A 111,946-nucleotide genomic window follows, 5' to 3' on the forward strand; every position below is an offset into this window, starting at 1 on the left:
TGCTTGGAGAACTGCGACTGGGCGTTGGCCGTCAGCAGCTTCACACCCCGCTTCTTGGCCTCGTCCTTGATGGACTGGGTCTCGGCGATGCGGAACGGGTTGGCTTCCTTCTCCGACTGCGAGAACCCGACGGTGGCGTTCTTCAGGTCGATCTTCTCGGCGCCGTAGGCATCGATGGTGCAGGTCTTGCCGCCCGGCTCCGGTGTGACGACCTTCTGCTCGGCGCCGGCGGCGGCCGCCGAGGACTCCTTGCCGCCCGACGCGTCGTCCTCCGACTTCGAGCAGGCGGTCGCGGTCAGGGCGACCGCTGCGGCCAGGGCCACGACCACGGGACGGGCGAGGAGGTGAGGACGGTGAGTGCTGCGCTGCATGGTGACCCCGATCCGGGCGACGCTGAAAAGGAATTGGAGAGCTGAACGCCGCACGGACTCGGCCAGGCCCCCCCGGCGTCGGAACTGCGTCCGGTGCGCCGCACAGAGGTTTTTACATCGTTGCAAGGTGGCTGTAAACCCCCTGCGCACGAGACGCGGGCGGCTTGCGAAGACCAAGGACGCGACGCGACGGACCGGCCGGCCTCGGCTCCCCCGGCGACGAGCGGGCGCGGAGCACCGGCGCGAACGTTTCGCCCCTCAAGGACCTTTGCCGCGCCACCCGCGTCACCGAGTCTCCGCGGCCCGTAATTCCCGGGTCCTGAACGGGCCTTACCCGCGATGGACGGGCGTACCCCTCCGCCCCACGAGGCACCGCACGCCTCTTGACTCGCGCCGCGGCTCCGTAAAGACTGAGGCGTCAACTTTCTGACAACGTTGTCAGGTGCGTATTCGCGACGCACCTCTGGGGGTCTCATGTCTGCTCGCCCGTTGCGCCCACCTCGTTGCCGGAGACGGTCGGGATGGGCGGTCGGTCTCCTCGCGACGGCCCTGCTCGCCGGTCCGGCCGTGAGCGGCGCCGGCGCCTCCTCGCTCCCGTCGGCGGCGACCGGGAAGATGACGGCGGACTGGGGCACCTCGTTCGAGCCGGACGAGGCCGCGCCCGACGGCGAAGCGGCCACCGGACCGGGTGGTGGCCCCGATGTGTCCGGCGTGCTCCAGCCGGGTTCCGACGCACCGGGCCTGCGCACCGTCGTCGACGACGGACCGGACCGGACCTACGCGGCCAAGGCCGACGCCGGATTCACCGGCCTGAAAGCGCTCCACTACTCCGGACGCCATGAGGCCGACGGCGCCGCACACGCCACCACGGTCGTGGCCGACGTGAACGTACGGATCGGTCCGCACAGCGAGTTGTCGTACCTGCTCTTCCCGGACTTCGACGAGAAGAAGGTCGACTACGCGGGCACCTTCGTCGCCGTCGACCTGCGGTTCACGGACGGATCACGGCTCAGCGGCCTGAACGCCCGCGACCAGAACGGCGACCGGCTGACCGCCCGCGCCCAGGGTGACGCCAAGACCGTCTCCCCCCTTCAGTGGAACCGCCGTTCGGCCGCCCTCGGCGAGGTGGCGGCGGGCCGGACGGTGGACAAGGTCCTGGTCACCTACGACGGACCCGACGGGCCGGCGGACGTGGGCGGCTGGATCGACGACATCGCCCTCGACGGGCGACCGGCCGCGCCGCACCGCTCCTCCCCCGCCGACTGGGTCGTCACCACCCGCGGCACCCAGTCCAGCGGCGACTACTCGCGCGGCAACAACTTCCCGGCGACGGCGGTCCCCAACGGTTTCAACTTCTGGACCCCGATGACCGACGCCGGCTCCCTGGGCACCCTGTACAGCTACCAGCAGCAGAACAACGCCGAGAACCTGCCGGAGATACAGGCGTTCGCCGCCAGCCACGAGACCAGCATCTGGATGGGCGACCGCCAGACCTTCCAGGTGATGCCCTCCACCGCCGAGGGCGTCCCGGACGCCGGACGCACGGCACGGGCGATGGCGTTCCGTCACGAGGACGAGACGGCGCTGCCGCACCACTACGGCGTCACCTTCGCGGGCGGCCTGCGCGCCGACATGGCACCGGCCGACCATGCCGCACTCCTCCGCTTCACCTTCCCAAAGGAGGGCGGACGCAAGCTGATCCTCGACAACGTCGACGACCGGTCCGGCCTGACGATCGACGCCGAGGCGGGGACCGTCTCCGGCTGGTCGGAGGTCCGTACCATCTCGACGGGCATGAGCCGCATGTACATGTACGGCACGTTCGACCAGCCCGTGACCGGCAGCGGCATGCTGACCGAGGGCAACCGGCCCTCCACCGGCTACGTGTCCTTCGACGGCGGTCACAGGCGCACCGTCAACCTGCGCATCGCCACCTCCCTCATCGGCGTCGACCAGGCGAAGAAGAACCTGGAGCTGGAGATCGGCGCCCAGGACTCCCTGGAGAAGGTCGCCGCACGGGCCAAGGCCGCCTGGAACGAGCGGCTCGGCGTGGTGGAGATCGACAAGGGCGGTACCGAGGACCAGCTGACCACGCTCTACTCCAACCTCTACCGGATGAACCTGTATCCCAACTCGGGCTACGAGAACACCGGCACGAAGAAGAGGCCCCGCTACCGGCACGCCGTGCAGTCCTCCGGCTCCTGGACGCCCCCGGCGAGCAGCCCGACCGAGACCGGGGCGAAGATCGCCGACGGCAAGGTCTTCGTCAACACCGGCTTCTGGGACACCTTCCGGGCCGCCTGGCCCGCGTACTCCCTGCTCTGGCCGGACACGGCGGGTGAACTGGTCGACGGCTTCGTCCAGCAGTACCGCGACGGCGGCTGGGTCTCCCCCTGGTCCTCCCCCGGCTACGCCCGCGTGATGACCGGCACCAACTCCGACGCCGCCTTCGCCGACGCCTACACCAAGGGCGTACCGGGGATCGACGCCGAGGACACCTACGACGCCGCCCTCAAGAACGCGACCGTGCGTCCGCCGGACAGCAGCGTCGGCCGCGACAACCTGGAGCGCTCGACGTTCCTCGGTCACGTCCCCAACGACGTGGGCGCGGGCTTCTCCTGGTCGCTGGACGGCTACGTCAACGACTCCGCGATCGCCGCGATGGCCGAGGAGATGGCGAAGAAGCGCGGCACCCCCGCCAAGGAGCGGGAGCGCCTGCGCGAGGAGGCGGAGTACTTCCGCGACCGCTCCGCCGGCTACGCCGACCTGTACGACCCGGCCACCGGCTTCTTCCAGGGCAAGTCCGCGGACGGCGAGTGGACCACCGCCCCCGACCGCTACGACCCGCGCACCTGGGGCAACGACCACGACTACACGGAGGCCGACGGCTGGAACGAGGCCTTCCCGGCCCCGCACGACGGCCAGGGACTGGCCGAGCTCTACGGCGGCCGCAAGGGGCTCGCGGACAAGCTGGACGCGTTCTTCGCCACCCCGGAAAGGGCCGACCGTCCGGGCTCCTACGGCGGCACCATCCACGAGATGCGCGAGACCCGCGACCTGAGGCTGGGTCAGTGGAGCATCCCCAACCAGGTCTCGCACCACATCCCCTGGATGTACACGTACACGCAGCAGCCCTGGAAGAGCCAGAAGCTGGTCCGGCAGGCGCTGGACCGCGGCTGGCTCGGCTCGGACATCGGCCAGGGGTACCCGGGTGACGAGGACAACGGCGCCACCTCGGCCTGGTGGGTGTTCAGCGCCCTCGGCCTGTACCCACTGCAGACGTCCAGTGGCGAGTACGTCATCGGCTCCCCGCTGTTCGAGAAGGCGACCCTGCACCTGCCCGGCGGCAAGCTGGTGATCGAGGCGCCCGGCACCAGCAAGGGCGACATCTACGTGCGGAACCTGACCGTCGACGGGAAGCGCCACACCTCCACCGCCATCTCCCACGAGGAGATCGCCGACGGCGGCCGGCTGCGCTTCACCATGGGCGCGCAGCCGTCCTCGTGGGGCACCGGCAGGAACGACGTCCCCGACTCGCCGACCGCGGTCGGCGAACGCCCCCGTCCGCTGCACGACGTGACCGGCGAGGACCGCGGCATCCCGGCGTCCTCCACCGGTACGGACGTCACCGCCCTGTTCGACGACACCTCGAAGACCGCCGCCGTGCTCACCGGCGACGACCCCGAGGTCCGCTACCGCGTCAACGGCGGCGACGACACCCGCGTCACGTACTACACACTCACCTCCTCCGCCGCCTCCGCCGACCAGGACCCGCGAGGGTGGGTGCTGGAGGGCTCCGACGACGGCACGCACTGGACCACGCTGGACCGCCGCACCGACGAGGAGTTCCGCTGGCGCAACCAGACCCGGCCGTTCCGGGTCGACCGTCCGGCGAGCATGCGGGAGTACCGACTGCGCGTCGTGACCGCCGACGGGCAGCAGGAGGTGTCACTCGCGGAGGCCGAGCTGCTGACACGGGACACGGTGCCGCGGACCCCGGTCGAGGTGAGGGTCGGCGACGTCGCGCTGCGGCCCGGCACGACGGCGTCCGTGGACGTCGAGCTGGCCAACAGCGGTGACACCACGCTCTCGCCCGAGCTGGCGCTCACCGTGCCCTCCGGCTGGACCGCCGACCCCGCGCGTGCCGAGGTCGGCGAGCTGGCACCGGGCGGCTCCACCACGGTCACCGTCCGCGTCACCGCGCCCGACGACGCGGCGCCGGGCACCCAGCGGATCCGGGCCACCGCGACCTGGGCCGACTGGCTGGTCACCGGGCAGGGCACCGCCCGGGTCGTCGGTGACGTCACCGAGGTCGAACCGGGCACCGACTCCGAGCAGGGCGTCCTCGTCGCGGACGAGGGTTCGCAGGTCACCGCGGACGGATCCGACGCGTGGGCGCGGTACGCCGACGCCGACCGTTCCTTCACCTACCGGCTGCCCGTGCCCGCGGACGGCCGGGGCACGGTGACCCTCGACATCGCCAACCAGTTCCTGGTCGAGGCGTCCACCGACGGCACGCACTGGACGACCGTCCTGCGCGAGCCGGACCCCGTGATGTTCCAGTCCAACCGCGAGCGGCGCGGCCTGGACATCGCCGACCTGCGCGCCCGGGCGGGCGGCGACGGCGGCGGCCTCTACCTGCGCTTCTCGGACAGCCTCCCCGAGGACGGCTGGGGCGGCTGGCTGGCCGGCGTCCGGGTGGAGACGGTCGGCTGAACCCGGCGGTGACCGGCGGCCCGGGGAGGGGCCGGTCGCCACCGTCGGTCTCCCTCGACCCCCACGACCCCACATCGGCTCCCCTCACCCCCCACTCCTTAACGCGTCCGCACAACCACCCAAGGAGTACCCATGCGCGACGACCAAGCAGGCGCCGCCACACCGCAGGCGGACCACTCGCGCCGCACCTTCCTCACCGCGTCGGCGACGGTGCTGGCGAGCGTGAGCCTGGCCGGCGCGCTGCCCGGCCGTGCCTTCGCCGCACCCGCCGCACCCGCCGTACCGGCGGCGGGCGCCGAGGCCGCCGGGGCCGATCTCGCGCTCAACCGCCCGGTGCGGGTGTCCTCGACGGCGTACGCGCCCACGCCCGCCCACTTCGTCACCGACCGCATGGGGCGGCCCGGGGTCACGGGCAGCGGCTGGCGTGCGGCCGGCACCGAGGAGCCCCAGTGGGTCGCGGTCGACCTGGCGGCCACCTGCCGGGTGACCTCGGTCGTCCTGGTCTTCGAGGCGACCGAAGGCGATACCGTCTTCGTACCGGCCGACGACAGCAACCCCAACGTCAACACCACCGGCTGGGAGGTCAAGTCGAGCTACGCCACCAGCTTCCGGATCGAGGTGTCGCCGGACGGGAAGCAGTGGCGGTCGGTGTACGAGGGCACCACGGACCGGGGCGGCACCGTCGAGGTGGCACTGGACGGGCCGGTCGACACCCGATGGGTCCGCATGGTCGGCACCGGTCTGTCCAACGACAACCCGCTCGGCCTGAACGCCTTCCAGGTGCACGGCACCGCGCCCGCCCGGCGCCCCGCGGCGACCGGCTGGACGGAGTGGACCAGCGGCGCCCGCCCGGTGCCCGCGCTGAAGGTCGCCGACGACGGCACCGTGCCGATCGAGTCGGGCTGGAACGTGACCCGCGACGAGTTCGCCGGCACGGACGACGGGGCGAAGCTGTCCTCGCCCGGTGTGGACACCGACCGCTGGTTGCGTGCCCAGGTCCCCGGCACCATCCTCGCCTCGCTGGTCGCCGAGGGGCATCTGCCCGACCCGGTGAAGGGCATGGACAACCTGCGCATACCCGAGGCGCTCGGCAAGTCCGCCTGGTGGTACCGGCGTACGTTCTCCGTCCCGCGCGGCCTCACCTCCCGCGGCCGGGTCTGGCTGGAGTTCGACGGCATCAACCACGCCGCCGAGATCTGGGTGGACGGCACCAGGGTGGGCGAGATGGCCCATCCCACCGCCCGCGGCTCGTTCGACGTCACCGAGCGGCTGGCCCGGGGCGGCGAGCACGTGCTGGCCGTCCGCATCGACCACATGCCCTACCCCGGCAGCCCGGGCGACCGGGGCTCGAACGGCGTGTCCTACGCCGACGCGGGCTCCAGCATGATGATGCGCAACGGACCGACCTACCTGGCGGTGACGGGCTGGGACTGGATGCCCGCAGTACGCGACCGCGTCATGGGCATCTGGAACCACGTACGGCTGCGTGCCACCGGCGACGCCGTCGTCGGCGACCCGCGTGTCGACACGGTCCTGCCCGGCCTGCCGGACCGCTCCCGCGCCGAGGTCACCATCACCGTGCCGGTCCGCAACGCGGCCCCACAGGCCCGGACGGTGACGGTCAGGGCCCGGCTCGGCGGCGTCCGCGTCGGCAAGGACGTCCGGATCGACGGCGGCGCGAGCACCGAGGTGGTCTTCGCACCGAAGGAGTTCCGCGCACTGCGGCTGAGGAACCCCGAGCTGTGGTGGCCCAACGGCTACGGCGCTCCCGCCCTGCACGACCTGGAGATCGCCGCCTCCGTCGGCAGGGACGTGAGCGACGAGCGCACGCTCCGCGTCGGGCTGCGCCAGTTCGACTACGCCTCGGAGAACCCGGTCGTGTTCGAACCGGGCGCCAACCGCTTCGAGCAGGCCGTCGAGATCGACCGCCAACACGCCCGCTGGGTCCGCGTCCTGGCCGGTCGCCGCGCGACCAACTACGGCGCCTCCCTGTGGCGCCTGTCCGTCACCGACGGCGCCGCACCGGACACCGACCTCGCGCTGCGGGCTCCCGCCTCGGCCTCCTCCACCGACAACGCGACGAACACCGCCGCGGCCGCCGTCGACGGCGACGACGACACGCGCTGGTCGTCCGCCTACTCGGACGACCAGTGGATCCGCGTCGACCTCGGCGAGGACAAGGACTTCGACCGGATCTCCCTCCTGTGGGAGACGGCGTACGCCCTCACCTTCACCGTCCAGGTCTCCGACGACGGCGAGGACTGGAGGGACGTGAAGGCGGTCGACAACCGGCCCGACCAGCTGCAGATCAGCGTCAACGGCGTGCGTGTCATGTGCCGCGGCGGCAACTGGGGCTGGGACGAGCTGCTGCGCCGTATGGGCAACGGCCGTATGGAGGCGGCCGTCGAGATGCACCGCGACATGAACTTCACGATGATCCGCAACTGGCTCGGCAGCAGCAACCGCGAGGAGTTCTACGCCCGCTGCGACGAGAACGGGCTGCTGGTCTGGAACGACTTCTGGAACGCCTGGTTCCTCGATCCGCCCAACCACGCCCTCTACCTCGACCAGGTCCGCGACACCGTGCGCCGCTACCGGTCGCATCCGAGCATCGTCGTGTGGTGCGGCGCCAACGAGGGCACGCCGTCCGGCGAGATCGACGAGGGGGCCCGCAAGGCCGTCGCGGAGGAACACCCCGGGGTGAGCTACATCAGCAACTCCGCCGCCGGGGTCGTCAGCGGCAGCGGCCCCTACGCCTGGGTCGACCCGAAGCGCTACTACGACCCCGACCTCTACGCGCACGGCACCTTCGGCTTCCACACCGAGATCGGCATCCCGACGATCCCGGTCGTGGACAGCATGCGCAACCTCGTCGGCGGTGAGCAGGAGTGGCCCATCGGCCTGGTCTGGAATCACCACGACTGGCTGGAGCGCGGTGGCCAGAACCCGCAGAGCTACAAGGCGGCCATCGACGAGCGCCTCGGCGAGTCCGCCTCGCTGGAGGAGTTCTGCGCCAAGGCGCAGTTCGTGAACTACGAGTCCATGCGGGCCCTCTTCGAGGCCTGGAACTCCAGACTGTGGGACGACGCGAGCGGGCTGCTGCTGTGGATGTCCAATCCGGCGTGGCACAGCACCGTGTGGCAGACCTACGACTACGACCTGGACGTCAACGGCACGTACTACGGGGCCCGTTCGGCCTGCGAGGCGCACCACGTACAGGCCGACCCGAACGACTGGAAGGTGCTCGCGGTCAACCACACGGCTCAGCGGCTGCGCGGCGCGGTGGTCCACGCCGAGGTGCTGGACCTGGCCGGACGCAGGCTGGCCGACCCGCAACGCCGAAAGCTCGACGTCCCGGCGTCCGCGACGGCCCCGGCCTTCACGGTGACCGAGCCGAGCGGCAGCCACCCGCTGCACCTGGTGCGGCTGCGGCTGACCCGCGCCGACGGGCGGACGCTGTCGCAGAACACGTACTGGCGCTACGACCGGCCGGCGGACGTACAGGCTCTGAACGGCCTCTCGGGGGCCAGGCTGGAGGTGGCCGGAGGCCGCACCTCGCAGCGAGACGACCGGATCGCCGTCACGGTGAAGGTCCGCAACAAGGGGCGTGCCGTCGCCCCCATGGTCCGGCTGTCGTTGCGTGATCACCGCTCCGGCGACCGGGTACTGCCCGCGCGCTACTCCGACAACTACCTCTGGCTGCTGCCGGGTGAGGAGCGCGAGGTGACGGTCTCCTGCCCGCAGGGCGAGCAGCACCGGGGCGATCTGGAGGTGACGGCGCAGGGCTACGGCACGTCCCTGGTCTCCGGCCGCGGCAGGCACTGAGCTGCCGCACCACCCCCGCGCGGCCCGCCGGACTCACGTCCGGCGGGTCAGCCGTTCTCGTGCCCTTCCGCCGCGTGCCGTCCCAGCGTGCTCTCCCGTTCGGCCAGCCGGTAGTCCGCCCAGATGCGCCGCGGTTCGGGAGCGTCGCCACCGAGCCGGGCGAGGACCGATTCCACCGCGAGCCGGCCGATGGCTCCCTTGTCCGGAGACACGGACGTGAGGGTCACCGCGCCGAACCGTCCCTCGACCACGTCGTCGAATCCGACCACCGCGATGTCCTCGGGCACCCGCAGTCCCCGCGCGTGGAGGACCCGCATCGCGCCGATGGCCATCGGGTCGTTGTAGGCGAAGACCGCGTCGGGACGCTTTCCGTCGTCGAGGATCCGGGCCATGGCCGCCGCTCCGTCGGCGTGCCCCCAGCCGTCGGTGGCGGCCACGAGTCCTTCGTCGGCGGCGAGTCCGGCGGCGGCCAGTTCCTCGCGCCAGCCGCGTACGCGCAGTTGGGCGGGCTCGTTGCGGCCGCGCCGGGCGCCGATGAACGCGATCTCCCGGCGGCCCAGAGCGACCAGGTGCCGGACGGCCGCGCGCGCCGCCGCGACGTTGTCGATGGCGATGTGGTCGTACGGCAGGTCGTAGTCCCGCTCGCCGAGCAGTACCAGCGGTACGTTCTCCGCACGGTCGCGCAGGTCCTCGGTCTCCAGCTCGATGGGGCTGAGGATGAGTCCGTCGATGACCCGTGCCCGGAAGCCCTGGCTGACCAGGAGCTCCTGTTCGCGTCGTCCGCCGGTGTGGTCCAGCAGAACGGTGTAGTCGTGGTCGGCCGCCGTGTCGATGACGGCCGCGGCGAGTTCCGCGAAGTAGGGGTTGCCGAGTTCCGGCAGGGCCAGCGCGATGATGCCCGTACGTCCCGCGCGCAGGTGCCTGGCGGTGAGGTTGGGCCGGTAGCCGAGCTCGTCGATGGAGCGCTGGACGCGTTCACGCATCGCGGGCGTGACGTGCCGGAAGTTGTTCACCACGTTGGAGACGGTCTTGATGGAGACCCCCGCGTGCGCGGCGACGTCCTTGAGGCTGACCCGCACGTCATTCCCTTCCTGAGCGGCCCGACTCGGGTGGTCGGTGCGGGTCCGGTGTCGTCACCGTGAGCCGTGAGCCGAGCCCTTGTGCGCTAGTTTTACAACGTTATACATCCGTGTCTTCACGCTGACAAGGCGATGGCCGAACAGCCCCGTCGTCCCTTCGCGGAGCGTTCGGGCGAAGGAGGGCGCCGCCGCGCTACGTGCCGCTGGACAGGTGCTCGACCGTGCCGAGGAAGTCACGGAAGGCCTGGTCGGTGCGGGCGGTGTCGCCGGTGGCGTCGAGGTCCATGAGCAGACCGCGGATGACGGCGAGAACGAGCGTCGCGAGATCGGGCCGGCCGATGCTGCGCAGTCCGTCTTCGAGCGGCCCGAGCCAGTCGGTCGTCGCGGTGCGCCGGAAGTTGGGCCACAGCTGCTGCTCCGCACTCTCGCGCAGTTGACCGAACATCCGCAGGTAGGGCCGCCCGTCCGGGCCGGTGATCGAAGTCCAGGCACGGTCCAGTGTGGCCGTGTAGTGCTCGTCGGGTCGTGCCCGCAGGAGGTCGCCGAATGTGTCGAGCTGGCGTTGCCGCGCGTGCCCGAGGACGGCCCGCAGCAGGGCGTCGCGGGTGCCGAAGTGATAGATGAGCATGCGCGCCGAGGTGCCGGTGGCGCCCGCCAGCGGCCCGAGCCGGTCGGGGAGGCCGTGCGCGAGGGCGTGATCGGCGCACGCGTCCAGCAGCCTCTCCTTGATCTGCGGTTGAGGTCGTCTGCCCACAGCCGCACTTTTTCACGTAACGATGACTACGTCTACCGTTGATCGCAAGGCAGTCGAGACAGTCGAGTCAGACATGGAGGCAGCGGGATGAGAGTCGTGTTCGTGCATGGGGCCTGCGTACGGGACGGGTCGTGGTGGTGGCACCGCACCGCCGAACTGCTGCGGGAGCGAGGTGTGTCCAGCGTGGCCCCGGCGCTGCCGAGCTGCGGTGAGGAGGGTCTGCCCGGCGGCGACGGCGGTCCGGGACTGGCCGAGGACGTCGCCGCGGTGCGGCAGGTTCTGCGGGCCGACGACGAGCCGACGGTCGTGGTCGCGCACAGCTACGGCGGCATCGTCACCGCGGAAGCCGCCGCGGGGGTCGAGTCGGTACGCCACCTGCTGCTGGTCTCCAGCTATCTGCCCGAGGCAGGGCAGAGCCTGTCGGAGTTCGGGGACGGCAGTCCCGCCCCGTTCCTCGACGTCGACCCCGACACCGGGACGTTCGGGGTCCGCCCCGAGCTGCTCGTGGAGACGTTCCTGCAGGACTGCACTCCCGAGATCCAGGCCCAGGCGGCAGACCACCTCGCCCGGCAGAGCGTGCGGGTGACCGGGCAGCCGGTCGGGGCGGCCGCGTGGCAGCAGGTGCCCTCGACGTACCTCGTCTGCGCCCAGGACCGCGGCACCCCGCCGCACCTGCAGCGCGAGTTCGCCCGCCGGGCCGGCACCGTCGTCGAACTCGACGCCGGCCACCATCCGTTCCTGTCCCGGCCCGACGCGGTCCGGGACGTGCTGCTGAGTCTGTGACGGCTGCCCCGCGCCGTGCCGATTCGGTCGCGGGGCGGGCGGATTCCGGGACCGGTCGGCGGTAGCGGCCGGGCGCCGTGCCGTGATGACGCTTGAACGCCTTGGCGAAGGCGAACTCCGAGGTGTATCCGATCCGTTCGGCCACGGTGCGCAGGGGCACGTCGGTGTCGCGCAGCAGCCGCGCCGCCAGTGTCATGCGCCACCAGGTCAGACAGGCGAGCGGTGGCTGACCGGCGAGTGAGGTGAAGCGCCGGGCGAAGGCCGCCGGGGACAGGCCGACTCCGTGCCCGTCGGGCCGGAACCGGACGATCGCAAGGCCATGCGGTGGGCGTTCGCCGCCGAGGTGACCGGCGCGGGCGGACGGCGCGCCCGGGGAGTGGTCCACGGCTGCGACGCCTACGGCGCCACCGCCGTGGTCGCCGTGGAAGCGTCCCGGCGCCTGGTCGCCCAGGGCGCCCCCGCGGGGGTACTGGCCCACGCGGAGGCGTTCGACGCCGCCGGCTTCCTGGATGTCCTCGGCGACCACGGCGTTGAGTGGTCCGTGCCGGATGTCCCCGGCTGACGCCTCGTCCCGTAGCAGCGACGGTCAGTTGTTGACGTCCTCGTTGAAGTCGTCCGCGCAGGCGTCTCGCTCGCTCTGGCTGTCGGCGTGCCGGACGCAGTCGTCGAAGTCCTTGAACTCGTCCGAGTTCAGGATCGATGCGCCGATCGCGATGATCACCACGGAGGCGATCACTCCGAGCGCGCCGAGCACCGCCGCGACGATGGACATTCCGCGGTGGGGGGCGCGACCGCCGCGAGCCCTGCGGGCACCGATGATGCCGAAGATCAACGCAAGGAGGCCGAGCACCACACCGCCGATGACGGTCCAGAAGAGCAGGACGGCCAGGATGCCGAGGACCAACGCGGCGATGGCCATCCCGTTGCCATGCCTGGCGCCGGCGCCCTGGTGCGCCTGTGCGGAGTCCTGCGGAGTTCCGGGGTGCTCGGGGAAAGACACGTCGTCACACTCGTCTCTGGTTTCGATCGCGTGAGTTGCCGTGCCTTGCGAATGCCCCGAGGCGCGTGACGGATGCCTTCGAGACGCGGCGACCGGCATCGCGGCGGCCTGCCTCGGACGGACCCCCGATCTAGTCACCGGCCCCCGGCGGTCCGTCCAGGACCGTGGGAACGTACTCCAGCAGTTGGAGGCGGCCGTCGAAGGTGCGGCTCTCGACGAGGTCGAGGGCGATGTCCGGATACTCGTCGAAGATCCGCTCCTTCCCACTCGCGCCGGTGATGACCGGGAAGACGACCAGCCGGAAGCGGTCGACGAGGCCGGCTTCGAGCAGCGACCTGGCGAGGGTGAGGCTGCCGAGTGTGCGCAGGGGCCGCGTCCCGAGCCGCTTCATGTCACGCACGGCCGGGACGGGGTCCCCCTGGACCAGTTCGGTGTTCTCCCAGGACAGCGGGGACTGAAGGGTCGAGGAGAACACCACCTTGGGCATCTCGCGCAGTACGGCGAAGCCGGGATCGTCGGGCATCTTGGTGGCGAAGCCGGACATCAACCGGTACGTCGTGGCGCCCATGAGGCTGGTGTGCTGCTTCTCGGCGTCCCCGTCGAGCCAGGCCAGATACTCGGGCCCCTCCATGCCCCAGAAACCGGGCCAGCCCTCCGCGGCCGCGTATCCGTCGAGCGAGATGATGAAGTCGACCATGAGGCTTGACATCGGGCTGTCCCTTCAGCGGTAGGCTCGCCTACCTGTTACGACCGATGCCGGGCCGGAAAGTCATCGTGCCCGTCGGAGGAGATCTCAGCCGGTCGTCAGTGTGAACGTCTGCGCGGCGGACCGCGAGCAGGGCTGCTGGGACAGGCGGGCCCCGTCGGCGGTGGAGGCGTTGTCGACGCTCAGGCACTTGGCGCTGTGGCGGGCGACGAAACGGTACTGGCCGGTGGTGCCGGTGGGCTCGGGACGCCATTGCTGGTTGGTGCCGCCCACGTAGTCCCACAGATGGACACGAATGCCGTCTGCGGTGGCACCGGAGCCGCCGTCCACGTCCCAGGCCTTCCCGTTGTGCCGGTTGGCGACCTGGTAGTAGCCGTCGCCGGCGGGGCGGAACTGCCAGGACTGGTTGGCACCACTGCCGCAGGCCCACTGTTGCAGGGCGGTGCCGTTGGCGGTGCCCCAGTCGGCGGCGTCCAGGCAGGCGCCGCTGCCGTCGTTCACCACGTGGTACCAGGCGCCGGGGTCGATCGGACCGGCCGGCTCGCTGCCGGTGTCGCTCCACACGAAGGTGGCGACGGCGCCGGCCGGCAGGGTGTAGGCGAGCGACCTGCCGCCGTCGGTGAGGGAGAAGCGCCGGGAGTCGGCCGCGGTGTTGACCACGTAGGCGACACGGGAGCCGTCGGGGTTCTGGAAGGCGACGTTCTGTACACCTCCGGCGCCCTGGCTGCTGGAGCCGACGCGGGTGGCGCCCGGCCTGACGAACTTGCTGACATGGCCGAGCACGTAGTACTCGGCGTTGCGGGCCACGTTCCCGCCGTCGATCTCGACCACGCCGTTGCACCGGTTGGTGCAGTGGCCCTGGTGGGGGCCGCCGTTCCGGTCCAGGGCGAGGTTCCAGGTGAGGACGGTCTCGCCGCCGTCGCGGAAGTTCTGTACGACGAGGTTCTCGGCCTGCCAGCGCAGGGTGTCGCCGAAGGTCCTGGCCGTGTCGGCGCTGTCGGTGCCGGAGCATTCGGTGAAGAAGACGCGCTTGCCCGCGTCGACGACCTGCTGTTGCGCGGAGACCTGACCGCCGTAGCAGTGGAAGGCGGCGCCTATGACGCGGTTGATGCCGGCCGTGCGGGCGAACACGTCGAGGGGGTAGTTCGGGTGGTCCCAGTTGTGGTCGTAGGCCAGGATGTTCGTCGGCAGTCCGGCCGCCGTCAGTTTCGGATCGAGGACCTTCAGGAAGTCGGCCTGCTGCGCCGAGGTCATCGACATCGACGGGTAACTCGTCGCGAACTCGGGCTCGTTCTGCACCGTGAGGTCGGTGAGCGCGATGCCCTCCTGCTGGTAGGCCTGGATCGCCTTGACCAGGTAGTCGGCGTACGCCGAGTAGCTCTCCGGCTTGAGGCTCCCGCCGTTGAGTGAGTTGCCGCTCTTCATCCATGCCGGGGGCGACCAGGGCGTACCCATGAACCGGATCTGCGGGTTCACCGCGGTGGCGTGGGCGAGGACGGGGATGATCTCGGCCTTGTCCCGGTCGATCGAGAACTGGCCAGGGGTGTCCTCGTAGGAGTGGGGCGCGTTCGCGGCGTCGAAGTCGGTGCTGCCCAGGGGTTGGCGCAGGTAGTTCAGCCCGATGCCGTCTCCGGCGGTGGAGAACAACGACCGCATCAGCTCGTCGCGTTGGCCCTGGGGCAGGCTCTGGACGAGGTGTGCCGACGCGCCCGTCACGGACGCACCCGCGCCCGTGAACCGCTGGCCCCTGTCGCCGCCGTCGATCCGGATGTCGACCGGCTGCGGACTGCTGGTGAAGGGGACGTCTCCCTCGGCCGTGAGCCTCTTGGCGCCGTCCGGGGTGGTGACCCAGACCTGGGCGACCGGATCGGCGGCCTGCGCGTTTCCGGTCCCCGCGACGCCGAGGCCGGCCACGGCCAGGACTATGGCGGCGGTGGCGGCCCGGACTCTCGGGGGGCGGGATCTTGTACTGGTCGACACGGTGCGGACTCCTTCGCTTCGGTGCGGGGCGGGGCGTACCGGGGGCCCGCACGGCAGACGGAGGAGCCTCCGAGCCGGTCGGTACCCAGACCGTGGAGCGCGGAATGACGGCGCCATGAAAGCATACCTACTAAGTACTTAGTAAGTGATGTGCGTCACTACTGTCCGGGCAGCCGGGAGATCGCCGATCGGGCGGCGGGGCAGAACGTAGGCTGTCGCCCGTGAGCGACCGATCAGTGGGCAGGCCCACACGCAGACCGAAGGCCGGGCCGCGTACACCGCGCAGTCCCGAAGCCCTGCGGCGCCAGCAGGACATCCTGAGCATCGCCACCGACACCTTCGCCGCCCGGGGGTACAACAACGCCTCCCTGGCGGAGATCGCCGACCGGGCCGGGCTGACCCAGGCCGGCGTCCTGCACTACTTCAGGTCCAAGGCGCTGCTGCTCACCAGCGTTCTCGAACTCCGCGACCAGAAGGACATCGAGCAGCTGGGCACGGAGCGCCCGCGCGGACTCGCCTTCCTGCTCCACCTCGTCGACACCGCCCGGCGCAACGCCGAGCGGGAGGGCATCGTCCGGCTCTACGCCGTCCTGTCCGCCGAGTCCGTCACCGACGAGCATCCCGCGCAGGCCTACTTCCGCGACCGCTACACCGGACTGCGCGCCTTCGTGACCGACGCGCTGACCGAGGCCTGCGGTCTGACCGAGGAGGACGCGGCCCGGGCGCACGACGCGGCCAACGCGATCATCGCCGTCATGGACGGTCTCCAGGTCCAGTGGCTGCTCGACCCCGACTCCGTCGAGATGGCCGCGTCCACGGACCTGGTGATCCGCTCACTGCTGGCGACACTGGCACCCGGGCGGTTCACCGCCTGAGCGGCTCGCACCGGCGCCGGGCCGTCCGGCCGTTTCCGGTCATCCGGACACGCCCGCGGTCAGGTGGTCGCCGGGGATGCCGGACTTCTCGGGCCGGTAGTAGTCCCGGATGCCGTCCGCCCAGGTGGCCACCCGGATACGGTCGGCCCCGTCCGGCCCGAAGGCGTCGAACAGCGTCTCGATGTTGCGCCGGTCGAAGCCGATGGCGATCATGAGCGCGACGAACTCGGGGCGGGCGACCAAGCCGTCCCCTTCCGGGTCCCCCATCGCGGCGAGGGCGTCGGCGAACTCGTCCACGGCGGCGTCGAAGCGCTGTGGGTTGAGGACGATGGAGGCGAACTCCTCGGGGCTGATCCGTCCGTCGCCGTTGGCGTCCAGCTCGCTCAGGAGCGTGTCCCAGTAGCCGCGGAAGGACCGGGCGAGCCTCTCCTTCACGGCGTCACCGGCCGCCGGTACCGCCGCCACCACGCGGCTGCTCATCAGGTCGAAGTCGGCGAGCTCCAGGTAGCCGTTCCCGTCGGCGTCGAAGAGGGAGAAGACCAACTGGACGCGGTCGGTCGCCTCGTTGGTGGGCGTCATGGTGCACCTCTGACTTTCCGGGTGGAGTCCTGCGTCGGAACTCGCCCGGAGTCCACGCCCGGGCGGCTCGTCCACTATCCGCCCGTTTCCGCGGACTCGGTGCAAAAGCCGGGGCTGTGCACACGAACGGACGGAGTCCGCCCGGCCGCGCATGAAACACCCCTTTCCTGGACAGCGCAGGGCGGGCGGCGGGACCGGCGAGGGCTCAGGGCTTCGAAGGCTCCTCGACCGCCGGAGCGGGGCCGAAGCCCTGCGCGTCCGGCGCGCCTGGCCCGGTGACCTGGCCGGCCCGTCGCAGCGCGTCCTCGTCGGTTCGGGCGTCGTAACTGAGCAGCTTGGGCAGTGCGGTGGCGAGCAGGCCCACCGTGGCGACGCAGGCGACCCCGCCGGTCCAGATCGCCGGGCGGGCGCCGGTCCAGCCGGCCATCGCCCCGGAGCGGACCTGTCCGAGTTGCGGGCCGATGCTGTAGGAGAGGACCTCGATGCCGGCGAGCCGGCCGCGCAGCCGGTCCGGAATGGTCTGGTTCCAGATGGTCGAGCGGCCCAGGCCGCTGAGCATGTCGCCCGCTCCCGCCAGCGCGAGGCACGCCAGCACGAGCCAGATGTTCGCCGTCCAGCCGGCCGCCGCGATGGCGAGGCCCCAGCCGGCCGCGCCGAACACCACCAGCAGTCCGTGGCGACGGGTCCGGGACACCCAGCCGCTGGTGAGGCTGACGAGCAGGGACCCGACGGCTCCCGCGGAGTACATCAGCCCCAGCGCCCAGTCGGCGTCCAGTTCGTCGGCGAGGAAGGGGAAGACGGTGTTCGGGAAGGCGAAGAACATGGCCGCCAGGTCGACGGCGTACGTGCCCAGGAGCACCGGGCGCGACCAGGCGTACCGGGCGCCTTCCGCGATGCCGCGCAGGGACGGCCTGCCCGCGTGCTCGACGGGCGGGGCGGGCGAGAGCCGACGGCACATCCACACCGAGGCGAGGAAGCAGACGACCGTGGTGGCGTACGCGGGGACGTTGCCCGCGTACGCCACGACCAGGCCGGCCAAGGCGGGCCCGCCGATCGCGCCGGCCTGCCAGCGCAGGGCGTTCAGCGCGGCCGCCGCGGGCAGCTGGTCGTGCGGCACGATGCGGACCAGCAAGGAGTCCAGCGCGGGCCGTTGGAGTCCGGCGAGCGCCGCCACGCCCGCCGCCACCACGTACAGCGGCCACAGCATGGGCCGCGGCAGCAGCGCGTTCAGCAGCAGCACGGCTGCCAGCAGCCCCAGTCCCGCCTCGGTCAGGACGATGACCTTGCGGCGGTCCACCGCGTCGGCGAGTGCCCCGCCGTAGAGTCCGAAGACCACGAGCGGCACGAGTTCGACGGCGCCCATGACTCCGACCGCGAGCGGTGAACCGGTCAGGTCCTTGATCTGGAGCGGCAGCGCGATCAGCGCCATCACGCTGCCGAGATAGGTGACCAGGCCCTGCACCCACAGGAGGCGGAAGTCCCGGGAGGAGCGCCACGGCGCGAGGTCGGGCAGCAGTGCGGCGGGCTTCGGGGGCATGGTTCAGTGGCTCCCGGCGGGTGCGGACTGCTGCGAGCCGACGGACGGGGTGGCCTCGTCGTCCGCGGCCGTCGAGTGGTGGCGTCCGATCGGGAGTACGAGGGGCCTGCCGGAGACCGGGTCCTCGATGACGCGGCTCTCCATGCCGTACACCGACCGGACCATGTCCCGCGTCATGACCTCCTGGGTGGTTCCGGCGGCGTGCAGCCGTCCGGAGGCCAGGGCGATGAGCCGGTCCGCGTAGCGTGCGGCCAGGTTGAGGTCGTGCAGGACCATGACGATCGTGGTGCCGCGGGTGCGGTTCAGGTCGGTCAGGAGGTCGAGGACCTCGACCTGGTGGCTGATGTCGAGGAACGTGGTGGGTTCGTCGAGCAGCAGCAGGTCGGTCTGCTGGGCCAGCGCCATCGCGATCCACACGCGTTGGCGCTGACCGCCGGAGAGTTCGTCGACCGACCGGTCCATCAGGTCCGTCGTGTGCGTGGCCTCCAGTGCGGTGGCGACCGCCGCGTCGTCCTTCGCCGTCCAGCGGGAGAAGGCGCGCTGGTGGGGGTGGCGGCCCCGGCCGACCAGGTCGAGCACCGTGATGCCCTCCGGGGTGACCGGCGCCTGGGGCAACAGGCCCAGAGTGCGTGCGAGTTGCTTGGCCGGGGTGCGGTGGACCTCCTTGCCGTCGAGGACGACCCGTCCCGCGCGCGGCACGAGGAGCCGGGACATCGAGCGCAGCAGCGTCGACTTGCCGCAGGCGTTGGCCCCGACGATCACCGTGATCCTCCCGGCCGCGAGGGTCAGGTCGAGGCCCTCGATGACCGTACGGTCGCCGTAGCCGAGGGTGAGGTCCTCGGTGGACAGGGAGTGGGACGCGGTCACAGTGAGCCTCCGGCCCGGTTGGTGCGGACGATCAGGTAGACGAGGTACGGCGCGCCGAGTACGCCGGTGATGACGCCCACGGGGTAGCGGGTGTCGAAGGCGTACTGGCCGGTGAAGTCGGCGACCAGCACGAGCAGGGCACCGACCAGACCCGCGGGCACCAGCAGGGATCCGCCGGTCCCCACCAGTCGGGCGGCGATCGGCCCGGAGAGGAAGGCGACGAAGGCGATCGGTCCGGCGGCCGCCGTCGCGAAGGCGATCAGTCCGACGGCCGCGACGATCACCACGACGCGGGTGCGTTCGACACGGACGCCGAGCGCGGACGCCGTGTCGTCGCCGAGGCTCAGCGCGCTCAGGTCGCGGGCCCGGGAGAGCAGCACCGGGCCGAGCACGAGCACGGCGAGGACGGCGGGCACGGTCTCATCCCAGGTGGTGCCGTTGAGACTGCCCGTCAGCCAGCGCATCGCCTCCTGGAGGTCCCATTCACCGGCCTGCGACAGGACATAGGAGGTGACGCTGTCGAGCAGGGCGGAGACGCCGATCCCGATGAGGATGAGCCGTGTGCCGGCGACGCCGTCGCGGAACGCGAGGGTGTACACGAGCAGCGCCACGCCGAGCGCGGCGGCGATCGCGACGACCGACACCTCGGTGCCGCCCAGCGAGAAGGTCACGATGGCGACGGCCGCCGCCGCGCTCGCTCCCGCGCTGATGCCGATGATGTCGGGGCTGGCGAGCGGATTGCGGAGCATCGTCTGGAAGGTGACGCCGGCGATGCCGAAGCTGAATCCCGCGGTCAGGGCGAGCACCGCGCGCGGCAGCCGCAGTCTGCCGACCGTGAAGGACGCTCCGGGCACGTCCTCCCCCATGATCACGCGCACCACGTCGTGGGCCGGGTAGAAGGTGTGCCCGGCCATGAGGGTGGTGACGAACGCGGCGACGACGAGCAGGAGCAGCGTCAGGACGAGAAGCCGCCGCCGGTACGCGCCGCGGACCCGGGTCCGGGTGACGGTCCGCAGCGTGGACGGGGCGCTGGCGGCGGGGGCGCTCACAGGGATCTGACCTTCTGTCGGCGGACGATGTGGATGAAGAACGGGGCGCCGATGATGGCGGTCAGGATGCCCACGTCGATCTCGGAGGGCCGGGCCACGACGCGCCCCACCACGTCCGCCGCCGTCAGGAGGATGGCGCCGCCCAGTGCGGACAACGGCAGCAGCCAGCGGTGGTCGACGCCCGCCAGGAGCCGGCAGGTGTGCGGGACGAGCAGGCCGACGAAGGCGATCGGTCCGGCGACGGCGGTGGACGCGCCGCACAGCACGACCGCGCCGAGCGCCGCGGTGGCCCGGACGAGGGCCACCCGTTCACCGAGTCCGGCCGCCAGGTCGTCGCCCAGTGCGAGGGAGTTGAGGGCACGGGCGGAGGCGAGGCAGAGCAGGAACCCGGCCGCGAGGAACGGCGTGACACTGCCGAGCTGTGCGTAGGAGGCTCCCCCGACGCCGCCGACCTGCCACAGCCGGAAGGTGTCGGAGATGTCGTTGCGCGGCAGGACGACGGCGCTGACCAGGGAGGCGAGCGCGGCCGAGATGGCGGCACCGGCGAGGGCCAGCTTGAGCGGTGTCGCGCCGCCGCGCCCCAGCGAGCCGACGGTGTACACGAACCCGGCGGTCAGTGCCGCTCCGGTCATCGCCACCCAGATGTATCCGGACGCCGACGCGAGGCCGAAGTGGGCGATGGCGGTGACGACGGCCAGCGAGGCACCCATGTTGACGCCGAGGATGCCGGGGTCGGCGAGCGGATTGCGGGTCACTCCCTGCATGACCGTGCCGGAGACCGCCAGGGCGGCGCCCACGACGACGGCGAGGAGGGTGCGCGGTACGCGTTTGGTGACCGCGGCCTCCTCCAGGGTGTGTTCCGCTCCGCCGAGGGCGGACCACACGTCGGACCAGGCGACGTCGCGGGAACCGAAGGCGAGGGAGGCGGTCATGACGACGAGCAGGACGGCCGCGAGCACGAGGAGCCAGGTCACGCGGACGCGTGCCGAACGCCGTACCGGGACGGCGTTCGGCACGCGCAGGGTCTGGGTGGCGCTCACGCGGCCTTGTCCGCGGCCTGGGCGAGCGCCTTCACGTAGTCGTCGAGGACGTACGGGATGGACAGCGGGGTCGGGTTCGCGGCGGTGGCCAGCGGGGTGCTGCCCGGCAGCAGGTAGACGGAGTCCTGCTTGACGGCCGCCAGCTTCGAGGTGAGCGGGTCGTTCTTGAGGGCCTTGAGCAGTTCGCCCTTGTCGTCGCCGTAGCCGGTGACGATGTCGACGTCGTTGAAGTCGTCGATGCGTTCGGCGCTCTTGGTGAGGACGAACTTCTTCGTGTCCTTGGACGGCTCGGAGATGCTGGCCGGGATCTTCATGCCGAGGTCGGTGAAGAACTGCGTGCGGGTGTCGTGGGTGGTGTAGAAGCCGACCTCACTGACGTCCTTGGAGGACACGTGGGTCATGAACATCGCCGACTTCCCCTTGATCTGGGGGTACTTGGCGACGGTCTTGGTGATCTGCCCTTCGAGGTCGGCGATCAGCTTGTCGCCCTCGTCGGCCAGGCCGATGGCCTTGCTGTTGAGCTTGATGATGTCGCGCCACGGGGTCGCCCAGGCGGCCTCGGGGTAGGCGACCACGGGGGCGATCTGGCTGAGGGTCTCGTAGTCCTCGGCGGTCAGCCCGGAGTACGAGGCGAGGATGACGTCGGGCCTGGTGTCGGCGACGGCCTCGAAGTCGATGCCGTCGGTCTCGTCGAACAGGACCGGCGTCTTGGCGCCGAGTTCCTTGAGCCGGTCCTCGGTCCAGGGCAGGACCCCGTCGCCGTCGTCGTCGCCGAAGTTGGCCTTGGCCATGCCGACGGGGACGACGCCGAGGGCGAGCGGCACTTCGTCGTTGGCCCAGTTCACCGTGGCGACGCGCTTGGGCTTGTCGGGGACGACGGTGGTCCCGAGCGCGTGCTTGATCGTCACGGGAAACCGGCCGGCACCGGCTGCGCCGGCACCTGCGGCGCTGCTGTCGTCCTTGGCGTCGTCCTGGCCGCCGCAGGCGGTGAGGCCGAACAGGAGGGCCGCCGCGAGGGCGAGTGCGCGAAGGCGGGGTGTTCTCATCGACCCGGGTTTCACTCTCGGTCGGGGTGCCGGGCCCGCGCGTCCGGGCTGCGGACGCGGGGCAGGACACCACACTTGCACAGGAAGTTAGGTAAGGCTTGCCTGCATAGACTAGAGAGCCGGTGCACGCGCATCAATCGAGACTTTCCGACAGCGCTTGTAGCGATCGGGACATCCTCGGGGGCGGAGCTCCGCCCCGTCGGCGTCAGTGTGCCCGGAACGTGCCCGGCGTGGTGCCGGTCGTACGCCGGAAGGCCGCCCCGAAGGCACTCGCCGAGCGATAACCGACGGCGTCCGCCACGACATCGACCTCGAAACCGCGGGACAGGAGCCGCACCGCGTGCTGGGCGCGCACCGAGGCGACCCAGCGGACGAAGCTCGTGCCCGTCTCCGCCCGGAACGCGCGGGTCAGTGTGCGCACACTGCACCCGAGGGCCGCGGCCCAGCCGGTCAGCGTCCGCTGGTCCGCGGGGTCCGCCCGGACCGCCTCCACGATCGGCCGCAGCAGGGGCGACGTGGGCAACTGCACCAGCAGCGCCCGGGGCGACGGCCGCAGGACGTCCAGGACCATGGCCTCGGTGACGGCCCGGGAGCGCGCCGGCAGGTCCGCCTCACCGAGCCGTTCCAGTGCGAGCCGCAGCAGCGGGGTGATCTCCACGGCCACCGGTGTGTCGGGCAGCACCGAGACCGTGCCGTGCCGGAAGAAGTGGGCGCGGTACGAGGTGCCCGCGACGGCGGACGCGGAGTGCAGCTGCCCCGCCGGCATCCAGAGGCCGAGCGTCGGCGTGATGCACCACACCTGTGAGCCCACCACGGCGGTGGACGCGCCTCGCTCGTTCCAGAGGAGTTCGTGCCACGGGTGCGAGTGTTCGTTCCAGGCCGTGTCGGCGGTGACGACCTCTTCGTAGCCCTTGATCACGAACGACACGTCCACCTCGCCGGCGGCGAGCGTCGGCAGCTCCCGGGTGACACGCATGCGCCCAGGTTAATCGGCTCCCGGGCGCCGAGTACGAGGGGCCGCGGGTCGTCAGCACGTCGTCGCCGATTCACACCTGGGGGTCACGCCGGTACGCACTCCTCACAGCGTCGAGAGGCCGTCCAGCAGTCGTTCCGCCTGGTGGATCTCGGCACTGAGGGGGTGGTCCTCGGTGATGTGCGGAAGCCCGGCGGTGACCATCTGGTAGGCCCTGCGCAGCGCGGTGTCGGGCAGTTCGGCGTCGGACATCCGCAACGCCCGGACCGCGCCGAGCAGTTCACAGGCCAGGACGGTGCGGTAGGCGGCGGTCGCGCGCACCGTGCTGCGCACCGCGTGGGTGGAGAAGCTGGCGTGGTCCTCCAGGCCACGTGAGATCACCGCGGTGCCGAGGGTGACCGGAGCGGCGGCGTGGCGCAGGGTGCCCAGGGCGTCGTGGGCGACGTACTCGAGGATCATGATGCCGGAGCTGCCCGCCGGGCCCTCCGCCAGGAACGGCGCCAGCCCGCTCAGGTCCGGCTCGACCAGGTCGCTCAGCCGCGCGGCGGACAGCTCCGCGGTGTGGTGCAGCGCGGCACGGAGGTAGTCGAAGGCGAGCGCCATCTGTGCCGTGGAGAACTGGCCGTGATGGTAGGCCTGGAGTGTCTCCACGTCGATCAGTGGATTCTCGGCGGCGGCGTTCACGTCGATCTCCAGCACCTGCCCCACACGGGCCGCCGCGTCGAGCGCCGCGCCCTGCACCTGCGGGAAGGCCCGCAGTCCGAACGGGTCCTGCAGCCGCCGCCCCGGGGGCAGGTCGTCGGCGGAGGTGAGCAGCCGGCGCAGATCCGCGGCGCACTGCACGGAGCCCGGGTGCGGGCGGGAGGCGTGGACACGCTCGTCGTAGGCCTCGGCGGAGCCGCCGAGGGCGCAGAAGGTGAGCGCGGTCACGACGTGGCTCGCGGCCAGCAGACGGGTCAGGTCGTGCCATGCCAGTACGGCTTCGCCGAGGGTGGCGGCGTTGCTGGAGATGAACGCGAGGGCGTCGCCGGGGCTGATCGGAACCGGTTCGATGCCTCCTGACGCCCAGGGCAGTTCTCCCGCGAGCGTCAGCGCGATCTCGGCCAGCGCCGTCAGGTCGCCGGTGCCGATCGCGCCCCGGGTGTGCACGAGCGGCAGGGCACCGACCCGCAGTGCCTGTTCCAGGGCCCGCAGCAGCCGGGGGTGGACGCCGCTGCCGGCGGCGGCGAGCTGGTTCAGGCGGATCACCATCGTGGCGTGCACCGCGTCGTCCGGAAGCGGGTCGCCGGTGCCTCCGGCATGGCTGCGCAGCAGACGCAGACCGTGGAGGTCGGCGGCGCCGGGGTCGACGACGATGTGCCGGTTGGCCCCCACTCCGGTGGTCCGTCCGTAGACGGCACCCTTGGCGCCCAGTTCGACGGCCAGCTCGTAGCTGCGTTCCGCCCTGGTCAGGGCGTCGGGGGTCAGCTCCGTCCATGCGCTGCGCCGGGCCGCGCGAACCACGTCGGTACAGCGGAGCCCTGCGCCGTTGATCTCGATGCGACTGGGATCGGTCATCACCCCTCCTGAAACCTCTGTGCCTGTCCCGCACGCCCTCCAGTGTCATGCCGGGCGACAGCGTCTCCTGCCCAACAAGGATCAGGATTCACACCCCTGCCGGTCGTGCGTGTGGAAGTCTCGGCGTGCGTGGGGGCGGAACCGGGGAGGGGCACATGGCGGGCGGGAGCGAGCGGGGCTCGGCGGTCATCGACGAACGGCCGTGGTACGTGGCGAACGAGTTGCTGGCGTTTCTGATCGAGCTTCTCGCACTGGGGCTGCTGTGCTGGTGGGGTTTCGCCACGGGTGGCAACGCGGGACTCCGTGTTCTCCTCGGCCTCGGCGCACCGGCGGCCGCCGCGGCACTGTGGTGGCTGTTCGCCGCGCCGCGGGCGAGGTTCCGGCCGGCGCTGCCCGGCGTCCTGCTCGTGAAGGGGCTGGTCCTGGGCGGGGGCGCGGTGGCGCTGTACGGGGTCGGGCATCCGGTCGGGGCGGTGGTCGTGGCGGTCGTGACGGCCGCGAACGTCACCGTGGCGGAGGCCTTCCGCCCTTCCCCACCGGGAGGTGACCGGGAACTGTCCGGCCGATCGCGTCACCGCCCCGCCTGAGTCGTCCTTTGTGGGCCTGGGCCGGCCGGGCGGGCCGAGCAGGTCGGGATCACCGTTTCCGGTGCCCGGTGCCCTCCCCTGGGTACGGAACCCGGCAACAACGCCTCAACGAGAGACTGGACATGACTGGACACCAACCCGCCCACCACCCACCTCAACGCGTCGGCGTCGTCGCCGAGTCCATGCCCGGAGAGACTCGCGTGGCCGCGACGCCCTCGACGGTTCGCCTGCTGCTCGGCCTCGGTTACGAGGTCGTCGTCGAGTCGGGCGCAGGCGGCGCCTCCGGCTTCGCCGACGAGGCCTACACGGAGGCGGGGGCGAGGATCGGCGAGGCCTGGGCCACGGACGTCGTACTGAAGGTCAACGCGCCCTCGGACGACGAGATCGCCGCACTGCGCGACAACACGATCCTGGTGGCCCTGATCGCACCGGCGCAACAGCCCGAGCTGCTGGAGGCGCTCTCCGCGCGCGACGTCACCGTGCTCGCGCTCGACGCGGTGCCCCGGATCTCCCGGGCGCAGTCGATGGACGTGCTCAGCTCCATGGCGAACATCGCCGGGTACCGTGCGGTGATCGAGGCCGCGCACGCCTTCGGACGCTTCTTCACCGGGCAGGTCACCGCCGCGGGCAAGGTGCCCCCGGCGAAGGTTCTCGTGGCCGGGGCCGGAGTCGCGGGGCTCGCCGCGATCGGGGCCGCGTCCAGCCTGGGCGCGATCGTCCGCGCCACCGACCCGCGGCCCGAGGTCGCCGAACAGGTGCGGTCCCTGGGCGGTGAGTATCTCGCGGTGAACGTGGCCCAGGAGGAGAGCACCGACGGCTACGCCAGGGCGACCTCCGCCGACTACGACCGGGCCGCCGCCGAGCTGTACCACGCGCAGGCCCGCGACGTGGACATCATCATCACCACCGCCCTGATCCCCGGGCGGCCCGCACCGCGCCTGGTGACCGCCGCCGACGTGGCGGCGATGAGGTCCGGCAGCGTCATCGTCGACATGGCCGCCGCCCAGGGCGGCAACGTCGAGGGCACCATCGCGGGCCGGACCGTGGTGACCGGCAACGGCGTGACCATCATCGGCTACACCGACCTGGCATCCCGGCTGCCCGCCCAGGCCTCGCAGCTGTTCGGCACCAACCTGGCCAACCTGCTCAAGCTGATCACCCCCGGCAAGGACGGCCGGGCCGTCATCGACTTCGACGACGTGGTGCAGCGGACCGTCACCGTGGTCCGCGCGGGCACGGTCACCTGGCCGCCCCCGCCGGTCACCGTGTCGGCGGCCCCGGCTCAGACCCCGACGGCGGTGTCCACCGCCGCGCCGGTCGACGCGAAGCCGTCCCGGCTCACCGCGGCGAGACGCTCCGGCCTGATCGGTCTCGGCATGCTCGCCACCTTCCTGCTGGTCGCCTTCGCCCCGGCCCAACTTGCGCAGAACTTCACGGTGTTCGCGCTGGCGGTGGTCATCGGCTACTACGTCATCGGCAAGGTCCACCACTCCCTGCACACTCCACTGATGTCGGTGACCAACGCCATCTCGGGGATCGTGGTGATCGGCGCCCTCGTGCAGATCGGGCACGAGAGCGCACTCGTCACCGCGCTGTCCTTCGTGGCGATCCTGCTGACGAGCGTGAACATCTTCGGGGGCTTCGCCGTCACCCGCCGCATGCTGTCCATGTTCTCGAGAGGCGAGCCCCGATGACGTCCATGACCGCGTCCCGAGCGGCCGACCTGGTCGCGGCCCTGCTCTTCGTCCTCAGTCTCGCCGGGCTGTCCCGACACCGGACCTCACGCGCGGGCGTCGTCTACGGCATAGCGGGAATGGCACTCGCCCTCGTCGCCACCGTCGTGGTCTCGGCACGGAGCATCTCCGGCGGTGCCGTCCTGCTGATCCTGCTCGCCACGGCGATCGGCGCCGCGCTGGGCCTGTGGCGGGCCCGGCGCGTGGAGATGACGCAGATGCCCGAACTCATCGCCGTCCTGCACAGCTTCGTCGGTCTCGCGGCCGTCCTGGTCGGCTGGAACAGCTACCTGGAGGTCGAGGCCCACGGATCGCGGGGCCGGATCGCCGCCGACCTGATCCGCATCCACCACGCCGAGGTGTTCATCGGCGTCTTCATCGGCGCGGTCACCTTCACCGGCTCCGTCGTCGCCTACCTGAAGCTGTCCGCACGCATCAAGTCCCGGCCCCTGACGCTGCCCGGCAAGAACGCCCTCAACATCGGTGCGCTGGTCCTGTTCGCCGGGCTGACGGCCTGGTTCACCGCCGACCCGAGCCTCCCGCTGATGGTCGCGGTCACGGTGCTGGCGCTCGCCCTGGGCTGGCACCTGGTGGCATCCATCGGCGGTGGTGACATGCCCGTGGTCGTCTCCATGCTCAACAGCTATTCCGGTTGGGCCGCCGCGGCTGCCGGATTCCTGCTCGACAACAACCTGCTCATCGTCACCGGCGCGCTGGTGGGCTCCTCCGGTGCGTATCTGAGCTACATCATGTGCCAGGCGATGAACCGTTCCTTCCTCTCGGTGATCGCGGGCGGCTTCGGGATCGAGGCACCGCCCGGTGGCGACGAGGAGCAGGGCGAGCACCGCGAGATCCGGGCGCGGGAGGCCGCCGAACTGCTCGCGCAGGCGCGGTCCGTGGTGATCACGCCCGGCTACGGCATGGCCGTCGCCCAGGCCCAGCACCCGGTCGCGGAGCTGACCCGGCGGCTGCGTGAACGCGGCATCGAGGTGCGGTTCGGCGTGCACCCGGTCGCCGGGCGGCTGCCGGGCCACATGAACGTGCTCCTGGCCGAGGCGAAGGTGCCGTACGACATCGTCCTGGAGATGGACGAGATCAACGACGACTTCGCGGACACGTCGGTCGTGCTGGTCATCGGCGCGAACGACACGGTCAACCCCTCGGCGACGGACGACCCCGCGAGCCCGATCGCGGGAATGCCCGTGCTGCGGGTCTGGGAGGCGGAGAACGTCATCGTCTTCAAGCGCTCGATGGCCTCCGGCTACGCGGGCGTCCAGAACCCGCTGTTCTTCCGGGAGAACAGCTCCATGCTCTTCGGCGACGCCAAGCAGAGTGTCGAGGAGATCCTGCACGCCCTCGGCCCGGACACCGGGCAGGGCCGGGCGGCATCCGTCCATGAGGGGGCAGCGGGGCTCCAACGGGGCCTGTCGAGGAGTGCGACGCCCTAGCCGAGGGCTTTCGTACGTACACCGGCCAGGCGCACGGACGGACCCGACGGTTCGTGGCCTGGCCGGCTGCCGGGGCCGACCGGGACGTCAGGCGGGGCAGTTCGGGCAGATGCCGCGGTAGGTCACTTCGACCTCGGAGACCGTGAATCCGAAGGTCTCGGACTGCGGGAGGTCGGAGAGCGGGTCGCCCGTCGGGCACACGTCGCGAATCGAACCGCAGCGGGTGCAGAGCAGGTGATGATGCGGACGGTGCGCGTTCGGGTCGTAACGCTTGGCGCGGCCGTCGGTCGAGACTTCGAGCACCTCGCCCTGACTCACCAACTCGCGCAGGGTGTTGTAGACCGTCGCCCGGGAGATCTCGGGCAGTCGCCCGACGGCACGGGTGTGCACCTCGTCGGCGGTCAGGTGTACGTGGTCTCCGTCGAGGACCTCGGCCACCACGCGCCGCTGAGCGGTCAACCGCCAGCCGCGCCGGCGAAGCCGCTCCAGGAGATCACTCATGCGTCACACCCTAACAGCGATCGGGGCCAACTCAAGAGCGGGTACTCCTCTAGATGACTCCTTGACTTAGATTATGTCCAATGTAGGGTGGAGCATGCGAAACTTCACCACCGAGGAGCGAGCCTTGCCTGAGAACAACCAGAAGCCGTTGACCACGGTCGCCGGTGCACCGGTCCCCGACAACCAGAACTCCCTGACGTCCGGTCCGCGTGGTCCGATGCTTCTGCAGGACGTGTGGTTCCTGGAGAAACTCGCGCACTTCGACCGCGAGGTCATCCCGGAGCGCCGGATGCACGCCAAGGGCTCGGGCGCCTTCGGCACCTTCACGGTGACCCACGACATCACGCGGTACACGAATGCGAAGATCTTCTCCGAGGTCGGCAAGAAGACCTCGCTCTTCGCCCGCTTCTCCACGGTCGCCGGTGAGCGCGGCGCCGCCGACGCCGAGCGCGACATCCGCGGCTTCGCCCTGAAGTTCTACACGGACGAGGGCAACTGGGACCTGGTCGGGAACAACACCCCGGTCTTCTTCTTCCGCGACCCGCTGAAGTTCCCCGACCTGAACCACGCGGTCAAGCGCGACCCGCGCACCAACCTCCGCGACGCGGAGAACAACTGGGACTTCTGGACCAACCTCCCCGAGGCCCTCCACCAGGTCACCATCGTGATGTCCGACCGCGGCATCCCGGCCTCGTACCGGCACATGCACGGCTTCGGCTCGCACACCTACAGCCTGATCAACGCCGAGGGCGAGCGGTTCTGGGTCAAGTTCCACCACCGCACCCAGCAGGGCATCAAGAACCTCACCGACGCCGAGGCCGAGGCCCTGGTCGGCAAGGACCGCGAGTCCCACCAGCGGGACCTCTTCGACTCGATCGAGGACGGCGACTTCCCGAAGTGGAAGCTGTTCATCCAGGTCATGCCGGAGGCCGACGCGGACAGCTACCACTTCCACCCCTTCGACCTCACCAAGGTCTGGTCGAAGAAGGACTACCCGCTGATCGAGGTCGGCGAGTGGGAGCTCAACCGCAACCCCGACAACTACTTCGCGGACGTCGAGCAGGCCGCCTTCTCCCCCGCGAACGTGGTCCCGGGCATCAGCTACTCCCCCGACCGGATGCTCCAGGGCCGGCTCTTCTCCTACGGTGACGCCCAGCGCTACCGCCTCGGGGTCAACCACCACCAGATCCCCGTCAACGCCCCGAAGAACCCGGTGAACTCCTACCACCGCGACGGCGGCATGCGCGTCGACGGCAACCAGGGCGCCACCCCGGGCATCGAGCCCAACTCCTACGGACGCTGGCAGGAGCAGCCCTCCTACCGGGAGCCGGCCCAGGCCGTGGGCGCCGTCGCCGACCGGTTCAACTACCGCGAGGACGACGACAACTACTTCGAGCAGCCCGGCAACCTGTTCCGCCAGATGAGCCCCGAGCAGCAGCAGGTGCTCTTCGAGAACACGGCCCGCGCGATCAACGGCGCCTCGCAGCAGACGATCGAACGGCACATCGGCAACTGCACCCAGGCCGACCCGGCCTACGGCGAAGGCGTCCGCAAGGCCATCGAGGCCCTGGCCGCCGGCAACCTCTGACCCCGGCCGTTCGCAGAACACGCGGTACGCCCGTACCGAGCCCGGCGTGGGCGCGTCAAGCGCTCACGCCGGGCTCGGGGTGTGCCGCCACGGAGAGATCGATGGACATGACCCCTGCGGGCGAGCGGGATCAGGAGGAGGCACGCATGAGCAGTGGTGGACTGACTCCTGAGCAGACGGAGCGCGTCGTGGCCATCGCCATGGACCTGGCCCGGGAAGGCAGAACCGGACAGTTGGCGGAGTTCGTACGGCACGGACTGCCCGTGGACGTGCGCGACCCGGCCGGCAACACCCTCCTCATGCTCGCCGCGTATCACGCTCAGGCCGACACCGTGGGCACCCTGCTGCGGCTCGGCGCCGACCCGGACCTGCGCAACGACCGGGACCAGTCCCCCATCGCCGGCGCCCTGTTCAAGGGTGCCGACGACGTGGTGGCCGTACTGCGCCGGGCAGGTGCGGATCTGGACTCCGGTACGCCGACCGCGCGGGCCGCGGCGGCCATGTTCGGCCGGGCCCACCTGCTCGCGAGCTGACCCACCGACGAGTGGGCGAGCACCCTCGCCGCCGAGGACCGGTGCGGGGAACTCCGGTTCCTCGGCGCCGGTCTGCTTCTGGTTCCACGCGACGGCGGTGCCGTCGGAGTAGGTCCGGCCTGTACCTCACGTTCGGTGCGCAGCGCGGTCGGCTCCGCGACCTTCGACGTGAACCGTCCACGCAGCCACTTCACCGGGCTACCGCTCACCGACACGGCCATCCGTATCCGATCCGTGCCAGAGCCGTGGTGCCGTCCATTTCCGCCAGACGGTGTGGTCATCAGGGGATACGCAGGTCCCGGGTACCTGTGTTGAAAGGCCCGGGAAGATCCAGCCCAGCCGGCAGCCGCCCGGGCCGAGCGGCCGCGAGCTGATGGACGCCCTGCCCGAACGGCCCGGACACGCTGGGCGATACCGAGGCCGGCGGGGTGTGCTCCAGACACCGAGGGGTGGGACGCCGGTCGCCCGAGTTGCCGGGCGACGGCGTGCTACGGGTGCAGTACCACCTTCGTGTAGCCCTCGATCCGCTTGTCGAACTTGTCGTAGGCCGAGGGCGCCTGGTCCAGCGGCAGTTCGTGGGAGACGACGAAGCTGGGCTTCGCCCTGCCCTCGATGACCATGTCGCGCAGGTAGCGGTTGTAGCGCTTCACGTTGCACTGGCCCGTGCCCATGCGCAGGCCCTTCTCGAAGAGCTTGCCGATGGCGACGAGGAGCATGCCCTGCTTGGCCTGTTCGTCCGGGCCACCAGGGTCGGCCGGGACATAGAGCCCGGGCACGCCGAGCGCTCCGGTCGGCCTGACGGTGCCGACGAGCGAGTTCAGAACGGTCGCCGGTTCCTCGTGACCACTTCCGCGCGCGGTCGCCTGGTAGCCGACCGCGTCGACGCCCTTGTCCGTGCCGACGCCCTCGGTCTGATCCTTGATCTGCTCGACCGGGTCACCCTCGGCGAAGTTGATCGCAACCGCGCCGATCTCCTCGGCCTTCTGCAGCCGTTCGGGGACCCGGTCCACGACGAACACCTTCTTCGCGCCGCGCAGCAGGGCCGAGTAGGCGGCCATGAGCCCAACGGGCCCCGCGCCGTACACGGCGACGCTCTCGCCGGGGCGGACCTGGGCGAGTTCGCAACCGTGGTAGCCGGTGGGGAAGATGTCGGCGAGCAGGATGAAATCGCTCTCGTGCTCGTCTCCCTGTGGCAGCTTCAGGCAGTTGAAGTCGGCGTAGGGAACGCGCAGGTGTTCGGCTTGTCCGCCCTTCCACGGTCCCATGGCCACATAGCCGTACGCGCCGCCCGCGAAGCCGGGGTTGACGGTGGTGCAGTATCCGGTGAATCCCTCGACGCAGTTGGTGCAGAAGCCGCAGGCGACGTTGAAGGGCATCACCACGCGGTCGCCCTCCTGGAGCGTGGTGACGCCCGGGCCGACGTCCTCGATGATTCCCATGTTCTCGTGGCCGAAGACGATGCCGGGCTCGGCAGCGGTGCGGCCTTCGTACATGTGCAGATCGGACCCGCATATCGCGGTGGATGTGACCCGTACGATCACGTCGTTCGGATGTTGGATGCTCGGCTTTTCGATGTCTTCGACCGCAACGGTGAACGGTCCCTTGTAAACGACCGCTTTCATGGCTGCCACCTTCATTCGGCGATGTACCCGTGTGGCCGCGCCGGCCCGCCTTCCCCGCGTGACCCATCTCTCATGCTTCTCCCACCTACGCGATCGGGCAAGTCAGTAGTCTCATGACAAATCCACTACTGCGCGCCACGCCGAGAATGGGCACGGGAGGGCGAGAAACAATGTCGGCACAACGACTGGGAACCCTGCTGGTCCCCGTTCCGGGCCTGTCCGGCACCACCTATCCGCCGGGAACGACCGTCACTGTCCGTGGTCGAGGCGCGACGGTCGACGCCTTCGTCAACGGCGACTGGCTTCCGCTGTCGTGGTGGGAGTTCTCCGACGGCCTCCGCGAGGACATCGCGGACCGCTGAGCGCTCCGATGTCGAGCGGCATACGGGTCACTGTCGGCCCGCCCGTGAGGGGCTGTCCGGCACGACGCGGATGATCGTCTTTCCGTGCCTGCCCCGGCCCGGAGCGAAGGCCGCGGGTGTTTCGGCGAGCGGACGTACCTCGCCGACGGTCGGCCTGAGCCGCCCGTCCCTCACCCGCCGCACGAGGTCGGTGAGCCTGCCCCGGTCGGATTCCACGACGAAGAAGACGGCCCGCCCGTTCTCCGGCCTGACCGTGGGCGGCTCGGCCACGGTGACGAGGGTGCCGCCGGCGCGTACCAGCGCGGCCGAGCGGTCCAGGATCTCGCCGCCGATGACGTCGAACACCACGTCGGCCTCTCCGGCGTCCTCCAGCCGGTCCGACTCGAGGTCGAGGAAGATGTCGGCGCCCAGTCCGAGAGCGGTGTCCCGGTCGGCGGAACGGCCGGTGGCGATCACTCGCGCGCCGGCCTCGCGTGCGAGTTGGACCGCGATCGACCCGACGCTGCCGGCCGAGCCGTGGATCACGACCGTCCGTCCCGCCGTGAGCCCTCCATGGTCGAACAGCCCCTGCCACGCGGTCAGCCCCGAGATGGGCAACGCGGCGGCCACGACGTGGTCGACATCCGCGGGAAGCGGGGCCAGGTTGCGTGCCTCCACCGCGGTGTACTCGGCCAGCGCCCCGTTTCGGGACCAGTCGGCCAGGCCGAACACCCGCTGGCCGACCGTGAGGCCGGTGGTGCCGTACCCCAGCTCCTCGACCACTCCGGACAGCTCGTGCCCGGGCACACTCGGCGTCCGGTCGCGGCCGGCGCGGTCGGTCCACGTTCCGGGCCAGGTGAGTTCCCCGCGGGTGAAGCCGGCGGCGTGTACGCGCACGATGACGTCGTTCTCGGCGACGTGGGGATGGGGCAGGTCCGTCAGGGCGAGTCCCTCGGCACCTGCGTCGGGGTCGCGGACGGTGATGGCTTGCATAAGAGGTCCCTTGGAGCGGAGTGGCGGTCGTCGAGCACACCATGCCCACACGCGGTCACAGGGCTCGCGATGCTTCGTTCTCTCGACCGTATGCTCCTGCCACTGCGCCCGTGTGGGCCACTTCCGCGGCGGTGCGACGAGCCACTTTCGCCCCGTGGGCAGGGCCGGACACCGAGGATGGCGGCTGTGCGCGCTCAGCCCATGTCGGAGGCGTGCAGCAACAGCTGCGCCACCGCGATGCCGGCCACCACGACGGCCGCCCGGAACGGCCATCGGCTGCGGGCCCGCGAGCGCACGGCCGTACCCGCGACGGCGGCGATCACGGCCGCTGCCGTCAGTACCCGGTCCGCCGCTCGGACCGCGCCGGACGGCCCTACGACGAGCACTCCCACGGCGGTCAGCATCACGAGCGGCGCCAGCCATCGGCAGGCCGGACGGCCCAGCCGCTGTGGCAGTCCGCGCACGCCGGTCACCAGGTCGTCCTCGATGTCCGGGAGCACGTTCGACAGGTGGGCGCCCATGCCCAGCAGAACTCCCGCGGTCGTCGCCCACCAGGGGGGCCAGGCCGACAAGGGCGGACCGAGGGTGACGAAGGCCGGGAGCGAGCCGAAGCCCACGGCATAGGGCAGCGGCGACAGCACGGTGTGCTTCAGTCGCAGGTTGTACATCCAGCCGGCGCCCACGCCCCCGAGGTGTGCCGCTCCCGCGGCCGCCCCACACCACAGGGACAGCGGCACGCACAGCGCCAGGGCCGTTCCCGCCGCGGCGGCCGCCACCCGGCGCGGAAGCTCGCCGGTGCCCACCGGTTTGTCGGACCGTCCGCAGGTCAGGTCGCGCTGCGCGTCGGCCGCGTCGTTGCACCAGCCGATCGAGAGCTGACCGGCGAGGACGGCCAGGGCCACGGCCACCGACCCGGCCGCCCCACGGCCCGCGCCGACCGCCAGGACCGTCACGAAGACGGTCACGGCGACCGTCGGCTCGGGATGACAGGAGCGCAGCAGTGCCGGGACGAGGCTCGTCGTGCGGGAGAGAACCCCAGACGGGTGGAGAGACACGTACGCACGGTAATCGGATCGCCGGCCGAGGAAGGCATGAACGACATGCGTGTCCCCGTGATCGTCGAGCCTGCCCCTTCCCCGCCCACCGCGCGGCACCGGGCGGCCTCACCTCCCGCGCCGTCCACCGTCGCCGCGGTGCGTACCGCACTGCCGGCGCACCGTTACAGCCAGAAGGAACTCACCGAGCCGATCGGCGACCTGTGCCTGCTCCCGGGGGCGGACCGCGCCATGCTGCGCCGCCTGCACGCCTCCGCCGGGGTACGTACGCGTCATCTCGCCCTGCCGATCGAGCAGTACGCCGTTCTCGGCGACTTCGGGCGCAGCAATGACGCCTGGATGGCGGCGGGTCTCGAACTGGGCGAGGAAGCCCTGGCCGGTGCGCTGCACGAGGCGGGGCTCGGACCGGCCGATGTCGACCTGCTGGTGTTCGCCTCCATCACCGGCGTCGCCGCTCCGTCGCTCGACGCGCGGCTGGCCGGGCGCATGGGGCTGCGGCCCGACGTCAAGAGACTCCCGGTGTTCGGCCTCGGCTGTGTCGCGGGTGCCGCCGGTCTCGCCCGGGTGCACGACTACCTTCGCGGGCACCCCGACGACACCGCCGTGCTGCTCACCGTCGAACTGTGCTCGCTCACGCTCCAGCAAGGCGACGGATCCCGCGCCAACCTCGTCGCCGGGGCACTGTTCGGTGACGGCGCGGCAGCGCTCGTCGCACGCGGCAGTGGCAGTGGCAGTGGCAGTGGCGGCACGCGAGGGGACGCCGCCGGGCCCTTCGTGGTCGCCACGCGCAGCCACCTGTATCCGGACACCTCACAGCTCCTGGGGTGGGAGATCGGCGCCGGTGGATTCCGCGTCGTGATCGATGCCGGGGTCCCCGACATCGTCAGGGGCCACTTCGGCCAACACCTGCGTTCCTTCCTGGCCGAGCACGGCCTGAGCGTCGAGGACATCGGGACCTGGATCTGCCACCCGGGAGGGCCCAGGATCCTGTCCGCGGTGAGCGAGACCCTCGCCCTGTCCGACGGCGCCCTCGACTCGTCGCGCGACTCCCTCGCGACGGTGGGGAACATGTCGTCCGTTTCCGTGCTGCACATCTTGGAGGGCATCTCGCAACGGACTCGGCCCGAGCCGGGTACCTGGGGGCTGCTGCTGGCCATGGGCCCGGGATTCTGTTCCGAACTCGTCCTTTTGCGCTGGTGAGGCCGCTCATGCCGTGGTACGCGCTGCTCATCCTCACTGTCGCCGCCGAACGCGTCGCCGAACTCGTCGTCGCCCGGCGCAACGCGGCATGGACCCTCGCCCGCGCCGGGGTGGAGCACGGTCGTGGCCACTATCCCGTCATGGTCGTCCTGCACACGGCTCTGCTCGCGTGCTGCCTGCTCGAAGTCGCCTTCGCCGACCGGCCGTTCCTGCCGGCTCTCGGCTGGCCCATGCTGGCTCTGGCACTGCTGGCACAGGCGCTGCGCTGGTGGTGCATCGCCACGCTCGGTCCGTACTGGAACACCCGGGTCATCGTCGTTCCCGGAGCGCGCCTGGTGGGAGCCGGACCCTATCGATTCCTGCAACACCCCAACTACGTCGCGGTCGTCGTGGAGGTCGCCGCCGTTCCCCTGGTGCACTCGGCATGGCTGACCGCCCTCGTCTTCACCGTGGCCAACGCGACGCTGCTCACGGTCCGGGTCCGCTGCGAGAACGCGGCCCTCACACAGGCGGTGCCCGCGTGAGCGCTCACCACGACCTGCTGATCGTCGGAGGCGGACCCGCCGGCCTGGCCACCGCCCTGCACGCCGCCCGCGCCGGTCTCGACACCGTCGTCGCCGAGCCGCGCCGGCCGCCCGTCGACAAGGCGTGCGGTGAGGGACTGATGCCCGGCGCCGTTCGCTCACTCGCCGCCCTCGGTCTGGAGGTCCCCGGCCTGCCCCTCGCCGGCATCCGCTACGTCCAGGGCGCCCGCCAGGTCGAGGCCGCATTCCGCCACGGCCCCGGCGTCGGTGCGCGCCGCACCGACCTGCACGGCGTACTGCACCGCGCCGTGCTGGCCGCCGGGGTGCCCGTACTGCCCCTGCGGGTGGAGGACGTCAGGCAGGACGGCACCGGCGTGACCGTCCGCGGGACGGGGCTGCGCGCCCGGTGGCTGGTCGCGGCGGACGGCCTGCACTCACGCGTGCGCCGCTCCCTCGGCCTGGAGGGAAGGCCCCGGGGGGCGCCCCGCTACGGGCTGCGTCGGCATTACGCGGTGGCGCCCTGGTCGCCGTACGTGGAGGTGCACTGGGGAGCAGACGCGGAGGCGTACGTCACGCCGCTGGGTCCCCGGCTCGTCGGCATCGCCATGCTGACCACCCGGCGAGCCCCCTTCGCCGCCCAGCTCGAGAAGTTTCCCGAGCTGGCCGGCCGCCTCCCCCCGCAGGCTGCCGCCACGTCTGTGCGAGGCGCCGGACCACTGCGTCAGACGGCCCGCGCCCGGGCGCACGGGAGGGTGCTGCTCGTCGGTGACGCGGCCGGATACGTCGACGCGTTGACCGGTGAGGGCATCGCCCTCGCGCTGGCCGGCGCCGAGGCCCTGGTCGCCAACCTGCGCCGAGGCACGCCGAGCCGCTACGAGAGGGACTGGAGGCATGCGACCCGCCGCCACCGGCTCCTGACCGAACTCCTCGTGAGAGCCCGGCTGCAGCCCACGCTCGCGCCCCACATCATGCCCACCGCCGCTCGGCTGCCACGCCTGTTCGCGGCAGCGGTGAACGCGCTGGCCTGAGCCGTGCCGCCGCCGCAGGGCCACGTCCCGACTCCGGCCGGCGTGCTCAGGCGGCAGCCGGCACCGCGGCCAGCCCCTGCTTGACGAGCCGGGTCACGTCGTCGGCGAGGATCTCGGGCAGGCCCTGCTCGATGCCGGCCAGGGCCTGGGCGGCGACGCCTGCGGGGTCGGTCTTCTGATCGGCCGGAATGGCGTCTGCCATGTCGGTGTCCATGTAGCCGACGTGCAGCGCCGAGACGCTGATGCCGCGGGGCGCCAGCTCCTCGCGGGCGGCGTCGGTCAGCGCCCAGGCGGCCGCCTTGGCCGCCGCGTAGGCCCCGAGGCCGGCGGGGTGCAGCCAGGACAGCACGGACAGGACGTTGAGCACGGCGCCGCCGCCGTTGCCCTCGATGACCGGGGCGAAGGCCCGGGTCACGGTGAGCGGGCCGAAGAAGTTGGTGTCCATCTCCAGGCGCACCGCGTCGGGGTCGCCGGCGAGCAGCGGGGCGCCGGTGGAGATTCCCGCGTTGTTCACCAGCAGCGTCGCGTCCGAGGCGAGGCGCGCCGCGGCCCGGACCGACTCCTCGTCGGTCACGTCCAGGCGCAGCGGGACGACGCCGGCCCAGTCGACGCTCTCGGGGCGGCGGGCCGCGGCGTAGACCTTCGCTCCGCGCTCCACGAGCTGAGTGGCCAGGTGCCTTCCCAGACCTCGATTCGCTCCGGTGACCACGGCGACGGTGTCCTTGAGTTCCATGTCTGCTCCCTTTGCAACCGGCTCTCGTGGAACCGAGCACGCTTTAGAGGATGTATGACATCTAACTCCGGTCTAGGATAGATGGCAAGTGACATCCATGGGGAGGTGGCCGATGGGCCGCGTGTCAAAGGCGCAGGCGCAGGAGAACCGGCAGCGGGTCGTGGAGACGGCCTCCCGGCTGTTCCGCGAACAGGGAACCAACGTGAGCGTCGCCGACCTGATGAAGGCCGTCGGCCTGACCCACGGCGGCTTCTACAAGCAGTTCGCTTCCAAGGAGGCCCTCCTCGACGAGGCCACCGCCCATGCCTTCGACGAGCTCGCCGGCCGCCACGCGGCCGGCCTCGAGCGGCACGCCGGGCATGAGGAAGCCGCCCGGCGGGAGTTGATCGACGGCTACCTCTCCGTCGAACACCGCGACAACCCCGGCGACGGCTGCCCCGTCGCCGGGCTCGCCGCGGACATGGCGCGCGCGAGCGGCGGGCAGGAGGCCCACCGCGTCTACGCGGAGGGTGCCCGCAGCTTCGCCGACGCGCTCACCACCGAGGAGCAGGACGGCATCGTCCGGCTGTGCACCATGCTGGGAGCACTCACCCTGGCCCGCGCCACCAAGGGCTCCGCCCTGTCGGAGGAGATCCTGGACACCGCACGCGCGGCCCTGACGGAGGGCGACTGATCCCAAGGCGCCCAAGGCGTACGGCGATGTTGGGCGTTATGCCATGTACTGCGTCAGGTCGATGCCGAAGACGGCCACTTCCTGGCCGTGAACCGGGTGCTGTGCGGTGCCTTCCGCCTGCATGCCGAGTTTGTCGATCACGTTCCTGGAGGCACGGTCACCGGTCCGGCACACGGCGACCACGCGGTCGAGGCCGCGGTCCTGCACGGCGAACTCCAATGTCGCCTGGGCTGCTTCGGAGGCGTATCCCTGCCCCCAGAACACCCGCCCGAGCCGCCAGCTGATCGCCACCTCACCGGCGACCTCGGCCGGGGCGTCGGCGACGGACAGGCCGACGGCACCCGCCAGCTCACCGGAGCCCAGGAGCTCGACCGCGAAGATCCCGAACCCTTCCTCGTCCCACTCCTCCTCCCACGCCTCGATGAGCTCGGCGGTCCGGTCGGCGGAGCACGGCCGGCCGTCACCGATGGCCTGCATCACCACCGGATCGGCATGGATCTCGGACAGGGGGACCAGGTCGTCGTCCAGCCATCGGCGCAGGACGAGACGGGGGGTGCGGATCTCGGTCATGGTCCCATCCTCCCTCCGCCGGGCACGGGGCGAGCACTCGGCACCGTCCCGTGCCGGTGCCGTGGTCACTCACGACGTTCCCGCCGGCACCCTGGTGACCGGTCCTGCGGCGTTCGGGCGCAAGCGCCGGGCCGACCAAGCCCTTGCGCAGACGGCTCGCGGCGGCCCGCTGTTCGTCGGCCATGACACGGCTGCCGGGCGCGGCGTATTCTCCGCGCGTGGAACTGCTCTTCGAGACGCGCCGGTCCGACTCCTCATGGGTCGACAGCGTGTGGACCTGCACGAGCGAGCAGGTCACGGCGATGACGTCCGTCGCCGGGGTGCGCTGCGGGCTCGTCTTCTGGGAGCTGGACGGCCGGGCGTACGCCGCCGTCACAGCTCCCGAGACGCGGACCGGCACGGCGCCGGTGCCGGAGGGCGCGACCTTCACGGGCATCGAGTTCGCGGTGGGCACCTCGTTGCGGATCGTGCCCACGCCGGCGCTGGTCGACGCCGGCATCGAGCTCCCCGACGCCACCCGCCGCACGTTCCGGCTGGACGGCGCGCGCTGGGAGACGCCGGGTCCCGACGATGCCGAGGCCCTGGTCGGGCGTCTCGTCCGGGCCGGGATCGTGATCCGTGATCCGCTCGTCGACGAGGTGCTGCGGGGGCGCAGCCCGGCCGTCTCGGGGCGTACGGTCGAACGCCGGTTCCGCGCCGCGACCGGGCTGACGCGGGGCGCCGTCCGGCAGATCGAACGGGCCCGGACCGCGGCGGGGTTGCTGGCGGCCGGCACCCCGGCCACCGCCGTCGTCGCCGCTCTGGACTACTTCGACGAGCCGCACCTGGCACGGGCGCTGCGCGCGTACGTCGGACGCACCGCCAAGCAGCTGCGCGAGGGCGTCGGCGGCCCGATCGCCCTCGACCTCGACTCGGCCTCGATCAGCGCTTGACGTCGTAGACCAGCTTCAGGATCCCGTTCGAGTAGTTCTCCGACTCCCGCAGCGTCAGCATCCGCTTGTCGCGGTCGGCCCGGCCGAACAGGCTCTTCCCGGCACCGAGCAGGACCGGGAAGACCAGCAGGTTGTACTGGTCGATCAGGCCCGCGTCCGACAGCCGCCGGGCCAGTTCCGCACTGCCGTGGATGAAGATCGCGCCGCCCTCGCCCTCCTTGAGCGCGGCGACGTCCTCGGCCGAGCGCAGGATGGTCGTCGGTCCCCACCCGTCGACGACGGCGTCCTCGGACAGCGTGGTCGACACCACGTACTTGGGCAGCTCCTTGTACGGGGCGTGGTCCTCCGAGCCCGGCCAGACCGGTGCGAACGCCTCGTAGCTGCGGCGGCCGAACATGAGCGCCGTCGTGCCGGCGAGCTCCTCGCCCTTCAGCGACCAGGCTTCCGGGACGAACTCGAGATCCTTGACCACCCAGCCGCCGCTGCGGTGCTCCTCGCCGGGTCCGCCGCCCGGTGAGTCCACGACACCGTCGAGCGACATGAATCCGGTGTAGACCAGGTCACGCATGCTGCTGTCTCCTCATGATCGGGCACGTTGCCGGGTCCACGCTAGATCGCGGCCAGGGAGCCTGTCTTGGACGGAAACGACATCGGGTTCAAGGACGTGCACCTCGCCGGCACGCGCGGCTTCGGCGGATCAGGTCCCGTAGTACGCGTCGAGGGGGACGCGGGCTTCGACGAAGAGGCCCGGTCCGTCGTGGGGGATCGTCGGCCAGGCGCCCGAGGGCGGGTTGAGTTCCACGAGTTGTTCGGTGGAGAGGGCGAAGACGACGCGGCCGAGGCCGGAGCGGACGAGGGCCCCGGCGCACATGCCGCACGGCTGGCAGCTGGTGTACAGGGTGGTGCGGGAGGCGTCGTCAGGGGTGAGCTCGCGGGCTGCCCAGCGGGCGAGCTTCAGCTCCGGGTGGGCGGTGATGTCGTCGTCGCGCCGGACCGTGTTGTGGGCCTCGGCGAGGATCGTGCCGCTCGGGCCGGCGAGCAGGGAGCCGTAGGGGGCGTCCCCCAGGGTGACGGCGTGGGCCGCGACGGCGATCGCCCGGCGCAGGAGTGTCTCGTCGGCGGGTGTGATCACGATGTCGTCCTTCGCTGGGTGGCGACGGCGGCGAGTGCCTGCCAGGCCGCTTCGGGCCGCCGGGTCTCATCGGGGTCCCCGTGGTAGGGATCGAGTACGACGGTGTCGGCGCCGAGCGCCTGAAGCTGGTCGAGGTCGTCGAGGACCTGTTCGAGGGTGCCGACGCCGGCGATCCGCTCGGGACCGTCGACCGGGGTGTCGGTCAGCCGCAGGGCGATCCGGGGAGCGAACCCCGGCAGGGTGTGGCGGGCCAGGACCGAGCGCATCCACGGGAGGGTGCCGTGCAGCGGGTGCCAGGCGTCACCGCCTCTCACGGCACGCTGGATGCCGGCCTCGCTGTTGCCGCCGACCCAGACGGGCACGGCGGTGGGGTTGTTGCTCCGCAGGGTTTCCAGGTACTGGTCGGTGAGCCTGCCGCGTGCGCCGAACGGTACGCCGAGCGCGTCGAACTCCTGGCGCGCCCAGCCGACGCCCACTCCGAGCACGAGCCGGCCCCCGCTCAGCCGGTCGAGGTTGGTGGCCATGCGGGCGGTGAGCAGCGGGGGCCGGTAGGGCAGGACGAGTACGGTCGTGCCGAGGCGCACTCCGGTGGTGAGTCCGGCCAGCCAGGACAGTGTGGTGAACGGCTCGTAGAACGGTTCCGGGTACCGCTCGGCCACGTCCGGGGTGACCGTCACGTGGTCCGAGACCATGAGGAGGTCGAAGCCGAGCCCCTCCACGGTCCTGGCCCACTCGCGCAGCATGCCGGGGTCGGTTCCGGGGCCGAAGTTCGGTACGTTGACGCCAAGTCGCATACCTGGAGGCTATCCCCGCGATCACGGGGCACTGAAGAGGCTTCTCCCGGCTCTCCCTGCCTTCTGCCGTGAATCCACCGGTAGTCTCACGCCATGACCGCGAATCTCGATGACGTCGACTGGGCGATCATCGGCCAGTTGCAGCGGGAGGCCCGCATCTCCCTCAGTGAGCTGGGGCGGCGCGTGAACCTCAGCCCGTCCGCCACCACGGAGCGGGTGCGTCAGCTGGAGGCGCTCGGCGTCATCACCGGCTACCGGGCGTCGGTCGACCTGGCGAAGGTCGGCTACCCGGTGCTCGCCGTCGTCCGGCTGAAGTACCCGGGCAATCACCACCAGCCACTGCGGCGGCTGCTCGACGAGCGACGCGAGATCCTGGAGTGCCTGCGTACCACGGGGGACGACTGCTACACCCTGAAGGTGGCCGCGACCTCCATGGCGCACCTGGAGATCCTCATGGACGAGCTGGCCGGCTTCGGCAGCACGACCACGAGCGTCGTCTACAGCCAGACCCTGCCGTACCGCGGCCCCGACCGGCCCGAGCACTGACGCGCGGGCCCGGAGTGCGATCGCCAGGAGGTCAGGCCTGCTCGGCGGAAGCACGGGCGCCGCGGGGGTCGTCCAGCCACTGGGCGAGGGCGGCCGCCTCACTGTGGTCCACGTCCTTGGTGGCCGTGAGCAGTGTGACCTTGGCGTGTGCGGACCATTCACGCAGGCGCCGCGAGGCATCCCGGTGGTCGGCGTCTTCCAGTTCGGCGAAGTAGCGGCGCCGGAACTCGTCGTAACGCTCTGGATCATGGTGGTACCAGCGACGCAGATCGGTCGACGGGGCGATGTCGCGCAACCACTCGTCCAGGTCGGCCTTCTCCTTGCTCATGCCACGCGGCCACAGGCGGTCGACGAGCACGCGCTTGCCGTCCCGTGGTGTGGGCTCTTCGTAGATTCTCCGGTATCCGACCCGTGCAGCCATGCCCCACCTTCCCTCAATGTCGCACGCGCGGCCAGTCGGCCAGTCCCTCCCCACCGGGGGGCTGCGCGACGGCCTTCTCGACGGAGTCGTGGAACGAGTAGACGGGACGCAGCCCGCCGAGGGCGAAGACGTGCAGGAGCCGCTCGTCGTCGCAGGCGATGCGCAGCGATCCGTGCTGGGTCCGGATGCGCTTGGTGACGGCGACGATCATGCCGAGACCCATGGAGTCCAGGAAGGGAGCACCGCACAGATCCAGCACGAAGTGCCGGCGGCCCTCCGCGAGGAGCCGCACCACCGCGGCCCGGACGAGGGGGGCGAAGGCGATGTCGATCTCGTCGTTCGCCTCGACGACCGTCCAGCCGTTCGTCACATGGCAATCGACGGAAACGTGCGGCACTGCGACGCCCTGATCACTCACGTTGCTGCTCTCCTACACCCTTGAGCAATTTGTCCCTTTCATCCAGGAAACGGGATACCGCCTGGCGATCACAAGGGCCCGGTTTTCAGATGGTGAGCGAGAGTCCCCGGGACACGCGTTCCGCGGTGGCGACCAGCGTCTTCACGGCGTCTTCGAGGCCGGCGGTGCGGCGGGCGTCCAGGGAGATGCCCAGCGATCCGATGGTGTCGCCCTGACGGATGGGCACCGCGACGCACGCGGTGCCCAAGCAGTACTCCTCGATGTCGGTGACGGCCGGACCGTGGGCGGCTGCGGCGTCGAGGCGCCGTAGCAGTTCGGCGCGGTAGGTGATGGTGCGAGGGGTGAGATCGTTCATCACGTGGCGCGAGAGGTACTCGGCCCGCGCTTCGGCGTCCAGCTCGCGCAGCACGGACTTCCCGAGCGCCGTGGCGTGTCCCGCGTCCTCGAAGCCGACCCACAGATCGACACGGGGGGTCTTCGGCCCGTCCACGATCTCCGCGACCCGGATCTCACCGTCCTCGTAGAGGGTCAGATAGGCCGCGGCCGACAGGCCGTCCCGCAGCTCCGTGAGGGTGGGACGGACCCTGCTGAGCGCCGCCTGGTCCCGGCTTCCCGCATGCAGGGCGTCGAGCCGCTCCCCCAGGACGAAGGTGCCGTCGTCGAGCTTGCGCACGTAACCGTCGTGCACCATGGTGCGCAGCAGGTGGTAGGCCGTGCCCAGCGCCAGGCCCGTCTCGCGCGCCAGCTGCTTGGCCGGCACGCCGCCCTCGTGCGCACCCACGGCCTCCATCAGTCGAAAGGCTCGCTGCACCGACGAGATGAGCGTGGGGCCCTCCTGACCACCCATCTCTCCACAGTGCTCCACCCGTGCGAGGTCCGGCAAGTCCGCTACGGCTTGACGGCGACCCCCACCCACAGGCTGACCTGGGCATCGGTGGGGGCGTCGGGGCCGATGGGCCGGGCCGGCCGCCAGCGGTGGCCGACCGTGACGCCGGGGGTGAGGAGGTCGAGTCCCTCGAAGAAGCGGGCGACGTCGTTCTGCGAGCGGAACTGCACGGGCGTGCCCGAGCCGGTGTAGATGTCGGTGACCTTCTCCCAGGTGGGCGGGTCGAAGTCGGGCGTGCAGTGGCTCAGCGCGAGGGCACTGCCGGGCGGGAGGGCCGCCATCACCCGGTTGACGATGCCGTACGGGTCGCGCGCGTCGGTGATGAAGTGCATCAGCGCGTTCAGGGACAGGGCGACCGGCTGGGACAGGTCGAGCACGTCGGCCAGCTCGGGTGCGTTCAGCAGGGCGTCGGGGTCGTTGACGTCGGCCTCGATGTAGGTCGTGCGGCCCTGCGGGGTGCTGCGCATGAGCCGCTCGGCGTACTTCAGGACGAGTGGGTCGTTGTCGGCGTAGACCACCCGGGCCTCGGGGACCACGGACTGTGCCACCTGGTGCACGTTCGGCTCGGTGGGAATGCCGGTGCCGATGTCCAGCCATTGGCGGATGCCGTGCTCCTGTGCCAGGACCCGGGTGGCGCGGTGCATGAAGGCGCGGTTCTCGCGCGCGCAGGTGAAGATGCCCGGGTAGGCCTCGGCGACCGCTTCGGCGGCCTGCTTGTCGACGGGGAAGTGGTCCTTGCCGCCGAGGTAGTAGTCGTACATGCGGGCCGAGTGCGGCCTGCTGGTGTCCAGGCCCCGCGCGGCGTGGGTGTTGCTCATCCTGTTCCCTTCAGAAGGTGTGCTGCCCTGTGCCGGGCGGGTGACTGGCCGCGAGGTGGTCGGCCATGCCCTGCTTGACCCCTCGGACGAACGCGCTGATCTCTTCGGGCGTGTAGATGAGTGCGGGTCCCGCCGGGTCTGTCGACTGACGCACCGCGACCCGTCCGTCGGCGAGCTGCTTGGTCTCCACGCACTGGCCTCCGTTGGGTCCGCTCCACGGGCGTTCCCAGCCGTGTTCGCCGAGGTCGCAGGCCGGCATCCCGTTGTAGACGGTGTCGTCGGTGGGGGTCATGAGTACTCCTTGCGCATGCGGTTCAGGAGTGCCGTGCTGTCCCGTGTCGAGGTCAGCAGCGACATCCTGTTGTGCGCCTCGAGGTGCGCGACGACGTCTTCCCGTTCGTCCAGGTACATCGAGGCGGAGAGGATCTCGCTGTAGACGACGTCGGGCAGCTCCGGCTCCTCGAACCTGAAGTAGGTGAAGGGAGCGCACGCCCCGACGTGGGCGCCGACGGCGAAGGGAAGGATGTCGATGCTGACGTGCTCCAGCTCGGAGACCTCCAGGAGCCGGTCGATCTGCTCGCGCATCACTTCCGGACCCCCGACGACCCGGTGCAGGACCGCTTCCTCCATGACCACCCACAGCGTGGGCGCGTTCTCCCGGTCCAGCAGGCTCTGGCGGCGCACCCGCAGGTCGACGCGGCGCTCCAGCTCGTCGTCGGAGCCGTTCGGAAAGCCTCCGCTCAGTACCGCGCGCGCGTAGGCGTGGGTCTGGAGAAGACCCGTGACGTAGTGGGGTTCGTAGGTGCGCAGTGTGCCGGCGCCGGTCTCCAGACTGACGTACGCGGTGAACCAGTTGGGCAGCACATCACGGTAGGCGTGCCACCAGCCCGGTTTGTTGGCCTGCTCGGCGAGCGCGACGAACTCGTCGATCTCCTGTTGTGCGCTGCCGTAGGTCTGGAGGAGCTTTTCGACATAGAGGGGTTTGAGGGCCACTTCGGCCTTCTCCAGCCGGCGGATCGTCAGCGGCGTCACCCGAAGTGCCTTGGCGGCGTCGGCCAGTGAGGCACCCGCGCCCTGCCGCATGTCCTGGAGCCGCCGGCCGAGGATCATGCGCAGCACCGTCGGGGCGCTGGTGCCGGCGCTGGACCGAGCTTCACTCACGCCCTACCTCCTGATGGGCTGTCACCAGCGCCATTGTGGCAGCGACTTGGTGATGACACCAGACTGAACGAGTCTTTCTGAAATTATCAGGGATTCGGTTGCAGCCTGAACTGAGCGGCGAGCATAGTTGCGTCTGTGAGCCGCACCGCGCCCGCCCGCACTGGAAGGCGATCACCGTGACCCCCCACACGACCCCTTCGCCCGGACTGTTACCGCCGGCGTATCCGGACCGGGAACACTGGTTCGACCTGCCCTCGCTGCGTATCAGCGTGCGGACGGCGCGAGACACGGTCCGCCGGCAGCTTCGCGCCTGGCGGCTCCCCGGTGACGTGTGCACCGACGCCGTGCTGCTCGTCTCGGAGCTGGCGACCAACGCCGTGCTCCACGCGCAGAGCAACCGCATGCTGTGCGGTCTGTCGCTGACCACGCACAAGCAGTTGCGGATCGAGATGCACGACGACGGACGCACCTCGGCCGCTGTGACCGGTGCCCGCTCCGGCTCCCAGGACGAGAGCGGCCGGGGCCTGCTGATCGTGCAGCAGCTCGCGGACTCGTGGGGAACCGCCCGTTCCAGCCGTACCGGGGGCAACACGGTCTGGGCGGTACTCCGGATCGAGCTCTGACGCCCCGGGTGAACAACGCCGCGGGTCAATACACCTGGGAGTCGGCGTCGCCGCGACCGGCGGCGTGCAGGGTGTCGAGGGCGGCGGCCTCGCGTGTGCCGGGTGCGGCGGAGTAGACGATCATGGATTGATCGGTGTCCGGCAGCAGCAGGGTGTCGCAGTCGAGGGCGAGGGTTCCGAGGCCGGGGTGCTCGATGGTCTTGCGCATCGACCGCGATGTCGTGGAGCGTCCTTCCTCCCACATGCTCCAGAATCGTTCGCTGCCGTCGATCAGCTCCTCGGTCAGTGAGCGAAGGTCCGGGTCGTGCGGGTAGCGCGAGCGCGCGGTCCGCAACAATCCGACGCACTGCTGGGCCGCCGCCTCGTCCTCTTCCGGGCGGGGGGCTACGTGCGTGACACCGCCACCGAGAAACCGCTGCCAGATGATGTTGCGTTGCCCGTCGGGCCAGCGCATGAGGTCACCGAGGAGCGCGCCCGCCATCGGGTTCTGCGCCAGAACGTCACCTTTGGCCGACAGTACGAGCGCGGGTACGTCGCTGAGCCGTTCCAGCAGACGCAGCACGCTCGGCCGGACGGACATCTCGATCCGGCCGGACAGCGGCGGGGAGCTGCCGGCCAGCCGGAAGACCTGGTCCCGTTCGTCCCGCTCGAGCCGGAGCGCCCGGGTCAGGGACGTGAGCACCTGCGTGGACGGCTGAGGTCCGCGGCCCTGCTCGAGGCGGACCACGTACTCGACGCTGAGCCCGGCGAGAACGGCCACCTCCTCACGGCGCAGGCCCGCGACTCTCCTCCCGGGGCCGGTCGGGAGGCCCACCTCCTCGGGGGCGATGCGTGCGCGGGCGGCCTTGACGACGCGGGCGAGCTCAACACGGTCCATCCGCCCATTCTCCCCTCGGCGGTGCCGGGCGTCCTGGTACGGCCGGTCCCACCCTCGGGCGTACCTGGAAGGCTCCTAGCGCCCCGCCTAGCGTCCAGGCCATGAACGAAGCACAAGGAACCCCCGACACCACCACCGCCCTGGTCACCGGCGCCAACAAGGGCCTCGGCTACGAGACGGCCCGGCGCCTCGGCGCACTGGGCTGGCGCGTCTTCCTCGGCGCACGTGACGAGGAGCGCGGCCAGGAGGCCGCCGAGCGGCTCACCGCCGGCGGCGCGGACGTGAGGTTCGTCCCGCTGGACGTGACCTCCGACGACTCCGTCGCCGCCGCCGTCCGAGCCGTCCGGGACAGCACCGACCGGCTCGACGTCCTGGTCAACAACGCGGGCATCACCGGCGAGAAGGTCGGTCCCATGGACCGGCTGATCAAACCCGAGGAGACGCTGCCCCAGCACCTCATCCCCGTCTTCCGCGTCAACGTGTTCGGCCCGGTCCGTGTCACCCAGGCGTTCTTGCCGCTGCTGCGTGCCGCCGACGACCCGCGGGTGGTGATGGTCTCCAGCGGCGCCGGCTCACTGACGGTCGCCACGGACCCGAAGCGGCCGGAGTCGGCCGTCGCCCACTTGATGTACCCGGTGTCCAAGGCAGCTCTGAACATGCTCACCGTCCAGTACGCCAACGGCATCCCGGACGTCCGGTTCAACCTGGCCGACCCCGGCTTCACCGCCACCGACCTCAACCACCACCAGGGCACCCAGACCGTCACCGAGGGCACCGACGCCATCGTCGAGTTCGCCACCACCTCGCCCGGGCCGACCAGGCAGTACCGCGACCGCAACGGCGACGTCCCGTGGTGAGGGCGACCGACCCGGCCGACGGCACCGTGCCCACCTTCTCGATGTCCGAGCGGGACCGCCGATGGGACCTGGCGCGGGCGTTCATGGCACGCCGGGGCCTCGACGCGCTGCTGGTCTTCGGTGAGCACGAGGACGCCGGCCCGGCCCCGTTCGCCTACGACACCTGGTTCACCAACGGCCGGGCCGGCACAACCGTCGTCTTCCCGCGCGACGGCGAGCCGGTCTCCCTGCTGCCGATGGAAATGTTCACCAAGGACCATCTCGAATCCGCCCGTCGAGGCGACACCATCTGGATTCCGCCGGAGAACCTGCGCATGCCCCGCGACTCCCGCGTGGTCGCCGACACCCTCAAAGAACTGGGCCTGGGGAAGGCGGCCATCGGGGTCGTCGGCCTGGAACCCTATCCTCCGTGGCACCCCGAGGGCATCGTGCCCTACCGGCTCTGGAACACCGTCCTGGCCGAACTCCCCGCCGCCCGGTTCACCCCGGTGGCGATGGCGCTGTCCCGGCTCATCATGCCGCTCGGCGCCGAGGAGATCGCCGTGGTGCGTCACTCGGCGCACATCGGTGACGCCATGGTGCGGGCCATGGTCGAGACCGCCGCCGCGGGTGTCCCGGAGAGCGAGGTGTACGCGGCCGGAATGGCCGCGGGACACGCCCGCGGAACCACCCCCGCGGCCATGCACTTCTGGACCGGCCCCGACCCGCTCGCATCGGGCCTTCCGCCGTGGAGCTACCGCCCGCAGGCCCCCCGAGTCCTGCGGGACGGCGACATCGTCTCCGCCGAGGTGTTCAGCAACGTCGCGGGGCGTCACACGCAACACCAGGTCACCATCACCATCGGTGCACCGCACGAGGACCTGCGGCGCGCCGCCGACGTCGCCCGCGCGGCCTACGACGCCGGACTCGACGCGCTGCGCCCCGGCCGGACGTTCGGCGATGTCGTCGACGACATACGCAGGCCGTACGCCGGCGCCGGCGGCTGGGAATTCGGCCCCGCCATCCACACGCTCAACCCGATGATCGCGGCGGGTGGCTTTCCCAACGACGCCAGCCGTCGCATGGCGGGCGCCGACACGTACCCGCCCGAGGACGGCCACCGCCCCACCATGGCCGCCGACCTGGAGCTCGAACCCGGGATGACCTTCGCCCTCGAACCCAACTACGTCTACGGACGGCAACTGGCCTACCTCGGCGGCACGGTGATCGTCGGCGACGACGACCCGATCGAACTGAACCCGTACACGGCACAGGTCCTCCGGGCGGAGGGCGTCCCGGCACGCTCCGGGCGGGACATGAGTACGGGCTGAGTATCCGCGCTCATGCCCCGGCACGTGGCGACGGCCACACTCCGAGGCATGACGAACATTCCGCCCCCGGCCGAGGAGCTGCGGTTCCTGGACGCCGAGCTGCGGCAACTCGACGCCCGTCGTGCCGTCCTGCTGCGACGCCGCGAGTGGCTGGTCCACACGCTGCGGGCGGCCGCCGTCCAGCGGCCCGCCCAGGGTCCCGGGGCCACGCCACCGGGGCGGCCCGTCGGCGCGGGTGCCGTCGCTCGTCGGCCGGAGGCCACCGCGCCCGGCGTGCAGAACGTGCTGCTGGTCCTGGGCGGCGTCCTGCTGACCGTCGCGGCGATCGCGTTCACCCTGGTCAGTTGGGGCGACATGGGGATCGTCGGGCGGGCGCTGGTACTCGGTGCGCTGACCGTGGGGGCACTGAGCGTGCCCGTGGCGTTGCTGCGGCGCGGGCTGAGGTCGACCGCCGAGGCGGTGTCGGGTCTGGGGACGGCTCTGACCGTGCTCGACGCGTACGCGCTCCACGAGGTGGTGTTCGCCGACGCGGACCCGGTGGGGTACGCCGCTGCCGCGTCCGCCGTCCTGGCCGCCGCGTGGGCCTCCTACGGCGTGGTGACAAGCGCTCTGGTGGCGCCTCCTCCCACCACGGCCGCCGCGGAGGCCTCCGCGGCGGAGGGCGGCTCGGCCGGTGGCGGCGCGCGGCTCGGGCCGCGGCATCCTCTCCCCCTCGCCGTGGCGACCGCGCACCTGCCCCTGCTGCTGTGGGCGATCGCCGTCGGCGCGGGGCCGCGCACGCTCACGGCCGTGCTGCTGGCGACCGCGGCCGGCGGCACCGCTGTCGCCCTGCGCGCGACACTCGTGCCGGTGCGCGTCGTCGCCGTCGTCGGTGCCCTGGGGACGGGCGGCGCCGGGGTGCTGTCGGCCGGCCTGCTCTGCTGGAGCGCGGCCGATCCGGGCGCGGCCGCGCAGGCGGCGGCGCTCCTGGTCCTCGCGGCGACGATCGCCCTGATGGCGTCCCGATTCGTTCCGAATCCGGACGTGGCCATGGGCGCGGCCTGGCTCGCGGGTCTGTGTCTGGTCGCCGGCGCCGGCGGGGTGCTCTGGGTCTCGGTGCCCGGCGAGTGGACGGTGCCGGGGTGCCTGGCCTGCGCGATCGCCCTGCTTGCGGTGGTCCGGACGCCGCTGTCCCGGCCTATGCGGCAGGGTCTTGTGCGTGCTTCGGCGACCGTCCAGGGCCTCGCGGTGCTGTGGGCGGTCCCGCTGGTCGCCGGGAGCCTCCTCGGCCCGACGGCCCGGGGTGCGCGGCTCTGGTCCGGCGCGCCGCGCGACATCCGGGACGCCGTGTTCACGGACGTTCCCTGGCCTCCTTACGCGAGCACCGTGCCGCTCGTTCTCGCCGTTGTGGCCGGTGTACTGGTGGTGGCCGGGCGCGGGACGGCTCGGCACCCGGTCGCCACGGTGGGAGCACTCGTCCTCGGTTGGACCGCCGCCTTCGTTCTTCCGGCGGTACTCGGACTGCCCTACGAGGCCGGACTGGTGGCGCAGGGTGCCGTGGTCGCCTCGGCCCTGGGCTTCGCGTACCGGGCCGGCCGCGCCGAGAGGGTGCTGTCGGCGCTGCCCCTCACCGCCCTGCTGCTGGCCCTCGTCACCTCGGTCGACCTCGCCTTCCTCTCGCTGACCACCGAGACGGCGACGATCAGTGTGCTGGCGACGCTCACCGTCCTGTTCGGTGCCGTCGGCCGCCACGCGGGGCTCGCCCCGTTCACCACGCCCGCCGCCCTCGGGTACGCCACGGCTGCGGCCTGCGCGATCGGCGCGTCCGCCGGCTGGCAGCCGCACCACACGGCACTGCTGGTCTTCGTGGTGCCCGTCGTCGCCGCCCTGATCGCGTCGCGTCCGACTGGCTCGCGCGCGACCGTACCGGTCGAGGCGACGGGTGCGGCCGCGGGACTGCTCGCGTGCGTGCTCTCCGCGACGGATCTGCCGACTCTGGCCCTGGTGCTCTCCCTCGGCGGTGTCGTCGTGGCCGGCACCGCGCTGCGCCGGGAGCGGCGGCCGGCCGGCTACGCGGCTGCCGCACTGTTCCTGCTGGCCACCTGGGTGCGTCTGCTGGCCTGGGACGTCACCACGCCGGAGGCGTACACCCTGCCGGTGACCGTGTCCGCGCTGATCGTCGGTTTCCTGCGCCGGCGCCGCGACACGGCCGTCTCCTCCTGGGCGGCGTACGGCGGCGGGTTGGCCGTCACCCTGCTGCCGAGCCTGCTCGCCGCCTGGGACGACCGGCACTGGCTGCGACCCTTGCTGCTCGGCGTCGCCGCGCTCGCCGTGACCCTGGCGGGCGCCCGGCACCGGCTCCAGGCGCCACTGGTCCTGGGCGGGGGCGTGCTCGCGCTGGTGGCGCTGCATGAACTCGCCCCGTACATCGCCCAGGTCGTCGGCGCGCTCCCCCGTTGGGCACCTCCGGCCCTCGCCGGTCTGGTGCTGCTCGTGCTGGGCGCCACCTACGAGCAGCGGCTTCGTGACGCGCGCCGGCTGCGGGAGGCGCTGGGGCGGCTCCATTAGAGCGGGCCGGTCGGCACCCGGTGCCGGTGCCGGTGCCGGTGGGCGGCTCAGTTGCCGGGACGCGTGTCCCACGCCTTGCGCAGAGCGGGCCGCACGTCGTCGCCGAGAAGGAGGTGCGTCGCCTCGCCGGGCAGGGTGGGGAGCTCGGCCCAGTGGGTCACGCTGTCATCGCTGTCCGGGTCGTAGGCGAAGCGCACGACCTCGTCGGAGTCGACGAAGCAGTCGCGGTGCACCACCCCGTCCTCGTCCAGGTGTTCGTCCGTGAAGTACATGGTCCGCACCAGCCAGAAGCGCTCGCGCTGCGTCGTCCCGGACTCGGCGGCGTCCTGGGCCGGATACCGTCCGGTGATCGCCACGGCCACGGGGTCACCGATCCGCGGCCGCCTCTCCCGCACGTCCACCCAGGTCACCGTGGTCGTCAGATCCGTCATCTCCACCCTCGCCTCCGGGCCTGAGCCTCGTCGAGCCTCGGCCGTCCTGCTGTGCACCGCACCGGCAACCCCACCGGCTGCCATCGGACAAGACGGCGGGGTGGCCGTGGAGGTTGAGGGGTCCGCTCCGACACTCCCCGTACTCAGGCCGCCACCGCGGCTTCCCCGCCCGTCGTCTCCAGACGGGCCCGGGAGGCGGCGCCCACTGGTACGGCATCTGCCGCGAGTCGGGTGCGGAACAGGCGGACCGGATGGCCACTGACGGGTGGTTCCTCGGCGAGCCGGGCCCTTACGGCCGGCTCCAGCAGGTGCCATGCCCGGGCCACGCCGCCGCCGATCACCACCGTCGTGATGTCCAGCAGACCGGCCGCGATGACGATCCCCCGGGCGAGTCCTGCACCGGCGTCGCGATACACCGCGAGGGCGTCCTCGTCACCGTGGGCGGTCGCGTCGGCCACCTCGCGCGCGGTGAGCAGGCGGCCGGTGCGTTCGGCGTAACGGGCGCCGATCGAACGGCCGGAGGCCAGGGTCTCCAGGTGGCCGCGCCCCCCGCAGGTGCAGGGCACGTCGCCGAATCCGGGCACGTGCCCGATCTCGCCGGCGGCGCCGTGCGGCCCCGCGAACAGCCGGCCGCCCGTCCAGAGAGCGCCGCCCACGCCCGTGCCCAACGCGATGCCGAGAACGTCGGGTTCACCCCTGACCGCGCCTCCCCACACCTCCCCCAGCAGGAACGCGTTGACGTCGTTGTCGAGGAACACCGGTACGCCCAGGACGTCCTCCACGGCGGCGCTGACGGGAAAGCCCGACCAACCGCGGAAGGAGTCGCTCGCCACCAGGATGCGGCCCGCGGCGGAGTCCACCAACCCGGCCGCACCGACGCCGACACCGGCCAGCCGACCGGGGGTACGGCGCAGCAGCGGGGCCAGGACACCCAGGGCGGCGTCGATCATCGCCTGTCCGCCCGAGGCCGCCGGAGTGGTCGTCTCCGCGCGGTCCAGCACGGTGAGGTCGGCGTCGCAGACGACCACCTGGGTCGTGGTCCCGCCGATGTCCACCCCGGCGAACAGAGTGCGGTCGTGCGTGCTCACGTACGGGCCTCCGTGGTTCCGGCCGCGAGGGCGGCCAGGCGTTCGGCCCTGCGTCCGCGCTGGACCACCGGATCGGGCACCGGCACGGCGGCCAGCAGCCGCCGGGTGTAGTCGGTCTCCGGATGCAGCAGGGTCTCGCCGGTGTGCCCCAGTTCCTCGATCCGTCCGGCCCGCATGACGGCGACCCGGCGGGCGAAGTGCTGGACGACGGCGAGGTCGTGGGAGACGAACAGACAGGCGAAGCCCAGCTCGTCCTGGAGTTCGGTGATGACCTCGAGGACGGACTCCTGCACGCTCACGTCGAGCGCGCTGGTGGGCTCGTCGGCGACGAGCAGCCGGGGCTCGAGCACGAGCGCGCGGGCCAGGCTGACCCGCTGACGCTGGCCGCCGGAGAGTTCACCGGGGGCACGGCGGGCCATCTCGCCGGGCAGCCGGACCCGGTCCAGCACCGCCGCGACCCGGCTGCGCCGCTCCTGGGCGGACAGTGCACGGCGGTGCACCCGCAGTGGCTCGGCGACGCACTCGCCGACGGTCATCCTGGCGTCGAGGGAGGCGACCGGGTCCTGAAGGACGACGCCGATGCCGGACCGCAGCGCCCTGCGGGCACGAGAGCGGCTGCGGGCGAGGTCGGCCCCGAACAGGGAAACGCTGCCGGACGTCGGCGGGATCAGGCCGAGTGCGACGCGTGCCGCGGTGGACTTGCCCGAGCCCGACTCGCCCACCAGGCCCAGGGTCTCGCCGGGGCGCACGGCCAGCGAGACCCCGTCCAGGGCGCGCACCGCGTGCTTGCCGCGGCCGAACACCACGGAGACGTCCCGGAGATCGACGACCGGCGCGGCGGGGTCGGTACCGTCGGACGCGTCGTCCGGGCGGGAATCGCCGGCCGGCGCGCGCTTGTCGGCCTCGGCGACCGTCAGCCGGGGCACCGCGGCGAGCAGTCGCCGGGTGTAGTCGTGGGACGGGCGCAGCAGTACGTCCTCGACCGGGCCGGTCTCCACGATCCGCCCCTGGTACATGACCGCGACCCGGTCCGCGAAGTCGGCCACGACGCCCATGTTGTGGGTGACGAGCAGGACACCGGTGCCGGTCTCGGCGGCGAGGGTGCGCAGCAGGTCGAGGATCTCGGCCTGCACGGTGACGTCGAGCGCTGTGGTCGGTTCGTCGGCGATCAGCAGGGCGGGGTCGTTGGCGATGGCCATGGCGATGACCACCCGCTGGCGCTGGCCGCCGGAGAGCTGGAAGGGGTAGGCGGCCGCGCGCCTGTCCGGGTCGGGGATGCCGACCCTGCGCAGCAGGTCGACGGCCTGGGCGGCGGCGTCCTTGGCGGAGACGTCGCGGTGGTTGCGGATCACCTCGGCGATCTGCCTGCCGATGCGGGTGAGCGGGTCGAGGGCGGTGGCCGGCTCCTGGAACACCATGGAGACGGTCCGGCCGCGCAGGGTGGTGAGGCCTCCCTCGTCCGCGCCGACGATGTCGGTGCCCGCGATCACGGCCCGCCCGGTGACGGCGGCGTTGCCGGACAGCAGGCCCATCGCGGCCAGCGCGACGGTGGACTTGCCGGAGCCCGACTCGCCGACCAGGGCGAGGGTCTCGCCGGGGCGGACGTGCAGGGACACGCCCCGTACCGCGGGTACCCGTGCGGACTCGGTGGTGAAGACGACACCGAGGTCGTCGAGTTCGAGTATCGGCTCGGCCGCCGCGTCGGCGGTGGTCCGGGTGGCGGTCATCCGCGTCCCCTCACGTCGAATGCGTCACGGAGCCCGTCCCCGATCGCGTTGAACGCCCACACCACCAGGATGATGGCGAGGCCCGGCGGCAGGATGAGCCACCAGTAGCCCGAGTAGGCGGCGGTCAGTCCCGTCGAGAGCATGCCGCCCCAGTCGGTGGCCGGCGGCTGCACGCCCAGGCCCAGGTAGGAGACGTAGGCGACCAGGAGGATGGCGTCGGCGATCTGGAAGGTCGTGGCGACGATGACGGTCGAGACGGAGTTCGGCAGGATGTGCCGCAGGATCGCGCGGGCGTGCGTTCCTCCGATGGCCCGCAGCGTCAGTACGTAGTCGCGGTTCTTCAGGGTCAGGGTCTCGGCGCGGATCAGCCGGGACGGCACCAGCCACGACACCAGGCCGAGGATGAGGATCAGGCCGGCGAGTCCGGGCGTGGTGATGGCGGAGACCACCAGCAGGATGAAGAGGGCGGGGATGGCGATGCCCGCGTCCACGATCCGCATCATCACCGCGTCGATCCAGCCGCCCGCGTAGCCCGCGGCCGCGCCCCACAGCGTGCCGATGACGGTGGCCAGGACGCCCGCGGCGAAACCGACGATCAGCGACACCTTGCCGCCGTACATCAGCCGGCCCAGCTCGTCGTGGCCGACCGCGTCGGTGCCGAGCCAGTGCGCGCCGCTCGGCGCGAGGTTGACCTGCTGGAGCGCGGTGTGGGTCTGGTCCGTGGAGTACACGAGTGGGCCCACGAAGCAGAACAGGGCGAAGAAGACCACGACGCCGAGTCCGACGACGGCCAGCCGGTTGCGCAGGAAGCGCCGGACGGCGAGCCGTGCGCCCGAGCTCTCACGGGGGGTGCTGGGCGTGCCGGACGTCTTGGCCGGGTGGATGACGGCGCTCATGCACGGCCTGCCTTCACTCGGGGATCGATGATCCGCTGGACGATGTCGGCCAGCAGGGTGCCGATGACGGTGGCGACGGCGATGACCAGCACACAGCCCAGCAGGACCGGGTAGTCGGAGGCCTGCGCGGCGGACCAGAACAGCAGTCCCATACCGGGGTAGTTGAAGAGCTGCTCGACCACCAGCGCACCGCCGAAGAGGACCGGTACGTAGTAGCCGAGCATGGCGACCACCGGCGTGAGGCTGTTGCGGAAGACGTGCCGCCGCAGGATGGCGCCGGAGCGGGAGCCGCCGGCCCGCGCCGTTCTGACGTAGTCCTCGGAGAGGTTCTCCAGGGTGGCGGCGCGCATGTAGCGGCTGAACACCGCGATCATGGAGGCGGCTCCGGCGACCACCGGCAGTACCAGTGCCTGCGGTTCGGAGAAGACCTGGGCGAGGGTCTCCCCTTGCGGCGCCTGGGACGGGAACCAGGGCAGCACCTGACTGAACACCAGCACCAGGATCAGCCCGAGGAAGTAGACGGGCGTGGAGTAGGCGATGAAGCTCAGCGTGGTGATGACGTAGTCCACCGGCCTGTTGCGCCGCACGGCCTGCCACATGCCCAGCGGGATGGCCAGCAGGAGGCCGATGACGGCCGACAGGATGGTGAGGACCAGGGTCTTCGGAAGGCGTTCCCCGATGAGCTGGGCGACCGGCGCGTTCAGGGTGTAGGAGGTGCCGAGGTCGCCGTGCACCAGCTGGTTCAGGTAGTAGAGGTACTGCACGGGCAGGGGCTCGTCGAGGCCCTGTTCGTGGTTGAAGCGGGCGATCTGCTGGGCCGTGGCCTGCGGGCCGAGGATCCCACGCGCGGGTCCCCCGGGAAGGGCGTGCAGCAGGACGAAGACCACGATCGTCACGATGACGATCACCGCGAGCGCCTGGAGGACGCGTCTGATCAGGTAAGAGGGAGTGCTCATGTGTATTCCGGTCGCTTCGGCTCAGGGGTTCGCCGGGTCACCGGCCGGCTCACTTGTTCGTCCACTTCCACATGGCGGGGTGGAAGTTGGCGAGCGAGTCCTGGGAGAAGCCGCCCAGCCCGTCCTTGACCACGGAGACCTGGTAGTCGGGCTCGGGCAGCCAGATCACCGGCAGGTCCTTGGCCAGCGCGGCGCTGTACTCCTTGACGGCCGCGGTGGATTTGGACGTGGTGGTCTCGGTGATGAGCTTGTCCACCGCGGGGTTGGAGTAGCTGCCGAAGTTGGAACCGCCGCCGGTCTGGAAGAGCGCGTCACCGCTCGGGTACGCCGGGAAGTACCAGCTGCCCGCGGTGCCGAAGAAGGACAGCTGCCACTTGCAGCCCGAGTCGCCGGAGGTGCACTGACCGGACTGGGAGAGCACGGAGTTGACCGGGGCGGTCTTGATGCCGAACTTGATGCCGGTCTTCGCGAAGGAGGACTGCAGGGCGCTCATCATGTTGTCCGTCACGGCCGAACCGGACTGCGACAGCACCTGCATCTGGAACTTGGTGCCCTTGGCGACACCCGAGCCGCACTGGTCGTCGCCGCTGCCCGCGTCCGTGCACACCATGATGCCGTCCTGCTCGCTCCAGCCGTGGGAGGTCAGCAGCTGCTTCGCCTTGGCGGTGTCGAACGGGTACGGGTTGTTCTTCTGCTCCGGGGAGACGAAGTCGGATTCCTGGCCCTGGGGGATCGGGCCGTAGGTGGGGACCGCGGTGCCGTTGAAGATCACCTTGGAGAGGGTGGGCTGGTCGACCGACATCTGGATCGCCTGGCGGGCGTACAGCTGCTTGAACACGGCGCCCATGGCGGGGTTGTTGAAGTTGTACGGCATGTAGGTGATCGCCCAGCCCGCCCACGGCTTGATCGTGTAGCCGCGCGACTTGAAGGACGCCTCCTGGCCCGTGTCGGTGGCGTTGATGTAGCCGTAGTCGACCGTGCCCGCCCGCAGCGCGTTCGCCTCGGCTTCGGTGGTGGTGAACGGCAGCAGGTTGACGTTCTTGATGTTGGCCTTGCCGCCGCCGTCGTACTTCGCGTTGGCGGTCAGCTCGACCTTGCCGGCGGTGGAGAACGACTTGAGGGTGTACGGCCCGCTGACCGTCTTCCAGAGCGGGTCGGTGGCGTAGCCGGAGATGTTCTTGGCGGCGTTGTTGAGGTACGTCCAGACCTTCTTGGCGCCCGCCGGGGTGCGGTCCAGGTCGGAGACGGCCTCGGAGTCCCCGGCCTTGTCCCAGACGTGCTGCGGCATCACGCGGATCATGCTCAACTCGTTGGCGAGCATCCACTGCTGGTTGTACGCCTTGTCGAACGTGATGGTGAAGTGGGTCGCGTCGGCGGCCTTCAGCGAGGTCCAGTTGTCCGGCGCCTTGCCCGGGCTGTAGCTTGCCCAGTCGGCCTTGTTGGCCTTGATCAGGTTGAACCAGAACTCGACGTCGCGCGAGGTGATCGGCTTTCCGTCGCTCCAGTGCCGGTCGCCGAGCGTGATCGTGACGCTCTTGCTGTCCTTGGCGAAGTCCGCGGCGGTGGCGAGGGAGTTGTCTTTGTTCCAGCCGACCTCACCGGTCGAGCCGTCGTAGGCGATCAGCGGCTCCCAGAGGGACTGGGATATGGAGGAGTTGTTGGTGTTGAGGTGGGCGGCGGTGCCGACGGGGAGGATCCAGTTCGGCGTGAAGTTCGCCGGGAGCGCGTAGTTGATGGTGTCCGTCGAGTTTCCACCGGAGGACGAAGTGCCACCGCCGGTACAGCCGGTGAGCAGAACGCCGGACGTGACGGCGGCACCCGCGACAAGGGCCCAGCGGCGGCCGGTCGCCGTGCGAGCAAGGAACATGACTCTCCTCGGAGTGAAGGACCCGTGATGCGCCCGGACGAACGTCGGGGCGGGCGCCGCGGGATCGGCGCTTCGTGCACGACAGTCAACGTCCCACACACCGAATGAACAAACAAGAAACAGTAAAAAGTAAGTTTCTGCGAGCTCGACATAACCGTCCACGGGCCGCAGCACCTAGTGAAACCAACGCTTTTGACAGTGTTTGTCCCGTTCAGGGTCAAGGTTTTGCCATCCGGGAAGCGGTTCACGTCCGCGCCGTGCGGGCGTACTGTCTTCGTCAAATCCACCGTTGCGGAAGTTACTTCGTACATGACTGAAATAAGTGCGCGTAATCGGAAGCCGGCGAGGGGGGCCTCCTCTCTCGCCGCCCGGGTCCTGGAACTCGTGGCCTCGGGCCAGGCTTCGTCACGCGCCGAACTCGCCGCCCTGCTCGGCGCCGCCCCCTCCACCATCTCCCTCACCGTGGGGCAGCTCGTGGAGCGTGGGCTGATCGCCGAGGAAGGCACCCAGTCGTCCACCGGCGGGCGACCTCGCAAGGTTCTGCGGCTCGGCGGCACCGACGAGTTCGCCGTCGCCGCCGACCTCGGCGGCCGGCACGCGCGCATCGGCCTGGTGCTGCCCGGCGGCGGACTGGACAAGGTGTCCACCATCCCGCTCGTCATCGCCGACGGGCCCGAGGAGACGCTGCCGCGGCTCGCCGAGACCATGGAGGCCCTGGCCGCGGAACGCGGGCGCGAGCGACTGCGCGGGGTGGGCCTCTCGCTTCCGGGGCCGGTCGACGTCGAATCCGGATGCGTCGTCCTTCCGTCGCGCATGCCCGGGTGGAACCGCTTCCCGGTCGCCGCCTGGCTCGAGGAGCGCTTCGGCCTCCCGACCGCGGTGGAGAACGACGCCAACTGCATGGCGATGGGCGAACACGCGGTACGGCCCACCGAACACCGGCAGTCGATCATGGTGAAGATCGGCTCGGCGATCGGCGCCGGCGTCATCCTCGACGGCCGCCTCTACCGCGGCGCGACCGGCGCCGCCGGCGACATCACCCACATCCGGATCGAGGGCGCCGCCGACATCCCGTGCTCGTGCGGCAACACGGGCTGCCTGGAGACCGTGGCCTCCGGCGCGGCCCTGGTCCGCATCCTGCGCGAGCGCGGGGTCGACGTCAGCAGCCCCGAGGACGTCGTGCGTCTCGCCGCCGACGCGGACCCCGAGGCGACCCGCGCGGTCCGCCGCGCCGGAGACCGTCTCGGGCAGGTCCTGGCCGCCAACGTCAACTTCTTCAACCCGGACGCCGTCTACCTCGGCGGCATCCTGTCCACCCTCGAACCCTTCGTCGCCGCGGTCCGCAGCCAGCTCTACGAGAGCTGCCACCCGCTGGTCACGGAGCACCTCACCATCGAACGGGCCCAACTCGGCGCCGACGCCGGGGTCGTGGGAGCCGGACAGTTCGCCCTGCAACGCGCCATGGCCCACGCTCTGCGCGCCATCGGCGGCGCCGGGGCCGCCACCGAGTCCCTCGGCACACACCGCACTCCCTGACGCGTCGAACGCCCGCCGCGCACCGCACCCCTGACGCACCGCACACCGACGAGGAGCCATGCCGCATTCCCGCACCGCCATCCGCCCGGTCATCGCCATTGCCGGGCTCGGCATCGAGTCGTCCACCTTCTCGCCGGCCCGCACCGAGGCCGCCGCCTTCCACCCCTCGCGCGGCGCCGACGTGCTCGACCGCTACCCCTTCCTCTCCCCCGGCCAGGACCTGCGTGAGGCCGCCGACTGGCACGGCGCCCTGGTGGGCAAGTCGCTGCCCGGCGGCATGGTCACCGCCGCCGCGTGGTCCGCCCTCACCGACGAACTCGTCGACCGCCTCGCCGCACTGCCCCGGCTCGACGGTCTCTGGTACGACATCCACGGCGCGATGACGGTGGAGGGCATCGAGGACGCCGAGGCCGTCCTGCTGGAACGCGTCCGTGCCACCGTCGGCCCGGACGTGATCGTCTCCACCTCGATGGACCTGCACGGCAACGTCTCCCGCGAACTCGCCCACCGCAGCGACCTCATCACGTGTTACCGGATGGCCCCGCACGAGGACCACATGGAGACCAAGGAGCGTGCCGTCCGCAATCTGGTCGGCCTGCTCGCCTCCGGCGCCCCCCGCCCGGTCAAGGCGTGGGTGCCGGTCCCGGTGCTGCTGGCGGGAGAACAGACCTCCACCCGGATCGAGCCCGCCAGGAGCGTGTATGCGGCGGTCGACGAGGTCGAGGCCCTGGAGGGGGTGACCGACGCGGCGATATGGGTCGGCTACGCCTGGGCCGACGAACCGCGCAACCGCGCCGCCGTCGTCGTCACCGGCCCCGACCGGGACGCCGTGTCGGCGGGCGCGGAACGCCTCGCACGCGGTTTCTGGCAGGCCCGTCACGACTTCGGCTTCGTCGCTCCGACCGGCACCTTCGACGACCTCCTCGACGAGGCCCTGCGCTCGTCGCACCGGCCGTACTTCATCAGCGACACCGGCGACAACCCCACCGCCGGCGGCGCCGGGGACGTCACCTGGGGCCTGACCCGCTTGCTGGAGCGCCCGGAGTTCCAGAAGGACGACGGCCCGACCGTCCTGTACGCCTCGGTGCCGGGCCCCGAGGCCGTCGAAACCGCGGTCGCCGCCGGCGTGGGGGCCACCGTGACCGTCACGGCCGGGGCCGAGGTGGACGGCCGGCACTCCGGCCCCGTCACGCTCACCGGCGTGGTGCACGCCGTCCGGCACGGCGACCGCGACGCCGAGACCGAGGTGGTGATCCGCGTCGGTGGCGTGCACGCCGTCCTCACCCGGCTGCGCAAGCCCTACCACCACGAGCACGACTTCACCGACCTGGACCTCGACCCGCGCTCCGCCGACGTCGTCATCGTGAAGATCGGCTATCTGGAGCCGGAGCTGTTCGACATGGCCGCCGGGTGGAAGATGGCCCTCACACCAGGCGGTGTCGACCAGGACCTGGTGCGACTGGGCCACCACCGCATCCGCCGGCCCGCGTTCCCCTTCGACCGCGACATGGCCGACCCGGACCTGACGGCACGGATCATCCCGGCCTCCGACCGGCCGCTCACCGGGGACGACGAATGACCGGACGCGGCGCCCACGCCGTCCGCCCGGACCGGCCCGACATGCCGTACGGCCTTCGGGGCAGCGCCGGTACACCGGGAGCCACCCTCGAGATCGCCGTCACCTCTCCGGCCGGGGCCCGTGCCGCCCGCGACCACGGCGCGGACCGGGTCGAACTGTGCACCGCGCTCGAACTGGGCGGCCTGACCCCGTCGGCGGCCTCGGTGGAGGCGGTCGCCGCCGTCGGGCTGCCGGTGCAGGCCCTGGTGCGGTGCCGTCCCGGCGACTTCGTGCACGACGCCGAGGAGGTCGCCCTGATGGTCGCCGAGGTGCGCTCGGTCGTCGCGTCCGGCGCCTCGGGCGTGGTCGTCGGGGCGCTGACCGCCGAAGGGGCACTGGACACCGACGCGGTCACCCGGCTGGCGGACGCCGCCCACGACCTTGCACGGGAGCAGGGACGCTCCGTGGACGTCACGCTGCACCGTGCGGTCGACCAGTCCGCCGACCCGGTCGCCACCGCGGCGGTGCTCGCCTCGCTCGGTGTCACCAGGGTCCTCAGCTCCGGCGGCGCGGCCGGCGCGGCCGGAGGGCTGGCTACGCTGGCCGCCATGGTGGCGGCCGCGCCCGACGTACAGGTCATGGCGGGCGGCGGCGTACGCGTCGACGACATCCCCGCTCTGGTGGCGGCGGGGGTCGCCGCGGTGCACCTCTCGGCCAAGACCCGGGCCGAGCCCCGCCGCGGCGGTACGTGGGTACCCCTCGGGGCCTCGGGAGCCTCCGCCCACCAGGACACCCACTTCGTCACCGACCCCGAGGTGGTGGCCGCGGCCCGGCGGGCACTGGACGAAGCATGACCGCGACCGTACGAATGCCGGCGCGGTCCGGGTGACGGGATGTGCGGGCGCCGGCAGCTCAGCGGGAGTGGTCCGCCAGTTCGTCGGCACGTGCGCCGATCAACCGGCGGACCACGACCGAGGATCGCGACGGTTGGCTGTCGGCGCGCTGGACCAGGCTGACCTCGACCGGATCGGCGTCCGCCAGTGGCAGCCACACGAGGCCGGTCACGGACTCCCGGGCGTCGAAGCGGGCGAGAAGTCCGACGCCGGCGCCCTGGGAGACCATCGTCTGAACCGTGCGGGCCGACATCGCCTCGACCGTCGCCTCGGCGTCCGGGAGGCGCTCGCGCAGCCGCTGGTGCAGGACGGTGCCCGGGCGCATGGTGACGATCGGCCACTGGCCGAGTTCCTCCCAGGTGACCTCGCGCCGGACGGCGAGCGGGTGGTCGGCGCGGGTGTGGACGCCCAACGGCGCGGTGAGGATGCGGCGCCGGGTGAGGCCGCCCGGCGCCGGACGGTTCGGCGTCGTGACCACGGCGAGGTCCAGGTCCCCGGCCGTCACCGCGCGTTCGATGTCGACGGACGAGCCCTCGCGCACCGAGAACCGCAGGCCCGGATGGTCGGTGAGCAGTCGGCCCACGACGGGGGCGACGATGGTCTCGACGGTCACCGATCCACCGCCGATGGCCACCCGCCCCTGATACGTCCCGTTGGACGCCAGCGCCGCTTCCCGCACGGCGTCCTCGGCCGCCACGAGACGGCTGAGCGGACCGACCAGCGCCTCACCGGCGGGTGTCGCACGCACACCCTGTCGGCTGCGGGTCAGCAGCACCGCGTCCAACTCCTCCTCGAGCAGGGTGAGCTGCTGTCCGATGGTGGGCTGGCTGACTCCGCACGCCACCGCCGCCGCCCGCAGGGATCCCGTACTCACCGCGGCGAGGAAGTAGCGGGCCCGTTCGACTCGCATCCGCGCATGTTATAGCCAATCCCTTTCACCACTTCCAGGGATCGGCGTCTTCCCGCGGGCGGACCTGCCGCGACATCGTGACGCCGGTCACGGTTGACCGTGACGTTCCGGTACCCGTGAAAGGAAATTCCGTGTCTGGGCCACTCAGCGGTGTGCGTGTACTCGACCTCTCGACGGTTCTCGCCGGTCCTTTGGCCTCTTCCCTGCTCGGTGAGTTCGGCGCGGAGGTGATCAAGGTCGAGCAGCCGGGGACCGGGGACCCGGCGCGCGGCTACCCTCCGCTGGAGGGCGGCGAGTCCGCGGCGTGGGCCGTTGTCGGCCGGAACAAGTCGAGCGTGACCGTCGACCTGCACCATCCGGAAGCCGCGGCCCTGGTCGGACGGCTCGCGGCGACGGCCGACATCGTGGTCACCAACTTCAGGCCGGCCACCCTGAAGCGCTTCTCCATCGACTTCGACGACCTCGTCGCCCACCGGCCCGACCTCGTGATGGTGCACGTCAGCGCCTTCGGGCGCACCGGCCCGTACGCCGACCGCCCCGGCTTCGCCCGCGTCGCGGAGGCCTTCGCCGGACTGACCCACCGGACGGGCTTCCCCGACGGCCCGCCGGTGTTCTCCGGCTACCCGGTCGCCGACGGCGTCACCGGCATCTACGCCGCCTTCGCCGCGTTGCTGGCGCTGCGTCAGCGGGACTTGACCGGCGAACCCCAACTGGCCGACATCGGCCTGTACGAGCCCCTGCTGCGGATGATGGAGGACTTCATCGTCGACTACGACACGACCGGTGAGGTCCGCGAGCGCCAGGGCAACGAAAACCCCCACATCAGCCCCAACAACCTCTACCGGACCCGCGACGGGCGCTGGCTGGCGCTTCCGGCGTCGACCGACCAGATGTGGCGTCGGCTGGTCGCCGCGATGGAGGCACCGGAACTCGCCGCCTACGACTCCATGACGACCCGGATCGAGCACCGGGCGGAGATCGAGGGCCGGGTGGCGGACTTCGTGGCCGCTCACGACCTCGATCCCCTGAGCAAACGCCTCGAGCGGGCCGGGGTGGCCCACGGGCCGGTGAACACGGCCGCCGACATCTGCGCCGACCCTCATGTCCGGGCTCGCGGTTCGGTGGTCGAGGTGGCGACCGAGCACGACGGCCGCACCCGCCTGGTTCAGGGATCCGCCGGGAAGTTCTCCGGATTCGAGCAGGCCGTCGGCCACGGCGCCCCGCGCCTGGGCGAGCACACGGTCGCCGTGCTGCGCGACCTCGGTCTCGCCCCCACCACCATCGACGGCCTCGCCGACCGCGGCGTCATCTGAATCGAGGAACCGCAGATGTCCATGGCCGACGTCTCCGTCGTCGTTCTCGTCGCCCTCTTCGCGGCGACCCTCGCCCCGAGGTTCAACCTGGGCCTGGCGGCCCTGCCCGCCGCGTTCCTGGTCGGCTTCGCCGCCGACCGCACCGCCGACGAGGTCACGGCGTTCTTCCCGTCCGACTTCTTCGTCCTGATCGTCGGGATCACGGCCCTGTTCGCAGTCGCCCAACTCAACGGCACACTCGACTGGTTGCTCGACGGCATGCTCCGTCTGGTGGGCGGGCGCGTGGTGCTGGTCGCCCTGATCCCGTTCCTCACCGGCGCCGTGCTGACGGCGATCGGCACGCTCCCGGCGGCCGCCACCGCCATCGTCGCGCCCATCGCGCTCGGACTCGCCGCGCGCTACGGGATCTCCCCGCTCGTCGCGGCCGTACTCGGTATCACCGGCATCATCAGCGGGCTTCTGTCACCGCTGGCCGTCTACGGCACGAGCGCACGCCAACTCGGCGACAAGCTGGGGATCGGCCTGCCCGACTCCGCCCCGGTCAGCTTCTTCCTCGGTGGGCTGGTGGCCGGTCTGGCCGTCGCGACCGGCTGTCTCCTCGTCGGGCTGCGCACCGGCGCCGTACCGCGGGGGCGCATCGCACCCACGACGCCGGACGGCTCCGCCGCCCCCGCGGTCGCCGGATCCGGTGCGGAACGGGCGACCGGAACGGGGACGGGGCCGGGAGCGGAGCCGGGGACCACCGAACGCGCGGTGGCGTCGAGGGCCGTGCGCGTCCTCACACTCACGTGTCTGACCGCCGTGGTGGTGCTCTCGGTCGGCTTCGACGCGAACATCGGCTACCTGGGACTCACCGCGGCAGTGGTCCAGCAGCTCGCCTTCCGGCTGGAGCCGAGCGACATCATCGCCCGGATCCCCTGGAACATCGTGCTGCTCATCGGTGGGCTGCTCACCTACGTCGGCCTCATGCAGGACATGGGCGCCTTCACGCGGATCAGCGACCTGCTACGGGTCGAGGGTTCGCCGATGCTGAGTCTGCTGGTCATCTGCTACATCGCCGGCATCACGTCGTTCGCGGCGAGTTCCATCGCCGTCTTCGCGACCACGATGCCGCTGGTTCCCGCCGTGGTCGCCGAGGGCGCCTCACCGGTCGGCACGGTGCTCGCGGTCGCGCTGGCGTCGATCCTGGTCGACATCAACCCGCTGGGCATCACCGGTGGCCTGATCCTCGGCGCGGCGGAGCCCGACGACCGCCCGGGGCTCTTCCGTCACCTACTGGCCTACGGAGCCGTCTCGGTGGTGGTCGGACCCGCGCTGGCCTGTGTCGCCTTCGGCTGGTGGTGACGCGGCGAGGCGGGTCAGCAGATCCCGTACGGTGTCGGCCACCGACGCGCGCGCCGCTCCCAGGTAGGTGCGGGGGTCGACCTGGACGGGCTGCTCGGACAGGACGGCGCGGACCGTGCGGGTGAACGCGATGTTGAGCGCCGTACCGAAATTGATCTTCACCATGCCGGCCCGGACCGCGGCGCCCAGTTCCTCGTCGGGCACGCCCGAGGATCCGTGCAGCACCAGCGGAACCGGCACGGTGCGGCGCAGCCGTGCGATGAGCGCGTGGTCGAGGGCGGCGGTGCGCCGCGTCATGGCGTGGCTGCTTCCGACGGCTACCGCGAGCGCGTCGACGCCGGTGCGGTTGACGAAGTCGAGGGCCTCGGCGGGGTCGGTTCGTACGCCGTCGGCGTGGGCGCTCGCGGGGGCGTCCGGTTTGCCGCCGACGTAGCCGAGTTCGGCCTCCAGCCACAGGCCCGCACCGTGGGCCCAGGCGGCCGTGGCAGCCGTCGCGGTGATGTTCTCGGCGTGCGGCAGTGCGCCCGCGTCGAACATCGCCGAGGAGAATCCGGTGTCGGCGGCCTGCCGTACCAGCTGCGGGTCGGTGGCGTGGTCCAGGTGGAGGGAGAGGTCCACGTCGCTCGCCTCGGCGACGGCGGCACTCGCCGCGGCGAGTGGGGCGATGCGGCCGCCGTGGTAGCGCACCGCGTTCTCGCTGATCTGGAGGATCGCCGGACGCCCGGCCTCCTCGGCGCCGCGGGCGATGGCTTCGGCGTGCTCCAGCGTGATGACGTTGAAGGCCGCGACGCACCCCCGGGCGGCGGCGGCCCGGGCGACCAGATCTGCTGTGGGGACCAGTGGCATCGGTTCGGTGTTCCTCTTGGTGTGTGTGCGGAGGTCGGGGCCTGTCGGGCGTCACAGGGGCGCGTCGGCGGAGGCGCCCGGGGCCACGGTGTCCTCGTCGCGCTTCTCGTCGCTGTAGACCATGAGCGTGGAGCCGCCGAGGGCGAGCACGATGCCGATCGTCCCCCACACGGTGGGCAGGGTCTGGTAGATCGCCAGGGAGAGCACGATCGTCAGGACGGGCGCCAGCGCGTTGGTGATGGGCGCCACGACGCTTGCCTTGCCCCGGCTGAGCGCCATGACCAGGAACAGCGCGCCCACGGCGTTGAGCACCTGCGTGCCGGCCGTGATCACGGGTGCCTGCCAGGGGGCTGAGGGCATGCCGCCCATCATCAGGAAGGCGACCGGTACCAGAGCCAGACCGCTGATCGTCATCCAGCCGAAGGTCGTCGCGTCGTTGACGCCGGCCAGTGCCGCCTTGCGCATGAAGAACGCCTGGGCGCCCCAGGCCACGCAGATCAGCACGGCGAGCACCATCCAGGAGCCGGTGTCGACGTCGCCGCCGGCTCCCGCGGGGATGCTGAGCAGCACGATGGCGGCCAGCGCCGCGATCACGCCGGCGACGGCGAGCCTCGCGATCCGCTCCCGCAGCAGGGCGACCGCCATGAGCACGGTGATGACCGGGGAGAGCGAGACGACGGGGAAGATCAGGTACGCGGGACCGTCGGCCAGCGCCTGGAAGAGGAGGAGTTGACCGCCCGCGCCGGTGAGGCCGGCCAGCAGGCCGTACCCGGCGGCGACCGGCCGGCGGTCGAACCGCTCCCGGCGCAGCGCGAAGCCCGCGGGGACGAGCATGGTGAAGGCCCAGATGATGTAGATCATCTCGTCCGGATAGCCGTACCGCTCGACGGGCTGGCTCGAGGTCGCTCCCCAGACACCCCAGAAGAGCACCAGCAAGCCTGCGTAGACTATCCAGCTCCTGTTGTTACGGACGGTCATGGCGGTTCTCCGTAAGGACGGTTCCCGCGCCTGGGCGCAGGGTGGACAGTGCCGTGGCGCCGAGCGGGGCGCCGGCCAGTTTCGCGGCGTAGAGCGCGGCTCCGACCACCGGCTCGAAGAGCGGCCGGCGCAGGTCGTACGCGGCCTCATGGCGACGCAGCTCTTCGGTGAAGGCCCGCCGTACGGTGGTGGACGCGAAGACGCCGCCGGAGTAGGACACGGGGACGGTCGCGTCCGGGCCGAAGCCGAGGCGGCCGCGTGCGGTGTCGACCAGTTGGGCCAGTTCCCGGCCCGCGTCCGTGAGGATGACGGTGGCCTGCCCGTCGCCCAGTTCGGCGGCTTCGGAGACCCGGACGCTCAGCGCGGCGATGTCGGTGCGGTGGCCCTTCAGACGGTTGAGGACGACGTCGATGATCTCGAGGTCCGTCGTCAGCCCCAGATGCCGGCGCAACACCTCGGCCAGCGGCCCCTCGGTGAGCCTGCCGTCGCTCATGCGCGAGAAGGCGTTCAGGGCGCGGGCGGCGATCCAGTAGGCGGAGCCCTCGTCGCTGAACAGTTCGCTCCAGCCGCCGACGCGGACGCCGGTGCCGTCCCGTTCCCCGTACACCATGGACCCGGTACCGCTGATGACGTTGATGCCGTCGGCGGCACCGAGTGAGCCGGCCCAGCCGCAGATCATGTCGTTGTCGCAGGCGTAGCGGCCGTTGCCCAGGATGCCGCGGGGCGCGGCGTCCAGGGCGGCCACGTCGCCGGGCGCCTCGCCGTAGCCGGGCAGGCCCAGGAAGGAGTGGTCGATGTCCGCGGGGACGATGCCCGCCTGGTCGCACAGGGCGGCGATGCCCTTCTCCAGTACCCGCACGACGTGGTCGACTCCGCCGGTGCCGTTGTCGGCGAAGTAGTAGGCACCGTCGCCCACGGTCCGGGCCAGCACCTCACCGGTGCCGTCGATCAGGCAGAAGGCGGTCTTGGTGCCTCCCCCGTCCACACCCAGAAACATCATTGTTTCTCCTCCGTCGTCTCGGACGCCGCTGTCAGGCGCCGTGGCTGTGCTGCTGGGGCAGCGCGTGTACGGTCACGCCCTGCACCACTCGGTTGACCTCGCCCGACGGGAAGGGATTGTCGGGCCGGATGCCGTGTTCGACGGAGGAGCGCAGGGCGATGAGCTGGGCGCACACCACGGCCGGCAGCGCGAGGACCGCGTCGTCGGCTTCCTGGAGCCCGGGCACGAGCCAGGTTCCGTCCGACTGCGGCAGCCCGTCCGGCCGGCCCGCGACGGCGACGACGCTGCCCTGCGGCAGTGCGGAGCGCAGTTCGGCGAGGATGTCCAGGTCGTAGGCGCGGGTGTAGGGGTCGTTCGAGATGTACAGCACAACGGCCGTACGGTCGTTGAGCACGGCCTTGGGTCCGTGCCGGAATCCGAGCGCGGAGTCGGCCGTCGCGACGACGGCGCCGCCGGTCAGTTCCAGCAGCTTCAGCGCGGACTCCTCGGCCAGCCCCTTGAGCGCGCCGCTGCCGAGGAAGACCAGGCGTTCGGGCTTGCTCGCGAGGAGGGTGCCGATACGGTCGTCCAGGCCGCCGGTGGTGAGGTGTTCGGCGGCCTCGGCCACGGGGAGGACGTCCACCGGGCCGTCGGCGGCGGTGAAGGCCAGCAGGGCCGCGAGCAGCATGCAGGTGAAACTGGACGTCATGGCGAAGCCCCGGTCGTTCGCGCCGTCCGGCATGAGCAGGACGTGGGAAGCGGCACGGCCGGAGTGCTCGCGGGCCAGTCGGCCCTCGCTGTTGCAGGTGATGACCAGGTGACTCACCCGGCTCAGGCAGCGGTCGGCGAACTCGGTCGCGGCGACACTCTCGGGGCTGTCTCCGGAGCGGGCGAAGGACACCAGCAGCGTGGGGACGTCCGCGTCGAGACTGCCGTAGGGGTCGGCGACGATGTCGGTGGTGGCTATGGCGTCGACGCGACGGCCCGTGCGACGGGCGAGCTCCCCGCGGGCGATCCGGCCGGCGAAGGCGGACGTCCCGGCCCCGGTGAGGATGATCCGCAGGTCCTGCCGGGCGAGAAGCGGGGCCAGGAAGGCGTCCAGCGCGTCCCGGCCCTCCTCCATGATCCGGCCGACCTCGCGCCACAGGCGGGGCTGCTGGCCGATCTCGGCGACTGTGTGGTCGGCGCCGCCGTCGTGGGACAGGGCGTTGAGGAAGGTGTTCACACGTATCCCTTGTCAGAAGTGCGGCAGGCGTTGTCGTAGTCGCGCAGGACGTCGCGGATCCGGTCGGTGGTCAGCGCCCGCGGGTCCGCGGCGAGCCGGCCGTCGCGCACCCGCCGGTACTGGTCGGGGAGATGGGCGCTGAGGAGGGGAAGCGGGACACCGGAGGCGGTGAGGTTCTCGAAGAGCCGGGTCACGGCCGCGTCGATCTCGGCGTCGGGCCAGTAGTAGCGCACGCGGTCGCTGTAGCTGTAGGTGCGTGCGAGGCGCTCCCGTTCCTCCCCTCCCTCGTAGTAGCCCTGCCACCAGGAGGGTTGGGCACGCATCCGGCGGTCGACCACCTCGGGGAGCCGGGAGCGCCGCGCGGCCGGCACCAGTTCGTCCTCGATGGCCGCCAGCGCGTACAGCGCCTCGCGCAACGCGAAGGTCAGGCCGGGGCCGACCTTGAGCACGGCCCAGTGGTCCTCGACCAGGGCGGCCAGTGCCTCGGGGGTCTGGTAGTCCGTGGAGTGCGCCTCGAAGACCATGCCGGGCTCGGTGTCGAGCACTGCGCGTAGCTCCTCGGTCCGGTTCCGGCGGTAGCCGACCACCTGGACGTGGTCGAACTCGACTCCCGGCTGGACCACCAGGGCCATCACTCGGGGCCAGACGGCGTTCAGCCCGTGAGCGGCGAACGCCTCGTGGTGGCGCTTGAGTGTCAGCCGGGCCGCCGGGGCGGTGGTGGGACGGACGCCGTCGAGGGTCTCGTGGGCGCCGCCCGGCACCGGGACCTCGGTGCCGATGACATAGCGGATCCGGTGGGCGCCCTCGCCGGCGGCCGTCTCGGCGGCCCGCACCAGCCGGGCGGCACGCTCGGCGACGACGTCGTCGTCCAACGTCTCGGGATCACCGGCGCACGAGAAGCTGCAGTCCAGGTGGATCTTGGTGAAGCCGGCCCGGACGTAGGCCGCCACCAGGTCCTCCGCCTCGGCCATGGCCTCGTGCGGGGGCCGCCCCCGCCACCGGTTGGGGCCGAGATGGTCGCCGCCGAGGATCACCCGGTCCGACGGGAGGCCGTGGCGTGCGGCGGTGTCGTGCACCAGCGAGCGGAAGTCGTCCGGTCGCATACCGGTGTAACCACCGTACTGGTCCACCTGGTTGGAGGTCGCCTCCACCAGGAGCTGTCCCCCGGAGGCCAACGCCTGGAGCGCGGCCGCCTCGATCACCAGCGGATGAGCCGAGCAGACCGAGGTGATCCCCCGCGGTTCACCGTCCTTCTGGCGTCGCACCAGATCGTCCAAGGGAACACGCATGTCTTGCTCCAGGAAGTCACAAAGAGGCTATTGGAGCGATTTACGCCAATAGCGCGGAAACTCACCTGGGACGATACTGGCCTCATTGGTGGCAGTCAATGGTCTTCTTTTGGTATTGAACTGGTCTGCCAAGTTCTGGCATGCTTCCGGTATGCCTGCATCGGACTCCCTCCTCCCCCAGGGACTGCTCGGCGGCGACGCCCTGCCGCTGTACACCCAGGTCGCCGGACGTCTGCTGGACGACATCTCCGCGAACGGTGCCAAGCCGGGGGACCGGCTCCCCTCGGAACGCACACTGGCCGGCCGCTACGGGGTGTCGCGTGTCACGATGCGCTCGGCGCTCAACGAGCTGGCGGAGCGCAACATCATCGAGTCGTCACCGGCCCGCGGCTGGTTCCTGGCCGCGGGCAGTGTCCACGCCGTGACCGCCCCGCGGGATCCCGCGGGGCCGGCGGGGAGCCGTACCGTGCAGGGGTTCGCCGACTACGCCGAACAGCACGGCTTCAGTATCCGGGCGGAGGTCCTGTACTCCCGGGTCAGGGCGGCCACGGTCCAGGAGTCCGAGCGGCTGCGCGTCGGCCCCGGCGCGGACCTGTTCGAGATGCGCCGCCTGCGCTTCCTGGACGACCTCGTCGTCGTGCTGGAACACAACCGGCTGCCTCTCGGCCTTTGCCCGCCGCTCGCGCACACCGACTTCTCCCGCCACTCCCTGTTCGCCACGCTGCGCCGGGCCGACCCCCCTCAACTCCCGCGGGTCGCCGACTACTCCGTAGAGGCACGGCAGCCGTCCGAGGAGGAGCGCACGCTGCTGGACATCACGGACGCCACCCCGGTACTCGTGGCCACCCAGCTCGCCTTCAACCAGGATTCGCAGCCCCTGGAACTCACCGTGGCCATCTACCGCGGCGACCGCTACCACTTCCGGGCGTCCATCACCGGATAGGGACGGAAGGGACGGGGCTTCCCACCACCCGCCGGCCGACACCCGCCGCTCATCGCCGGGTGAGCGGCGTCTCGGACTCCATACGGCGCAGCTTTTCCGGGTTGCGGACGTAGTAGAGGCCGGCGATGCGGGCGCCCTCGACGCGGATCGCCATGACGCCGTCGATCCCGCCGTCCAGGCGAAGGACGAGTGCCGGGTTGCCGTTGACCAGTGTGGGGTCGGCGGAGAGCACGCCCTCTGTCCGGTCCGCACTGCCGAGGATGAAGCGGGCCACCTTGTCGGCACCGGCGACCGGCCTGCGCGCGGCCTCCCTGACGCCGCCTCCGTCGCTCAACAGAACGACCTCGGGGGCCAGTACGTCGAGGAGGTCCTGCAACTCGCCGGTGGCGAGCGCCCGCCGGAACGCTTCCAGAACCAATCGGGTCTCCCTCGCGCCGACTGTCACCCGAGGGCGGCGGGCATCGACGTGCCGTCGGGCGCGGTGCGCGATCTGGCGCACGGCGGCAGGGCTCTTCCCGACGGCGGCGGCGATCTCGTCATAGCCCACGTCGAATGCCTCGCGCAGGACGAAGACGGCCCGCTCGGTGGGCGACAACGTCTCCAGGACGAGCATGAGCGCCATCGACACGGTCTCGGCCAGCCCGTCGTCCTCGGCCACGTCAGGAGCGGTGAGCAACGGCTCCGGCAGCCAGGGGCCGACGTAGTCCTCCTTGCGGCGCCTCATCGTACGCAGCCGGTTGAGCGACTGGCGGCTCGTGATCCGGACCAGGTACGCACGCTCGTCCCGCACCCGTTCCAGGTCGACCTTCACCCAGCGCAGCCAGCATTCCTGGAGTACGTCTTCGGCGTCGGCCGCCGATCCGAGCATCTCGTACGCGACGGTGAAGAGCAGGTTCCGGTGGATGACGAACAGCTCGGTCGCTCTGTTCGTGGCCCCGTCGCCCATGTCAGGGCCCCCCTCTGTCACGGTCGGCCCGGCCCTTCGGCCGCGGTGCCGGACACCTCACTGCGCCTGGCCTCCAACTGCCGCCCGCGCTTGGGCCCTCCGGAGATGCGGTGGAAGCCGTAGGAACCGGGCTTGCGAGCCTCGCCGGTCAAAGTCCTGACCGTGTCCGCGCAGACCCATTCCTTGATCGTCGCCGCGAGGCGGCCGCCCATGTGGAACCGCACGGCCACGTCGGCCCTGTCGGCGAGCTGGAAGATGCCGTCACGGCGCCCCAGGCTGATGCACTGGCCGGCGACGAGCTGGTTGAGCGGCCCGGGCTGCTCCCCCGCGATCCTGCTGAGCACCGTGTCGGCGGCCCGCGCGCCCAGGGGGATGGCGGCCTGGCAGCTCATCCGCAGCGGCAGGTCCGAAGGTGCCGCCGAGTCGCCGGCCGCGACGATGTGCTCGTCGTCCACACTCGTCAGGGTCTCGTCGGTGAGCAGACGGCCCACGGCGTCGGTGCTCAGCCCACTGCGCACGGCCAGGTCCGGCACCCCGAACCCCACCGTCCAGATGGTCACCTCGCTCGCGAGTTCACGACCGTCGCCGAGCAGCACGGCATCGCGGGTCACGCCCGTCACCGTGGTGCCCGGGCCGTCGAGCACGGTCACGCCCAGCTTCGCGAGCCGCTTGGCAAGCACCCTTCGGGCTGCGGGGTGCAGATACGGACCGAGCACCCCACCGCAGACGAGTGTCACCGTGCGGCCCGACCCAGCGAGTTCGGAGGCCGTCTCGATTCCGGTCGGGCCGGCACCGATCACGGTCACCGGAGCCGCCGCCGTGGCGGCGTCGACAACCGGACGCAGCCGCCGCGCCTCCTCCAGGCCGGCGATCGGGTAGGCGAACTCGGCCGCCCCTGGTACGCGTGGCTCGGCGCTACCGCTGCCCACCGCGTAGACGAGGTAGTCGTAGCCGACCGTGCCACCCGACTCCAGCGCCACGCTGTGCTCGGCCGAATCGATCCGGCTCACTGTGTCGATCCGCAACCGGACACCCTCGCCCAGGATCTCGCGGTAGTCGACCACCGCGTCGTCAGACCCTCCCACCAGCTGGTGGAGGCGGATCCGTTCGACGAAGGCACGGTACGGGTTGATCAGCGTCACCGACACGTCCTGGCGCCGCGCCAGACGGTTGGCCGCCATCACCCCGGCGTATCCGCCGCCGACCACGAGGACATCAGTGTTCTTAGCCATGCTTGTCTCCTCCTTCTCGAGTTTCTCGAGCTTCTCGAGTCGACATTGAGACACCACCCGATCTACCAAACGTGACAACGTGTGACCCAGAACACAGCATTGACTTTGACACGCATATTCTGGATACATAGTGTCCAGGTATTGATGAGGCTGCGCCATGGAGGGAATGGAAATGACACACATAGTGGTGATCGGCGGCGGCTTCGCCGGCGTGTGGAGCGCCGCAGGCGCCGTACGGGCGGCTCGCGCCGCCAAGCACGCGGGCCGGGACATGCACGTCACCTTGATCAGCGGTGGCGACGATCTCGTGCTTCGCCCCCGCCTCTACGAGGAGGACCCGCAGAGCAAGCGCGTTCCGCTGGATCGAGTCCTGGGCCCGATCGGGGTCCGCCGGATCACGGCGACCGTCACCGGCATAGACGTCGAGGCACACACCGTCCAGGCCGTCGGCCGAGGCGGCGAGGACGTCCGCCTCGGCTACGACAAGCTCGTACTCGCCTCAGGCAGCCGACTGGTGCGCCCAGGGTTCCCCGGTGCGCACAACATGTTCGACGTCGACACCCTGGTCTCGGCATCGGCTCTCGACCATCACGTCCGGTCCCTGCCCCGGCGCAGGACGGCGGCCGGCCGGTACACCGCCGTCGTCGTAGGGGCAGGCTTCACCGGCCTGGAGATCGCCACCGCACTGGTCGATCGACTGCACGCCGTCGCCGATCCGCACGGCGCCGGTGACGAGGTACGGGTCGTCCTCGTCGACCGGGCGGACGTCCTGGGCCCGGAACTCGGTCCGGGCCCGCGCCCGTACATCGAGGCTTCGGTCGACCGGCTGAAGATCGAGCGACGCCTTGGAAGCACCGTCGCATCGGTCACGCCCGACGCCATCGAGCTCTCCGGCGGCGAGACCATCGCCACTGCCACTGTCGTGTGGACGGCCGGTGTGATCGCCAGCCCTCTGACCGCACAGATCCCGGCCGACCGCGACAAGCTCGGCCGGCTGAGCGTCGACGCGTACATGCGGGTCAAGGGTGTGCCGGACGTCTACGCCGCGGGCGACACGGCAGCCGTCCTCGTCGAGGACGACCACTACACCACGCAGAGTTGCCAGCATGCCCAGCCCATGGGCAAGTTCGCCGGACACAACGTTGTGGCGGACCTGACCGACACCGCGGCGCTGCCCTTCGGCTCGGACATCTACAACACCTGCCTGGACCTCGGACCCGACAACGCCGTCGAGAGCAAGGGCTGGGACCGCACGATTCACGTCACCGGGAAGGAGGCGAAGATCCTCAAGCACAACATCAACGCCCGGTGGATCTACCCTTCGCTCGACGACGCCGAGGCGATCCTCGCGCACGCGGGACGGTTCAGCAACGCCGAGGCCGCCAGGAAGGCGGGCACGCGCGAATCGGACGCGGCGACCGTGGGCACGGGTTCCGCCTGACGATGTGCGGATGCCCGGTTCCGAGGCCGTGACAGGGCAGCCGTGACAGAGCGATCGGCCGGTCAGGGCGGCGGGGAGGGTGCCGACAGGCGCAGTCGGGCGGGCGGCGGATGCGGCAGGGTGCGACTGCCGGAGCCGCACAGTCCGTCGAGCGCCAGCTCGAGGTAGCGCCGCCAGATCTGGGGGTGGGTGTCCAGCAGCGGAAGTGCTGTCTGGTGGATCCCCCCGAGAAGCAGCACGATGTCCGTCCCGGTGACGTCCTCGCGGACGCGTCCCTGCGACTTCGCGCGGTCCGTGAGGACGTCCACGATGTCGCAGAGGCGGCCGATCGCGTCCCGCACCTCCGCGTGCTGCAACGAGGGCCGTCCGATCACTTCGCAGAAGGCCCGGTCCGCGGCGAGCGCCTCGACGCCTGTGGTCATGAACTCGCGCAGCGCCGCGCCCGCGTCATCGGCTTGCCGCAGGCGGGCCGCCGAGTCGGTGATCCGCTCGAGCAGTCGCAACATGATCGCCGCGAGCAGGTCGTCCTTCGAGGCGAAGTGCCGGAACACGGTGCCCTTGGCGATACCCGCCCGCTGGGCGATCTCGCTCATCGAGACGTCCACCCCACACTCGGCGAACGCCTCGGTCGCCGCCGCGAGCAGGTGCCGCCTGTTGCGCATCATGTCCGCCCTGGATCCGGGAGCGGTCGTTCTGCCAGTCATGCCACCTCATTTCGCCATGAGCCTAACACTGAAGATGACCGCGCGGTCATCTTCAGTGTTAGGCTCCATCAACATGACCGCCCGGTCACTTTCTACGGGCCGGCGCTTCACCCCGCCTCGGGCAGGACAGCTCGCCCGACGGCCGCAACTCCCCGGAGGAGAAATGAGCACCACCCTCAGCAACAAGGTCGCCCTGGTCACCGGCGCCACTTCGGGCATCGGCCGGGCAACGGCGCTCGCCCTGTCCAAGGCGGGAGCCAAGGTGGCCGTCGGCGGCCGCAGGGCCGACCGGCTGGCATCCCTGGTTCAGGACGCGCCCGGAGACATGCTGGCCCTCGACATGGACGTCACCGATCCCCGGTCGGTGCGGGACGCCGTCGCGGCGACCGTCGAGCGTTTCGGCGCACTCGACATCGTGGTGAACAACGCGGGCGTCATGCTCAGCGGTCCCATTCTGGGCGCGGACACCACCGAGTGGACGCGGATGATCGAGACCAACCTCCTGGGGTCGATGTACACGGTCCATGCGGCGCTGCCCCATCTGCTCGAGTCCAAGGGTGCCGTGGTGCAGATCTCCTCGACCTCGGGCCGTACGTCATCGGCGATGAGCGGGGCGTACGCGGCCACCAAGTTCGGGATCACCGCCTTCTCGGAGGCGTTGCGACAGGAGGTCACCGAGCGGGGAGTTCGCGTGGTCGTCATCGAGCCCGGCTTCGTCTCGACCGAGCTGACCAGCCACATCACCGATCCGGCCATCCAGGCGATGGCCAAGAGCATGGCGGAGTCCATGCGGACGCTGGGCCCCGACGACATCGCCGCCGCCGTCCTCTACGCCGTCACCCAGCCCGATCACGTGGCCGTGGGCGAGATCCTGATCCGTCCGACCGATCAGACCCGCTGACAGCAAGCACCAGGGGCCCCAACCCGGGCCGACGGTCCGCTACTTGATCGGGCCTGCGATCAGCTCGAGGGGTCGTTGGCCGGCGACGGCGCGGCACACGGACGCAGGACCATGAGCGAGTCTTCCAAGGCCGCCACCATGGCGAAGGGAAACCGGTCGAGCTCAAGACAGAGTGCCACGTCGTCGGGATGGGATCCTTGACGCACACCCCCCGTCAGCTCGGCGGCGGCGCGGGACGAGGCAGCGCGGCGAAGGAACCCGGCGGGGTCCGTCCCCTCCTCGGTGGCTCTCAGGGCGATGTACTGAGCGCACGCCAGATCCTCGTCGGCCTGTCCGTCCTCACCAGTGACCACGAACGTGACACCGTCGTCCGCGCGTGTTCGCAGGAGCCGCGCCGTCGCCTCCGCCACTACGAAGCCGGCGCACAGCACCAGCGACGCCTCCTTGACCGCGAGGGCGCCGGCCGTCCCCGCCGTGGTCTTCTGCACGACGGTCCGTCCGTCAAGGTCGACGGACCGCAGCCGGCCCGGCGAGTTGACCATGTCGAACCCGGGCGCGGGTGGCCCGTCCTTGAGCGCGGCCCAAGTCGGGTGGCGGGCCTTGAGCGCCAGGGCGTCGTCCAGCGACTCGGCGAGAACGATCTTTTCCGCACCCTGGGAAAAGGCCCAGGCGGCCACGGTGAAGGCGCGCATGACGTCGACCACCACCGCCACGGACGGGGCCTCGACGAGATCAGCGATACCAAGAAAGCGAGCGTCCATTCTCGTCATGATCGCGCATGCCCGACCCCAGGCGCACGGAGCGAGATGCGCATCACAGTCGAATCAGCCGCGCACGGCGGCCAGGCACTCGTCGTACAGGTCCATGATGTCGCCCCTGCCGCCGTTGTCGACCCATGTCATGGATGCGGCGTCCAAGCACGCGAACGCCGTCGCGATGACCGCGCGGGCCTTCGCGTCCGCGCTGTCGGCGGCACTGTCCATGCGTTCCTTGACGAGTGGCAGCAGGGCGTCCTGGAAGCGCAGTCGCTTCTCGAGCCAACCGGCGCGCAGCGAGGCGGTGTTGTGCAGGAGACGGAACCGCTCCAGCGCCTGTTCTCGGCTGTCGTGCAAGGCCGTAGTGGCGGTGATCCCCGCACGCAGCGCCTCCCACACACCGACTTGCGCGGGCTGTTCGCCGATCGTGCGTGCCAGTACGTGCCCGAACCGCTCCTGGTCGCCGCCGAGGAGGTCCTCCTTGGTGCCGAAGTAGCGGAAGAGGGTGCGCTGGGAGACGCCGGCCTCGCGGGCGATCTGGGCGACGGTCGTCTCGTCGTAGCCCTGCTCGGTGAACAGGCGCAGCGCCGTCTCGAGGATCTCCCGGGAGGCCAGCTGCCGCGTCCGGTCCCACAGCGTGGCCGACGCACCCGCCGTCGTCCTGGCTTCCTGCTTCATGCGCTCAGGGTATCCCAGCACTGCCAGAGTGGCAGTCACGCATGACTTGGCAGTCGCTGCCAAGTAGTCGTAGGCTGCCATCAGGCCTCCCACAAGCACGCGAAGGAACGCATCATGTCCGCACCCTCAGCTTTGATCACCGGTGGAACCAGCGGCATCGGCAGGGCGACCGCTGAACTGCTCCACTCCCGCGGCTACCGCGTCATGGTCACCGGCGTCAGCCACGTCGACGACGCGGGACTTCCCGAAGACGTCACGGCCGTCCGGGCCGACGCACGCTCCCTGCCGGACATCGACCACGCGATCGACCGGGCACGCCGGCAATTCGGCTCCCTCGACCTGCTCTTCCTGAACGCGGGCATCTCCCGCCCCGGCCCGATCGAGTCAACGGACGAAGCCGCCTTCGACGCCCTGTTCGACATCAACGTAAAGGGCTCCTTCTTCACCCTGCAGAAGGCACTTCCACTCCTCAACGAGGGCGCGTCGGTCGTGTTCACCGTGGGCGCGGGCGAGGGGCTCGGAGCGGCCATGACGGCCGCCAAGGGCGCTCTGCTGCCCCTCGTGCGGTCGCTCGCGCTCGAGCTCGCCCCCCGCCGCATCCGCGTCAACGCCGTCAGCCCGGGACTGATCCGCACCCCTGCCTACAGCAAGTTGGGCATCTCCGACGAAATGATCGACGCCTGGGCCGCGGACGTCCCCCTCGGCCGCGCCGGCGCTCCCGCCGACATCGCCGAAGCCGTGGCCTTCCTCGCCTCGGACGCCGCCGCCTACATCACCGGGGACGACCTCGTCGTCTCTGGAGGCATGGGGGTCCACGCCCGCGGCTGACCACAACACTGCTGTGGTGCCACACCGTCACACCGTCACACCGTCACACTGTCACAGAGACGAGGGTCCATCGGTCTGGTTGTGGAGAGAGCCGCTCTTCGGCGAACGGCGGCGGCGCGTCTGCCCCAGGAAAGGAATCACCATGTCCTACGCGTACCCGGAGCAGAAGTACTGGGGAGAAGACGGTGAGGTCAGCGCCGTCTTCCGCCCGGCCACCACACCGCCGAACCTCGGGGAGAGCGGTAACGGGAAGAACGCCACCCACTACCTGGCGACCACGGAGACGACACGGGGCGAGTTCGGGCTGTACCGGGTGGAGATGGCACCCCGGGCGGGCGGCCCCAAGACACACTTCCACAAGCGGATCTCGGAGTCGTTCTACATCCTGGACGGCACCGTGCGCGTGTTCGACGGCGTGCAATGGGTCGACGCGCGCAAGGGTGACTTCCTGCACGTGCCCCAGGGTGGACTGCACGCCTTCCGCAACGACTCCGACGCCCCGGCGGACATGCTCCTGCTCTTCACCCCCGGCGCACCGCGCGAGGAGTACTTCGAGCAGGTGTCGCGGTTGGGTCACGCCTCGGAGGAGGAGCGTGCCGCGTTCTTCGACAAGCACGACTCGTACTTCGTGGAGTAGGAGCCGCAACACACCGTTCTCAAAAAAGCACACGGTGATCCCGAAGCCGAGCGCCACGGGAGGTTCCGACCACCCCTCCTGTCACAGGTGGCACCCCTGCCCGGTCTCTGTTGGTGTAGAGGCACTCGGTGCCGGTGATCCGCGCCGCACCGTGAGTAGGTCCGAGAGGTGTTCCCATGAAGGTTGTAGTAATCGGCGGTACCGGGCTCATCGGTTCGAAGGTGGTCGCCGGGCTCAACGAGCACGGCCACGAGGCGGTCCCGGCCTCACCCAACACCGGAGTCAACACACTGACGGGCGAAGGCCTGGCCGAAGTGCTGCGCGGCGCCTCGGTCGTCGTCGACGTCTCGAACTCCCCGTCGTTCGAGGACGACGCCGTCAAGGAGTTCTTCCGCGTCTCCACGACCAACCTGCTGAAGGCCGAGGCGGAGGCCGGGGTCTCTCACCACGTCGCACTGTCCGTCGTGGGGACCGACCGCCTTCAGGCGAGCGGCTACTTCCGTGCCAAGCAGGCCCAGGAAGACATGATCAAGGATTCCGGGCTCCCGTACTCGATCGTTCACGCCACGCAGTTCTTCGAGTTCGCGAAGACCCTCGCGGACTCGGCGACCGAGGGTGACACGGTGCGCGTCGCCCCCATCAAGATCCAGCCCATCTACTCCGGCGACGTGGCCGCCGCCGTGGGCCGCACGGCCGTCGGGGCGCCGGTCAACGGCACGGTGGAGGTCGCAGGTCCGGACACGTTCCAGCTGGAGGACTTCATCCGCAGGGGCCTCGCCGTCAGGAAGGACCCGCGTACCGTCGAGACGGACCCGAACGGTCTCTACTGGGGCGCCGACCTCCAGGAGTCGGACCTGCTTCCCGGCCCCGACGCCCACATCGCCACGACCCACTTCGACGACTGGGGCACACGACAGCAGTAGCCCGTGCTCGGTGATGCTGATCCAGCACGGCGGTCGGCAAGGGTGCGTTCGCACACCGGCTGCTGCTTGTCCCCCACGCGGCAGCCACGCCGACGGCGTGCGGAGCGTCACGCACGAGGACGTTCACCTGATCAGACCACTTCGCGGTGCTCCACCCGTGAGCGGAATGCAGTCTCGTCAGCAGGCATTCCCCTCCAGAAAGAGTGGTCATGAAGCGCATTCGTCACGCCGGTATACGGCGCTCGTTCCCGCTGGCAGGTCTGCTGTCCGCCGCGTCCCTGATGGCCGCCGGTCCGGCCATGGCATCCGAGAGCGGTGGCAGCACCGAATCGCACGAGGACGCCAAGCCGACCATCGTGCTGGTCCACGGCAGCTGGGCGGACGCCTCGGGCTGGGACGAGGTCGTGCGGAGCCTGCAGAAGCGGGGCTATCCGGTGGTAGCGACCGCCAATCCGCTGCGCAGCCTCTCCGGTGACTCGGAGTACCTCGCCGCCCGGCTGAAGACGATCGAGGGCCCCATCGTCCTCGCGGGCCACTCCTACGGCGGCGCCGTGATCACCAACGCCGCCGCCGGCAATCCGAACGTCGAGTCGCTGGTCTACATCGCCGGGTTCGCTCCGGACAAGGGCGAGAACGCCCTGCAGCTGGCCGCCAAGTACCCCGGCAGCCGCCTCTCGGACGACCCCGACGCCCCGGTCCCCACAGCCCTCGACGCCGTGCCGCTCAGCAGCGATCCCACCGACGTCGACCTGTACGTCAAGCCGGACAAGTTCAACGAGGTCTTCCTGAGCAACCGGCTCACCGCGGAGCAGGCCGCCGTCCTGGCCGCCACACAGCGGCCCAGTGCCGCCGTGTCGTTCAACGAGCCCACCAAGGCCGTGGCGTGGAAGACGATCCCGTCCTGGTACCTCGTCGCCACGGACGACCGCACCATCGGCACGGAGAACCTGCGCTTCATGGCCGAGCGGGCCGGCTCGACCACCGTCGAGGTCGACGCTCCGCACGCGGTCATGGAGACGAACCCCGCCGACGTCACCGATCTGATCCTCCGGGCCGCTCACGACTCACGGCCCAGCCTCGCCCGCACGGGCAGCACCGAGCAGACCGTGCTCCTCGGCGCCGCGTCGGTCCTCGCCGTCGCCGGTGGCACGGTCCTCGTCGTACGGTCCCGTCGCGCCGCTCGCCGGTAGGGCCGGGTGAGGGCGGGTTCGGGGCTGCCCGTGAGGCTCGAGCGGTCTACTCCTCGGCTCCCGCCGCACGCCCGGAGCCGACGCTCATGTCGCCGAGTCCGAGCCAACCGTCGCTGTCCTGTGCCGCGTTGGCGAACCGGAGCTTCTTCGCGTCGGTGTCGACGTCCTCCAGGGGGTTGTTCGCCTTCATGACGAGCCGGTAGTCACCGGCCGGGACGGCGGAGAGGTCGACGGCCGTCTCGAAGTACTCGGGGTAGCCGTAGTCGAGGTGGGTGGGATCGGGGCCCACCCCCCAGTCGGGGAACGCGCGAATCCTCGTCGGCACGACCTTGCGCAGGTCCCAGGGTGTGTCCCAGGTCGTGACCACCTTGCCGGCGGAGTCCTTCAGGCCGAGGCTGACCGTCCACGGGTAGTAGAACGGGGCGACGCCCTCGTTGGTGATCCGCACGCCGACGGTCGTGCCGCCCTGCGCGGTGTCGTGGAAGTAGGCGTGATCGACGGTGAGGTCGTAGCCCATCATCCGTACCGCCGCCGCGACGTCGGCGTCGTCGGCGGAGTAGGCGGCGCTGCCCTCGTTGATCTTCCAGGTGGTGTGCTCCAGTTCGATGCACGCCCGCATGTCGTCCACGGCACCCGAACCGCCGGGCCAGGCGTCGAAGGCGGTGGGCTGGATCTCGGGGCGCACCTCGCCACCCATGGACGCGGTGGTCCACCGGTTCTCGACCCCGTGGTCGAGGGCCTTCTGCAACTGGGCGTAGGAGGCGCCGCCCATCGACTGGGGCAGCGTGACACCGGCCAGGGGGTCGCCCTCCCGGTAGCAGAAGGAGTCGTCGTGGTAGCCCACGGCGGGGAGGCCGTCGGCCGCGCCGCCGGCGTTGTCTGGAGCCCGTACCTCGACCCTGGTGTGCGTGAACGCGGTGTCGAACGCCTCGATGATCTCGGCACCGTGGGCGTCGGTGGGCATGTAGTTCGGGAGCTGGTCCGCGGTGTCGGTGTCGTACGGCCAGGTGTGCCACTCGCCCCACAGCCCGATCAGACCCATGTGGAGGTAGCCGAGGCGCGGGTCACCGTCGTAGCGCGCCCCCGCGGCGGCGATGAAGTCCTTCAGCGCGTCCAGCAGATAGCGGTTGTCGTAGTCGGGACCGGTGGTGTCCCAGCGTTCGTTGTGGCGGTAGTCGACGTGTCCGTCGTAGCAGGACGGGATGGCGTTCGCGGGATGGCTGCCGGTGCCGCCCGGATACTCCATGTAGAAGCGGATGGCGGCCTGGTTGCCGTAGGAGGCGATCTCGTCGAGCGCGCTGTCCACGGTGGCCCAGTCGTACGTCCCGCAGTTCGAGGCGTCGTTCATGACCTCGGAGAGGCCGAAGTAGGCCCAGGTCAGGGAGTGCGGGTAGCCGGTGTGCTGGTCCGCGCCGGGGGTGTAGAAGCGGGCGAATCCCTTCAGCGGGTTGTCCAGCGGCGCGTCGGCGCGAGTCAGGGTGTGTGCCGGGAGCGCGGGGTCGGGGTCCGGGCCGGGGCTGGGCCGCTCGGGGACACCCGCGGCCACGGAGCCGGGCGCCGCGGTGGAGGCCGGGGCGGGGGCGGGGGCGGGGGCGGCCCGGGCGGTCAGCGGCAGCAAGATCGCGGCCAGCGCCACGGCCGCGGCGCCGAGTGAAACCTGCGTCGACCTGCGGCGTCGTCGTGCGAAGGAGCGCATCTTCTCAACCTCCGGACACAGGTGGGGCCGGGCTGTTCCGCCCGGACGAGGACCTCACCTTTTTATGAGTCAGCGTTGACAAAGTTTCGCTTTGCCTCATCAATATGTAGCCATGGTGCCCCACTGGCAAGAGGTGCGGCGCAGATACCTTCGGAGGGGAACCATGGGCGCCCACACCGCAGTTGCGCGACCGCCCGGACCCGCCCGCCCCGGGCCGGACGGGGCCCCTGCTCCCGGCAAACCGCGGCACGGCCGCGACGACCGGAAGGTCGCCTGGCTGTTCCTGGCGCCGGCCCTGCTGGGCTTCGCGCTCTTCTACGCCTATCCGACCGTGCGCGGCATCTACTACTCGCTCACCGACTACAACCTCCTCGCCTCGCCGAACTTCACCGGCGCGGAGAACTACCGCCACCTGGTCAGCGACGAACAGTTCTGGAACGCGCTCAAGGTCACCGGCTACTACGTCGTGGTCAACATCGGGTCGCAGACCGTGCTGGGACTGCTGCTGGCCACGCTCATGCACCGGCTGACCCGTTCGGTGGCGCTGCGCGCGATGCTGCTGCTCCCGTGGCTGGTCCCCAACGTCACCGTCGGCCTGCTGTGGTTGTGGCTGCTGGACACCAACCTCGGTTTCGTCAACCACCTGCTGGACGCCCTGGGCATGGGCCCCACCGGCTTCTTCGTCTCGCCGGACTGGGCGATGCCGTCCATCGCCGCCGTGAACACCTGGGCCTACACCGGTTACACGGCGCTGCTGCTCTACGCCGGAATGCTGCAGATCCCCCAACACCTCTACGAGAGCGCCTCCCTGGACGGCGCCGGTGAGTTCCGCATGTTCACGAGGATCACGCTGCCGCTGCTGCGGCCGGTGCTCGCGTTGGTGCTGGTGGTGTCGATGATCGGCTCGTTCCAGATCTTCGACACGATCGCGGTGACGACCCGGGGCGGACCGGTGGGCGCCACCCGGGTCATCTACTACTACATCTACGAGCAGGCCTTCACGTACTTCCACATGGGATACGCCTCCGCGGTGGCCGTGATGCTCGCGCTGATCCTCGGCGTGCTGACAGCGGTGCAGATGCGCCTGTTGCGCGCTTCCCGCTCGGACCTGGCCTGAGGAGGCGAACGTGACACGGACGCAGACGCAGACGCAAGCAGAGACACAGACACGGACACGGATGCGGACACAGCCACGGAGACTGGCCCTAACACGCACTCGTACCGCCCCTCGCAGGAGGCTTTCGCCCGGACGGGTCCTCGCCTGGGTGGTGCTCGTGGCCGCGCTGGCGGCGACCGTCTTCCCCTTCTACTGGATGGTCCGCACCGCCCTGACCCCCGCGGCCGACCTCTACTCCGACTCCACCGGGCTCGTCCCCCAGCACCCGACGACGATCAACTTCACGCGCGTTCTGGGGTTGACCAGTCAGGAGGAGGCCATGGCGGCCGGTGGTTCCGGCGCCCAAGTGGACTTCCTGCGCTACCTGCTCAACTCCGTGGTCTACAGCGGACTGATCGCCGTGCTCCAGACGCTGTGCTGCGCCATGGCCGGCTACGCCTTCGCCAGGCTGCGCTTTCCCGGCCGCAACGCGGTCTTCGGCGTGCTGGTCGCCGCACTCATGGTGCCTCCGATCTTCACCGTGATGCCCAACTTCGTCCTCGTGAAGAACCTCGACTGGCTCAATACCTTCGCGGGCATGGTCGCGCCGAGCGTGTTGATGACCCCGTTCGCGATCTTCTTCCTGCGCCAGTTCTTCCTGTCGATCCCGCGTGAGGTGGAGGAGGCCGCGGTACTGGACGGCGTCGGCGCCTGGGGACTCTTCTGGAGGGTGGTGCTGCCCATGAGCCGTGGTCCGCTCCTCACCATCGGGCTCACCACCACCGTGTGGGCGTGGAAGGACTACCTGTGGCCGCTGCTGACCGGCCGGGACGAGGAGACCCGCGTCCTCACCGTCGCGCTCGGCATCTTCCAGCAGCAGTCCCCCAACACCTCGCCCGACTGGACGGGGCTGATGGCCGGTTCGACGCTTTCGGTGCTGCCGGTCCTCGTCCTGCTGATCCTGCTCGGCCGCCGACTGGTCGAGTCCCTCAACTTCACCGGCGTCAAGTAAGCCCCAGCGGTACGAGCCAGAGAGGCCCTCTTCCATGAGTTCCCTGCGTGTGCGCGCCGGCGCGGTCCTGCTGTGCCTGGCCGCCTCCGCCACCCTCGTCTCCTGCGGCGGCTCCGAGGACACCGCGGCCGACGGCACCGTCACTCTCGACTACTGGCTGTGGGACGACAGACAACTGCCCGCCTACCAGGACTGCGCGACCGCCTTCCACCGGGCCAACCCCGACATCGACGTCGAGTTCACCCAGACGGCCTGGAACCAGTACTGGCAGAACCTGACCACCGAACTGGTCTCCGGCGACGCCCCGGACGTGTGGACCAACCAGTCCACCTACTCTCCGACGTACGTCTCCGGCGGTCAGATCCTGGACCTCCAGCCCTACGTGGAACGCGACAAGGTGGACCTGTCCGGCTACCAGCCCGGCCTCACCGAACCCTGGTCCAAGGACGGCAAGCGCTACGGCCTGCCCAAGGACTGGGACACCGTGGCGCTGGTCTACAACACGGCGATGCTCGGGGAACAGGGCGTGGACGCGGCCCGGTTGGACCGACTGACCTGGAACCCCTCCGACGGCGGCACCCTGGAGGAGGTCATCGCCCGGGCGACGCTCGACGACAAGGGCCGCAACGGACTCGACCCCGACTTCGACAAGGGCCACGTCGAGGTGTACGGCTTCCTGCCCGAGTGGGCCGACGGCTCCCAGGGCCAGAACGGCTGGGGCGAGTTCGCCGCCGCCAACGGCTTCCGGTACCTCGAGAAGAACCCGTGGGGCACGCACTACCGCTACGACGACCCCAAGCTCGTCGAGACCCTCACCTGGTTCAAGCACCTGATCGACAAGGGGTACGCGCCCCGCCTCGACCAGCAGTCGAAGATGGCCAATTCAGAACTGCTCGCCGCAGGCAAGGGCGCGATGACGGTCGCGGGTTCCTACGCCATCTCCAGTTACACCGATCCGAAGCTGAAGCAGGAGTTCGCCTTCGCACCGATGCCCGTCGGTCCGGCCGGCCGCAAGAGCGCCATCAACGGTCTGTCGGACGCCATCTGGGCCGGCAGCAAGCACAAGGAAGAGGCCTGGAAGTGGGTCAAGTTCCTGGCCTCGGCGGACTGCCAGAACCTGGTCGCCGAGCGGGCCGTGGTCTTCCCCGCGCTGGAGTCCGCCACCGAGAAGGCACTGGCCGCCCACCGGGCCAAGGGTGAGGACGTCCATGTCTTCACCGACGCCGCCGCGGCCGAGGACGGCACCTTCCTGCTGCCCATCACCGAGAACGGCACCGAGATCGGACCCATCGTCCAGGACGCCATCCAGTCCGCGATCCTCGGCCAGACCTCCCCGGAAGAGGCCCTCAAAGCGGCCAACGACAAGGTGAACGCCCTCTTCTGACGACCGGCCACCAACCGCCCTGAACAGCTCGCCCCAACTCGACGCAAGGAGATACATGGCCCAGCTCGTAGACCTCGACGACCGCGCCTTCGCCATCGAGGTCGACAGCGACGCCCGACCGGAGCCCGTCGACGGGGGACTGCTGCTGCCACCGGGCAGGGTGGCCCTGCTGCACGGTCTCGGCGACGCGCTCTTCTACCGCCACGGCCACAACTCCTGGAGCCCGTGCGGCTGGCGGCGCCTGTCCGCCGCGCCGCTGCGCATCGAGAACCCCGAACGCCGGGTCACCGCGGACGACACCGTGTGGGACGACCCCACGCGCCACCACTCCTCCGCCGTCGCCGCGCTCCAGGGTGCGGACGGCCGGGTGCTGCTGCTCGGCGCGCTCGGGCTGGACGTGCCGCGGCTGTCGGCGGACCTGGACACGCTCGCCGGGTGGTACGAGCGCGACGGAGCACCCTGGTTCTTGGCATACGGCGACGAGGAGCAGGTCTTCGCGGACTACGCCCGGCACCTCGGCGAGCGCCTCGGGCGCGGCACCGAGCGGGCGGGCAATGTGTGGTGCAGCTGGTACGCGTACTACGAGAACATCACCGAGCGACAGCTCACCGAGGACATCTCGGCCCTGCGCGGTCTGCCCTTCGACGTGGTCCAGGTCGACGACGGCTGGGAGCAGGCGGTGGGCGACTGGGAGGCCAACGCCAAGTTCCCCTCCGGCATGCGGGCCCTGGCCGGGCGGATCACCGACGCGGGACTGCGCCCGGGGCTCTGGCTCGCCCCGTTCATCGTGCACCCCGACTCGCGCACCGCCCGGGAGCGGCCGGAGCTGCTGCTGCGCGACGACGAGGGCGAGCCCGTGGTCGCGGGCCACAACTGGGGCACGGGGTACTGGGCGCTCGACCTCACCTCGCCCGCGGCGCAGGAACACCTGCGGGAGATGACGCACCGGGTCACCCGGGAGTGGGGATTCACCTATCTCAAGCTCGACTTCCTCCAGGGCGGCGCGGTGCCGGGCGTCCGGTGCAAGGACGTCGGCCGCGAGGAGGCGTACCGGACCGGGCTGCGGATCATCCGCGAGGCCGCCGGGCCGGAGGTGTACCTGCTCGCCAGTGGGGCACCGTTGCTGCCCTCCCTGGGCCTGGCCGACGGTATGCGCAGCGGTCCGGACGTCGCGCCGCTGTGGGAGCACTACGCGACGCAGGACCCGTCCGACGCCCTGGCCCGCAACGCCGTCGTCAACACGGTGCACCGGCTGTGGCAGGCGCCCCTGCTGGAGGTCGATCCGGACGTGGTGTACTTCCGCAGCCGCCTCAACCTGCTGACCGAGCAGCAACAGCAGTGGCTGCGCGACCTCGCCGACGTCTGCGGCTTCCGCGCGGTCTCGGACCCGCCGGGGTGGCTGCACCCGGACGAGCTGCGGGCGATGACGGCGTATCTGGAGGCCCGTCCACGCGTGCGCAGGCTCGGTCGCTACCGGTTCACGCTCGACGGACGGGAGGTCGACCTCGCCCCGGCCGTCTCCCCCGGGGCGGAACAGCGGTATCCGATCGCCTGACCTCCGTCACGGACACGCACGCCCTATCGAGTTAGTAAACTCCTCAGCATTATCCAGCGGCGCGCACGGCAATCCTCGCAGGGAGTACCACCATGGCGACGACCGGAACGGACCTGTCCCGGATGCGCGAGATGAACCAGCTGTCCATCGTGTGGGCGCTGCGCGGCAACCCGCCCTCGACGGTCACCGAACTCGCGGGCAGGGCGGGGCTGTCCCGTCCCGCCGTGGACGTACTGGTGCAGGCACTGGTGACCGACGGCTGGGCCGAGGTGGAGGAACCGGGCGCCAGCAGCGTGGTGGGGCGTCCTGCCCGCCGTTACCGGTTCCGGGCCGACGCCGGCCACGTACTCGGCATCGACATCGGCGTGCACAAGGTCCTGGTCATGTTGAGCGACCTGGAGGGCAACCTGGTGCGGACGCTGCGCCGCCCGGTCGACCCCGACGCGGCCCCCGGGCCGCGGTTGTCGGAGGTGGACCGCGTGATCGACGACGTCCTGCGGGCCGCCGGGATGACACCGGCCGACGTCTGGGCCCTGACGGTCGGGGTGACGGGCCCGGTCGACGCCGCCGGCCGGACCAGCATCTCCACGCCCCTGCCCGGGTGGACGTCCGCCGACCCGGTCTCCCACCTCGCGGCCCGGTTCTCCTGCCCGATCCAGGTGGAGAACGACTGCAAACTCTCCGCCGTGGCCGAGCGGTGGAACGGAGTGGCACAGGACGCCGACGACATCGTCTTCCTCCTCGCCGGTCTGCGCACGGGTGCCGGTCTCATCCTGGACGGCACCCTGCGCCGCGGCCACGGCGGCGCCGCGGGCGAGATCGGCGCGCTGAAGGCGGTGCGCTGGCTCACCGCTCCCGACCACCTGCAGTCCTGCCCCGGCGTACCGGCGTCGGCCGCTCCGGGCGATGCCGCCGCGTGGGTGTTCCAGGCGGCCCGGGACGGCGACCGGGACGCGAGGACGGCCGTGCGGCGCTACACCCGGGACCTCGCGGTGGGGGTCGCCGCGCTGGTGCTCACCCTGGACCCGCAGGTCGTCGTCTACGGCGGCGGCTTCTCTCGCTCCGCCGACGTGGTTCTCGAACCGCTGCGCCGCGAACTGACCAAGCACTGTCTGCGCCTGCCGGACCTGCGCGTCTCCACCCTCGGCGACGAGAGCGTGGCCATGGGCGCGGTGCGCCTGGCCCTGGACGAGGTCGACAGCCGGCTGCTGAGCGACGGGCTCTCGGCACCGGCCGCACCTCGCCGGTAGGGACCGGCCCCCCCCACGGCGGGACATGGCGCACCACCCGCCCACCGTGCCGTCCGGCACGCCCCAACACCCCACGTCAACCACTCCCCCGTAGGGAGCCGAAGGGACAGTCCAGTGAGCCACCGTGACCAGACACCGGTATCGGAACTGCGCGTCGGAGTGATCGGCGTCGGCCAGCGCGCGCCCATGGCCGCGCTGGCGAACCGGCCCGGTCTCGCCCGGGTCGTGTCCTGCGCCGACCCGGATCCGCGGGGCCGGGAGGACGCCAGGAGCCTGTTCGGGCCGGACGTGGTGCTGCACGAGCGGTACGAGAAGATGGCCGACGACGACTTGGACGCCGTGTTCGTCCTCACGCCCGACCACGTGCACACGCAGCCCGCGCTGTTCTTCCTGGCCGCCGGCGTGCCGGTGTTCGTCGAGAAGCCCCTGGCGATCACCGTCGACGACTGCGACGCGCTGCTGGAGGCCGCGTACGACTCGCGCAGCCGCCTGTACGTGGGTCACAACCTGCGCCATCTCCCGGTGCTGCGGCGGATGCGCGCACTGATCGACGACGGCGCGATCGGGCGGGTCCGCGCCGTGTGGTGCCGCCACTTCGTCGGGCACGGCGGGGACTACTACTTCAAGGACTGGCACGCGGAGCGGGCCAACACCACCGGGCTGCTCCTGCAGAAGGGCGCCCACGACCTCGACGTGATCCACTGGCTCGCCGGGGGCTACTCCAGGAGTGTCGTCGCCCAGGGCGCCCTGTCGGTGTACGGCGACAACCCGCGGCGGGCGGCGGACGATCCGGCGCCCGGGGGCGGCCGCATGCCCGACTGGTTCGACCCCGAGGTCTGGCCGCCGTCCGCGCTGCGGGAGCTGAACCCGGTCATCGACGTCGAGGACATCAGCATGATGCTGACCCGTCTGGACAACGGCGTACTCGCCAGCTATCAGCAGTGCCACTTCACGCCGGACTACTGGCGCAACTACACCGTCATCGGGGACGAGGGCCGCCTGGAGAACTTCGGCGACGGCCTGGACGGCGATCCCGCGACGATCCAGGTGTTCAACCAGCGCCGCTCCGGGTACCGGCGCGACGCCGACCTCACCGTCCACGTCGACACACCGTCCGAGGACGAGCACGGCGGCGCGGACCGGGCGCTGGTCGACGAGTTCCTCCGGTTCGCCGCCTCCGGGGGTCCGACGGACACCTCGCCGGTCGCCGCCCGCGAAGCCGTCGCCGCCGCGGTCGCCGCGACGACCTCGCTGCGCACCGGCGGCACGCCGGTGGACGTACGCGCCCCGGCTCCGACGATCGTCGACTACTTCCGGCAGCACCAGCCCGCACGGCCACAGGTGTGACCGTGCACCGCACCTGACCCCGGCTCAGGGCGCGCCCATGAGGCGGTCCAGCGGGGGCGCCAGAACGGGGGTGAGCGCCTCGGCGTACGCCTCCGAGAGGTGGCTGTCGTCGCGGTAAACGGCGGTGTCGCCGACGACCACGGGGCAGGTGCCGGTGTGCGGGGCGCAGAGCCAGGGGGTGGGGTCGATGACGGTGGTGGCCGTGGTGGACGCGGCGGCGCGGAGGGCGAGGCCGCGCCTGGCGTCGCGGATCGCGTCCGGCAAGTGGTGGGCGCAGGACCGCAGTTGCAGGGAGTTCCTGGCGGCGCAGTCGATCGGGTCGCCCTTGGGCCATGGGGTGTCGAGCAGGGCGGCGACCCGGGCGCCGGTGGCCCCCAGGGCGCGGAAGGTGTGCTCGAAGCCGGCCGTCCACTGGTGGAGGGGGTCGCCGGCGGGGCGGGCCGGGTCGCCGGCGTCCGAGGAGGAGACGACCACCAGGACGGGGCGCAGCGTCCTGATCGTCGCCATGGCGTTGGAGCGCCAGGTGTCGCAGGCGGTGTACGGCTTGTGACCGCTGACGACGGTCACGTCGGCGGCCTTGCAGGAGGCCTTCGTCATCGAGACCAGTTTCCAGCCGCGTTCGGTCGCCAGCCGGTGCAGGGCCGGGAACCACTGGGCCGCGTGGGAGTCGCCGAAGAGGACGACGGTACGGGAGGAAGCCCGGTCGCCGTAGACGCAGGGCTTGGGACGGGTGGCGGCGTAGTCGGCGTGGCAGCCGTCCCGGTAGACCGCGGAACGGGACGACTTCACGTTCGGCAGGGGCGGTGCGAGGTTGCTCGGCAGGGCGGTGGGGGACGCCGTCAGGAGTTCCGCGAGACGTGCCCGTGGGTCCGGGGCCTCGGAGAGGGCCCGCGCCAGCGTGGGCGCGGGCCCGCCCACCTCGATGGTCGACGGAACCGCCGTCGCCGTCAGGGACAGCGCCGAAACCCCCGCGGTCAGCGCGGCTCCGAGAGCCAGGGCGCGGCGGGGCCGCCGGCGAAAGGCGCGGTGGAAGCGGACCGGGTTCTCGACGAGGCGCAGGGTGAGCCACGCCAGGCCGAGCGCCGCCGCCGACAGCCCGAGCGCGAGCGGCACGTCGGCGGTGCCGTCGGCGCGGCCCAGTGCCGCCGGGGCTATGACCAGCAGCGGCCAGTGCCAGAGGTACCAGCCGTACGAGAGTCCGCCGAGCCACACGAGCGGGCGCCGCCCCAGCAGCCGCCCCGCGCCGTGCCGGGTGGGAGCGCAGCCACCCGCCAGGACGAGCACGGTGCCCGCGACCGGCAGGAGGGCGTGGTGGCCGGGGAAGGGCGTCTCGTCGTCGTACCAGACCGCCGCGAGCGTGACGCAGGTCAGGCCGAGCCAGGTCAGCGGGACGGCGAGGGTGGCGGGCAGCCTTCGCAGGCGGCCGGTGGCCAGCGCCAGGAGGGCACCGGCGCCCAGTTCCCAGGCCCGGGTGAGGGAGCTGAAGTACGCCCAGGGCGCCGACCAGTTCGTGACGAGGACGCCCGCCGTGAAGGATCCCAGGCGCAGTATGGCGAGCGGCACCGCCACGAGTCCGGGCCGCCCGCGGGCGATCCGCCACGTGAGCAGCAGGAGCAGCGGCCACACCAGGTAGAACTGCTCCTCCACGGCGAGCGACCAGAAGTGCTGGAACGGCGACGGCGGGCTGTTCTGGGCGAGGTAGTCCGTACCGGCCGCCGCCAGCCGGAAGTTGACCGTGTAGAGCGCGCCGGCGAGGGCGTCGCCCGCGTACTCGGCGAGCCGCGCCTTGGACAGGAACAGCCACGCCCCGCCCAGCGTGACGACGACGACCAGGGACGAGACGGGAAGCAGCCGCAGTGCGCGGCGGGCGTAGAACGAACGGACCGACACCCGGCCGGTGGTGGCGAGTTCGCGCCGCAGCAGCGACGTGATGAGGAAGCCGGAGATCACGAAGAAGACGTCGACACCGACGTAGCCGCCGCCGACCTGCGACACGCCGGCATGGGAGAGCACCACCAGACCGACGGCCACCGCGCGCAGCCCTTGGATGTCCGGCCGAAGGGTGTGAGCCTCGGATGGTGGTGCGGATATGTGGCTCGCCGGGACGGGGCGTGTCTCGGTGGGCGTGGTGCTCGTCATCAGGGGGTGACTCCTCCGGGCGACCGACTTCCTTCGGCCCACAAGATCACTCGGCTGCCCCACGGAGTTCCGCCGTTGGCGCCCGACTTCGCCTCGGCCGCGAAGGTTCAACCGCGTGAAACCGGCGGTTCAGCCCCATTCAGCCCGGGGACCGGAAAGGACGGGCCGCACTGCCTCTCGAACCGCGTGCCCCTAGGCGCCGGTCAGGGCCGGTCCGTCACCGCGGCGGTGAAACGCGCCGCGAGCGCCGCGGCCGCGGCACGCAGTTCCTGCCCGCCCTCGACACGGAAGGCGAAGGGCACCCTGGCGAGCCACTCCTGCGCGTACATGTCCGGATTGCGGGTGCTGCCGACGAGCACGCATCCGTCTCCCGAGGGTTCGAGCCGCCCCATGGGAGGCCGGATCCAGGGGGCCACCTCGGTCATGGGCGCTTCGAAGACCACGCGGGTGTCGAACGCCCAGCCGATGCCCAGGTTCTCCTCCAGCACCGCCACCGGGTCGAAGCCCCCGGGCGCCTCGAAGCCGTGCCCGGTCGGCCGGACCGCGCCGATCCGGTCGACCCGGTAGGTGCGGATCGCGCCGGCGCGATGGGAGTGGCACAGCAGGTACCAGCGCCCGTAGCGGACGACGAGGGACCAGGGATCCACCTCCTCCTCCCATTCGTGGCCGGCCTCGCTGAGGTAGGTGACCAGCACGCGGCGCCGGTGCGCGACGGCGTCGACGAGGGAACTGGTGACGGCCGGGTCCGGGTGGGCCGCGTACGGGTCGGGAGCGGCCGCCGCGTACTCCCGCAGCAGTGCCGCCTGCCGGCCGACGCCCTCCGGCAGTGCCTTGACGACCTTGCCGAGCGCGGTTCCTACCAGGTCGTCGGCGTCGGCCGCGGCCGGCTGGCCGCTGAGTACCGCCATGACGAGGCCGAGGGCCTCGGCCTGTGTGAAGTGCACGGGCGGCAGTCTCGTCCCGCGTCCCAGCCGGTACCCGCCGTGCGGTCCCCGGGCCGACTCCACGGGGATGCCGGCCTCTCTGAGGATCCCGACGTACCGGCGCGCCGCCCGCTCCGTGACGCCCAGCCGCACGGCGAGTTCGTCGGCCGTCGTACCGGGGCGGGTCTGGAGGATGTCCAGGGCGCGCAAAGCTCGCGCGGTGGGGCTCAGGTCGTTCGGCACGGGAACAGGCTAATCCGCCTGGTCGGCTCGGATTCCGGCAGTGCATCGTCCGGATCTCCTCCTACGGTGATTCCCAGCAGAAGGATCCGAAGGGATCCGAGCAGAAGGCAGAAGGCACAAGAAGGGGAACCCGACCATGGACATCCTGCTCATCGGCGGCCTGTGGCTGAACGCATCCGTATGGGGTCGCGTCGCGTCCGCGCTGGAATCACTCGGCCATCGTCCCGTGCCGGTCGCCCTGCCGGGGCAGGGAAGCGGTGCCGCGTCCGCCACGCTCGACGACCAGGTGGCGGCGGTGCTGGCCGCGGTGGACGCGGCGCCCGGCAAGCCCATGGTGGTGGGGCATTCCGCGGCCTGCTCGCTGGCCTGGCTGGCCGCCGACCGGCGACCGGAGCGGCTCGCCAAGGTCGCCCTCATCGGCGGCATTCCCACCCCCGATGCCCAGCCGTACGCCGACTTCTTCGAGGTCAGGGACGGGGTCATGCCCTTCCCCGGCTGGGAGCCCTTCGAGGGGCCGGATGCCGCCGACCTCGACGAGAAGGCGAGGCGAGAGCTGGCGGACGCCGCGATCCCGGTGCCCGAAGCCGTCGCCAGGGGCGTGGTGCGGCTGGGCGACGAGCGGCGGTTCGACGTCCCGGTCGTGCTCGTGTGCCCGGAGTTCACTCCCGCGCAGGCGCGGGAGTGGATCGGCGCGGGTGACGTGCCGGAACTGGCCCGGGCCAAGCACGTCGACTTCGCCGACATCGACTCGGGCCACTGGCCCATGATCTCCCGACCTGCCGAGCTGGCCCGGATCCTGGCAGCGGCGGCCGAGGCGTCCTGACCGGGGCTCGCCGTAGTGGGGTGCGTGTACGGCTCAGGGATGCAGGGTGGGCCGGTAGACGAGTTCCTGGATGTGGCCGTCGAGCGTCCGGTGCCCGATCAGCTCGAGGTCGAAGTCGGCCGCGCCCCGGAAGACCGGATCCAGTCCGGTCCGGCCGGTGATCACGGGGAAGAGCGTCACCTGGACGCGGTCGACCAGGCCGGCGGCCATCAGCGCCCGGTTCATGGACAGGCTGCCGTGCGAGCGCAACGGCACCTCGGACTCCTCCTTGAGCCGGGCGACGACGTCGACGGCGTCGCCGCTCACGACCTCGGCGTCCGGCCAGTCGAGGGGCCCTTCCAGGGTGGTCGACACCACCGTTGCCGGCAGGCTCCTCATCCGCGTGACCCAGGGGTCACGCACTTCGGCCTCCGCGGTGCCGGAGGCCAGCATCTGCGCGAACGCCCGATAAGTGTGGGCTCCGAAGACCATCCGCTGCTCCCCGTCGTACAGAGCGAGGCGGTGGTCGAGCAGCTCGGGACCCTGCTTGCCCCAGTAGCCGGTCCAGTCGCCGCCTGCGGCGCCGAAGCCGTCGAGGCTGGAGAACACGTCGAACGTGTAGGTAGCGGTCACGGTGTTCTTGTACCAGTTCTCCGGGGTTCGTCGCGGCATCACGAGGATGAACCCCAGTGCGTCGGCGTGTGCCGGGCCTGCCCGGGGACTCCCGGACAGGCCCGTGGTGCGACGTCGGCTCAGCGCTTGAGCGTGAAGGTGAAATCGCCCAAGGGCCTGTCGCTCGGCCGGACTGCCGAGACGGGCTACGGGGCTCTCAGTGGAGGCAGAGGCAGAACGGGTGGCCGGCCGGGTCCGCGTAGACGCGCCAGTTGGTCCCCGGGTGGAGCTGGTCCGTCCGCTCCAGCACGGTCGCGCCGAGGGCGAGTGCCCGCTTCTCCTCGCCTTCGAGGTCGTCCACGTCGAAGTCCAGGTGGACCTGCTGCGGGCGCTCCTGGCCGGGCCATTGGGGCGCTCGGTAGCCGTCCACCCGCTGGCAGGCCAGCGGTGTCCCCTCGAACCCGTGCACCTCGACCCAGCCGGAATCGTCCGGGTCCGCGGCCACCCGCCCGCCGAGCAGCTCCGCGTAGAACTCCGCGAGCCGTACCGGATCGGCACAGTCCAGCGCGACCGCCTGCAGCTTTCGAATCACTTCCGACACCTCTCGCTCTTCAGCCGCTTCAGCGACGCCCCGTACGGGAGGGTTCCTACCCGCCGGGACGGCGGGCATGCGCGGCCGCGGACGGGCCCCAGGGTCCGGGCTCTGGCTCTGGCCCTGGCCCTGGCCCTAACTGTGGCTCTGCCGGACCGCCGCCTCGATCTCGGCGAGCTGGGCGGCGAGGATCTCTTCGAACGCGGCGCCGCGGTCCGCCCCCAGGGGACGGACGTCACGGGCGAAGTGGGCGAGGGCGGGGAAGCGTTCGGGGTCGGCGCCCAGTACCGCGACGCGGAAGAGCTCCATGCCCTGTTCGTGTTCCGCGTGGGTGATGGTGCTGACACCGGCGTCGGCGGCGATCAGTGCGGCGAGGAGGACCGCGAGCCGGTGGTAGCGCGTCGGAATCTCCTCGTCGGGCAGTCCCGACGCCCGCAGGGCCTGCAGTACTTCTTCCATGACCAGTCGGGAACCGGTACCGCTCGACGCGTAGCGTCCCCAGACCGCGGCGAGCTGGGGGTGCCGGCCGAAGGCGTCTCTCACGCACAGGGCCAGGGCGGTGACGCGCCGCTTCCAGTCGCCCTCGGGCCGGTAGCCGTCCATGGCGGCCAGGAGGATCCGGTCGGCCACCGCCCGCAGCAGTTCGGTCTTGCTGCGGAAGTGCCGGTAGAGGCTGGAGGAATCGGTCCCGAGGGCCGCGGCGAGCTTGCGCACACTGAACGACTCGGCGTCGCCCGTGCGCAGCAGTTCCGCCGCCGCGTCCAGGATGTCGTCGGTCGTCCAGCGCCTTCGGCCTGCCATCGCGCTCCTCTCGCCGAACCTCAGTCTAATCCATGCACTTGGTGTTGCACGCACCGCGTGCATAATGGGTTCACAGGCAGGTCGAGGGGAACGCGAAAGGACGGATGCCGTGAGCGGCTCACTGGATCCCGCGGCGCTGGACGCCGCCATCGAGAACGTCCACCACGCCGGGATGCCCGGCCTGTTCGCCGAGGTACGTGACGGCGACCAGATCTGGCGCGGCGGCGCCGGGGTCGCGGATGTGACCACCGGTCGCCCCGTAACCGCCGACATGCGGCACCGCGTCGGCAGCATCACCAAGACCTTCACCGCGGCGGCGGTTCTGCAGCAGGTCGAGAGGGGGCGGATCGATCTCGACGCGCCGATCGGCCGGTACCTGCCGGGGCTGGTCCCCGGAGCACGCGGCGACGCGATCACGGTCCGGATGCTGATCAACCACACCAGCGGCCTCGCCGAGTACCTCCCCCACGCGTACTCGTCCCTGAAGGCCTTCCCCGCCCTCGCCGACACGGGGCCGCAGAGTCTCGACGACAACCGGTTCGCCCGGTTCCAGGCCACGGAACTGATCGAACTGGGGGTCACGGCGCCCGCCGTCGGCACCCCGGGCGGGACTCCGGGGGTGTACTCGAACACCAACTACCTGCTCCTGGGCGAACTCCTGAAGCAGGTGACCGGCACCACCGCCGAGCGGTGCATCACGCGGAACGTCATTGAGCGCGCCGGGCTCCGGGACACCGAGCTGCCCACCGGGCCGTACGTCGGCGAGCCGCACTCGCGCATCTACGAGGCCTGGTTCGGCATGATCGACCCGCCGCGCGACTACAGCGTCTACGACATGTCGTGGGTGGGACCGGCGGCCTCGCTGATATCCACCGTCGCGGACCTCAACCGCTTCTTCGGGATGCTGTTGGCGGGCGAGATCGTCAGCCCGTCGTCGCTGGCGCAGATGCAGCACACCGTGCCGGTCGTCTCCCAGGAGGGCAGGACGATCGACTACGGCCTCGGCCTGCACCCGGTGGAGGCTCCCGGTCGGGACACGTTCTGGGGCCACGGGGGCACGGCCTGGGGGGCCGGCGCGCTGGCCCTGATCCGTGCCGACGGCAGGCGGCGGATGGCCGTCGCGGTGAACCTCCAGAGGTGGAACGAACTCGACTCCGCCGGCAGGCCGCGGCCCCACCCCATCGACGACGCGCTCGCGGCTCTGCACCGCGTGGCGATGTACGGCTGACCGGCCCGGAAGACCGACCTGCCGCGCCGCGCGCCCCGTTCGAAGGTCAGTGATCGGCCGCGGCGAGAGTGGTCTCCAGCAGGCCGAGATTCGTCAGGATCTCGGCCTGCCGGGCCGCCGAGAGTCCCTCCGTGGTGAGGCGCTCCAACTCCCGCCAGGCGCCGTCCACCTTGGCGCGCAGGGACAGGCTGGCCCGCGTGGCCTCGACGATCACCGCCCGGCCGTCGGTGGGGGACGGGGACCGGCGCACGAGGCCCGCCTTCTCCAGCCGGGCGATGCTGCGGGCCATCGTCGGCGCGTCCGACTCGACCGCCTCGGCCAGGTCGACCTGGCGCTGCGGGCCCTGGTCCCAGAGCACCATCAGCACGAGCTCCTGGCCCGGATACAGACCGCTCTCCCGCAGGAGCCGGCCGGCCAGCGCCTTGTGGAGCCGGGCCACTCGGAAGATGGCGTGACTGACCGAAGCCGGCTCCGCACCCGTGACCTGCCCCGTCGCCTGTTCTCGCATGGCGCGATCGTACCTCCGGGAAAAGTTGTCCGGCCAAGGAATACACTCCGAGGAGTTTGTTGTTCGGCTAACTATCTGACCGTTCCGACTCCTCGAGGAGAACATCGTGACCACCGCCTTCGAGCCCTTCACCGCCGGCAGCCTGAAGCTGCGCAACCGGATCGTGATGGCCCCCATGACCCGCAGCCGTGCCAACGGCACGCTGCCAACGACCGACACGGCGACCTACTACGCCCAGCGCGCGACCGCCGGTCTGGTCATCACCGAGGGCATCCAGCCCTCCGCCATCGGCCAGGGATACCCCTTCACGCCGGGACTGCACTCGGCCGAACAGGTCGACGCCTGGCGGCCGGTGACCGACGCCGTGCACGCGGCCGGCGGGACGATCGTCGCCCAGCTCATGCACACCGGCCGTATCGGCCACCCGAGCACCACCCAGGCCGTCGGCCACGGGGCCCTCACCCCGGTCGGCCCGTCCGCCGTGAAGGCGGCGGGCCAGGTCTTCACGCCCACCGGGCCGCAGGACCACCTCGTCCCCGAGGAGCTGAGCGGGGAGCAGATCGCCGCGACGATCTCCGACTTCGCGGACGCGGCCCGCAACGCGGTCGCCGCCGGCTTCGACGGCGTCGAGATCCACGGCGCCAACGGCTACCTGCTCCACCAGTTCCTGGCCACCAACGCCAACCGGCGCACCGACCGCTGGGGCGGCTCGCCCGAGAACCGGATCCGCTTCACGGTGGAGGTCACCAGGGCCGTCGCCGCGGCGATCGGCGCCGACCGCACCGGCATCCGGCTCTCTCCGGCCAACGGCCTGGGGGACACCGTCGAGGACGACCACGCCACGGTCTACCCCCTCCTGGTCGCCGAGCTCGACAGGCTCGCCCCGGCCTACCTCCACCTCGTCGAGGCCGGCGATCCTTCGCTGACGCCGGTGCTGCGCGCCGCCTGGTCCGGCACGTTCATCCTCAACCCGGCCGACGCCGGCACCTCCGGACAGTCCCGTCGGCTCGGCCTGGTCGACGACGGGAGCGCCGACGCCGTCTCCTTCGCCCGTCTGTTCATCTCCAACCCGGACCTGGTCGCCCGACTCGCCGCCGACGCCGAGCTCACCGAGCCCGACCTGAGCAAGGCCTACGGCGGCGACCACCACGGCTACACCGACTACACCACCCTCGCCGGCACCCTGCCGGCGCTCTGAACGACGCGCGGTCGTCGAGACGGTGTCGCTGCCTCTGCCCGTTGCCATCCCCGCCGGTGCCGGAAACCCCTTTGCGTGCCCTCCGGCTGCCCAGGGCGACCCACCGTCCACGGCTCACCCGGCCACCACGCGGCGGGAGACCGCTGAGACCCGGGGCGGCCGGGCGGCGCCCGCGGCGGTGATGTGATCGTGAAGGTTCCCCGGCGGGACTGCGGGGCCCCTAGGCTGATCGGGTCGACGTGATCACGGCCCGTCGTGGCCAAGGGGATGGGGGACGCCGGTGCAGGCGGAGTGGACGGGCGCGGTACGGCCCGGTGAGCGGATCGGCCCTTATACGGTGCTCAGGGAATTGGCGAGCGGCGGCATGGGCCGGGTGTATCTCGCGCGTTCCCCCGGTGGCCGCACCGTCGCCGTGAAGACGCTGCTGGACGCCGTCGACGGTGTCACAGCCGACGCGGACCGCCGGCGCTTCGCCAGGGAGGTGGAGCTGGCCCGCAGGGTACGGGGCCTGTTCACCGCGAGCGTCGTGGACGCCGACGCCGACGCACGCGTCCCCTGGATGGCCACCGAGTACGTTCCGGCACCTTCCCTGCGCGAACTCGTCGCGGCGCAGGGCCCGTTGCCGCGGGCCGGGCTGTACTGGGTGGCTGCCGGAATGGTCGAGGCACTGGTGAGCATCCACACCGCGGGGCTCGTCCACCGCGACGTGAAGCCGTCCAACGTCCTGCTGCCCGAGGACGGGCCCCGTCTGATCGACTTCGGCATCTCCCAGGCGGCCGACATCACCCGCACCAAGGCCGCCCTGGGCACCATCGCCTTCGCGGCGCCCGAACAGGCCCGGGGCGAACCGACGACCACGGCATCGGACGTGTTCTCGCTGGGCGCCACCCTCTTCCACCTGGCCACCGGACGCAGTCCGTACCGGGACATGGGCCAGGGCACCGCGCTCGAACAGCTGGTCCGCGCGGCCGAGGGCGATCTCGACCTGGCCGGTCTCCCCGGCGAACTGGGCGCCTTGATACGTCCCTGCCTCGCCTCCGACCCCGGCGCCCGCCCCACCCCGGACCTCCTGCTGGCCGAGGTCGGCACTGTTCTCGCCGACCGGCCACAGGCGCGCGGCGCCACCGACTGGCTGCCACGGGGCTGGTCCACCGCGATCGAACAGCACCGTCGGCGCCGCACCGAGGAGGCCGACGCGGCGCAGCGGCGGATCGACCCCGAGGCGGTCACCGAGCGCACCCCGCCCGCCACCGACCGCACTCACCGACTGCCGGATCCCGGGCCCGGCGGAATCCGCCGTCCACGAGCCCGCCTGCTGGCCGCCGTGACCCTGGTGGGACTGCTCGCCGCAGGAGCCGTCGTGTACACCCTTCAGGACGAGGGGGCCAAGGCCAGGGCCCCGGGGGCGGTTCGGCAGGATCTGCGGCTGGCCATGGTGGAGCAGAGCGCGGCGGGCAAGTGCACCGACGCACTGCCCCCGCCCACGTTCTACGCCGGCGACCTGGACGCCTGCTACCGGATCTCCACGCAGGGCACGGACCGGATGAGCGTGCGACAACTGCGGCAGGTGACGCCCAAGTTCGACGAGCGGGCCGGCGGCTGGCTGATCCTGATGACGTTCAACGACGACGACGCCAAACGGTTCACGGACCTCACCATGCGCGCCGCGCAGCGCCCGTCCCCGAAGAACCAGGTCGCCGTCGTCCTCGGCGACCGGCTCATCACCGCCCCTGCCATCACGGCGGCCATCACCGGAGGACAGGTGCAGATCGTCGGCGATTTCACCGAGGCCGAGGCGAAGGCACTGGCCGGGGAACTCGGCGCCCGCTGAGCGGCTTTCGGTCCAGCAGCCCGTCGCGGGCACGGGGATGCGGCCGCCGTCGAGCCGCCCTTGTCCGCCTCCGCGTCGGCGCGTCAGCCGGCGTGCAGGACGCGGAACCGACCGGGGTCGGCCGGATCCCGGTCGACGACCTGGACCGGCGCCCAGACCCATTGCAGGACACCGATGTCCGGCGTACGGGAGAACCGGATGGGTCCACGGGTGCCCTCGACCTCGACGCGTGACCAGGATTCGGCGATACGTGCCCGGTCCGTGCCGTACGAACGCAGCACGTCGGCGAGGACCGCGATCGTGTCGTAGCCCTCGAAGGCGACGAAGGAGGGCGCCTGCGCGAGCCGCTCGCGCAGAGCCGTCTCGACGCGTGCCCCCAGCGGGCCGGGGCGCTCGGGGAGGTAGCGCAGGAACGGGATCCCGGCGCCGTCACGGCCCAGCGACGTCGCCCATTGGGCGAACTCCGGTTGCCCGGCCGGAGCGCCCGCCATGACCTCGGCGAGGCGGGGGTCGCGGCGGACGGACTTGACGATCGACACCGCCGGCTCGGGGTGGCCGACCAGAAGGAGGACGGCCGTCGCGCGAGTGTCGACGAGCGCGTCGCAGACTGACTCCGGGGTGAGCGCGCGCATGTCGAGTTCGACGACGGTACCGCCGCGTGGGGCGAGGTGGTCCCGCAGGATGCGGGTGCCGGCCGCCCAGTAGGCACTCGGTTCGGCCGCCACGGCGATGCGGCTGTGGCCCGCGGCGAGGAGGAAGTCCGCGTAGATCCGCCAGCCGTGGGACTGCGCGGGGGCCAGGCGCGCCACCCACTGCGTGGGCTGATCGGTGAGGGCGTCGAGAACCGCCGACGAGCAGAGGAACGGCACGCCGAGGGCGTCGGCCCGGGCGGCGGCGGCGCGGGCGACGACGCTGTGATACTCCCCCGCCAGGGCGGCCACGCCCAGGTGCGCCAGTTCGTCCACGGCCGCCGCGGCTCCGCGTGGATCGGCGGCGGTGTCCCGGACCACCAGCTCGAGCGGTCTTCCCACGATCCCGCCGGCGTCATTGGCCTCGCCCACGGCCAGCTCCATCCCGGCGAGCAGGTGCCGGCCCGCCTCGGCCCAGCCGGGCCGGGTCAGCGGCACGAGGGCACCGATCCGCACGGCCGGCCCGTCGGTCCGCCGTGCTCCGGGTGACGATGGTGGCGTATTCATGCGCCGGCGCCCTTCATCTCGTTCCGCCCTGGCGGGCGTGGCTGGGTGACCATGCCCGACATTGCATCCACCACCAGCACCGACGGGCAACCCATTATGGATTCCCCGTGCACGAGGCCCTGGACGGTAGTCCGTGTCCCGGAGCGCCGGGGAGTCCGTCGCGCGGTGGAGGCTTTCCCGAAGACAGCGGACCAGGGTTCGGTCAGGGATCGTTCGGGGATGCCCCGGATGTTCGGGCGCGAGCCCGTTGGCAGGGTGCGGGGCATGACCTCGATGCGCATGTCACGCAGGGCCTTCGGGCGAGCGACGGTGATGGCGACCGCCGCGCTGACCCCCGGCCTGGTACTGCCCGCACGCCGCGCCACCGCCGCCGCGCCCGTGCCACTGCCCCCGCTGGACCCCGTCGCTCTGCGGACGGTGATCGACGACCGTGACAACCCGCCCTCGACCGGGGCTCAACTGCTGGTCGCCGGCGCGGCCGGCCACTGGCGCGGGGTCTCGGGCGTGGCCGACCTCGCGAGCGGGCGTCCGGTGAGGACGGGCGACAAGGTCCGGATCGGCAGCGTCACCAAGGTCTTCGTCGCCACGGCTCTGCTGCAGTTGGTGGCGGAGGGCCGGCTGAGTCTGGAGACGCCGGTGCGACGGGTTCTGCCCGGGCTGCTGCCGGACCGGTACTCGGCTGTCACCGTGGCGCACCTGCTGAACCACACCAGTGGGCTGCCCGACCATGTCGGCATCCCGGAACCGAAGACCGCCGAGGAGGTGTTCCAGCACCGCTTCGACCACTGGACGCCCCGCGAGTGGGTGGCGACGGCGACGCACGGTCCGCTGAAGTTCGCGCCGGGGACCCGACAGGAGTACCGCGGCATCAACTACGTCCTGGCCGCGCTGATCATCGACGCGGTGACCGGCCGCCCCTACGGCGAGGAGGTCGAGGTCCGTATCCTGCGCCCGCTGGGCCTGGCGCGCACCGACGTGCCGGGCGACGACCCCCGTATCCATGGCCGACACGTGCACGGCTACCTGGAGTTGGCCGACGGCCGGCTGCGGGACATCACCGTGTACGACCAGTCGTCCGCCCGGGGAGAAGGCGACATGATCTCCACCACGGACGACGTCGAACGGATGCTCACCGCGCTGTTCTCGGGTGAGTTGCTTCCGCCGGAGCTGCTCCGGCTGATGTTCACGCTCCCGCCCGACGACGTGCGGATGCTGGACGGCAGCCCGGCGCGCTACAGCTCCGGGCTCCAGCAGGCCATCGTCAACGGCGTCACCCTGTGGGGCAAGACCGGCGAGACGTACGGCTACAAGAACGCCGCGTTCTCCACCCGTGACCAACAACGCCGGTTCGTGCTCGCGTACCACCCCACGACGGCCCGCGACGGGGCGGAGAGCCAGATGATCGCGAGGATCGCCGACCTGCTCACCCGTACGCCGGGCACCGTCGGGTGAGGTCCGACCGGGGTCGGTTCCCGGTGCGATGTGGCAGTATCCGCTGGCATGTCGCCGTTGGTCATGTCCCCGTCCAGGGTCGGTCGCCGCCTCTTCGTGGTGCTGCTCGTGCTGCTCGTGACGGCCGCTGCCCGGGTGGGTGACGCCGACGCGGCGGCCGGGCCCGCGGCGCCCGGTGCCGCCGCGACGCCCGATCGCGCTCGCTACGACGTGGCTCTCCGCTCCGACGCCGACGGCGGCCACTGGACCGGACGGCAGCGGGTGTCGTTCCGGAACGCGTCGGATCAGCCGCTGCGCGCGGTGTACCTGCGTCTGTGGGGCAACGGCGAGGACATGTGCGGCACACCGGGTGCGCCCTCCCCCGTCGTCGTGTCGAACGTACGCGGTGGCACACCGGGCCTTCCTACCGTCAACTGCACGGCTCTGCGCGTCGCGTTGGCGAAGCCGCTCGCGCGCGGGGAGCGGGCGTCCGTCGCCTTCGACGTCTCCGTCGCGGTGCCCGACCGCAATGCCCGCTTCGGCCGCGAGGGCGCCTTCCGCTTCCTCGGCAACGCGCTGCCGGTGCTCGCCGTGCACGACGCGAAGGGGTGGCACCTCGACCCGTACGTGGCTGTCGGTGAGAGCTTCTACGCCCTCACCGGCGACTTCCGGGTCCGTCTCGACCATCCGTCGGCCATGAAGGTACCGGCGACCGGCCGCACCCGGACCCACCCCGGCGGCCCCGGCCGTACGGTCACCGTCAGCGTCGCGGAGCGGGTGCGGGACTTCGCGTGGGCCGCGGGACCGTTCCGCACGGCGGCGGAGACCACGCCCGGGGGTGTGCGCGTGAAGTCGTACTGGGCACCCGACACCCCCGCCGCGGGCGTGCGTCTCAACCGCGTGGAAGGCGTCGCCGCGATCGACCGGTTCGGCCGGGAGTTCGGCCGCTATCCCTACGGTGAGATCGACCTCGTGATGACCAGCGGGTTCGGCGGCGGCATGGAATATCCCGGTCTCGTCCTGCTCGGCACCACGCAGGAGGGCGGCGCGGTCGTCCACGAGGTGGCGCACCAGTGGTGGTACGGCGTCGTCGGCAACGACGAGTACACCTCGCCGTGGCTGGACGAGAGCTTCGCCCAGTACGCCAACTTCCGTTTCTACGGGCTGGAAACCCGCGACTGCTGGTCGGACGTCTACTGGCCCGACGACAGCGCCGAGCTGACCGGCTCCATGGCCTACTGGTCGCGGCACCCAGGCGAGTACCACCTCGTCTACACCGCCGGGCCCTGCGCCCTGGCCGATCTGGAGCGCACCCTCGGCGCCGGCGCCATGGCGCGGCTTCTCAAGGAATACGCCGAGGACCACTGGTACGGCGTCTCCACCACCGCGGACTTCAAGAGGGCCGCCCAGTCCATGACGGACGACGACCTCGGTCCGTTCTGGGAGACCCACCGCATCAGGTGACGTCGCGAACCGGCGCCAGGTCGGTGTACAGGACGTGGTGGTCCGAGTTCTCGGTGGGCCGCACGCGGTGCTCGAGGGCGGTGATGCCGCGCAGGAAGACGTAGTCGAACTTGCTGTTCCAGTCCGTGGTCGGCTCGCAGGTGCCGACCGGCGCGGGATGGCACTCGGGGTCCGTGTCCGTGGCCTGTGCCCACATGGGGCCGAGTTCGGGGGCGTCCGGCACGGCGTTGAAGTCGCCGAGCACGACGGCGTGGTCGTGCCGGGCGACTTCTGCGGCGAGCACGCCGACCTGGCCCTTGCGGAACTCCTCTTGACGCCGTTGGGCGAGGTGCGTGTTGAAGACCCGGACGGACCGGCCGTCCACCTCGGTGGTGACCGCCATGTACCCGCGGTCCTCGGACCCGCCCTCGGGGTACTCCACGTTGACGCCGTTTGTCATCGGTGCCGCCGAGAGGATCGCCTGGCCGAAGCCCCCCGGATTCCACGGCGCTCCCCCGCAACGGCCCCAGTTCTGGAGGACCGAGCCGTACTCGACGTGGTAGACCAGCCCGTGAAAGGCCTCCAGGTAGTCCCGGATCCGCTCGACGTCCCGTGCGCACGCCTCCTGCATGCCGACGACCTGGGGCGCGTACGTGGCGATCTCCGCCGCCCGGTCCAGGTTGCTCGCGTCGCAGGGATTGCACAGGTTCCACGTCATGACCCGGTTCGGTACGACGTCCTTGACCGCCTCGACCGGCAGTGACCTGCCGGAAAGGGCGCCGCCGGGGGCACTGGGACCGACCAGCGCGAAGCAGGCCAGGGCCAAGGCGCATGCGAGCACTCGCGAGCCGCCCCTTTTGAGCACCATCGCCTCCTCGGTGTGGACACACACGGCAACCGACGTTTCCAAGGACGAGGTTATGACACGAAGGGGTGATCAAAACATGGTCGGCCGGGCCGTCTCTACATGGTCGTCCGGGCCGCCCCCGTTCGCAGTGCCGCCCTCGCCGGCAGGGTCGTCGCCAGCAGGCCCAGTCCTACGGCGCTCGCGGCGAAGGCCGCGTACACCAGCGGAGGGACGTAGGGAGCCTCGCCGGTGAGGCCGCGCATCATCGGGATCAGCGTCGCGGCGGCGATGGCCGTACCGAGGACGATGCCGGCCACCGACACGAGCAGGCCCTCCCAGCGCAGCATCCCCAGCACCTGGCTCCGGGTGGAGCCGACGAGGCGGAGCACCCCCAGCTCACGGCGGCGGTCGAGGACGGTCATCACGAGCGTGTTGACGGCGGCGATCGCGGCGAAGCCCCCGAGGACGCCTGCCATCGTGTAGTTGGCCCAGGCGTTCAGCTCGCGGTCGAGGTTCTGCTGGAGGGCGTAGCCGGAGGCGTCGGTGACCTCGCCGAGCGGGGCGAGGGCTCGTGCGTCTCCGCCCCGTACCAGCACGGCGCTGTCGAAGCCCGAGGTGACGTGCGGGGCCAGGGACGCGCGGTCCATGGTCACCGCCGCGAGGCCGATCCCCCGGCCGTACACGGCCACGACCTCGGGGCTGGTCCTGGTGCCGTCCGGGAGGTAGAGCGGCAGCCTGTCGCCGACCTCGACCTTCGCCGACGTGGCGAGCGTCCTGTCGACGGCGATCCGGCCGCCGCCGACCCGGTCCAGGCTGCCGCTGCGCACGTCGAGGTCCTGGACCCGGGCGAGCTGCGCGCCGGACCCGGAGACGCCCTGGGTCGCGGTGCCCTGCAGCCACCGGTCGGCGCCCGATCCGACGGCCACGAGCACCTGCGTGTCGAGCAGGCCCACGGCGGCCTCGACGCCAGGCGCGCGGGCGGCCAGATCGACCGTGCCGGCGGGCAGCCCGGCCGGATCGGTGACCACGTGGTCCGCGATGACGCCGGCGCGCAGTTGCTTCGCGGCGACGTGGCTCTCGCTCGTGTGCATGAAGACGAGCGTCGAGGCGAAGGCCATGGCCAGCACGATCGGGGTGATCGCGGATGCCAGCCGGCGGGCGTTCGTACGGGAGTTGGCGGCCGCGAGCGAGGCCGCCGCGCCGCCGCCGCTCAGCGGGAGCCCGAACAGTGCGGCGCACAGCCGGGCCACCAGCGGTCCGAGCAGCGCGACGGCGAGCATGAAGAGCATGACGACGCCGAGGGCGGCGTTGGCCGCGTCGTCCCCGGCCGAGCGGGCGGCGACGACGGTGAGGAACCCGCCGCCGACGAGGGCTCCCAGACCCAGCAGGGTGCGGATCACGCCGGGCCGCAGCCGCTCCACCGACGCCTCGGTGAGCGCCTGCCCCGGCTTGGTCTTCGCGGGCCGGCGCCCTGCCGCCCACCCGGCGGTGAGCGAGGACAGCAGCCCCGTGCCGACGGCGACGAGGAGTGGGATCCAGGAGACGCGCAGGTCCACGGCTTCCGGGATGCCGCCGCGGTCCTTCAACTGCCCGAACCACCAGTGCGCGAGCGCGATCCCGGGCAGGCAGCCGACCAGTCCGGCGACGGGTGCGACGAGCAGTGCCTCCGCGGCGACCGCGCGGCGGATCTGGCGCGGGGTGGCGCCGACGGCCCGCAGCAGTGCGAACTCCCGGGCGCGTTGGGCGACGGACAGCGCGACCGTGCCGGACGCCGTGAAGACGGCGACCAGGGCGGCGATCCCGCCGAAGGAGCCGCCGATTCCCGTGAGCATTTCCCTGGCGTACCCGACCCCGCGGTCCTCGATGGTGCCACGGCCGTCACCGGTGTGCACCTTGGCGCCGGACCCGGCGAGGGCCTTCTTCACACCGGCGGCGAGGGCGTCGGCGTCCGCTCCGTCCTTCGCGAGTACGGCGATCGCATCGGCCTTGCCGGGGTGTCCCGCGAGCGCCGGGGACTGGGCGTCCGGGAACCAGCCCGTGGCACCTTCGGTCACATCGCCGGAGCCGGCCTGCGCCAGCCCGGAGACACGGAAGTCGGCGCGTCCCGTGGCGGTTTCGAGCGCGACGGTGTCGCCGACGCCGGCCTTCGCGGCCCGTGCGGCGGCCGCGTCGAGCACGACCTCGCCGGTGCGGGGCGCGGCCCCGGAGGTGAGTGAGGCACCGGTGAAGGTGTGCGATCCCCAGCCGTGGCCCGTCAGAGCGCCGTCGCCCTGCCGGACCGGGAACGTGAAGTCGGGAACGGCCGCCGCGGCGCCGGGGGCGCGGGCCGCCTTGGCCGCCAGCGCGGCGTCGACGCGTGCCGTGTCGGGCAGCAGGTCCGCCGACTCGGATCGGCTGTCCCCGCTGCCCGTGACGAGGCGTGCGTACTGGTCCGCGGCCGCGACGACCGGCGCCTTCGCGTACCGCTGGGGCGGCACCGAGGTGCGGGCGCCCGTCTCCAGGAGGATGCCGCAGGCGGAAACGATCAGGGCCGCCATCATCAGCGCGACGAACGTGCCCGCGAACGAGGCGGGTTTGAAGCGCACGGCCGCGCGGGCGAGGCCGTTGGGG

102 protein-coding genes and 1 pseudogene (2 of these 103 cut by a window edge) are annotated in these 111,946 nt (G+C 71.3%); 45 read left to right on the top strand and 58 right to left on the bottom strand.

What is annotated here, in order from left to right; all coding sequences use genetic code 11:
* Positions 1 to 371, bottom strand: the 5' portion of a protein-coding gene (locus ACGH7X_RS01030) for an ABC transporter substrate-binding protein (RefSeq protein ID WP_399880433.1). 727 nt of this gene lie to the left of the window's left edge; the window shows 371 of its 1,098 coding nt (coding positions 1-371); it begins with the start codon at positions 369 to 371; the stop codon falls past the left edge of the window.
* A 567-nt stretch (positions 372 to 938) separates the two neighbouring features.
* Here ACGH7X_RS01030 and ACGH7X_RS01035 point away from each other — a divergent pair.
* Both ACGH7X_RS01035 and ACGH7X_RS01040 read left to right on the top strand, forming a co-directional pair.
* The gene (locus tag ACGH7X_RS01035) at positions 939 to 5,087 is read left to right on the top strand and encodes a GH92 family glycosyl hydrolase (RefSeq protein WP_399880436.1); all 4,149 of its coding nucleotides are present in this window, start codon (positions 939 to 941) and stop codon (positions 5,085 to 5,087) included.
* Positions 5,088 to 5,219: 132 nt separating this feature from the next.
* Positions 5,220 to 8,912, top strand: a complete 3,693-nt coding sequence (locus ACGH7X_RS01040; protein ID WP_399880439.1) for a discoidin domain-containing protein — start codon at positions 5,220 to 5,222, stop codon at positions 8,910 to 8,912.
* 47 nt (positions 8,913 to 8,959) lie between these two features.
* On the opposite strand, the gene ACGH7X_RS01045 is transcribed toward ACGH7X_RS01040, so the two are convergent.
* A complete protein-coding gene (locus tag ACGH7X_RS01045) occupies positions 8,960 to 9,991 on the bottom strand; it encodes a LacI family DNA-binding transcriptional regulator (RefSeq protein ID WP_399880442.1) in 1,032 nt (343 codons plus the stop codon).
* 193 nt (positions 9,992 to 10,184) lie between these two features.
* Positions 10,185 to 10,745: a TetR/AcrR family transcriptional regulator gene (locus ACGH7X_RS01050; RefSeq protein ID WP_399880445.1), complete on the bottom strand. Its 561-nt coding sequence runs from the start codon at positions 10,743 to 10,745 to the stop codon at positions 10,185 to 10,187.
* Between the two features lie 87 nt (positions 10,746 to 10,832).
* On the opposite strand from ACGH7X_RS01050, the gene ACGH7X_RS01055 reads away from it, so the two are divergent.
* Positions 10,833 to 11,528, top strand: coding sequence for an alpha/beta hydrolase (locus tag ACGH7X_RS01055; protein WP_399880447.1), 696 nt, complete (start codon positions 10,833 to 10,835; stop codon positions 11,526 to 11,528).
* A gap of 55 nt (positions 11,529 to 11,583) precedes the next feature.
* Here ACGH7X_RS01055 and ACGH7X_RS01060 read toward each other — a convergent pair.
* Positions 11,584 to 11,805, bottom strand: a pseudogene (locus ACGH7X_RS01060) (helix-turn-helix transcriptional regulator); the annotation flags it as partial.
* A 6-nt stretch (positions 11,806 to 11,811) separates the two neighbouring features.
* Between ACGH7X_RS01060 and ACGH7X_RS01065 the strand changes: the two are divergent.
* The gene (locus ACGH7X_RS01065) at positions 11,812 to 12,090 is read left to right on the top strand and encodes a hypothetical protein (protein ID WP_399880450.1); all 279 of its coding nucleotides are present in this window, start codon (positions 11,812 to 11,814) and stop codon (positions 12,088 to 12,090) included.
* Between the two features lie 24 nt (positions 12,091 to 12,114).
* Here ACGH7X_RS01065 and ACGH7X_RS01070 read toward each other — a convergent pair whose 3' ends face one another.
* The 3 genes from ACGH7X_RS01070 to ACGH7X_RS01080 form a co-directional block, all read right to left on the bottom strand.
* Positions 12,115 to 12,528 carry a DUF4190 domain-containing protein gene (locus tag ACGH7X_RS01070; RefSeq protein ID WP_399880453.1) on the bottom strand — a complete coding sequence of 138 codons (414 nt, stop codon included), beginning with the start codon at positions 12,526 to 12,528 and terminating at the stop codon, positions 12,115 to 12,117.
* 130 nt (positions 12,529 to 12,658) lie between these two features.
* Positions 12,659 to 13,237 (bottom strand): dihydrofolate reductase family protein, encoded by a 579-nt coding sequence (locus ACGH7X_RS01075; RefSeq protein ID WP_399880456.1) that lies wholly within the window; start codon positions 13,235 to 13,237, stop codon positions 12,659 to 12,661.
* 84 nt (positions 13,238 to 13,321) lie between these two features.
* Entirely contained in the window at positions 13,322 to 15,214 is a 1,893-nt protein-coding gene (locus ACGH7X_RS01080; protein WP_399880458.1) for an RICIN domain-containing protein, read from the bottom strand.
* Between the two features lie 221 nt (positions 15,215 to 15,435).
* On the opposite strand from ACGH7X_RS01080, the gene ACGH7X_RS01085 reads away from it, so the two are divergent.
* Positions 15,436 to 16,089, top strand: coding sequence for a TetR/AcrR family transcriptional regulator (locus ACGH7X_RS01085; protein ID WP_399880461.1), 654 nt, complete (start codon positions 15,436 to 15,438; stop codon positions 16,087 to 16,089).
* A gap of 39 nt (positions 16,090 to 16,128) precedes the next feature.
* Here the strand turns inward: ACGH7X_RS01085 and ACGH7X_RS01090 are convergent, their stop codons facing one another.
* The 8 genes from ACGH7X_RS01090 to ACGH7X_RS01125 form a co-directional block, all read right to left on the bottom strand.
* Positions 16,129 to 16,668 (bottom strand): EF-hand domain-containing protein, encoded by a 540-nt coding sequence (locus ACGH7X_RS01090; RefSeq protein WP_399880464.1) that lies wholly within the window; start codon positions 16,666 to 16,668, stop codon positions 16,129 to 16,131.
* Between the two features lie 205 nt (positions 16,669 to 16,873).
* The gene (locus tag ACGH7X_RS01095; RefSeq protein ID WP_399880467.1) at positions 16,874 to 18,205 is read right to left on the bottom strand and encodes an MFS transporter; all 1,332 of its coding nucleotides are present in this window, start codon (positions 18,203 to 18,205) and stop codon (positions 16,874 to 16,876) included.
* Between the two features lie 3 nt (positions 18,206 to 18,208).
* Complete coding sequence (locus ACGH7X_RS01100; protein ID WP_399880470.1) at positions 18,209 to 19,072, bottom strand: ABC transporter ATP-binding protein; 864 nt, start codon at positions 19,070 to 19,072, stop codon at positions 18,209 to 18,211.
* Complete coding sequence (locus tag ACGH7X_RS01105) at positions 19,069 to 20,121, bottom strand: FecCD family ABC transporter permease (RefSeq protein WP_399880472.1); 1,053 nt, start codon at positions 20,119 to 20,121, stop codon at positions 19,069 to 19,071. Before ACGH7X_RS01105 ends, ACGH7X_RS01100 begins: the two co-directional genes overlap by 4 nt.
* The gene (locus ACGH7X_RS01110) at positions 20,118 to 21,161 is read right to left on the bottom strand and encodes a FecCD family ABC transporter permease (protein WP_399880474.1); all 1,044 of its coding nucleotides are present in this window, start codon (positions 21,159 to 21,161) and stop codon (positions 20,118 to 20,120) included. The genes ACGH7X_RS01105 and ACGH7X_RS01110 overlap by 4 nt, the downstream gene beginning before the upstream one ends.
* Positions 21,158 to 22,207, bottom strand: a complete 1,050-nt coding sequence (locus tag ACGH7X_RS01115) for an iron-siderophore ABC transporter substrate-binding protein (protein WP_399880476.1) — start codon at positions 22,205 to 22,207, stop codon at positions 21,158 to 21,160. The genes ACGH7X_RS01110 and ACGH7X_RS01115 overlap by 4 nt, the downstream gene beginning before the upstream one ends.
* Positions 22,208 to 22,412: 205 nt before the next feature.
* Positions 22,413 to 23,183: an AraC family transcriptional regulator gene (locus tag ACGH7X_RS01120; protein WP_399880479.1), complete on the bottom strand. Its 771-nt coding sequence runs from the start codon at positions 23,181 to 23,183 to the stop codon at positions 22,413 to 22,415.
* A gap of 102 nt (positions 23,184 to 23,285) precedes the next feature.
* On the bottom strand, positions 23,286 to 24,737 hold the full coding sequence (locus tag ACGH7X_RS01125) for an aromatic amino acid ammonia-lyase (RefSeq protein WP_399880481.1): 1,452 nt from the start codon (positions 24,735 to 24,737) through the stop codon (positions 23,286 to 23,288).
* Positions 24,738 to 24,892: 155 nt separating this feature from the next.
* Here ACGH7X_RS01125 and ACGH7X_RS01130 point away from each other — a divergent pair, with 155 nt between their 5' ends.
* The 3 genes from ACGH7X_RS01130 to pntB all read left to right on the top strand — a co-directional run bounded on the left by ACGH7X_RS01130 (position 24,893) and on the right by pntB (position 28,505).
* Positions 24,893 to 25,324 (top strand): YrdB family protein, encoded by a 432-nt coding sequence (locus ACGH7X_RS01130; RefSeq protein WP_399880484.1) that lies wholly within the window; start codon positions 24,893 to 24,895, stop codon positions 25,322 to 25,324.
* 122 nt (positions 25,325 to 25,446) lie between these two features.
* Positions 25,447 to 27,018, top strand: coding sequence for a Re/Si-specific NAD(P)(+) transhydrogenase subunit alpha (locus tag ACGH7X_RS01135; protein ID WP_399880487.1), 1,572 nt, complete (start codon positions 25,447 to 25,449; stop codon positions 27,016 to 27,018).
* Complete coding sequence (pntB, locus tag ACGH7X_RS01140) at positions 27,015 to 28,505, top strand: Re/Si-specific NAD(P)(+) transhydrogenase subunit beta (protein ID WP_399880490.1); 1,491 nt, start codon at positions 27,015 to 27,017, stop codon at positions 28,503 to 28,505. Before ACGH7X_RS01135 ends, pntB begins: the two co-directional genes overlap by 4 nt.
* Positions 28,506 to 28,592: 87 nt before the next feature.
* Here pntB and ACGH7X_RS01145 read toward each other — a convergent pair whose 3' ends face one another.
* Positions 28,593 to 29,006, bottom strand: a complete 414-nt coding sequence (locus ACGH7X_RS01145) for a Fur family transcriptional regulator (protein ID WP_399880493.1) — start codon at positions 29,004 to 29,006, stop codon at positions 28,593 to 28,595.
* A gap of 94 nt (positions 29,007 to 29,100) precedes the next feature.
* Here ACGH7X_RS01145 and ACGH7X_RS01150 point away from each other — a divergent pair, with 94 nt between their 5' ends.
* Together ACGH7X_RS01150 and ACGH7X_RS01155 are read left to right on the top strand one after the other, a co-directional pair.
* A complete protein-coding gene (locus ACGH7X_RS01150) occupies positions 29,101 to 30,594 on the top strand; it encodes a catalase (protein WP_399880496.1) in 1,494 nt (497 codons plus the stop codon).
* Positions 30,595 to 30,740: 146 nt separating this feature from the next.
* Entirely contained in the window at positions 30,741 to 31,127 is a 387-nt protein-coding gene (locus ACGH7X_RS01155; RefSeq protein WP_399896691.1) for an ankyrin repeat domain-containing protein, read from the top strand.
* A gap of 488 nt (positions 31,128 to 31,615) precedes the next feature.
* Here the strand turns inward: ACGH7X_RS01155 and ACGH7X_RS01160 are convergent, their stop codons facing one another.
* Positions 31,616 to 32,749: a glutathione-independent formaldehyde dehydrogenase gene (locus ACGH7X_RS01160; protein ID WP_399880499.1), complete on the bottom strand. Its 1,134-nt coding sequence runs from the start codon at positions 32,747 to 32,749 to the stop codon at positions 31,616 to 31,618.
* Positions 32,750 to 32,919: 170 nt separating this feature from the next.
* Between ACGH7X_RS01160 and ACGH7X_RS01165 the strand changes: the two genes are divergently transcribed.
* On the top strand, positions 32,920 to 33,111 hold the full coding sequence (locus tag ACGH7X_RS01165; protein ID WP_030190387.1) for a hypothetical protein: 192 nt from the start codon (positions 32,920 to 32,922) through the stop codon (positions 33,109 to 33,111).
* 27 nt (positions 33,112 to 33,138) lie between these two features.
* On the opposite strand, the gene ACGH7X_RS01170 is transcribed toward ACGH7X_RS01165, so the two are convergent.
* Complete coding sequence (locus ACGH7X_RS01170; protein ID WP_399880501.1) at positions 33,139 to 34,083, bottom strand: NADP-dependent oxidoreductase; 945 nt, start codon at positions 34,081 to 34,083, stop codon at positions 33,139 to 33,141.
* Positions 34,084 to 34,277: 194 nt separating this feature from the next.
* Positions 34,278 to 35,138, bottom strand: a complete 861-nt coding sequence (locus ACGH7X_RS01175; protein WP_399880504.1) for a UbiA family prenyltransferase — start codon at positions 35,136 to 35,138, stop codon at positions 34,278 to 34,280.
* A 45-nt stretch (positions 35,139 to 35,183) separates the two neighbouring features.
* On the opposite strand from ACGH7X_RS01175, the gene ACGH7X_RS01180 reads away from it, so the two are divergent.
* The 3 genes from ACGH7X_RS01180 to ACGH7X_RS01190 are packed head-to-tail and all read left to right on the top strand — an operon-like array spanning position 35,184 to position 37,890.
* Positions 35,184 to 36,338, top strand: coding sequence for a type III polyketide synthase (locus ACGH7X_RS01180; protein WP_399896694.1), 1,155 nt, complete (start codon positions 35,184 to 35,186; stop codon positions 36,336 to 36,338).
* An 8-nt stretch (positions 36,339 to 36,346) separates the two neighbouring features.
* Positions 36,347 to 36,862, top strand: a complete 516-nt coding sequence (locus ACGH7X_RS01185; protein WP_399880506.1) for an isoprenylcysteine carboxyl methyltransferase family protein — start codon at positions 36,347 to 36,349, stop codon at positions 36,860 to 36,862.
* On the top strand, positions 36,859 to 37,890 hold the full coding sequence (locus tag ACGH7X_RS01190; protein ID WP_399880509.1) for an NAD(P)/FAD-dependent oxidoreductase: 1,032 nt from the start codon (positions 36,859 to 36,861) through the stop codon (positions 37,888 to 37,890). The genes ACGH7X_RS01185 and ACGH7X_RS01190 overlap by 4 nt, the downstream gene beginning before the upstream one ends.
* 46 nt (positions 37,891 to 37,936) lie before the next feature.
* Here ACGH7X_RS01190 and ACGH7X_RS01195 read toward each other — a convergent pair whose 3' ends face one another.
* The gene (locus ACGH7X_RS01195) at positions 37,937 to 38,623 is read right to left on the bottom strand and encodes an SDR family oxidoreductase (RefSeq protein ID WP_399880511.1); all 687 of its coding nucleotides are present in this window, start codon (positions 38,621 to 38,623) and stop codon (positions 37,937 to 37,939) included.
* Between the two features lie 112 nt (positions 38,624 to 38,735).
* Here ACGH7X_RS01195 and ACGH7X_RS01200 point away from each other — a divergent pair, with 112 nt between their 5' ends.
* Positions 38,736 to 39,296 (top strand): TetR/AcrR family transcriptional regulator, encoded by a 561-nt coding sequence (locus tag ACGH7X_RS01200; protein WP_399880514.1) that lies wholly within the window; start codon positions 38,736 to 38,738, stop codon positions 39,294 to 39,296.
* A gap of 36 nt (positions 39,297 to 39,332) precedes the next feature.
* Here the strand turns inward: ACGH7X_RS01200 and ACGH7X_RS01205 are convergent, their stop codons facing one another.
* Positions 39,333 to 39,866, bottom strand: a complete 534-nt coding sequence (locus ACGH7X_RS01205) for a GNAT family N-acetyltransferase (protein WP_399880517.1) — start codon at positions 39,864 to 39,866, stop codon at positions 39,333 to 39,335.
* A gap of 218 nt (positions 39,867 to 40,084) precedes the next feature.
* Between ACGH7X_RS01205 and ACGH7X_RS01210 the strand changes: the two genes are divergently transcribed.
* Positions 40,085 to 40,798: a helix-turn-helix domain-containing protein gene (locus ACGH7X_RS01210; protein ID WP_399880520.1), complete on the top strand. Its 714-nt coding sequence runs from the start codon at positions 40,085 to 40,087 to the stop codon at positions 40,796 to 40,798.
* On the opposite strand, the gene ACGH7X_RS01215 is transcribed toward ACGH7X_RS01210, so the two are convergent.
* The 3 genes from ACGH7X_RS01215 to ACGH7X_RS01225 all read right to left on the bottom strand — a co-directional run bounded on the left by ACGH7X_RS01215 (position 40,788) and on the right by ACGH7X_RS01225 (position 42,724).
* Positions 40,788 to 41,366: a dihydrofolate reductase family protein gene (locus ACGH7X_RS01215; RefSeq protein ID WP_399880523.1), complete on the bottom strand. Its 579-nt coding sequence runs from the start codon at positions 41,364 to 41,366 to the stop codon at positions 40,788 to 40,790. The two genes, ACGH7X_RS01210 and ACGH7X_RS01215, sit on opposite strands and share 11 nt — an antisense overlap.
* A 129-nt stretch (positions 41,367 to 41,495) precedes the next feature.
* Complete coding sequence (locus ACGH7X_RS01220; RefSeq protein ID WP_399880526.1) at positions 41,496 to 41,930, bottom strand: nucleoside deaminase; 435 nt, start codon at positions 41,928 to 41,930, stop codon at positions 41,496 to 41,498.
* Positions 41,927 to 42,724, bottom strand: a complete 798-nt coding sequence (locus tag ACGH7X_RS01225; RefSeq protein ID WP_399880529.1) for an LLM class flavin-dependent oxidoreductase — start codon at positions 42,722 to 42,724, stop codon at positions 41,927 to 41,929. The genes ACGH7X_RS01220 and ACGH7X_RS01225 overlap by 4 nt, the downstream gene beginning before the upstream one ends.
* 93 nt (positions 42,725 to 42,817) lie before the next feature.
* Here ACGH7X_RS01225 and ACGH7X_RS01230 point away from each other — a divergent pair, with 93 nt between their 5' ends.
* Positions 42,818 to 43,270: an Lrp/AsnC family transcriptional regulator gene (locus ACGH7X_RS01230; RefSeq protein WP_399880531.1), complete on the top strand. Its 453-nt coding sequence runs from the start codon at positions 42,818 to 42,820 to the stop codon at positions 43,268 to 43,270.
* A gap of 31 nt (positions 43,271 to 43,301) precedes the next feature.
* On the opposite strand, the gene ACGH7X_RS01235 is transcribed toward ACGH7X_RS01230, so the two are convergent.
* The 6 genes from ACGH7X_RS01235 to ACGH7X_RS01260 all read right to left on the bottom strand — a co-directional run bounded on the left by ACGH7X_RS01235 (position 43,302) and on the right by ACGH7X_RS01260 (position 46,974).
* Complete coding sequence (locus ACGH7X_RS01235) at positions 43,302 to 43,691, bottom strand: DUF488 domain-containing protein (protein ID WP_399880534.1); 390 nt, start codon at positions 43,689 to 43,691, stop codon at positions 43,302 to 43,304.
* A gap of 13 nt (positions 43,692 to 43,704) precedes the next feature.
* Positions 43,705 to 44,109 carry an STAS domain-containing protein gene (locus ACGH7X_RS01240; RefSeq protein WP_399880536.1) on the bottom strand — a complete coding sequence of 135 codons (405 nt, stop codon included), beginning with the start codon at positions 44,107 to 44,109 and terminating at the stop codon, positions 43,705 to 43,707.
* Positions 44,110 to 44,194: 85 nt separating this feature from the next.
* A complete protein-coding gene (locus ACGH7X_RS01245) occupies positions 44,195 to 44,956 on the bottom strand; it encodes an IclR family transcriptional regulator (protein WP_399880538.1) in 762 nt (253 codons plus the stop codon).
* A gap of 41 nt (positions 44,957 to 44,997) precedes the next feature.
* A complete protein-coding gene (locus ACGH7X_RS01250) occupies positions 44,998 to 45,813 on the bottom strand; it encodes an SAM-dependent methyltransferase (RefSeq protein WP_399880541.1) in 816 nt (271 codons plus the stop codon).
* Positions 45,814 to 45,823: 10 nt separating this feature from the next.
* On the bottom strand, positions 45,824 to 46,105 hold the full coding sequence (locus tag ACGH7X_RS01255; protein WP_399880543.1) for a DUF397 domain-containing protein: 282 nt from the start codon (positions 46,103 to 46,105) through the stop codon (positions 45,824 to 45,826).
* Positions 46,102 to 46,974, bottom strand: a complete 873-nt coding sequence (locus ACGH7X_RS01260; RefSeq protein ID WP_399880545.1) for a helix-turn-helix domain-containing protein — start codon at positions 46,972 to 46,974, stop codon at positions 46,102 to 46,104. The genes ACGH7X_RS01255 and ACGH7X_RS01260 overlap by 4 nt, the downstream gene beginning before the upstream one ends.
* A gap of 98 nt (positions 46,975 to 47,072) precedes the next feature.
* Between ACGH7X_RS01260 and ACGH7X_RS01265 the strand changes: the two genes are divergently transcribed.
* Complete coding sequence (locus ACGH7X_RS01265) at positions 47,073 to 47,597, top strand: ATP-binding protein (protein ID WP_399880548.1); 525 nt, start codon at positions 47,073 to 47,075, stop codon at positions 47,595 to 47,597.
* Between the two features lie 25 nt (positions 47,598 to 47,622).
* Here the strand turns inward: ACGH7X_RS01265 and ACGH7X_RS01270 are convergent, their stop codons facing one another.
* Positions 47,623 to 48,474, bottom strand: coding sequence for a helix-turn-helix transcriptional regulator (locus tag ACGH7X_RS01270; protein ID WP_399880551.1), 852 nt, complete (start codon positions 48,472 to 48,474; stop codon positions 47,623 to 47,625).
* Between the two features lie 101 nt (positions 48,475 to 48,575).
* Between ACGH7X_RS01270 and ACGH7X_RS01275 the strand changes: the two genes are divergently transcribed.
* From ACGH7X_RS01275 to ACGH7X_RS01285, 3 genes are read left to right on the top strand one after another with little or no spacing between them, the layout of a single operon-like run.
* A complete protein-coding gene (locus ACGH7X_RS01275) occupies positions 48,576 to 49,331 on the top strand; it encodes an SDR family NAD(P)-dependent oxidoreductase (RefSeq protein ID WP_399880554.1) in 756 nt (251 codons plus the stop codon).
* A complete protein-coding gene (locus ACGH7X_RS01280; RefSeq protein WP_399880556.1) occupies positions 49,325 to 50,641 on the top strand; it encodes a M24 family metallopeptidase in 1,317 nt (438 codons plus the stop codon). The genes ACGH7X_RS01275 and ACGH7X_RS01280 overlap by 7 nt, the downstream gene beginning before the upstream one ends.
* Positions 50,642 to 50,689: 48 nt before the next feature.
* Positions 50,690 to 53,188, top strand: coding sequence for an SCO7613 C-terminal domain-containing membrane protein (locus tag ACGH7X_RS01285; protein WP_399880559.1), 2,499 nt, complete (start codon positions 50,690 to 50,692; stop codon positions 53,186 to 53,188).
* Between the two features lie 47 nt (positions 53,189 to 53,235).
* On the opposite strand, the gene ACGH7X_RS01290 is transcribed toward ACGH7X_RS01285, so the two are convergent.
* From ACGH7X_RS01290 to ACGH7X_RS01315, 6 genes are all read right to left on the bottom strand, one after another.
* A complete protein-coding gene (locus ACGH7X_RS01290) occupies positions 53,236 to 53,619 on the bottom strand; it encodes an AQJ64_40280 family protein (RefSeq protein ID WP_399880562.1) in 384 nt (127 codons plus the stop codon).
* Between the two features lie 143 nt (positions 53,620 to 53,762).
* Positions 53,763 to 54,707, bottom strand: coding sequence for an ROK family protein (locus ACGH7X_RS01295; protein ID WP_399880565.1), 945 nt, complete (start codon positions 54,705 to 54,707; stop codon positions 53,763 to 53,765).
* A complete protein-coding gene (locus tag ACGH7X_RS01300) occupies positions 54,704 to 56,434 on the bottom strand; it encodes a dipeptide ABC transporter ATP-binding protein (protein WP_399880568.1) in 1,731 nt (576 codons plus the stop codon). Before ACGH7X_RS01300 ends, ACGH7X_RS01295 begins: the two co-directional genes overlap by 4 nt.
* Positions 56,431 to 57,330, bottom strand: coding sequence for an ABC transporter permease (locus ACGH7X_RS01305; protein WP_399880570.1), 900 nt, complete (start codon positions 57,328 to 57,330; stop codon positions 56,431 to 56,433). The genes ACGH7X_RS01300 and ACGH7X_RS01305 overlap by 4 nt, the downstream gene beginning before the upstream one ends.
* On the bottom strand, positions 57,327 to 58,286 hold the full coding sequence (locus ACGH7X_RS01310; protein ID WP_399880573.1) for an ABC transporter permease: 960 nt from the start codon (positions 58,284 to 58,286) through the stop codon (positions 57,327 to 57,329). The genes ACGH7X_RS01305 and ACGH7X_RS01310 overlap by 4 nt, the downstream gene beginning before the upstream one ends.
* Positions 58,287 to 58,335: 49 nt before the next feature.
* Positions 58,336 to 60,153 carry a peptide ABC transporter substrate-binding protein gene (locus ACGH7X_RS01315; protein ID WP_399880575.1) on the bottom strand — a complete coding sequence of 606 codons (1,818 nt, stop codon included), beginning with the start codon at positions 60,151 to 60,153 and terminating at the stop codon, positions 58,336 to 58,338.
* Between the two features lie 309 nt (positions 60,154 to 60,462).
* On the opposite strand from ACGH7X_RS01315, the gene ACGH7X_RS01320 reads away from it, so the two are divergent.
* From ACGH7X_RS01320 to ACGH7X_RS01330, 3 genes are read left to right on the top strand one after another with little or no spacing between them, the layout of a single operon-like run.
* The gene (locus ACGH7X_RS01320; RefSeq protein WP_399880578.1) at positions 60,463 to 61,689 is read left to right on the top strand and encodes an ROK family protein; all 1,227 of its coding nucleotides are present in this window, start codon (positions 60,463 to 60,465) and stop codon (positions 61,687 to 61,689) included.
* A gap of 58 nt (positions 61,690 to 61,747) precedes the next feature.
* Positions 61,748 to 63,268, top strand: coding sequence for a M81 family metallopeptidase (locus ACGH7X_RS01325; protein ID WP_399880581.1), 1,521 nt, complete (start codon positions 61,748 to 61,750; stop codon positions 63,266 to 63,268).
* A 41-nt stretch (positions 63,269 to 63,309) separates the two neighbouring features.
* Positions 63,310 to 64,101, top strand: a complete 792-nt coding sequence (locus ACGH7X_RS01330) for a copper homeostasis protein CutC (RefSeq protein WP_399896697.1) — start codon at positions 63,310 to 63,312, stop codon at positions 64,099 to 64,101.
* 58 nt (positions 64,102 to 64,159) lie between these two features.
* Here ACGH7X_RS01330 and ACGH7X_RS01335 read toward each other — a convergent pair whose 3' ends face one another.
* A complete protein-coding gene (locus ACGH7X_RS01335; RefSeq protein ID WP_399880584.1) occupies positions 64,160 to 65,050 on the bottom strand; it encodes a LysR family transcriptional regulator in 891 nt (296 codons plus the stop codon).
* 131 nt (positions 65,051 to 65,181) lie between these two features.
* Between ACGH7X_RS01335 and ACGH7X_RS01340 the strand changes: the two genes are divergently transcribed.
* A complete protein-coding gene (locus ACGH7X_RS01340) occupies positions 65,182 to 66,363 on the top strand; it encodes a CaiB/BaiF CoA transferase family protein (RefSeq protein WP_399880587.1) in 1,182 nt (393 codons plus the stop codon).
* 15 nt (positions 66,364 to 66,378) lie between these two features.
* Positions 66,379 to 67,707 carry an SLC13 family permease gene (locus tag ACGH7X_RS01345; protein ID WP_399880590.1) on the top strand — a complete coding sequence of 443 codons (1,329 nt, stop codon included), beginning with the start codon at positions 66,379 to 66,381 and terminating at the stop codon, positions 67,705 to 67,707.
* On the opposite strand, the gene ACGH7X_RS01350 is transcribed toward ACGH7X_RS01345, so the two are convergent.
* From ACGH7X_RS01350 to ACGH7X_RS01370, 5 genes are read right to left on the bottom strand one after another with little or no spacing between them, the layout of a single operon-like run.
* Positions 67,636 to 68,553 (bottom strand): ketose-bisphosphate aldolase, encoded by a 918-nt coding sequence (locus ACGH7X_RS01350; RefSeq protein WP_399880593.1) that lies wholly within the window; start codon positions 68,551 to 68,553, stop codon positions 67,636 to 67,638. The two genes, ACGH7X_RS01345 and ACGH7X_RS01350, sit on opposite strands and share 72 nt — an antisense overlap.
* Before the next feature lie 51 nt (positions 68,554 to 68,604).
* Positions 68,605 to 69,531, bottom strand: a complete 927-nt coding sequence (locus tag ACGH7X_RS01355) for a DMT family transporter (RefSeq protein WP_399880596.1) — start codon at positions 69,529 to 69,531, stop codon at positions 68,605 to 68,607.
* Complete coding sequence (locus ACGH7X_RS01360) at positions 69,518 to 70,531, bottom strand: N-acetylglucosamine kinase (RefSeq protein WP_399880599.1); 1,014 nt, start codon at positions 70,529 to 70,531, stop codon at positions 69,518 to 69,520. Before ACGH7X_RS01360 ends, ACGH7X_RS01355 begins: the two co-directional genes overlap by 14 nt.
* Before the next feature lie 31 nt (positions 70,532 to 70,562).
* Complete coding sequence (locus tag ACGH7X_RS01365) at positions 70,563 to 71,735, bottom strand: SIS domain-containing protein (RefSeq protein WP_399880602.1); 1,173 nt, start codon at positions 71,733 to 71,735, stop codon at positions 70,563 to 70,565.
* Positions 71,732 to 73,024, bottom strand: a complete 1,293-nt coding sequence (locus tag ACGH7X_RS01370; RefSeq protein ID WP_399880605.1) for a D-tagatose-bisphosphate aldolase, class II, non-catalytic subunit — start codon at positions 73,022 to 73,024, stop codon at positions 71,732 to 71,734. The genes ACGH7X_RS01365 and ACGH7X_RS01370 overlap by 4 nt, the downstream gene beginning before the upstream one ends.
* Positions 73,025 to 73,175: 151 nt before the next feature.
* On the opposite strand from ACGH7X_RS01370, the gene ACGH7X_RS01375 reads away from it, so the two are divergent.
* A complete protein-coding gene (locus tag ACGH7X_RS01375) occupies positions 73,176 to 73,967 on the top strand; it encodes a GntR family transcriptional regulator (RefSeq protein WP_399880608.1) in 792 nt (263 codons plus the stop codon).
* A 49-nt stretch (positions 73,968 to 74,016) separates the two neighbouring features.
* Here the strand turns inward: ACGH7X_RS01375 and ACGH7X_RS01380 are convergent, their stop codons facing one another.
* Positions 74,017 to 74,913: an RNA polymerase sigma-70 factor gene (locus ACGH7X_RS01380; RefSeq protein ID WP_399880611.1), complete on the bottom strand. Its 897-nt coding sequence runs from the start codon at positions 74,911 to 74,913 to the stop codon at positions 74,017 to 74,019.
* Between the two features lie 17 nt (positions 74,914 to 74,930).
* Entirely contained in the window at positions 74,931 to 76,145 is a 1,215-nt protein-coding gene (locus ACGH7X_RS01385; protein ID WP_399880614.1) for an NAD(P)/FAD-dependent oxidoreductase, read from the bottom strand.
* Between the two features lie 172 nt (positions 76,146 to 76,317).
* On the opposite strand from ACGH7X_RS01385, the gene ACGH7X_RS01390 reads away from it, so the two are divergent.
* On the top strand, positions 76,318 to 77,586 hold the full coding sequence (locus tag ACGH7X_RS01390) for an NAD(P)/FAD-dependent oxidoreductase (RefSeq protein ID WP_399880617.1): 1,269 nt from the start codon (positions 76,318 to 76,320) through the stop codon (positions 77,584 to 77,586).
* Positions 77,587 to 77,648: 62 nt separating this feature from the next.
* Here ACGH7X_RS01390 and ACGH7X_RS01395 read toward each other — a convergent pair whose 3' ends face one another.
* A complete protein-coding gene (locus tag ACGH7X_RS01395) occupies positions 77,649 to 78,290 on the bottom strand; it encodes a TetR/AcrR family transcriptional regulator (RefSeq protein WP_399880620.1) in 642 nt (213 codons plus the stop codon).
* A gap of 163 nt (positions 78,291 to 78,453) precedes the next feature.
* On the opposite strand from ACGH7X_RS01395, the gene ACGH7X_RS01400 reads away from it, so the two are divergent.
* Positions 78,454 to 79,191 (top strand): SDR family NAD(P)-dependent oxidoreductase, encoded by a 738-nt coding sequence (locus tag ACGH7X_RS01400; protein WP_399880623.1) that lies wholly within the window; start codon positions 78,454 to 78,456, stop codon positions 79,189 to 79,191.
* Between the two features lie 59 nt (positions 79,192 to 79,250).
* Here ACGH7X_RS01400 and ACGH7X_RS01405 read toward each other — a convergent pair whose 3' ends face one another.
* Complete coding sequence (locus ACGH7X_RS01405; protein WP_399880626.1) at positions 79,251 to 79,952, bottom strand: 2-phosphosulfolactate phosphatase; 702 nt, start codon at positions 79,950 to 79,952, stop codon at positions 79,251 to 79,253.
* 63 nt (positions 79,953 to 80,015) lie between these two features.
* Positions 80,016 to 80,624, bottom strand: coding sequence for a TetR/AcrR family transcriptional regulator (locus ACGH7X_RS01410; protein WP_399880629.1), 609 nt, complete (start codon positions 80,622 to 80,624; stop codon positions 80,016 to 80,018).
* 114 nt (positions 80,625 to 80,738) lie between these two features.
* On the opposite strand from ACGH7X_RS01410, the gene ACGH7X_RS01415 reads away from it, so the two are divergent.
* The 4 genes from ACGH7X_RS01415 (at position 80,739) to ACGH7X_RS01430 (ending at position 84,202) form a co-directional block, all read left to right on the top strand.
* Positions 80,739 to 81,452, top strand: a complete 714-nt coding sequence (locus ACGH7X_RS01415; protein ID WP_399880632.1) for an SDR family oxidoreductase — start codon at positions 80,739 to 80,741, stop codon at positions 81,450 to 81,452.
* A gap of 142 nt (positions 81,453 to 81,594) precedes the next feature.
* The gene (locus tag ACGH7X_RS01420; protein WP_399880634.1) at positions 81,595 to 82,089 is read left to right on the top strand and encodes a cupin domain-containing protein; all 495 of its coding nucleotides are present in this window, start codon (positions 81,595 to 81,597) and stop codon (positions 82,087 to 82,089) included.
* Between the two features lie 176 nt (positions 82,090 to 82,265).
* Positions 82,266 to 83,012, top strand: coding sequence for an SDR family oxidoreductase (locus ACGH7X_RS01425; RefSeq protein ID WP_399880637.1), 747 nt, complete (start codon positions 82,266 to 82,268; stop codon positions 83,010 to 83,012).
* 209 nt (positions 83,013 to 83,221) lie between these two features.
* Positions 83,222 to 84,202 (top strand): alpha/beta fold hydrolase, encoded by a 981-nt coding sequence (locus ACGH7X_RS01430; RefSeq protein WP_399880639.1) that lies wholly within the window; start codon positions 83,222 to 83,224, stop codon positions 84,200 to 84,202.
* Between the two features lie 46 nt (positions 84,203 to 84,248).
* On the opposite strand, the gene ACGH7X_RS01435 is transcribed toward ACGH7X_RS01430, so the two are convergent.
* Positions 84,249 to 85,898, bottom strand: a complete 1,650-nt coding sequence (locus tag ACGH7X_RS01435; RefSeq protein ID WP_399880642.1) for a DUF4832 domain-containing protein — start codon at positions 85,896 to 85,898, stop codon at positions 84,249 to 84,251.
* Positions 85,899 to 86,061: 163 nt separating this feature from the next.
* On the opposite strand from ACGH7X_RS01435, the gene ACGH7X_RS01440 reads away from it, so the two are divergent.
* From ACGH7X_RS01440 to ACGH7X_RS01465, 6 genes are all read left to right on the top strand, one after another.
* Positions 86,062 to 87,015: a carbohydrate ABC transporter permease gene (locus tag ACGH7X_RS01440; RefSeq protein WP_399880645.1), complete on the top strand. Its 954-nt coding sequence runs from the start codon at positions 86,062 to 86,064 to the stop codon at positions 87,013 to 87,015.
* Between the two features lie 61 nt (positions 87,016 to 87,076).
* Positions 87,077 to 88,006 (top strand): carbohydrate ABC transporter permease, encoded by a 930-nt coding sequence (locus ACGH7X_RS01445; protein WP_399880647.1) that lies wholly within the window; start codon positions 87,077 to 87,079, stop codon positions 88,004 to 88,006.
* A 34-nt stretch (positions 88,007 to 88,040) separates the two neighbouring features.
* Positions 88,041 to 89,390 carry an ABC transporter substrate-binding protein gene (locus ACGH7X_RS01450; protein ID WP_399880650.1) on the top strand — a complete coding sequence of 450 codons (1,350 nt, stop codon included), beginning with the start codon at positions 88,041 to 88,043 and terminating at the stop codon, positions 89,388 to 89,390.
* Positions 89,391 to 89,445: 55 nt separating this feature from the next.
* Positions 89,446 to 90,945 carry a glycoside hydrolase family 36 protein gene (locus ACGH7X_RS01455; protein ID WP_399880652.1) on the top strand — a complete coding sequence of 500 codons (1,500 nt, stop codon included), beginning with the start codon at positions 89,446 to 89,448 and terminating at the stop codon, positions 90,943 to 90,945.
* Between the two features lie 92 nt (positions 90,946 to 91,037).
* The gene (locus ACGH7X_RS01460) at positions 91,038 to 92,195 is read left to right on the top strand and encodes an ROK family protein (RefSeq protein WP_399880655.1); all 1,158 of its coding nucleotides are present in this window, start codon (positions 91,038 to 91,040) and stop codon (positions 92,193 to 92,195) included.
* Positions 92,196 to 92,309: 114 nt separating this feature from the next.
* Complete coding sequence (locus ACGH7X_RS01465) at positions 92,310 to 93,542, top strand: Gfo/Idh/MocA family protein (protein WP_399880657.1); 1,233 nt, start codon at positions 92,310 to 92,312, stop codon at positions 93,540 to 93,542.
* 24 nt (positions 93,543 to 93,566) lie between these two features.
* On the opposite strand, the gene ACGH7X_RS01470 is transcribed toward ACGH7X_RS01465, so the two are convergent.
* On the bottom strand, positions 93,567 to 95,681 hold the full coding sequence (locus ACGH7X_RS01470; RefSeq protein WP_399880660.1) for an acyltransferase family protein: 2,115 nt from the start codon (positions 95,679 to 95,681) through the stop codon (positions 93,567 to 93,569).
* 203 nt (positions 95,682 to 95,884) lie between these two features.
* Positions 95,885 to 96,847, bottom strand: coding sequence for a helix-turn-helix transcriptional regulator (locus ACGH7X_RS01475; protein ID WP_399880663.1), 963 nt, complete (start codon positions 96,845 to 96,847; stop codon positions 95,885 to 95,887).
* A 136-nt stretch (positions 96,848 to 96,983) separates the two neighbouring features.
* On the opposite strand from ACGH7X_RS01475, the gene ACGH7X_RS01480 reads away from it, so the two are divergent.
* Entirely contained in the window at positions 96,984 to 97,670 is a 687-nt protein-coding gene (locus ACGH7X_RS01480) for an alpha/beta fold hydrolase (protein ID WP_399880666.1), read from the top strand.
* Between the two features lie 33 nt (positions 97,671 to 97,703).
* Here ACGH7X_RS01480 and ACGH7X_RS01485 read toward each other — a convergent pair whose 3' ends face one another.
* The 3 genes from ACGH7X_RS01485 to ACGH7X_RS01495 form a co-directional block, all read right to left on the bottom strand.
* Positions 97,704 to 98,282: a dihydrofolate reductase family protein gene (locus tag ACGH7X_RS01485; RefSeq protein WP_399880669.1), complete on the bottom strand. Its 579-nt coding sequence runs from the start codon at positions 98,280 to 98,282 to the stop codon at positions 97,704 to 97,706.
* Positions 98,283 to 98,478: 196 nt separating this feature from the next.
* The gene (locus ACGH7X_RS01490; RefSeq protein WP_399880671.1) at positions 98,479 to 98,853 is read right to left on the bottom strand and encodes a VOC family protein; all 375 of its coding nucleotides are present in this window, start codon (positions 98,851 to 98,853) and stop codon (positions 98,479 to 98,481) included.
* A gap of 135 nt (positions 98,854 to 98,988) precedes the next feature.
* Positions 98,989 to 99,654, bottom strand: a complete 666-nt coding sequence (locus ACGH7X_RS01495; RefSeq protein ID WP_399880674.1) for a TetR/AcrR family transcriptional regulator — start codon at positions 99,652 to 99,654, stop codon at positions 98,989 to 98,991.
* A 64-nt stretch (positions 99,655 to 99,718) separates the two neighbouring features.
* On the opposite strand from ACGH7X_RS01495, the gene ACGH7X_RS01500 reads away from it, so the two are divergent.
* Entirely contained in the window at positions 99,719 to 100,882 is a 1,164-nt protein-coding gene (locus ACGH7X_RS01500) for a serine hydrolase domain-containing protein (RefSeq protein ID WP_399880677.1), read from the top strand.
* A 46-nt stretch (positions 100,883 to 100,928) separates the two neighbouring features.
* On the opposite strand, the gene ACGH7X_RS01505 is transcribed toward ACGH7X_RS01500, so the two are convergent.
* On the bottom strand, positions 100,929 to 101,390 hold the full coding sequence (locus ACGH7X_RS01505; RefSeq protein ID WP_399880680.1) for a MarR family winged helix-turn-helix transcriptional regulator: 462 nt from the start codon (positions 101,388 to 101,390) through the stop codon (positions 100,929 to 100,931).
* 106 nt (positions 101,391 to 101,496) lie between these two features.
* Here ACGH7X_RS01505 and ACGH7X_RS01510 point away from each other — a divergent pair, with 106 nt between their 5' ends.
* Positions 101,497 to 102,588 carry an alkene reductase gene (locus ACGH7X_RS01510; protein WP_399880682.1) on the top strand — a complete coding sequence of 364 codons (1,092 nt, stop codon included), beginning with the start codon at positions 101,497 to 101,499 and terminating at the stop codon, positions 102,586 to 102,588.
* A gap of 280 nt (positions 102,589 to 102,868) precedes the next feature.
* Positions 102,869 to 104,419 carry a protein kinase gene (locus ACGH7X_RS01515; protein WP_399880685.1) on the top strand — a complete coding sequence of 517 codons (1,551 nt, stop codon included), beginning with the start codon at positions 102,869 to 102,871 and terminating at the stop codon, positions 104,417 to 104,419.
* Positions 104,420 to 104,502: 83 nt separating this feature from the next.
* On the opposite strand, the gene ACGH7X_RS01520 is transcribed toward ACGH7X_RS01515, so the two are convergent.
* On the bottom strand, positions 104,503 to 105,615 hold the full coding sequence (locus tag ACGH7X_RS01520) for an ABC transporter substrate-binding protein (RefSeq protein WP_399880688.1): 1,113 nt from the start codon (positions 105,613 to 105,615) through the stop codon (positions 104,503 to 104,505).
* A gap of 264 nt (positions 105,616 to 105,879) precedes the next feature.
* Here ACGH7X_RS01520 and ACGH7X_RS01525 point away from each other — a divergent pair, with 264 nt between their 5' ends.
* Positions 105,880 to 107,067: a serine hydrolase domain-containing protein gene (locus tag ACGH7X_RS01525; protein WP_399880691.1), complete on the top strand. Its 1,188-nt coding sequence runs from the start codon at positions 105,880 to 105,882 to the stop codon at positions 107,065 to 107,067.
* 48 nt (positions 107,068 to 107,115) lie between these two features.
* Positions 107,116 to 108,510 (top strand): M1 family metallopeptidase, encoded by a 1,395-nt coding sequence (locus ACGH7X_RS01530; RefSeq protein WP_399880694.1) that lies wholly within the window; start codon positions 107,116 to 107,118, stop codon positions 108,508 to 108,510.
* Here the strand turns inward: ACGH7X_RS01530 and ACGH7X_RS01535 are convergent.
* Both ACGH7X_RS01535 and ACGH7X_RS01540 read right to left on the bottom strand, forming a co-directional pair.
* Positions 108,503 to 109,357 carry an endonuclease/exonuclease/phosphatase family protein gene (locus tag ACGH7X_RS01535; protein WP_399880696.1) on the bottom strand — a complete coding sequence of 285 codons (855 nt, stop codon included), beginning with the start codon at positions 109,355 to 109,357 and terminating at the stop codon, positions 108,503 to 108,505. The two genes, ACGH7X_RS01530 and ACGH7X_RS01535, sit on opposite strands and share 8 nt — an antisense overlap.
* A 95-nt stretch (positions 109,358 to 109,452) precedes the next feature.
* Positions 109,453 to 111,946: the 3' portion of an FtsX-like permease family protein gene (locus ACGH7X_RS01540; RefSeq protein WP_399880699.1), read on the bottom strand. The gene runs 14 nt beyond the window's last position; 2,494 of the gene's 2,508 nt are visible here — the last part of the coding sequence; its start codon lies beyond the right edge, outside the window; it ends in the stop codon at positions 109,453 to 109,455.

The organism is Streptomyces sp. BBFR51 (genome assembly GCF_044591655.1).
Taxonomy (GTDB): Bacteria; Actinomycetota; Actinomycetes; order Streptomycetales; family Streptomycetaceae; genus Streptomyces.

Bases quoted from the DNA above. Each gene is read 5' to 3' on its own strand.
- ACGH7X_RS01345 (WP_399880590.1), top strand. From the start codon at position 66,379: ATGTCCATGGCCGACGTCTCCGTCGTCGTTCTCGTCGCCCTCTTCGCG.
- ACGH7X_RS01315 (WP_399880575.1), bottom strand. From the start codon at position 60,153: ATGTTCCTTGCTCGCACGGCGACCGGCCGCCGCTGGGCCCTTGTCGCG.
- ACGH7X_RS01420 (WP_399880634.1), top strand. From the start codon at position 81,595: ATGTCCTACGCGTACCCGGAGCAGAAGTACTGGGGAGAAGACGGTGAG.
- ACGH7X_RS01200 (WP_399880514.1), top strand. From the start codon at position 38,736: ATGGGCCGCGTGTCAAAGGCGCAGGCGCAGGAGAACCGGCAGCGGGTC.
- ACGH7X_RS01535 (WP_399880696.1), bottom strand. From the start codon at position 109,357: ATGGTGCTCAAAAGGGGCGGCTCGCGAGTGCTCGCATGCGCCTTGGCC.
- ACGH7X_RS01395 (WP_399880620.1), bottom strand. From the start codon at position 78,290: ATGACTGGCAGAACGACCGCTCCCGGATCCAGGGCGGACATGATGCGC.
- ACGH7X_RS01375 (WP_399880608.1), top strand. From the start codon at position 73,176: ATGCCTGCATCGGACTCCCTCCTCCCCCAGGGACTGCTCGGCGGCGAC.
- ACGH7X_RS01505 (WP_399880680.1), bottom strand. From the start codon at position 101,390: ATGCGAGAACAGGCGACGGGGCAGGTCACGGGTGCGGAGCCGGCTTCG.
- ACGH7X_RS01185 (WP_399880506.1), top strand. From the start codon at position 36,347: ATGCCGTGGTACGCGCTGCTCATCCTCACTGTCGCCGCCGAACGCGTC.
- ACGH7X_RS01415 (WP_399880632.1), top strand. From the start codon at position 80,739: ATGTCCGCACCCTCAGCTTTGATCACCGGTGGAACCAGCGGCATCGGC.
- ACGH7X_RS01445 (WP_399880647.1), top strand. From the start codon at position 87,077: ATGCGGACACAGCCACGGAGACTGGCCCTAACACGCACTCGTACCGCC.
- ACGH7X_RS01325 (WP_399880581.1), top strand. From the start codon at position 61,748: ATGCCGCATTCCCGCACCGCCATCCGCCCGGTCATCGCCATTGCCGGG.
- ACGH7X_RS01130 (WP_399880484.1), top strand. From the start codon at position 24,893: ATGGCGGGCGGGAGCGAGCGGGGCTCGGCGGTCATCGACGAACGGCCG.
- ACGH7X_RS01120 (WP_399880479.1), bottom strand. From the start codon at position 23,183: ATGCGTGTCACCCGGGAGCTGCCGACGCTCGCCGCCGGCGAGGTGGAC.
- ACGH7X_RS01095 (WP_399880467.1), bottom strand. From the start codon at position 18,205: ATGCCCCCGAAGCCCGCCGCACTGCTGCCCGACCTCGCGCCGTGGCGC.
- ACGH7X_RS01255 (WP_399880543.1), bottom strand. From the start codon at position 46,105: ATGACCCCCACCGACGACACCGTCTACAACGGGATGCCGGCCTGCGAC.
- ACGH7X_RS01405 (WP_399880626.1), bottom strand. From the start codon at position 79,952: ATGGACGCTCGCTTTCTTGGTATCGCTGATCTCGTCGAGGCCCCGTCC.
- ACGH7X_RS01145 (WP_399880493.1), bottom strand. From the start codon at position 29,006: ATGAGTGATCTCCTGGAGCGGCTTCGCCGGCGCGGCTGGCGGTTGACC.
- ACGH7X_RS01225 (WP_399880529.1), bottom strand. From the start codon at position 42,724: ATGCGACTTGGCGTCAACGTACCGAACTTCGGCCCCGGAACCGACCCC.
- ACGH7X_RS01055 (WP_399880447.1), top strand. From the start codon at position 10,833: ATGAGAGTCGTGTTCGTGCATGGGGCCTGCGTACGGGACGGGTCGTGG.
- ACGH7X_RS01165 (WP_030190387.1), top strand. From the start codon at position 32,920: ATGTCGGCACAACGACTGGGAACCCTGCTGGTCCCCGTTCCGGGCCTG.
- ACGH7X_RS01275 (WP_399880554.1), top strand. From the start codon at position 48,576: ATGAACGAAGCACAAGGAACCCCCGACACCACCACCGCCCTGGTCACC.
- ACGH7X_RS01335 (WP_399880584.1), bottom strand. From the start codon at position 65,050: ATGCGAGTCGAACGGGCCCGCTACTTCCTCGCCGCGGTGAGTACGGGA.
- ACGH7X_RS01355 (WP_399880596.1), bottom strand. From the start codon at position 69,531: ATGACCGTCCGTAACAACAGGAGCTGGATAGTCTACGCAGGCTTGCTG.
- ACGH7X_RS01520 (WP_399880688.1), bottom strand. From the start codon at position 105,615: ATGAATACGCCACCATCGTCACCCGGAGCACGGCGGACCGACGGGCCG.
- ACGH7X_RS01125 (WP_399880481.1), bottom strand. From the start codon at position 24,737: ATGACCGATCCCAGTCGCATCGAGATCAACGGCGCAGGGCTCCGCTGT.
- ACGH7X_RS01350 (WP_399880593.1), bottom strand. From the start codon at position 68,553: ATGCCACTGGTCCCCACAGCAGATCTGGTCGCCCGGGCCGCCGCCGCC.
- ACGH7X_RS01435 (WP_399880642.1), bottom strand. From the start codon at position 85,898: ATGCGCTCCTTCGCACGACGACGCCGCAGGTCGACGCAGGTTTCACTC.
- ACGH7X_RS01410 (WP_399880629.1), bottom strand. From the start codon at position 80,624: ATGAAGCAGGAAGCCAGGACGACGGCGGGTGCGTCGGCCACGCTGTGG.
- ACGH7X_RS01330 (WP_399896697.1), top strand. From the start codon at position 63,310: ATGCCGTACGGCCTTCGGGGCAGCGCCGGTACACCGGGAGCCACCCTC.
- ACGH7X_RS01115 (WP_399880476.1), bottom strand. From the start codon at position 22,207: ATGAGAACACCCCGCCTTCGCGCACTCGCCCTCGCGGCGGCCCTCCTG.
- ACGH7X_RS01460 (WP_399880655.1), top strand. From the start codon at position 91,038: ATGGCGACGACCGGAACGGACCTGTCCCGGATGCGCGAGATGAACCAG.
- ACGH7X_RS01230 (WP_399880531.1), top strand. From the start codon at position 42,818: ATGACCGCGAATCTCGATGACGTCGACTGGGCGATCATCGGCCAGTTG.
- ACGH7X_RS01250 (WP_399880541.1), bottom strand. From the start codon at position 45,813: ATGAGCAACACCCACGCCGCGCGGGGCCTGGACACCAGCAGGCCGCAC.
- ACGH7X_RS01040 (WP_399880439.1), top strand. From the start codon at position 5,220: ATGCGCGACGACCAAGCAGGCGCCGCCACACCGCAGGCGGACCACTCG.
- ACGH7X_RS01360 (WP_399880599.1), bottom strand. From the start codon at position 70,531: ATGATGTTTCTGGGTGTGGACGGGGGAGGCACCAAGACCGCCTTCTGC.
- ACGH7X_RS01300 (WP_399880568.1), bottom strand. From the start codon at position 56,434: ATGACCGCCACCCGGACCACCGCCGACGCGGCGGCCGAGCCGATACTC.
- ACGH7X_RS01310 (WP_399880573.1), bottom strand. From the start codon at position 58,286: ATGAGCACTCCCTCTTACCTGATCAGACGCGTCCTCCAGGCGCTCGCG.
- ACGH7X_RS01320 (WP_399880578.1), top strand. From the start codon at position 60,463: ATGACTGAAATAAGTGCGCGTAATCGGAAGCCGGCGAGGGGGGCCTCC.
- ACGH7X_RS01075 (WP_399880456.1), bottom strand. From the start codon at position 13,237: ATGTCAAGCCTCATGGTCGACTTCATCATCTCGCTCGACGGATACGCG.
- ACGH7X_RS01370 (WP_399880605.1), bottom strand. From the start codon at position 73,024: ATGCGTGTTCCCTTGGACGATCTGGTGCGACGCCAGAAGGACGGTGAA.
- ACGH7X_RS01150 (WP_399880496.1), top strand. From the start codon at position 29,101: ATGCGAAACTTCACCACCGAGGAGCGAGCCTTGCCTGAGAACAACCAG.
- ACGH7X_RS01450 (WP_399880650.1), top strand. From the start codon at position 88,041: ATGAGTTCCCTGCGTGTGCGCGCCGGCGCGGTCCTGCTGTGCCTGGCC.
- ACGH7X_RS01195 (WP_399880511.1), bottom strand. From the start codon at position 38,623: ATGGAACTCAAGGACACCGTCGCCGTGGTCACCGGAGCGAATCGAGGT.
- ACGH7X_RS01430 (WP_399880639.1), top strand. From the start codon at position 83,222: ATGAAGCGCATTCGTCACGCCGGTATACGGCGCTCGTTCCCGCTGGCA.
- ACGH7X_RS01530 (WP_399880694.1), top strand. From the start codon at position 107,116: ATGTCGCCGTTGGTCATGTCCCCGTCCAGGGTCGGTCGCCGCCTCTTC.
- ACGH7X_RS01500 (WP_399880677.1), top strand. From the start codon at position 99,719: ATGGGTTCACAGGCAGGTCGAGGGGAACGCGAAAGGACGGATGCCGTG.
- ACGH7X_RS01380 (WP_399880611.1), bottom strand. From the start codon at position 74,913: ATGGGCGACGGGGCCACGAACAGAGCGACCGAGCTGTTCGTCATCCAC.
- ACGH7X_RS01155 (WP_399896691.1), top strand. From the start codon at position 30,741: ATGAGCAGTGGTGGACTGACTCCTGAGCAGACGGAGCGCGTCGTGGCC.
- ACGH7X_RS01205 (WP_399880517.1), bottom strand. From the start codon at position 39,866: ATGACCGAGATCCGCACCCCCCGTCTCGTCCTGCGCCGATGGCTGGAC.
- ACGH7X_RS01090 (WP_399880464.1), bottom strand. From the start codon at position 16,668: ATGACGCCCACCAACGAGGCGACCGACCGCGTCCAGTTGGTCTTCTCC.
- ACGH7X_RS01400 (WP_399880623.1), top strand. From the start codon at position 78,454: ATGAGCACCACCCTCAGCAACAAGGTCGCCCTGGTCACCGGCGCCACT.
- ACGH7X_RS01480 (WP_399880666.1), top strand. From the start codon at position 96,984: ATGGACATCCTGCTCATCGGCGGCCTGTGGCTGAACGCATCCGTATGG.
- ACGH7X_RS01455 (WP_399880652.1), top strand. From the start codon at position 89,446: ATGGCCCAGCTCGTAGACCTCGACGACCGCGCCTTCGCCATCGAGGTC.
- ACGH7X_RS01495 (WP_399880674.1), bottom strand. From the start codon at position 99,654: ATGGCAGGCCGAAGGCGCTGGACGACCGACGACATCCTGGACGCGGCG.
- ACGH7X_RS01170 (WP_399880501.1), bottom strand. From the start codon at position 34,083: ATGCAAGCCATCACCGTCCGCGACCCCGACGCAGGTGCCGAGGGACTC.
- ACGH7X_RS01135 (WP_399880487.1), top strand. From the start codon at position 25,447: ATGACTGGACACCAACCCGCCCACCACCCACCTCAACGCGTCGGCGTC.
- ACGH7X_RS01160 (WP_399880499.1), bottom strand. From the start codon at position 32,749: ATGAAAGCGGTCGTTTACAAGGGACCGTTCACCGTTGCGGTCGAAGAC.
- ACGH7X_RS01390 (WP_399880617.1), top strand. From the start codon at position 76,318: ATGACACACATAGTGGTGATCGGCGGCGGCTTCGCCGGCGTGTGGAGC.
- ACGH7X_RS01440 (WP_399880645.1), top strand. From the start codon at position 86,062: ATGGGCGCCCACACCGCAGTTGCGCGACCGCCCGGACCCGCCCGCCCC.
- ACGH7X_RS01470 (WP_399880660.1), bottom strand. From the start codon at position 95,681: ATGACGAGCACCACGCCCACCGAGACACGCCCCGTCCCGGCGAGCCAC.
- ACGH7X_RS01180 (WP_399896694.1), top strand. From the start codon at position 35,184: ATGCGTGTCCCCGTGATCGTCGAGCCTGCCCCTTCCCCGCCCACCGCG.
- ACGH7X_RS01290 (WP_399880562.1), bottom strand. From the start codon at position 53,619: ATGACGGATCTGACGACCACGGTGACCTGGGTGGACGTGCGGGAGAGG.
- ACGH7X_RS01285 (WP_399880559.1), top strand. From the start codon at position 50,690: ATGACGAACATTCCGCCCCCGGCCGAGGAGCTGCGGTTCCTGGACGCC.
- ACGH7X_RS01525 (WP_399880691.1), top strand. From the start codon at position 105,880: ATGACCTCGATGCGCATGTCACGCAGGGCCTTCGGGCGAGCGACGGTG.
- ACGH7X_RS01245 (WP_399880538.1), bottom strand. From the start codon at position 44,956: ATGGGTGGTCAGGAGGGCCCCACGCTCATCTCGTCGGTGCAGCGAGCC.
- ACGH7X_RS01270 (WP_399880551.1), bottom strand. From the start codon at position 48,474: ATGGACCGTGTTGAGCTCGCCCGCGTCGTCAAGGCCGCCCGCGCACGC.
- ACGH7X_RS01425 (WP_399880637.1), top strand. From the start codon at position 82,266: ATGAAGGTTGTAGTAATCGGCGGTACCGGGCTCATCGGTTCGAAGGTG.
- ACGH7X_RS01215 (WP_399880523.1), bottom strand. From the start codon at position 41,366: ATGCGTGACCTGGTCTACACCGGATTCATGTCGCTCGACGGTGTCGTG.
- pntB (WP_399880490.1), top strand. From the start codon at position 27,015: ATGACGTCCATGACCGCGTCCCGAGCGGCCGACCTGGTCGCGGCCCTG.
- ACGH7X_RS01385 (WP_399880614.1), bottom strand. From the start codon at position 76,145: ATGGCTAAGAACACTGATGTCCTCGTGGTCGGCGGCGGATACGCCGGG.
- ACGH7X_RS01235 (WP_399880534.1), bottom strand. From the start codon at position 43,691: ATGGCTGCACGGGTCGGATACCGGAGAATCTACGAAGAGCCCACACCA.
- ACGH7X_RS01305 (WP_399880570.1), bottom strand. From the start codon at position 57,330: ATGAGCGCCGTCATCCACCCGGCCAAGACGTCCGGCACGCCCAGCACC.